Genomic DNA, 115,343 nt, shown 5'->3' with positions numbered 1-115,343 from the left:
GGTGTCACGGTGAGAGTGGAAGGAGAGAATATTGGAACTGCTACCGATATAGACGGTCGTTTTTCTTTGGAAGCTCCTGTGGGGGCAAAGGTCAATTTCTCCTATATCGGTTATGTTTCCCAGTCTCATACGGTCAATAAGCAGAATGTATATAATGTGTCATTGAGTGAAGATTCGCAGGTACTGGAAGAGGTAGTCGTGGTGGGATATGGTTCTATGAGACGGAAAGATATCACTACTGCGGTATCTGTCGTTTCCACGGCAGACATTGAAGAACGTCCGATCATGACAGCTGCACAGGCTATTCAGGGAAAAGCGGCCGGCATTCAAGTCGTGCAGCCGTCGGGTATGCCGGGTTCCGGAGTAACGATCCGGGTGAGAGGAGCCACTTCGGTACAGGCGTCTAATGAACCGCTGTATGTGGTGGACGGTTTGCCGTCAGATGATATATCGAATATCAGTCCGAATGATATTGAAAGTATGCAAATTCTGAAAGATGCCTCATCGGCTGCTATTTACGGAGCACGTGCGGCAAACGGAGTAGTGTTGATTACGACTAAAAGAGGAAAGATCGGTGCACCACAAGTGAAAATGAGTGCTTATGTAGGTTTCTCTAAATTAGGAAAAAAAATAGATGCGTTGAATACGGAGCAATATAAAGACTTGATGAAAGACTTGAAAGCTGTTTCGGATGTTGCCCCCAACATCCCCGAAAGTGAAACGCGCTATGTGGACTGGACTGATTTATTCTTCGGTACGGGTGTCAATCAAAACTACCAGTTGTCTGTGGCAAATGGAACCGAGAAACTGCAATATTTTGTTTCCGGAGGTTATTCCGATGAACAGGGTATCGTGGAGAAAGCACACTTCAACCGGTATAATTTCCGTGCAAACTTGGATAGCGAGCAGACCAAATGGTTAAAAATGGCACTCAATTTTGCATATTCGCATACAGGCGGACAATGGGTGAACGAAAGCCGCAGTTCTTTGCGTGCCGGTTCCATCTTGTCCGTTGTGAATACTCCTCCGTTTATGCAGAAGTGGAATCCGTATGATCCGAACGAATATGACGAACAGGCTTACGGTGCACGCATCTTGAATCCGCTGGCTGCCAATGCGGCAGACAGTAACACGAATACAGATCATATAAATGGCTCACTCGGCTTCACGGTTGACATACTCAAAGGACTGAAGTTTAAAACGACTTTCGGCATTGAACTGACCAATGAACATTGGGACTACTATCTGGACCCGATTTCAACTTCGGACGGACGGGGTACAAAAGGACGTGTGGAAGAGAGTTTCTCACGAAACTTCGAATGGCTTTTTGAAAACTTACTGACTTATGATTGTTCATTCAACAAACATAACTTTTCCATTTTGGGAGGAGCTACTCAGCAGCGTGCACAATATAACGGTTCGTGGATGGCAGGTTTCGACCTGGCAGAGTCTTATCCCGATATTCATTCCATCAGTGCCGCCAACCAGTTGGATAAGGATGCTTGCGGTTCTTCTGCTTCCGCATGGACGTTGGCCTCTTTTCTGGGTCGTGTAGCCTACAATTACGACAGCCGTTATTTGCTGACGGTTAACTTCCGTGCAGACGGTTCTTCCCGTTTTGCTCCGGGACATCGTTGGGGTACTTTCCCTTCTGTTTCCGCAGGCTGGAGAATTTCAGGTGAAAAGTTCATGCAACCTTTGCAGGACATTGTTACCGACCTGAAACTACGTGCCGGATGGGGTATGAACGGTAACCAGGGCGGTTTTGGAAACTACGCTTACATGGCTTCTATGAGCGTCAGTAAACTGCCCGTTTCGGAGGGAAACTTATATCCGGGGCTTGCCATTAAACCCGGTTCGGCAGCCAATAAAGAACTGACCTGGGAAAAAACAAGCCAATGGAATCTGGGACTTGACCTGACCATGTTTGATTCCCGCTTATCCTTCTCGGTAGATGCTTACTACAAGAAGACCACCGATTTGCTATTGACAGTCAGCCTGCCGGAGAATGTAGTGCCGAGCAGTGTGACAAGAAATGACGGTGAGATGGTGAATAAAGGTATGGAGTTCACTCTCTCTTCCCAGAATTTTAAAGGTAACTTCCAGTGGAATACCGATTTCAATATATCTTTCAACCGGAATAAGTTGACGAAGCTCGGCTTGAATAAAGTCTATTATTATGCTGAAATGTACGAATCCAAGGAGAAAGCCGTCATCCTGAAAGAAGGGCTTCCGTTGGGAACATTCTTTGGTTACATATCAGAAGGTGTTGATCCGGAAACCGGAGATATTATCTATCGTGACTTGAATGGTAACGGTTTTATCGATCCGGAAGATCGTACCACTTTGGGAAATGCTCAGCCTAAGTTTATTTACGGTATGACGAATACATTCTCGTATGCCGGTTTCGACCTGTCTATATTTTTGCAGGGAAGTCAGGGCAATAAGATTTTTAACGCGTCGCGTATTGATATGGAAGGCATGACAGACTTTAGAAACCAGTCGGTTCGTGTGTTGGATCGTTGGAAACGACCGGGTATGATTACCAATGTCCCCCGCGTTGGTAATACAGAGAATAATCATAACTCCTCCCGTTTTGTAGAAGATGGATCTTATCTGCGCCTGAAAACAGTCACTTTATCCTATAGTTTTCCTAAGAGATGGTTGAATAAGATACATCTGTCCAGATTGCAGGCTTACGTCACCGGACAGAATCTCTTCACACTGACAAAATACAAAGGATACGATCCTGAAGTAAATGCTTTTGGCGGAGACTCCGTTGCTCAAGGAGTGGACTATGGTACTTATCCTCAATCGAGGGCGGTAATTTTTGGTTTGAATGTTGAATTTTAATAGCTGCGAAAATGAAAAACATAATAAAGTTAGCGTATGTCGTACTCTGTACATTAGTCGTTTCATGCAGTAGTTTCTTGGATGAGAAACCGCAATCGGATTTTATGCAGGAAGGTACCGGAACGGAAGATCAGGAGTCTAAATATGGAAGTCTGGCAGATGCACAGGCCGAGTTGCAGGGTGCGTATGAGAGTTTTAAAGCAGATATATTCCAGTCGGAAAATTATACCATTGGAGATGTGCAGTCCGATAATTGTTATATCGGCGGAGACGGTGTGGCCGAACAGGAGTTTGATTTGTTGAAACTGACCTCTACCAATTATAAAGTAGAACTGGTCTGGTCGCAGTATTATTCGATGGCCGGTACCGCCACCAGTGTGATTGAAAATACGAAGATGATGGACCCTGCCTCTACCGTAGCAGAAGAACGTAATCGTGTCATTGCAGAAGCCAAGTTCTTGCGAGCATGGGCGTATTTTGATATTGTCCGTTTATGGGGTGATGCTCCGATGGTGCTGGATTTGATTCCAACCATTACAGCCGAAAATCTCGATAAATGGTATCCGGTGATGTATCCGGAACGTTCTGCTGCAGATAAGATATATGACCAGATTCTGGACGACCTGAATGAAGAAAATACCATTCGTTACCTGGTAAGCAAGAATAAAGGTATTTTTCAGGCAACCAAGGGAGCAGCCTATGCTTTACGTGCCAAAGTGCTCGCAACGAGAGGGGAGAAATCAACACGCGACTATACCAAAGTGGTTGAGGCTTGCGACAAAGTAATAGCAGAAGGCTATACGCTGGTCGGCAATTTTGACGAGTTGTGGCAACCCGACAAGAAATTTTCTTCAGAAAGCATCTTCGAAGTCTATTACACCTCCGATGCTCCGAATTGGGCTTACTGGGTATTGCTGAAAGAAGATGACGGATCAGTAACCTGGCGACGTTATTGTACGCCTACTCATGATCTGGTTGCTAAATTCGACAAAGAGAAAGATACCCGTTATGCATCCAGTATTCTTTGGAAATCGGTGCCTTATGATACCTATTGGCCAGCAGACAGTTACCCGTTGTCTTATAAAATTCGCGAGAAGACTTCCAATATCATTTTGATGCGGTTGGCAGACATACTGCTGTTGAAAGCCGAAGCATTGGTAGAGTTAGACCGCACCCCGGAAGCCATCCGGATTGTGAACAGCATTAGAGAACGTGCCGGTTTTGCTCCTTCTTCTTTAGATGAAAATATGGGGCAGGCCAGAGGACGCCTGGCGGTAGAGAACGAACGCCAATTAGAATTGTATATGGAAGGTCAGCGCTGGTTCGACTTGGTGCGTAATAATCGTTTGTTGGAAGTGATGCAGAAACATAAAGACAAAGACGGCAGATTGCTGTTTGCAGGTTTGCAGGCTTTCCGGCAGTTGTGGCCGATTCCTCAAGGAGAGAAAGATAAGAACACCAATCTGACTCAAAATGAAGGCTATTAATGAAAAGAGGAACGTAAAACTTTAAAAGAAAAAATGATGAAACATAATAATCTGTTTTTATGGCTGCTGGGGCTGACTGTTTGTTGGCTGGCTTCATGCAGCGAAGAAGAGGGCCGGGTGACGTATCCATATTCGTGTCCCGAAATATCGGAACTGCAATTCTCGACTACCGATCAGACACCTGCTGCCGATTCCCTTTACTTTTCTGTGAAGATTCACGACCCGCAGACTCCTTTGTCTACGCTGGAAGTGAAATTGATGACAGGTGAAACTTTGGTCAGTTCGCAGTCGATCCGTACGAAAGGCACTGATGTCTCGATTGTTGAAAAAGGGATTTATATCCCGTTTGAAGCCGGGCTTGAAGAGAATCAGGAAGCGAAGGTGATCTTGACAGCCATCAATGTGGAAGGTAGTGAAGTCACTCAAACATTTGATTTCCATATAACCCGTCCGCAGATTCCCGAAGTGCTTTATCTTCACTATAACGGCGAGGTGGTAGAAATGAACCGGAGTGAGGACAATCCTTACCTGTACCTCACGGAAGTTTCCGATTCGGAAGAGGGTTATCCGATGGAACTATCCGGAAAGATCTCTACCGCAGCGTCATTGGATGATGCAAAACTGATTTGGGGAGCTGCCGAAGCAAGCAATACGGCAGTCCTTATTGAAGCGTCGGGACCTAGCTTTGCTTTTGATTACCGGGATTGGTTTGTCGAACAGATCACTTTCAATGTGATGACTTTTGAACTGGGAGTAGTCGGCTACCAAAAGAACCTGAAAATTAAAGAAACCGAGTTGATAGCCAGTGAGGGATTTTTCCGTGCACAGATTAGCTTTACGCAGGGTGAAGAGTTCGAAATGAGTGGATTTGAAGATGTGGAACACGCTTACAACCGCGACTTCTTTAGTTATAATCCGGACAATGGCAAGTTTACCTTCCTGCGCAAATCGGGAACTTGGGAGATCTATTATTCTTCTAAATACAATTATATCTGGGTGGCACGGATGGGTGATACGGCTCCCACTTGCTTCTGGCTGGTAGGACACGGATTTACTTGTGCACCTGTCTGGAATGAGGCATATAATAGTGGCGGCTGGAATTTGGAAGATATATCACAGTTAGGATATATTGTGCCAATCGGTGAACAGAAGTACCAGACCACCGTGTATTTGAGTAACACTCATGAATGGGAATCCTTCGAAATCGAAATTTACAGCGATTTGCAATGGAATAAAAATCAAGGTATGCTGCTGCAAGAAGGTTCTTTGTCCGGCGACACGGATGGAATCGAACTGTCTGCTTCCAATGGAATAACAAGTGGAAACGGTTTCGTTCCCGGTTATTATCGCCTGACTTTCGATGCTTCGCAAGGAGTGGGCAAAGAAACTTTGCACATCGAACGATTGAGTGATTAATGCCTAAAAGAATGATATATAGAAAACAGGAAAGCCTATGAGAAATATGCTATATGCAATATGGGGAAGTCTGTGCCTTCTGCTGGTCATTTCCGGCTGTAAATTGACTGACGCGATGAAAGCCCCCGTGTCATTGACCTGGGAGATGGGAGCTGCCGAAGTGCAGCCCGGCTACTATGAGAATTCATTTGTCCTGAAGAACATATCGGATGCTCCTTTAGGAAAGGATTGGATCATCTATTATTCGCAGCTACCTCGTGAGATTCTGCAGGAAGAGTCTGCTTCGGTCAAAGTGGAAGTGGTGAATGCGAACTTCTTCCGGATGTATCCGGCAGAAAATTTCCAACCATTGGCTCCGGGAGATTCGCTGACCGTGACATTCTGTTGTACCAACGGATTGAAAAAGCTGTCACATGCTCCTGAAGGCACTTACTGGGTGAGCCAGTCAGGCGGCAAGCAAGGTACTCCCTTGCCTGTCGGACTGACCATCCGGCCGCTGCAAGGAATGGAGACAGAAGACTGGTATCCCGCGCCGGATAAGGTATACGCTTCGAATTTGGCGTTGGAGACTACAGCCCAGTTGCAGCAAACTGATATTTTCCCGTCAGTGAAAGAAGCGTTTCCGGCTACCGGCAAAGAGGGTTTTATTATAGAAAATAAAGTAAAACTGACTTTCCATCCCGATTTTGCCAACGAAGCAGGATTATTGAAAGAAAAGCTGGCAACCATCCACGGTCTGGAAGTCGTTTCCGAAGCACCGGTAACGGTTCATCTGGATTATTTGCCGGAACGGGGAACAGCAGTGAACGATGAATATTATCGGATTGATACGGGAAACGGGCTGATAAATATTTCAGCTTCCACTTCACATGGCATTTTCAATGGGACGCAAACCTTGCTCTCCCTGTTGAAAGGTCAGGAAAAGCCGTTTCGCTTGGAAGCCCTCTCCATCCGTGATTATCCCGACTTGCCGTATCGCGGGCAAATGCTGGATATTGCCAGGAACTTTACGACTGTTGAACATCTGAAAAAGCTGGTAGATGTAATATCTTCTTATAAACTGAACGTACTGCATTTCCATTTTTCGGATGACGAAGGCTGGCGTCTGGAGATTCCCGGCCTGGAAGAATTGACCTCGGTCGGCGCACGCCGGGGACATACCACGGATGAACTGGAATGTTTATATCCGGGCTACGATGGCAACTATGATCCGTCTGCAGCTACCTCCGGCAACGGATATTACACCCGTGAAGAATTTATCGATTTACTGCGTTATGCAGCTCAAAGGCATGTACGTGTGATTCCGGAGATTGAGTCTCCGGGTCATGCCCGTGCAGCAATCGTGTCCATGAAAGCGCGCTATCATAAATTTATGAATACTGCCCCCGAAAAGGCCGACGAATATTTATTAAGTGACGTACAAGACACTTCCCGCTATGTTTCCGCGCAGTCTTATACGGATAATGTCATGAATGTAGCATTGCCTTCTACATACCGGTTTATGGAAAAAGTGATTCGTGAGTTGATAGCCATGTATGAGGAAGCGGAGGTACCTTTGGCTACGATTCATTTAGGTGGTGATGAAGTACCCGAAGGAGCCTGGATGGGTTCTCCTGTCTGCCGGGCGTTTATGGATGAACACGGGATGACAAGTGCCCACGAACTATCTGAATACTATATTACGAAGATGGCAGACTATCTGCAACAACATCATTTGCAATTTAGCGGCTGGCAGGAAGTAGCGTTGGGACATCCGGAAACAACCGATCGGCATTTGAATCAACTTGCAGCAGGAGTGTATTGTTGGAATACGGTTCCTGAATGGGAAGCGGATGAAATACCTTACCAGATAGCCAACAAAGGATATCCGGTGATTCTCTGCAACGTGAACAATTTCTATCTGGATTTGGCCTATGACGCTCATCCTGACGAAAGAGGTCTCTCGTGGGCGGGATATGTCGACGAGTCCAAAGGTTTCTCCATGCTTCCATATAGCATTTATCGTTCTTCACGTACCGATATGGCAGGCAATCCGGTCGATCCGGACATCGCAGGAAAGGGAAAAACGACTTTGACCGCTTTCGGAAAGGAACATATCCAGGGAGTGCAGGCACAATTATTTGCTGAAACCATCCGTGATTTTGAAGGGGTGGAATATTACACCTTCCCTAAAATCCTCGGATTGGTGGAACGCGGTTGGAACGCTTTTCCCGCCTGGAGCACTTTGGCAGGAGAGAAAGAACGTCAGGCTTACAATAAAGAACTGGGCCTGTTCTACTCCAAAGTGAGTGAGAAAGAAATGCCTCACTGGGCGTCCCGAAGTATCAATTTCCGTTTACCTCATCCCGGACTTTGCATCAAAGAAGGGCAACTCCGCGCCAGTACCCCTATCCGGGGAGGCGAAATACGCTATACGACCGATGGCACGGAACCGACCCTTCATTCGGAACTTTGGAAAGCTCCCGTAGCCTGTGATGCTTCCGTTGTGAAAGCGAAACTGTTTTATTTAAATAAAGAGAGTGTGACAAGCACTCTCAAAGTAGATTAATCCACAAAAGTAGATAAGTTATGAACTATGATAAAATAAAAAGAACCGGAATATTATTCTTGTTGGGAATAGGTGCGATCACATCGTTGTCGTGCAATGATAATGATAACGGCGGCTATCCGGAGCGAGTGCCCACCCGCCTGTCAGTGATGCCTTTGCCGGAAAGAGTCGATTATAAAGAATCGGTTGTCTCTCTTCCGCAGAATGTGACTGTCAGCCAGAACATTCCGGCTTCTACGTCTCAACTGCTGAAATCCACCCTGGAAGAGAAACTTTCTCTTTCCGTCAGTGATGCCTCCAACGATCGTGCCTTTATCCGTGTGAAACAGGAATCGGATCTGGCAAAAGAGGCTTACCGGCTCACTGTTACCAAAGAGGGAGCCTGCATTTATTATTCAACGGAAACCGGACTTCTCTGGGGAATCCAGACATTGAGACAGGCGCTCGAACAAGCAAACTTCTTCACTTCCGGAAGTGCTAAATATCTTCCGATGGTCGATATAAAAGATGCTCCCAAATATGATTGGCGCGGATTTCATATCGATGTAGTCCGCCACATGTTTACGGTTGATTATCTGAAAAAGGTGATAGACTGTTTGTCGTTCTACAAGATAAACAAGCTCCACTTGCATCTGACAGACGATCAGGGCTGGCGCATTGAAGTGAAAAAATACCCGTTGCTGACGCAGGAAGGCAGCTGGCGTGACTTCGACGAATATGACAAGAGATGCGTAGAACTTTCCCAACAGGATTATAACTATGAGATAGATCCCCGTTTCGTGAGAAATGGTTCTCAATATGGTGGTCATTATACGCAGGAAGAGATGAAAGGTTTGGTAAGTTATGCGTTGGAAAGAGGTATCGATATTGTCCCTGAAATTGACATGCCAGGTCATTTCTCGGCGGCTATCAAAGTCTATCCCGAGTTGTCGTGCACGGGAGAAGCCGGATGGGGAGAAGAATTCTCTTATCCTATCTGTCCCTCTCGTCCGGAGAACTATCAGTTTGTGCAGTCCATCATTGATGAGATGGTCGAGATTTTCCCTTCGGAATATTTCCATATCGGAGCAGATGAAGTGGAGAAAGATAACTGGGAACAGTGTGAAGTCTGTCAGCGATTGATGCAGCAGGAAGGTTATCAGAAAGTGGATGAACTGCAAAATCGTTTTGTGAAGATCATGACGAGCTATGTGAAGGGTAAAGGCAAGAAAGTGATGGGATGGGACGATGCTTTTCTTGAAAAAGAACCGCAGGATTTGATTTATACGTATTGGCGTGACTGGCTGCCCGATCAGCCGGGAAAGATTACCCAGAAAGGTTATCCGATTATATTCATGGAATGGTCCCGTTTCTATTTGAGCGCAACGCCTTCGGACGAAGGATTAAGCTCTTTGTATAACTTCGAGTTCGAACCCCAGTTTCCCGGCATCGTGAAGCAAAATGTATTAGGCTTCCAAGCTTGTGTATGGACGGAGATGATTCCTAATGAGCGGAAGTTTGGTCAGCACGTGTTTCCCTCTCTTCAAGCATTTTCGGAGTTGGCGTGGGGAAGTAGCCGTAATTGGATTGATTTTACCAATCGCCTGAAATGGCATGTTAAATGGTTGAATGCGAATGGATTCTATTTCACCAAACCGGGATTTCTTTAATCCCGGTACATTAAGAACAATATGAAATCAGAACGTTTACTTTCATTAGATGTACTTCGGGGAATCACCATTGTCGGAATGATTTTGGTAAACAACCCCGGAACATGGGAATCCATTTACGTACCCTTGCGACATGCCGAATGGAACGGATTGACTCCGACAGATTTGGTTTTCCCGTTCTTCATGTTTATAATGGGCGTTTCCATGAGCTTTGCCTTATCCCGATTCGATCATCATTTCAGCCGTAGTTTCATCACCAAACTGGTACGGCGCACGGTGATCTTGTTTTTGTTGGGGCTTTTTCTGTCCTGGTTCTCGTTGGTGTGCGCAGGGGTAGAACAACCTTTTTCGCACATACGTATTCTGGGAGTGTTGCAGCGGTTGGCATTGGCTTATTTCTTTGGTTCCTTGCTGATTGTGGGTGTTCGGCGTCCGGCAAATCTGGCATGGATCTCCGGGATCATTCTGGCAGGCTATTCCATCTTGCTGGCTTTGGGACACGGATTTGAACTTTCCGAACAGAATATTATTGCCGTTACAGACCGCACCTTATTCGGAGAAGCCCATTTGTATCGGGAGTGGTTGCCGAACGGCGGGCGTATCTTTTTGATCCGGAAGGCCTGTTGAGTACCTTGCCGTGCATTGCGCAAGTGATTATCGGTTATTTCTGCGGAAATATTTTGCGGGACAAGACTGAAATCCATCACCGGCTGTTGCAGATCTCCATACTGGGTATTGCTCTTTTGTTTGCAGGATGGTTGTTGAGTTACGGCTGCCCGTTGAATAAGAAAGTATGGAGTCCGACTTTTGTTCTGGTGACTTGTGGCTTTGCCTCTTTGTTTCTTGTGTTTCTCACTTGGTTGATTGATATTCGTAAAAAGCAGAAATGGGGATATCCTTTCCATGTTTTTGGTACGAATCCATTGTTTATTTATATAGTGGCCGGTGTGTTAGCTACTTTGTTGGAGGTAATTACGGTTGGGGAGAGTAGCTTGCAGGAGAAGATTTACACTTCCATTTGGAGCGTTCTTCCCGATGCTCATCTGGCCTCTCTGATTTACGGCCTTCTGTTTATCGGATTCAATTATCTAATTGTATGGGTGCTGTACAAAAAGCAAATTTTTATAAAGATATAAGAGGTCGGTGACAGGTTTGAAAAAGTAGAGTTTATGCCGGATAGCTACGACAGTTTGTTTTCGTAGCCGGATGGCATAAACTCTATTGATATCTTTTTGCTCATAAAGTGAAAAGAAATTTAATTAATAGTAGAAGTTAGAATTTTCTGTAGTGAAAATAGGATTATCAACTTTGCACTGCTACACTCCAACTATGGAAATCATCCATTTTGTTCTTGTAACAAATGTCCTTTTGATAATATCTTGGTTTCATCTTGATACCTGTTTTCTATTCGAATAAGGGCAATGATGTACTCGGATTGTCGGAAATATTTACAACATTCAGGTCGGAGATGTACTTGTTCTGATGAATTCAACCGAAGCTTTTAATGGATAAAATGGAAGTACATAATAGTCTCTTTTTAGCTAGATATTTCTTTCTTTTTTAAAATTTAACTTTTTGTTATTTGTTTGCATTTCAATGTTTTAGTGCTTGTATGTACACTTGCTTATAACCAATATCCCCCTTGCCTGAATCATCGTTTTTTTGTATATTTATTGCCGGATTAATACGTAAACAATAAATGTATTGTATATGGAGAATATAAAAAAAATGGTACATGCACTGCTGGAAACAACCGGTAGTCATGCTCCCTTGTTGCAGCAGATTAATGAGGCGTTATTAAAGGATTATCAACTCAACATCAGTAGTGGGTTGCAGATTCTGCCCAAAGAAGTTGAAATCTACTATGTGAACCGGAAAGCAAAGCATCCTTATGTTGATTCGAATATGCACTGCATGCTTGATCCGAAAACAGATGCGGAAATATGGCAGATGCAATCCGGACGTTTCGGACAACTCTATTTTCATCGGAAAGGGTTGGGAGGAGTAGATGTGTGCTTGTCGGATAGCGATCATTTTGCTTTGTGTTGTACCATTAAAGCCGCTGAAATCAATGGCGAAGAGTGTTGGAGTCCGTTGAAAGTGCGTAATGTCATTCTTGAAAAAATCTGTGCGGAAGAAGGAATGTTGCCGGATGTACAGAACAAACAGAAGATAATGGACCGGATGAATGAGAAGAGGTCACTTTCCGTCCTTGCACCCCGTGAATATCCGATTACGGGGTATGTATATCATTTGCACCGCAGAGGACTGCGCCGGAGAGACCGGAATGTGTTGTTGCCTTTGCGCTCATTTGTCGATCTGTGGAATAAAAAACTGCTTATGGGTAATGTACAGAAACTAAATCTCTATATGAACGCTCATCCGCAGGCGAATATTCTGGAAGTGTTGCGTGAACACAACTTCCGTTATATTCCATTTGAAGTAAAGATACGGTATAACATGGATCGTAAGGTGAAGCTATACGACTAAATAAGAAAAATTGTTCTGAAAAGCTCCTTTTTTGTTCTGATTAAGCCTATAAGTAAATAAAAGAAAACCTATACCTTTGCAGTCGAATTTTAATCAATAGTGTATGACTGCAATAATAAATAAGGAGAACTCAAAGGTGTTTTTGCTGATTTTACTCGGTATGTTGTCAGCGTTCGGACCTTTTGTGACGGATATGTATTTGCCTAGTCTGCCAGCCATGGCAGACTATTTTTCTACCCACTCGTCGATGGTGCAATTGGGGCTTACCACCAGTATGATAGGTTTGGCATTGGGACAAATCTTTTTCGGACCATTGAGTGATAAATACGGTAGGCGTCCGTTGTTGCTCGTCTCGATGATACTGTTCATCGTGTCTACCGTATTCTGTCTTTTTGCGCCGGACATTTATTCGTTTATCACATTGAGATTGATACAGGGAATCGGAGGGGCAGGCGGTATTGTCATATCCCGTTCGGTGGCTACGGACAAGTTTTCGGGGAAGGAACTGGCCAAGATGCTGGCCGTGATCGGCGCGATTAATGGAGTGGCTCCCGTGGCAGCTCCGGTAGTCGGAGGGTTGGTGACCGGGACGATCGGATGGAAAGGGATTTTTGTGATATTGCTGTTTATTGGCGTACTGCTGTGGATAGGCTGCATCCGTTTTAAAGAATCACTTCCCGTAGAGAAACGCTCGAAGACGGGAATCGTTTCTACTTTCCGTAACTTCGGTGCAATCGTTCATAACCCCCGTTACATGCTCTATGTTCTGCAACTGGCGTTTGCACAAGGCATCCTCTTTGCTTACATAGCTTCCTCACCTTTTATTGTGCAACAACATTACGGATTTTCCCCCTTTGCATTTAGTATCTGCTTCGCGGTGAATGCGGTAGCTATCGGGGTGGCAGCAGCTATCTCCGTGAAATTCCGCCAACCTGAAACTGGGACGCTGACCGGATGCATCGGTATGTTGTGCCTGTCCGTCTGTGTGATGATTGCCTTGTATAACGGATGCGGCTTCTGGACCTATGAACTGCTGATGTTTGCATTACTTTTCACAATGGGACTGACCTTTACTTCCTCCACTACCTTGGCGATGGATAGCGAACGCCGTTACGCCGGAGCAGCTTCCGCCCTGTTGGGAGCACTCTGTTTTGCTTCTGGAGGTATTGTTTCTCCGTTGGTCGGCTTGGGAAATATCCTTGTATCTACCGGAGTTACATTTGTGGTCTGCGCCATCTGTTCCCTGCTTTGTGCACTATGGGCGATGAGGAAAGTACCGATGAAAGTAGCAATGTACCGGATTTTCCGTTAAAGTGAGATTGTTTCAAAAATAAAAGTCATGAGGAAGTTAAAGCTTAAACTCCCTCATGACTTTTATAATTTACTACCAGTATAAACAGACCGTAATAAAACTAGAGTTTTATCTCTTCTGTAAATATTTCCCCGAAACGGTTCTTAACTACCACCTTGACAGATTTTGCATCTTTGGAAGGCTGTGCACGGAAAAGATGGCGTGTGTGATAACCCGTTTTCTTTCCCTTTACCATATTGATATAATCCTGATCCTCATCGTCAAAAGCTTGCATTGCACCTTTCAACACTCCATCCTCGTACCAGTTTACCGTATACGTCCAGTCCCAATCCCAGATATTGGCTACCACGTAGTCTTTCTGGCTTTCAAATTCTCCCGGTTGGTAAAGCCGGAACTGATAGTCGGGAGAACACCCCGTTGCTTTGTAACGCCATTTCACATCATCACCTTTCACTTGTACCACCAGATAACCGTTCGGTGCTCCGCAACGATTCACGTGTCCTGCCCACCATGCGCCGCAGGCGGCTCCGATATTATGTTCGTAAATGGTAGGGGCGGGCAACTGATTTTCATAAAAGTGCGTGTGTCCGGAGAAAATATGTACTTGGTAAGGCCTCAACAGTTGGAAAAGCGCATTGGCGTTGCGCGCATTTCCCCCCGCAGATACCGTGTTATTAGCTACCGGAGCGTGAACGTTCAGGAACACGATATTTCCTTTGGGCACATAACTTAAATCCTTTCTCAACCAGTCCAAATCTTCCGGCGTGAAGCGTTCCGTGTATTTCTTGTTGCCGTCGTAGTCAATATCTTTCATTGCTATCACATGAACTTTACCGATATTGAATGAATAGTTGGCCGGGCCGAATGACTGATAATAATTCTGTTCCCCATAACCATCTGCCGGATGATCCGTCTGCGTCATGGATTTGTAGAGCAGGTTGAAGTCGTGGTTTCCCATCAGTTGGAACATCGTCATTCCCAAATTGGACACCGCTTGACGGTAAGGAGCGTACAGGTTCATGGCATCCCACACCAGATCCCCCAGTCCCATGCCGACGATTTCGAAGTTCTTTAGTGAGTCGGCAGTCTGTTTCAGGTCGGGCACTGTTTCCGTGCGGAAGCGGTCCAATTGCTTTTCGTTTCTCACTTGCGGGTCGGAAATGGCGATATAGACAAATTCATCCACCAGCTTCTGCCGTTTAGTCAATACGAAGTCACATTGGTTCTCGCTTTTCCCGGCATCCAGATATTGATAGAAACCATCGGCTACCCCCTCTTTGGAAGGAAGCTCATACGCTGCCGGAGTAGAGATGTAAACCATCGGATAACGTGCCGGATCAGTGTTCAGAACATAGTTTCCTTCTGCATCAGTCGTATTGAAATGTGCCCCGTCCGTCACCACTACACCGCTGACGGGTTTACCTGTATTATCTTTCACACTACCTTTCACCACCGTCTGACCAAAGGCGGCAACAGCATTCAGCTGGAAAAGCAAGACCGCTGCAAACAGCGTATTTCTAAAATTGATCTTTTTCATAGCTTATAACTTTCTTAAAGTAACCTGATTGAATAATGCGATAATTTCTTCCGGTTCATCTGCCGACTTGAGAGCCTCCTCAAAAGACTTGCTGTTATCATCGAAACACATTACATTGGCACAATCCAGAATATGACCCATGTTGAATATAGCAACTTCCCGGCTCACCTCTTCTTTCTTCAATGCCTTCTTATAATATTTATTCACCTTATTGACTGCCTTGTAAATAGAAGGCTTCAAAATTTCGACCGAAGAATCCGTAAATCCGATTGTTACATCATACTCATGAGTATAATTCTGGATGAAAGTATTCCATTTTCCGGTAATGTCACTTCCCAGATAATGTTCCGCTTCAAACACCGGTTTGGTAGTCGGGATTTCTCCATACACGTCGAATATAAACGCCGCTTTCGGCTTTTTGCCTACGGGAGTAGCTTCTTTTTCGTTTTTGGAAATATTGTCTTTTCCGGAGATATTCTCGTTCATGGCGAGCTCTCCTTTCTGCGCCATTGCTGCCATCGTTATAACTAACACAACAGCCATACTGATTATTCTTTTCATATTCATTGAATTTTAAAGATTGATTGAAATGATGATTATTGCCGAAATCTTGGTGACCGACACATTCATTTATTGCTGCCACATCAGTCGAATATGGAAGTCATCGCCTCCCATGTTCGTTTTAGCCGCCTGATAATTCTTCAGGTTAGTACGCTGCAGAGCAGCCGGATATTTAAAGCGTTTCGGCATTTTGTTATTAGCATTTGCGATGCCGGGTCCCACAGGTAACACAGGAAAACCGGTACGGTTATATTCAAACCACTGCTGATAATCGCAGAAGAACAGTGCGACAAACTTCTGGTTCATGATTCGTTCCAGCGTATCATCATAAGCAGCTTCCGGATTTTCAAAATAATGGTCAGGCATTTTCTGTCCCCACTGTTCGATAGCCGCCTGCACTCCCTTCTGATAAGCCTCTTTGGCAGCGTTGCTTCCTCCGTCGATCACTCCTTTTTTCAGTAATTCCGCTTTGATGAATTCCACTTCGGCATAAGGCATCATGGCAAGTTTCATAGGTGCTTTCGCCATTTCCTGATTCAGTCCCGAAGTAGTGATTGAAGGTAACGTCTGATAACCGCTGGGTAAACCCACATAATCTTTAGTCTGGTCGGGGAGGGTGACCTGTGTTGCATACACCTGCAGACGAGGATCGTTCCAACCTTTCAGCAGATTGACAAAGAACTCGGAAATCTGAACATAAGAAGTGAAATCCTGCGGACGGGTGAGCGGAGCTTCCTCCGGATAAGTTCCGCTGATGGCAAGCAGGGCGGCATCATCGTTCGATTCGAATACCGGATAAGTGGCGGGATCGGTCAGCATGGTACGCAGCTCCTGCTTCGCGTTGAATTCCGGTACGTCGATCACCCGAAGCAGTGCACGCAGACGGAGCGAGTTGCAGAACTTCTTCCATTTCAAAATACCGGTTGCATCCCCTTTGGACGTCTTGTACAACATCTCGCCCGATTGGTTGTAGATCAACCCGTTAGCTTTGTCGAACAACTCGTTGGCAGTTTTCAGATTGTCGATAATCTGTTGGTACACCTGCTGCTGGGTGTCGAACTTCGGTGCAAGTATTCCCTCGTCGGCGGAGCAAGCTTCGCTCATCGGAATATCACCGAAGGCATCCGTCAGAATCTGGTATAGCCAACATTGCAAAGTCAGCGATATAGCATCGTAGTTGGGTTGTTTGGAGGCTTCCGGCAATTTTCCGGTGAGGCGCATCATCTCTTTGGCGTTGTTGATCCATTTATAATAAGTAGTCCATGTGCCGTCTCCTTCGCTGTCCGTCATATACCACCATCCCACACCGTTGGTACTGCTGGTAGATACGGCACATTGCATCAGGTCGTAGGTATAGCTGTTGTAGCGTTTCCAGTTGTAGACCGATGTTTCGTATAAAATCGGGTTGAGCAGAGTGCCGGGATTCACCTCATCCATGCGGGTGGGGTCTGTATTGAGTTCGTCGAAGCTGGTGCAGGAAGTCGTGCAGAGAGCTCCGCACAAAGTCATTCCCCATACTATATTTTTGAAAAGTTTACAGGTTTTCATAAGTCAGTGTTTAAAAAGATACGTTAATATTCAGTCCGAAAGTGCGTGCCGTAGGCAGTGAGCCCGTCTCCACACCGGTCACCATCGAACTTCCGTTGAGGGCGGCAGATTCGGGGTCGAACAAAGGATAGTCGGTGATACAGAATAGGTTGCGTGCGTAGAGTGCCACCGATGCTTTGCTGAACGGTGTTTTCTTCAGTGTACTGTTCGGCAACTTGTACTCCAGTCTCATTTCGCGCAGCTTGAGGAATGAAGTGTCGAACGTGTTAGTTTCCACATTTGCCATCCGGTAGTATTCCTTATAATAACTTTCCACGGTCACCACTTTGGTGTTTGGCGAGTAAGTTCCGTCATCGTTCTTCACCGTTCCCGGGGCAATCATGTACATCCCGTCTTGTGGTGAAAGTCCGGCGGCAGCGATGCGCGGGTCGTCTTTCGACATATAAAATTCCGTTCCCGGCAGACGTCCGTTCAGGGTATGTTGCAGTTTTCCCTGTTCCGTCATTTTGTGGTGCGAGTGCGAGTACATTTTACCTCCCACCTGTCCGTCGAGCAGGACGCTAAGCGTGAAGTTCTTGTAAGAAAATTCGTTGTACAGTCCGGCTTTCCATTTCGGATAGGCCGTGCCGACGTATTCGATCTCTCCCGAACGTTCGGGCAATCCGTTGTCGTTGATGACCACATTTCCTTCCGGGTCGCGTACCAGTTTATATCCCCAGAGGTCGCCCGTGGTTCCACCCACACGTCCGATGATAGATACACTACCGATACTGCTGATTAACTGGTTCTCATCCGCCCCTTCCGCCAGTGAGAGAATCCGGTTCTCGTTCTTAGACCAAGTGAAAGTAGCGTTCCAGCGGAAATCCCTGCTGACTACCGGAGTAACGTCCAACTGGATTTCGTAACCGCGGTTGCGGACACATCCCGAATTGATGGTAGCTTTGCTGTAACCTGTGGTCGGGTCCATCGGAGCATCCAGAATCTGGTTTTTGGTGCGGTTATAGTAGAACGTGAAATCGAGTCCGATGCGGTTGTGAAACATACGGAAGTCGAATCCCGTTTCGTAATTAGTCGAAATCTCCGGTTTGAAATCCTGATTATAGAGCGTAGAAGATACGATGGCCGATCCGGGAAAATCGCTCGTGCCATAATAGGGCGATGTCTTGTAAGGGTCTGTGTCGTTGCCGACCTGTGCCAGCGAACCTCTCACTTTCAACAGACTGATCTGTTCCGGCAACGTGAACCACTCGTTCATCACTGCACTGACGCTGACCGACGGATAGAAGAAAGAACGGTTGCTTTTCGGCAGGGTAGACGACCAGTCATTGCGCCCGGTGACATCGAGAAACAGTTTATCCTTATACGAGAAATTGGCCGTGAAATAAAGACTGTTCAACGCTTTCTTTTTGATAACCGTCTGCACGTTCGGGTTGGAAACGCCGTTTGCCAGTTTGTATACTCCCGGCGTAATCAATCCTACCACCGAGGCAGCCAACATATCGTAGCTTTGTTGCATCATGTTTCCACCTGCCGAAGCGTTGACACGCAATCCGTTGGCGAATGAATCATGGTAAGTAAATAAAGCATCGCTGTTTAATTCATAATCGAACACATTCTGCTTCTTGAAAAATCCGTTTCCGAAAACCACGTCACTGATAGGACGATGCTGTTCGCGTTGGTCTGCTGACAACTGGATACCGGACCGGATCATGAAATCGAATTTACTATTGATGCGCAGATTGGCAGAAACGGATGATACATTACTGTGTTTCTCCGAAGGATTTTCAGATTCGTACAGAATGACATACGGGTTTCCGATAAATGAGCTGTACGGTTGGAGCTGTTTCACATTTTCCTGTCCGGTACGCCACATCGGACGCAACCAGTCGAGGTTGACATTCGGATTCTGGAAGATAAGGAAGTAGGAGATAGAATTACTGTTATATCCCAGTGCAGGCGTGTTGTTGAGCTTGCGGTACGTATAACTCGACTTGAAATTAATGCGCAGTGCCCTCGAAATCTGCTGTTGGGCGGAAATCATGGCGGTGATACGCTGGAAACCTGTATTGGGGAGAATCCATTCGTTCTTGGTGTGGGTGATGGACGCCCGCACGCTGCCCCGGTCGGATTTTCCGGTCAAGGCTATTGAGTTGGTCAGGGTATATCCCGTTTGGAACAAATCTTTGCGGTTGTTTTTGTACGCTACCCAGGGAGTGGCTACAGAAGCACGATCCTGTGTCACAGGGTCATATTGGTAGAACAACCTGTTGGCGTCGAAGCGTGCTCCGTAGGCGCTACTGGTTCCGCTGGTGCTTGCGTAACTGCCGTCTTCCGCTTTCCCGTAAGAGTAATAGGGCTGGCCTTCGTAGATAGAACCTGCCGGACCGATATTACTTGGCAATCCCTGTCCGAATTCATACTGGTAATCGGGCCATCTCATCACATCGTCAATACTGAAATTACCGCTGTAAGACACACCGATACCTTTGGGTGCACCCGCTCCCGATTTGGTAGTCACCATAATCACGCCATTGGCTGCACGCGTACCGTACAAGGCTGTCGCACTGGCTCCTTTTAATACTTGGATGCTTTCGATATCATCCGGATTGATGTCGGAGAATCCGTTACCATAGTCCACGGAAAGTTCGCTGTTTGAACCTGCACCGTAGGCAACACCCGGATTGGTCATCGGACTACTCATCGGTACACCGTCCACTACCACCAATGCGTCATTTCCGTTCTGGTTCAGGGAGACGTCCCCCCGCAGCGAGATACGGCTCGAATTGAGCGGGCCACCGGAAGAGATAACACTCAATCCGGCTACCTTACCGTTCAGTGCCGTCGACCAGTTGGTGGGCAGGGCGCTCGTAATCATATCCCCTTTCACGGTTTCCGTGGCATATCCCAATCCTTTTTCTTCACGTTTAATCCCCAAGGCAGTCACCACCACATCATTCAGTTGTTGCGACTCTTCTGCCAGTTTAACATTCATCGTGTTGCCTGCATAGTTCTTCTGTAGCGTTTTATATCCTACATAACTGAATACAAGCAAATCCTTTTGAGTCAATGTTTTTTTAGTCTTCAGGGAGTAGTTTCCATCAATGTCGGTCACCGTGCCGTCTGTCGAATTTTTCACAGCTACGGTAGCCCCGATTAACGGTTCCCCACCTTCACTCGTTATTTTTCCTTTCACTGTTGTCTGTGCGTATGCAGAGCCACAGCACAAGAGCCCAATCGACAGAGAAAGCAGCCATTTGTTTCTTTTCATAATCTTTTACCTTGCTTCTTTAAATTTATTAAATGCAATAAAGTTATTCACACCAGTGTTTTGTTTCACGGTGCAAAGGAATACAAGGCAGATTAAGATAGTATTACAGATCTGTTAACAATCTGTGTTGTGTCGTAAACACTAATTAGTATAATCCGTTTGTTCTTGTGACAGAAGTTGTGACATGGCGGAAAAAGCAAACAGATTTATCGGATAGTACATCCGTAATTCTTTAATTATCATTATATTTGTCACTTTATTATGAAGAAAGGTTTCTTTGCTTTGGGGCAATCGGCTGAATGATGTTTGGGTAGGAATAACCTATAATGTCTTTAATCTAAAATGAAAAATAATTAATGGAAATTCAGAATAGTATATTTAACTACGCTACTTTGCTTAAACAAGTCAAGGCACGGGTGGCACTCGCACAAAAAAAAGCGATTTACTCTGCTAATGAAGAAATGCTTTCTATGTATTGGGACATCGGCAAACTTCTTTGTGAAAGCCAGAAACAGATAGGCTGGGGAAACAATGCGCTTGAACAGCTTGCCAATGACCTGAAGAATGATTATCCGAAAGTGAAGGGCTTCTCAAAAAGAAACTGTCAGGTGATGATTCAATTCTATAATGAATATAATCAGCAACTTACAAATGCGCAACCAGCGGTTGCGCATTTGCAGGCAGCTTCCATAGTATTGCCGATAAAGCAATTAAGCTGGTCACACAACATCATTTTAATACAACGGGTAAAGGACCTGAAAGCTCGCTATTGGTATATGATTCAATGTTTAAAGAGTGGCTGGAGTCGTAATTTCTTAATCGAAGCGATCAATCAGGACTACTACCATACCTACGGAGCATTGGCAAACAACTTCGATACCACTCTTCCTGAAATACAAGCCAAGCAGGTAAAAGAAACCTTAAAAGACCCCTATATCTTTGATATGCTGACTTTCACTGACGAATACAACGAAAGAGATGTAGAGTTAGGGTTGGTTAAACATATTGAAAAGTTCCTTCTCGAAATGGGAGCAGGCTTCGCCTTCATGGGTAGACAATATCACATCGAAGTGTCCGGCAATGATTTCTATATTGACATCCTTATGTACAATGTGTTTATGCACAGATATTTAGTCGTGGAGTTAAAAAAAGGTGACTTTCAGCCCGAATATATCGGCAAACTGAATTTCTATTGTTCCGCTGTAGATGATATTCTTTGTCGGGAAGGGGATAATCAGACGATTGGTTTACTTCTTTGCCAGAACAAAGATCGTATTATGGCTGAATATGCTTTACGTGACGTGCACAAACCAATAGGTATTTCTGATTATGAGTTGGGTAAATCAATCCCTCAAGATATAAAATCTGGATTGCCTTCCATCGAAGAACTGGAAAGTAGGCTTTATCAGGGATTACAGGACAATGAAAGTACAGAGTAATTCAGGCGCGGTGGTGTATAGGCAGAAAAAATACACCACGCTCGCCTATCTGTGCTATTTTTGTTTTTTTATTACATAGAATACTTACTCTGATATTCCTTCGGCGACATCCCCTCGTGCCGCTTGAAGTACCTCCCCAAATACGACTGGTCGGGAAAACCAAGTTGGTCGGCTATCTCCTGAATGGTCAGTTCGGTGGATTGGAGCAATACTTTGATTTCGAGGATGGCAAAGTCGTCAATAATCTTTTTGGCGGAGTCGCGCGTCACGCTTTTGCAGATACCTGTCAGGTATTTGGTGGAGATGCACAGTTTGTTGGCATAGAAAGTCACTTCTCGTTGAGAAATGCAGTTTTCGTGTACCAGTGCGATGAAATTCTTGAAGATTTCATCCTGCCGGCTTCCTCCTTCAATTTCCTGACGGTCGAAGTGGCGGTAGCACTTATCATAGATATTCAGCATAAACGATTGGAGGTGATTTTTGGCAATCTGGTTACGGAAGCGGTTTTCACGGTCGTTGTATATGACCATTGCGGCATGTATCAAGCTGTTGATGGCTCCGGTATTTTCTTCCGGTAGTTTATAGCATGGTTTTTCTTTCATGAACCGGAAGAAAATCGGTTCGAACCGCAGGCAGGCTTCGCGAAACATTTCTTTGGGAAATCCGAAGAAAGAAGCAGTGAAATCGCTGCTGCTGCCGTTGATACGGATAATCGTTCCCGGCAAAAGCACGATTTGAGTATTTTCTACTATTTCATAGTCCTTCAAGTCGATCGTGACATGGGCCCACCCGCTTCTGCAAAAATAGATGGCACCCCCTTCCAGTTTCCACAGGCGATGCATAATTGGCGACAGGTTTTCGTCCATTCCGGCAACGAACGGTTCACGGAGGATGGCTAGGTTAGAGTTTTTTTGTTCCATTGTTCTTCTTATTTTGGGTACAAAAATAGGACTTTTTCACTAAATATCGGTTTTAATGTTCCAAAAATGAACAAAACTGAATACACTATGTCCAGTTTTCAATGAAGAAAACAGTCTACCTTTGCCGCGTTCAAAAATATTTAATAGGTAACAGAAAATGAGTAAAAAGGTATGTAAAGTGAAGCAAGGGCTATTGTTGCTCTGCTGTGTGGTAGTTGCTACAGGCTGTAAACAAGCTCCTCCGGCACAAATGGAAACAGAATACGAAGTGATGACCGTTTCTCCGGTCGACCGGATGATTTCGAGCACCTACTCGGCGACCATCCGCGGACGTCAGGATATTGATATTTATCCCCAGGTAAGTGGTACGCTGACTAAAGTCTGCGTGACGGAAGGCCAGCGCGTAAAGAACGGACAGACATTGTTCATCATCGACCAAGTGCCGTATGAAGCTGCTTTGCAGACGGCAGTGGCAAACGTTGAATCAGCCAAAGCCTCTCTGGCTACGGCGCAACTGACGTATGACAGTAAAGAGGAACTGTATAAAGAGAATGTAGTTTCCTCTTTCGATTTGAGTACGGCAAAAAACTCCCTGTTGGCTGCCAAAGCACAGTTGGCACAGGCCAAGGCGCAGGAAGTGAGCGCCCGCAATAATCTTTCTTATACGGTTGTGAAAAGTCCGGCCGACGGAGTGGTAGGCACGTTGCCTTACCGTGTAGGAGCTTTGGTAAGTTCCGCTCTTGCCCAGCCGTTGACTACCGTTTCCGACAATTCGGATATGTACGTCTACTTCTCCATGACGGAAAACCAATTACTGGGACTGATCCGTCAATATGGTTCTAAAGAGGAAGCACTGAAAAATATGCCTGCTATCGACCTGCAACTGAATGATAAATCAGCCTATTCCGAACGGGGACAGATTGAATCTATCAGTGGAGTGATCGACCGTTCGACGGGTACGGTCAGCCTACGTGCAGTTTTCCCGAACAAGGAAGGGTTATTGCATAGCGGTGGTGCGGGGAACGTGATTGTTCCTGTTCAAAAAACAGGTGCACTGACCATTCCACAGGCTGCCACTTTCGAAATACAAGATAAGAGATATGTGTATAAAGTAGTGGACGGCAAGGCGCAATCGAGTCAGGTACAAGTGACCCGCATCAATGGCGGCCGTGAATTTATTGTAGATGAAGGGTTGGCGCCGGGAGATGTGATTGTAGCAGAAGGAGTAGGTTTACTTCGTGAAGGCACTCCTATCAAGGCAAAGACGGCATCATCAGCTTCGGCAGCACAAGCAGATGCAGCACAGGCAGATGCAGCACAAGCAGACCAGGCTTCCATCATCTCCGGTAACTACTACTGAAAATTAAACCAAGGAGGAATCATTCATGAATTTAAGAACCTTTATAGAACGCCCCGTATTATCGGCAGTCATCTCTATCACGATTGTCGTAGTGGGTATCATCGGGCTGTTCACTCTGCCCGTTGAGCAGTATCCTGATATTGCTCCGCCTACCATTATGGTGAGTACCACCTATTATGGCGCCAGTGCGGAAACATTGCAGAAGAGTGTTATTGCGCCTTTGGAAGAGGCGATCAACGGAGTGGAAGACATGACCTACATGACTTCTTCCGCCACCAATGCCGGTTCGGTGAGCATCACCGTCTATTTTAAGCAGGGCACAGACCCCGATATGGCGGCTGTCAATGTGCAGAACCGTGTATCGCGCGCTACGGGGCAGCTTCCGGCGGAGGTAACCCAAGTCGGTGTGACCACTTCCAAGCGTCAGACGAGTATTTTGCAGATGTTCTCCCTGTCCAGTCCGGACGAGAGTTACGACGAGAACTTCCTGTCCAACTATATCAGCATCAACCTGAAACCTCAAATCCTTCGTATCTCCGGTGTGGGCGATATGATGATTATGGGCGGTGAATATAGTATGCGTGTTTGGATGAAGCCGGATGTGATGGCGCAGTATAAACTGATTCCGTCTGATATTACCGGTGTGCTTGCCGAGCAGAATATCGAATCGGCTACCGGTTCGTTCGGTGAGAACTCCAATGAAACGTATCAGTATACGATGAAATACAAGGGACGTTTGATTACTCCTGAAGAATTCGGGGATATCGTTATCCGTTCTACCGATAATGGTGAGGTTTTGAAACTGAAGGATATTGCCGATATACAACTGGGACAGGACAGCTATGCTTACCATGGTGGTATGGATGGTCATCCGGGTATATCCTGCATGGTGTTCCAGACTGCGGGTTCCAATGCGACCGAAGTAAACCGGAACATTGACAAATTTCTCGACGAGGCGCGCAAGGAGCTTCCGAAAGGAGTGGAACTGACGCAGATGATGAGCTCCAACGACTTCCTGTTCGCTTCCATTCATGAGGTAGTGAAGACATTGATTGAGGCTATCATATTGGTTATCCTTGTGGTGTACGTCTTTTTGCAGGACTTCCGTTCTACGTTGATTCCGCTGGTTGGAATTGTAGTTTCGCTGGTGGGCACGTTTGCTTTCATGGCGATAGCCGGATTCAGTATCAACCTATTGACTTTGTTTGCGTTGGTGCTCGTTATCGGTACGGTGGTGGATGATGCCATTATTGTCGTCGAGGCGGTGCAGGCGCGGTTCGATGTGGGCTATAGGTCATCGTATATGGCAAGTATCGACGCTATGAAAGGAATCAGTAATGCCGTTGTCACCTCTTCGCTGGTGTTTATGGCGGTGTTTATTCCGGTGTCCTTCATGGGCGGCACTTCCGGTACGTTCTATACGCAGTTCGGTCTGACGATGGCGGTTGCGGTGGGTATTTCCGCAGTCAATGCGTTGACTTTGAGTCCGGCTTTGTGTGCACTGCTGCTGAAACCTTATATTAATGAAGACGGAACGCAGAAGAACAACTTTGCGGCACGTTTCCGTAAGGCTTTCAATTCGTCTTTCGATGTGATGGTGGATAAATATAAGACGATTGTATTGTTCTTTATCAAGCGCAGATGGCTGACATGGTCTTTGCTGGCTTGTTCCGTAGTGTTGCTTGTGTTCCTGATGAATACCACAAAGACCAGTCTGGTACCCGACGAGGATCAAGGGGTTGTTTTTGTTAATGTGAGTACGGCGGCAGGCAGTTCGCTGGCAACAACGAATGAAGTGATGGGGCGTATTGAAAAACGCTTGATGGAAATACCTCAACTGAAACACGTGCAGAAAGTGGCGGGTTACGGATTGTTGGCAGGACAGGGTAGTTCGTTCGGTATGTTGATTCTCAAATTGAAACCGTGGGACGAACGTCCGGAGGATGAGGACAATGTGCAGTCGGTGATCGGTCAGGTATATGCGCGTACGGCTGATATAAAGGATGCCAGTGTGTTCGCCATCTCTCCGGGTATGATTCCGGGATACGGTATGGGTAATGCACTCGAACTTCATATGCAGGATAAGATGGGCGGTGATGTGAAAGAGTTCTTCACCACTACCCAACAATATTTGGGAGCCTTGAATCAGCGGCCTGAAATCTCGATGGCTTATTCGACATTCGATGTGCGCTATCCGCAGTGGACGGTAGAGGTGGATGCAGCTAAATGTAAGCGTGCAGGTATCACGCCCGACGCTGTGTTGAGTACGCTGTCCGGTTATTACGGTGGGCAGTATGTGTCCAATTTCAACCGCTTCTCTAAAGTGTACCGTGTCATGATTCAGGCCGATCCGGTGTTCCGCTTGGACGAAACTTCGCTCGATAATGCTTTTGTGCGTATGTCGAATGGAGAGATGGCGCCGTTGAGCCAGTTCGTTACGCTGACCCGTAGCTACGGTGCGGAATCATTGAGCCGTTTCAATATGTACAACTCCATTGCGGTAAATGCGATGCCGGCCGACGGATATAGTACGGGAGACGCCATCAAGGCTGTGCAGGAAACTGCCGAACAGTCTCTTCCGAAAGGTTACGGCTATGATTACGGAGGTATCACCCGTGAGGAAAACCAGCAAAGCGGTACGACAGTGATTATCTTCGGTATCTGCTTCCTGATGATTTACCTTATTTTGAGTGCGCTCTACGAGAGCTTCATTATTCCGTTCGCTGTTCTTTTGAGTGTGCCTTGCGGATTGATGGGTAGCTTCCTTTTCGCCCGGATGTTCGGACTGGAGAATAATATTTATCTGCAGACAGGTTTGATTATGTTGATCGGTCTGCTGGCGAAGACGGCTATTTTGCTGACGGAATATGCTGCTGAACGTCGTAAAGCAGGCATGGGGCTGATTGCTTCTGCGGTCAGTGCGGCTAAAGCCCGTCTGCGTCCGATTTTGATGACGGCGTTGACGATGATTTTCGGTCTGTTCCCGCTGATGATGTCAAGTGGAGTAGGAGCCAACGGTAACCGTTCATTGGGTACGGGTGTAGTAGGCGGTATGACCATCGGTACACTGGCGTTGCTCTTCATCGTGCCTACTTTGTTTATCGCTTTCCAGTGGTTGCAGGAACGTTTGCGTCCCGTGCAGAGCAGGCCGACGCATGACTGGCAGATTGAAGAAGAAATCAAAGTGAGCGAGGAAGAAAAATCTAAAGCTGGAAAAGAATAATTGATGATTAAAGTTTTTTAGGCACGGATTACACGGATTACACAGTTTTGGCTGCGCAATCTTTTAAAACCGTGTAATCCGCGTAATCCGTGCCTAATTAAAATAAGAACGCATTATCCGTGCCTAATTAAAATAAAACCGAAATAATCCGTTCCTGAATTAAAATAAGAACCAATGAGAAAAATAATCATTCTGTCCGCAGCAACGCTTATATTGAGCAGTTGCGGTATCTACAATAAATACAAACCGGTATCGGAAGTTCCCGAAGGACTTTACGGCAGCGGGTCCGTTGCTGCCGCCGATACGGCAAACTTCGGCAACCTCTCGTGGCGGGAGGTCTTTACCGACCCTTATCTGCAGAATTTGGTGGACTCGGCACTCTTGCGCAACACCGATATGCAGACTGCCCATTTGCGTGTGAAAGAAGCGGAAGCCACGCTGCTGACGTCCAAACTGTCTTATCTGCCTTCTTTGTTTCTTTCGCCGGAAGGAGCTGCCAGCAGCTTCGACCGTGGAAAGGCTACACAAACTTATTCGCTGCCCGTGACTGCTTCGTGGGAACTGGATATTTTTGGAAAGGTGACAACAGCGAAGCGTCGCGCGAAAGCTGCCTACGAACAGAGCAAGGAATATGAACAGGCTGTCAAGACGCAGTTGGTAGCATCTGTTGCCAACACGTATTACACGTTGTTGATGCTCGATTCGCAGTATGAGATAGCTGTGGCTACCGAAGCTGCCTGGAAAGAAAGTGTGAATGCCACCCGTGCCATGAAAAAGGCCGGGATGGTGAATGAAGCGGGACTGGCGCAGACGGAGGCTACCTACTTCAATATATGTACCACCGTGCTCGACCTGAAAGAGCAAATCAATCAGGCGGAAAACTCACTGGCACTTTTACTGGCAGAAACTCCCCACAAAATACAGCGCGGCAAACTGGGAAATCAGCAGTTGCCGGAAAACTTCTCCGTGGGTGTTCCCTTGCAGATGCTTGCCAACCGTCCTGATGTGCGTAGCGCAGAATTTTCGTTGGCACAGGCTTTCTATACAACGAATGCCGCCCGTGCCGCTTTCTATCCTTCCATCACGTTGAGCGGCAGTGCAGGATGGACCAACAGTGGCGGGAGCATGATTGTCAACCCGGGTAAGTTTCTGGCCTCTGCCGTGGCTTCCCTGACGCAGCCTTTGTTTAATAAAGGAGTGAATATCGCCCAACTGAAAATAGCGAAAGCCCAACAGGAGGAAGCCCGCCTTAGTTTCGAACAGGCCTTGCTGAATGCCGGCGTGGAAGTGAACGAGGCACTGGTGCAGTACCAGACTGCCCGCGAGAAAGCCGACTACTACAACAAACAGGTGGCTTCCCTGCAAACGGCAGCCAAGAGCACAAGCCTCTTGATGAAACATGGCAACACCACTTATCTGGAAGTACTGACCGCCCAACAGACATTGCTCAATGCGCAACTGTCGCAAGTGGCGAACCGCTTTACCGAAATTCAGGGCGTGATCACTTTGTATCAGGCATTGGGTGGCGGCCGTATGTAGGGAGGTATGTATGAATCCAGAAACACTGCGTTGCCGGATACTCGACTACACCAAACGGGAAATGTACCTGCATGGTGCCGACGGGTTGACGATGGATGATATAGCCAGGGGAATGAAGATGTCGAAGCGGACGCTTTACAAGCTCTTTCCTAGCAAAACGAGCCTGTTCCGTATCTGTCTTTCTGATTTTGCCAAAGGAATCAGAAGCCGGATCGAGCAACAACAGATACGGATGGACAGCTCGTGTATGGAGGCGCTTTTCATCACAGTGGACGGCTATCTCACCCTGCTTCATTCGTTGGGAAAAAAGTTGTTGCTCGATATTGCCGCCGACAGGGAATACCGTGCTGCTTTCGAGCGGGAGGAGGCTTTCTGGTTGCAGCAGTTGATTGATGTCTTGACGCATTGCAGGATTTGCGGTTATCTGCTTCCCGGAGTCGATCCCGACCGCTTTGCACCGGATTTGCAGGAGGTCATCTACCAGAGCAGTTTGCAAGGTACTCCGTACCTGGTGCAGCGTATGTTGAACTATACGCTTCTGCGGGGGCTTTTTAAGATGGACGGCATCCGTTATATTGACGAACACCTGAAACCTGATAATTTGAATGTTTGTGTATGAAGAGAAAGAGGTGGGCTACCCTGTAAAGGGAGCTCACCTCTTTTATTTTCTTCGTTCGTAAACGGTTGGTTGGTAAATAGTGCCTTTATGAATCCGATTACTTTATAATTCTTCGATTATGCTTAAAGGTAAATCGGTACATTCGGCGATAGATTGGTTGTCTATCCCTTTGGCTTTCATGTTCCGGGCTATTTTCAACTGGGTTTCTTGTGCACCTTCTTTTATTCCTTTTTGTTCAGCTGCATCCATTGTCACCAAATAATCTCGGTACACTTTGACGCTATTGTCGTATCGCTCCCTGTCTTCCGGAGACATAGAAGCCACATCAGCGATATCTTCCAATTTCTCGAAGACAGCTTTTCGTGCCTTGAACGGCATGCGTTTTAAAGTTTCCATATTATTTAATATATAAATCCAACGTTCAAAATTCGTTTCGCATTCCTCTTCGTTTTTGTTGAAGAGAGGGAGGGCGATAAAGATTTCCCGGAATTTATCCGAGAAGAGTTCTCCTGTTTCCCTGTCACTTAGAATAACATCCGTGCGGAGTTTTATGTTCTTGTCGATAATGAAATTCATCAAGAAAACTCCGTATACGGCTTTTATTTCAAACTTCCATTCATTGCCTACCCTTCCTTGATTGACGATGGCACGCGATAAATAATAAATCGAGCGTTCTTTGAAGTTGCTTTGCATACGGTTCTGCATTTCAACGATGATTCTTTCGCCTGTGTCCGTGGTGCAATATACATCATAGATAATACCTCGTCCTTCCGGATAGAGCGGCAATTGCTCATTATTCAAAAACTGTAAGTCCGTTATCACTCGTTCACCTTCGAGCAGGTCGTTCAGAAATTCGATTAATAAATCCTTAGACACTTCTCTGCCGAATATTAGTTTGAATCCGTAGTCGGTGAACGGATTGATAAATTTACTCATTGTTTTGGGTCGCTTCTTTTTATGTTTTGCAAAGAGACGTTTCTCTTTATACATAAAAAAGAGGCTTTTTCTTCGTACTACAAAGGTACGATAATTCTTGGTTTTCCATCCCTTTTGCAGTAAAAATAAAAATTATAGGCAGACTTTTCCGCTTTATCTTCCCCTGATTAGCTTTTTCAGTGTCCCGTTGTAGGTGTTTTCAAATTCCGTCGGATGATTGAGTGCCCAAAGAATGTAATCACCCGGTTCATTCTTTTTGAGTAGGGTAGGGCGGTATTGGGAACTGAGAATTTTCCATAAAATACCGCCGGGGCCTCCCAATTCTTTACGTCGGGCAAGGGCGACAATCGCTTTTACGGTCTGTTCGTTCCGGATGCCGATAGTTTGCATATTAAGTAGAAGTATAGCTTCCGAGCCTCCTCCCGCTTGCATCCCTTCCGAAACCGTTTCTTTTCCAATCGATTTATCCAAAGACAAACCCTCTACAACGACAGGCGAAGCCTGAAAAACGCTGTTTGACGGAACGGGCGGCATGCTCCTCTCATTCTCCTTTCCGTCTTTTCCTTCCCTCTCTGTCTCTATGTCTTTTTTTATTTCAGATTTGATTTCATTTTCCATATTCCTTTCCTGTTTACCTTTGATATCTGTATCCGTTTCTTCTTTTGTTTGTGGCATTGTTGTAGCAAATTCATGGGGTTTTGTAACATCTTTGCCGGAGTCATCCGTATTTTCCGGTTCTATTTCACTACTCTCCTCCTTGATAATCCAGAAATGTTCCAGGGGCAATTTATATTTTCTCCGGCTGTCGGTGATGATTTTATGATATTGTTCCTGAATCGCTTGTGAAGTCAGTACGCCATACTCCTTATATATAAGATCATCGAACAGCCCCACTGCCAGGCAATCATCAATGATGGCCTGCATTTCCTCCTCCCCGCAACACGCTTCCTGGGCGATGTCGAAAAGAGTGTCTTTGTTCCACAAAATATAATAACCTTTTTCTTTATAGATGAGGCAGAGCAGCGAAGTGAGTGCGGCAATCCCTGCCGCGTGGTGGCGACAGGAGATGCGGCGTACTTTTCTGTCCTGCAGAAAATTGACATCGAGGGGGAAATAATCTAATCCGGGTTTGGAAATACGGGCCATGATGATAAAATGCTGGTTGTAAATGGTTGATTATTACTGAATAAATTCTGCTTTTACATCGAAGCAGGGGCAGGATTTTATATACTCGTCAGGTGAGATAATGCCGTCTCCGTTGAGGTCAGGACTGGTGTCCCGATGCCCTATCACCTGCTTCAGAGAAGGGAAGACAAGGCGCAAATCTTCTACCAGCCGGACGAGCGCTTCACGTTGCGCTTCCGTTCGTGTGTCGGCAGGCCGGCCGTTCCTGTCCAATCCGCCAATGTAGCAGATACCGATAGACCGATGGTTCCAACCCGTGCAATGCGCTCCATCGAGAGCAACATCTCTTCCCGGTTCAATCGTACCGTCGAGACGGATGACGAAATGATAACCGATAGAACGGAAACCACGTTGACGATGCCAGCGGTCGATGTCGATAGCGGTAAAATCCTGTCCCGCACGAGTGGCGGAACAGTGGATGATGATCGTGTCTTTCATGGCAGAATCCTCCTTTCCTGTTTGCAGACGGCAGGTGAGATAACTCCGAACGCAATAGCCTCCTCTTTGGACAGTTGGCGGTAATATTGCTTTGTTACTGAATGGAGCACCGGAGAGAAGGGAGCATCCATCGGCGGCGTTGTTGTTTGATTAGGTATGGTGGGCCGATTAAGCACTGTAATCAGATCAGGCCTTGTCTGAACCATGATAAAAGCATCTCCCCGATGATGTTGCACACGCAAGGCATGTTGTTTCACGCGGTCCGGATGCTTTAGTTGGAGGATAAGCCAGTTTCGGTGCGCAGGCTTCAGACGTTCCTCTCTGACCATTTCTTTCATAGACGGGTAGGCACGCAATACTTTCCCCGTTGCATCCGTAACGGCGAAAGGTGTTTGATGAGATCCCACTCCCGTACGTCGTAATCCCGTCCGGATGGCGTGCATCATATTGGTGTATGCATCGCACCATTCGAGGTTTGACACGTGGTTGTTCATCGTATTGCCGTCGAGGTGGTTAATCTGTGGCAGCTGCTCCGGGTTGAGGATGAATGCTTTGGCAACCAAACGATGAATTTTGTATTCGATACAAACACCTTTATTCGGCAGTATGACAGTTTCGTAACCGGTCCCCATGATTTTGGCACAAAGGATCAACTTTGATCTGCCCTTGAAACTCAATACCCGTCCGTGATCTGAAATCATATAGTCGGGGTTTTCTTCAATAAATCTCCAATTTTCCATACTTGATATTGATAATGTTAATAAAATTATACTCTGTTAAAAAATAATCGTTTTTCTGAATCATGCGGGGAGAAACGGCGTTTCCTCCATCTGTTAAACGGCGTTTTCTGGTACGGAGAAACGCTGTGGTCTGTATGTGTTAAACGGCGTTTCTTCCTCCTCCTCCGTATGAGGTTCGAGCCGTTCGGCACAATGAATCAGAAACTCCAGTTCTTCCCGGCAGCCTTGAATAGCCTCATATAGCGAATCTACGTTATACTGCCTGCAAAGCGCCTCCCATTCTTTTCGTTCCTGTCCGTTCATTCCATTCTTTTGCAGATTCATTTTTACTTGTTGCTGTCTTGCCTGTTCGTTTCGATATCCAGAAAATTTTCAGCGTGAAAGGTGCGCCAGCCTTTGGCTTCGATGTCATAGTAGACAACGAACGTATTTTCCGGTTTGGGTAGATACGGACGGTGGAAACTATGTTCATATCCGGTGAGGGTACCGGTGGCGTGTCGGATGGTTCCATCCTGTTTGGTGTAGCGGAAACAGACATTTCCGTGATGCATCTGCCGGATGAGAGCTCCTATCCGGTGAGCCGTGACGAGTGCATCGTGCCGGTTCATACCGTTGTTTTGCCGGATGACGGCAGCTTGCTTCATTAGCTGTACTCGTTGGAAGGAATGATTTTTTTCAGTTTCAGTCATTTTGATTCGTTTTAATGATTTGATTATGGGGCAAAGATAGAGAGCAGGTAATGTAATAGCTGTCCAAGCGTGAACCATAAAAAGACGTTGAAACGATTGAGTCATGATTGAGTGCTATGTGAGAAAAAGTAAATGGCGGAAGATTAAACTTATCTGTGGCAAAACTTGTTTATTATTTATTTTAGAATTACTTTTGCCACAGAATAAAGGAGGTGACTAATGAAAACCATGAATCAGATTGTCGGAGAGAACTTGAAGAAAACCAGAGAATTATCCGGTTTTACGCAGGAGCAGGTAGCGAAATCTATCGGTGTGGAGCGGTCGGCTTATAGTAACTATGAAAGCGGTGTTCGTGAAGTGCCTTTTCATTTGTTAGAGAAGATTGCTGATTTGTTTGGCTGTGAAGCGTTTCTTCTGTTTGAAGATAATGTAGAAGCCGACAATGAGATTCTGGCTACTGCTTTTCGTATCTCCGATGTTGAAGAAGGGGATTTGAAAGAAATAGCCCATTTTAAAGATCTCGTGAAGTCTTACCTTAAAATGGAACGGATTGGAAATGGCTCCAAATAAATTCATCATAGAAAGACAAGTGGCGGAATTTCGCGCGGATAACGGATTGAGTGCTTCGGAAGCCATTAATCTGAAAAGTCTGTTGCTGAAATTGAATGTATTGACCATTTTCCGCCCTCTTTCCGATAACTTTTCGGGAATGTGCCTCAAAGACGGTTCCGGACATCGGTTCATGCTCGTGAATTCTTCCCATTCAAGAGGCAGGCAACATTTCACGATTGCCCACGAACTCTATCACTTGTATATTGAAAGTAAACCAACTCCGCACAAATGCAACCCTTGTAGTGGAAGTAAAGACCCCGTAGAACAGAGCGCCGATATGTTTGCTTCTTCTTTGCTGATGCCGGAGACAGGACTTTGTCAACTTATCCCGGAAAATGAATTGAAAACAAAAAAGATCTCATTGGCAACAGTGTTGAAATTGGAACATTACTTTTCTGTTTCCCGCTCTGCACTGCTTTACAGATTGCTGAATGTTGGTTTACTGACCAATGCTGCACGTCTTGCGCTGGCAGATGAACCGGTGAAACACTCGGCTTTGTGTTTCGGTTATGACACTGCATTATATGATCCGGCAAACGAAGGACTGGTAATCGGAGACTTTGGCGAAAAAGCCCGTTCACTTTTTGAACAGGAAAAAATATCAGAGGGGCATTATTGGGAGTTACTCCGCAAAATAAACACACATGCAACAGAAGAAGACGAAAATAATACTGGATGCTGACGTTATCATCCATTTTGTGAAAGCGGAAGCATTTTCTTTGTTGCCGGACATCTTTCCCGAATACGAATATGTTATTTTGGATGTGGTTTATAATGAAGTATCCAAAGATCACCGGACTAAAGCCCTGATTGATAATTATACTTCTTATTTTTCAAAGATAACGCAAGAACGTTTCTCCCCTACGGGAGCATCGCTGAAAGATTATTTCCAATTACTTAAAACGTTTGGACACGGTGAGAGTGCCTGCATGATTTATTGCAGAGACCACCGTGATGTGCTGGGTAGCAGTAATTTGAAGGATATAAAGGACTATTGTTTGCAGAACGGTATAACTTTTCTGACTACTCTTGATTTTCTATATTATGCTTTTTGCCGGAAGAAGCTTTCGGCAGAGGAATGTAACGAGTTTATTGCTAAGGTAATTGCTTCAGGGAGCAAGTTGCCGGAAGTTGATATTACCCGCTATAAATGTACAGTCGCTATTTGACATCGCTTTTCTATTCTCTTGATTTATTTTTAGTAATAGTTCAGGTATCTTTTCTTAGCGCAAATCACAGCTCTTGGAACGAGTGATTTCTTTCCTCTTTGGCAGATTTTATTTCATCTATTTTCTTGATAATAGTGGTAAGGTAGAAAATGGGTACCCCAAAACCTCTTTTTTGTGAAAATATGGATGAAAAATATAGAATGTGTCATGCTTGAACATAGATGTTAAAATAAGCATCTTACTTTTGTCGTGAAGTTTAAAGATGAATATTAAATAAAATGTAAAAAATGACTAAGGTAGAAAGAAAAGTGATTTTTAACAGTGAAAATGGTCAGAAAGAAATGGCCGGTGTACGTCACAGCGACGATGATGTTAAAAAGAAAGTGATTGATTGTGTTTTTAAGTTGGGGCAACTGAATAATATTTCAGAAAAATATGTTGAAAAGAATTCGGATTGTTCGCGTTCGTCCGTGGGGCGTGTGTACAGGTGTAATTTCGACGGTCGGAGCCCTATACCCAATTGGACAACTATCTTTAATTTTTTCTCCTGTGTGATTGGAAGGGCAACGATTATTCCCAATATTCCGGAGGTGTTGTGCTGGATTCTGAAGCTTTTTCTAGGAGATTCTGCGGATGTAGGCTATACAGTTGATGATGATCATCATATTCGTATTGATATTCAGTTTAATGACGATAAAACATTGCTTCCGGAGACTGGTGAAAAGGAAGGAAAGGTGAAGAAAAAAGATGGAGAATAGAGGAAAACGGGGGGGCAGTCGATTTGATGAAGCCGTCGGGAGGAAGTACTCCGGAATGATATAATCCTTTTCTCATCTAATGGGCGGACATTTCACTACAGATTATCTTGGATTCTTTATAACAGCAATCAGCAAGTTATAATTTGATTCGCGTGATCTGTGATGAAATGTCCGCTTTGTTTGGTCTTGCCTTATTTATCTTTGCCTTGTTTTTGGCTTGTTTTTGCCTTGTTTTGTCTTTGGCCGAATGATTTTCCTTATAAAAGAGTCGTTTCAAGGTTCTCCTAAAAACTTGAAGAATAGTCCTACTTGTGCCGGAGTGAGCAGGATGGCTTTTTCGCTATATCCGGTTTGGGCGAGTGCGGCTTGCAGTGCGGTATTCTTGGCAATCCAACTACGGAGGGTGCGTCGTGCCGAGGCGGACTGTATGTGAGGCAGGTAAAGTCCGGCCAGCTGGCTTTTGCTATAGGATTGTATGCGGGTACGGCTTTCTGTTTCTGCTTTTGGAGTTGTTTCTGTTTTCATATTGACTGTTTTTTAGAGGTTTATTTTGTATGAACTCATACAAAGGTACGCCTTTTTATGCCGGTTGGTTCTGTTTTGTACAGAAGCCTTTGCAGGCATGAATCGTGTCAATTTGTGCTTGTCTGTTCTCTCTTGCGACGGGTTGTAACATCGTGTTTCCCTGCTTTCTTCTCTTCGTGTACTTTTGTCTTCGTAATCGGTTACAGACAGTAGTTATTTATTTATCAATCAAAAAAGAAAGGAAAATAGTATGCCATTAATTTACAAACCTTATCAGGCAACACTTGCCAACAAGGAAGGACAGAAACTTTATTATCCCCGTCTGGTGAAATTCGGGAAAATGGTCAATACGCAGAAAATGGCGGAATTGATTGCAGAAAAAGCCTCGCTGACGGCGGGTGATGTTCATAACGTGATTCGTAACCTGATGTCGGTGATGCGTGAACAGTTGCTCAACAGTCGCACGGTGCGCCTCGAAGGCTTGGGGACATTTACTATGATTGCCAAAGCAGGAGGAAAAGGAGTGGAGTTGGAGAGTAAGGTCAGCAGTTCGCAGATCACTTCATTGCGTTGTCAGTTTACCCCTGAATACACCCGTGCCGCTAACGGAAGTGCTACCCGCGCATTGACCACTGGAGTGGAATTTGTGCACATCAAGGATGTAGCGGGTTCGTTTGTTGCCGACGACGTCATTGACAAAGACCCGGATGACGGCAACGAACCTGGTGGCGGAGGAGGCGAAGCTCCGGATCCGGCCGCTTAACCGAATTTGTTTATACAATAATTTAGGCACGGATTACACGGATTTCACGGTCTTTAGTGTTGTCATTGCTGCAAAGTAGCCGTGTTAATCTGTGTAATCCGTGCCTGGAAAAAGATAGTAATTAATTAGTGACAGGTATTTAAAACGGATTATTAACCTTTAAAAGAAAACGGATGAGATTATTATTGGAAAAGTTGCTGGATATTCTTGAAGCAGTTTTGCGTTTCCGCCACCGGAGAAACGGTAAGGTAGAAAAGGACTAGCCAGATAGAAAAGGACTAGCCAGATAGAAAAGAGTTGGCGTATCTGAAAAAGGTATGAAACCGAATAGCGTAAATATGTAAGACGTGTCGCCCGCACGTAGCTCGCGTAACAGGTAAAAACGTGTAGCCATTCATAGAGTAAACGTAAGGTTAAGGAATAAGTGAAAAGCTGTCTCGAATGAACGAGGCAGCTTTTCTTTTTTTCGTATTCCGAAAATCCTTTTTCGGAAACATAGTGAAAAAGAAAAAATCAGTAGTAATTTTTAAAAGGCAGAAATATTTCTTTGATTTTGTATAGAACAAAAGAAAATAATTTCCCACTTTTGTAGCTGCAATAGGGGATAGGTGTCCTGTGAGATGTCTGTTTTCCGGAAAAAAGATGAATGAAAACAGAATACTTCTTGCGTTAAAATCAGAAAAAAGTTTTCCGTTTTGGAAAACTTTCTATATCAGCGAGAAAGAAAAGTTTCCCAAAATTTAATGTTAAAAGCTAACCAAGCTATTAGATAATCTTCTATCTTTGTATCCGGTTTCGGAGCTAAAAGAGGTTTAGTCAATGAGGGAACGCTGTGTGAATCGGCGACAGTACCCGCTGCTGTAATTCTCTAAGAATCCGCACAATATGCCACTGCATCGACATCGGTGTGGGAAGGTGTTGCGAGGGAGAGATAAGTCAGAAGACCTGCCGGAATTTTTTAATTTTCAATTTTCAATTTTTAATTTAATAAGCTTTCGGGAGTTAAAGTTATGAACTACGCGGAAATTTGTATCATCAAACGTGATGGTAAAAGAGAAGATTTCTCTATCAGTAAGATTAAGAATGCAATCAGTAAGGCATTCAGTGCAACCGGTTTTCAGGATGAGCAGCAGTTGGTGGCTGACATCACTATGAACGTAATCAGTCAGTTTACAACTCCTACTATTACCGTAGAAGAGATTCAGGATTTAGTAGAAAAGTCGTTGATGAAAGTACGCCCGGAAGTAGCGAAGAAATATATTATTTATCGCGAATGGCGGAATACGGAGCGCGATAAGAAAACCCAGATGAAGCAAGTGATGGACGGCATCGTTGCTATCGACAAGAACGATGTCAACTTGAGCAATGCCAACATGAGCAGTCACACGCCTGCCGGCCAGATGATGACGTTCGCTTCCGAAGTAACCAAAGATTATACGTATAAATACTTGTTGCCGAAACGTTTTGCCGAAGCACACCAGTTGGGAGATATTCACATCCACGACTTGGACTATTATCCGACAAAGACGACAACCTGTATCCAATATGATATGGACGACCTCTTTGAACGCGGTTTCCGCACAAAGAACGGCAGTATCCGTACCCCGCAAAGCATCCAGAGTTATGCTACGCTGGCTACCATTATCTTCCAGACGAACCAGAATGAGCAACACGGCGGACAGGCAATTCCTGCTTTCGATTTCTTCATGGCAAAAGGTGTGGCCAAATCTTTCCGCAAGCATCTGGCATCGTTCATCAATTTCTATGTCGCCATGGAAAACGGACATCAGGCCGATGAGAAATCCATTCGCACATTGATTAAAGAATATCTTCCGTCTATCAAGTCCACCGAAGCCGAACGCGAAACATTGCGCATCGCTTTAGTGGCTTTACAAATCATTATAGACAAGGAACACCTTGCCCGTATCGTTGAGAAAGCTTATCAGCAGACCCGCAAAGATACCCATCAGGCAATGGAAGGATTTATCCACAACCTCAACACGATGCATTCACGTGGCGGTAATCAGGTGGTATTCAGCTCCATCAACTACGGTACGGACACTTCTGCCGAAGGTCGCATGGTGATCGAAGAATTGCTGAAAGCTACCATTGAAGGATTGGGCACAAGAGGCGAAGTGCCTGTATTTCCGATCCAGATTTTCAAGGTGAAAGACGGAGTTTCTTACTCGGAGAAAGACTTTGAGAAAGCAATGAAAGCGGAAAACATCGAAGAGGCAATGACCGACCGTTACGAAGCTCCCAACTTCGACTTGCTGTTGAAGGCTTGCCAGACTACGGCGAAAGCGCTGTTCCCTAACTTCATGTTCCTCGACGCACCTTTCAACCAAAACGAGAAATGGAAAGCGGACGATCCGAAACGTTACATCTACGAATTGGCGACGATGGGTTGCCGTACCCGTGTTTTTGAAAACGTGGCAGGAGAAAAATCTTCTTTAGGCCGTGGCAATCTTTCATTCACTACGCTGAATATGCCGAGACTGGCTATCGAAGCCCGCATCAAGGCGGAAAACCTGATAGAGGATGAACGCAACAAGGATGCCATTGAACAGAAGGCAAAAGAAATTTTCATCGAATCCGTACATACTATGTCGGTTCTTGTAGCCGATCAGCTTTACGAGCGTTATCAGTATCAGCGTACGGCCCTGGCACGTCAGTTCCCGTTCATGATGGGAAATAATGTGTGGAAAGGCGGCGGGGATTTGAACCCGAACGAACAGGTGGGTGACGCATTGCGCAGCGGTACGCTGGGAATCGGATTTATCGGCGGACACAATGCGATGGTGGCTCTCTACGGCCAAGGTCACGGACACAACCAGAAAGCATGGGACACGTTGTATGAAGCTGTGATGGAAATGAATAAAGTGGTAAACGAATATAAAGAGAAATATAACCTGAACTACTCTGTTCTGGCTACTCCTGCCGAAGGACTTTCGGGACGCTTCACTAAAATGGATCGTCGGAAATATGGAAAAATCCCCGGAGTGACAGACCGCGACTATTATGTCAACTCTTTCCACGTAGACGTGAAAGAACCGATCAGCATCGTTGAGAAAATCAAGTGTGAAGCTCCGTTCCACGCCATTACGCGCGGTGGACATATCACATATGTAGAGCTGGACGGTGAAGCACAGAAGAATGTACGTGCCATCGCCAAGATTGTGAAAGTGATGCACGACGAGGGGATCGGCTACGGCTCTATCAACCACCCGGTAGATACTTGCCATAACTGTGGTTACAAGGGGGTTATCTTCGATAAATGTCCGGTGTGCCAGAGTGAAAGCATCCTTCGTATGCGCCGTATAACCGGTTACCTGACAGGCGATTTAAGTTCTTGGAACTCTGCCAAGCGGGCAGAAGAACAAGACCGCGTAAAACACCTGTAAGGAGTTGAAAATGGCCTCACTAATAGGCTTCTATCTTTAATTTTTTAATTTTCAACTTTCAATTTTCAATTTAAGAAGTGAATTTATTAGGAACTTATCCTGAAACGATTGTTGATGGTGAAGGCATCCGGTACTCTATTTATCTTGCCGGATGTTCCCATCACTGTCCCGGTTGCCACAACCCGGAGAGCTGGAATCCGGGGGCGGGGGAGGAACTGACGGAAGAAAAAATACAGTCCATCATCCGTGAAATCAAGGCAAATCCTTTGCTGGACGGTGTTACTTTTTCCGGTGGTGATCCGTTCTTCCGTCCGGAGGAGTTTCTGCCTTTACTGAAACGGGTGAAAGAGGAGACGGGGATGAATGTGTGGTGCTATACAGGATATAGCTACGAAGAAATCAAGGCACACCCCCGCTTGAGCGCTGCCCTTGATTATATAGACGTATTGGTGGACGGACGCTTCGAGCAGGCTCTTTTCTCTCCGTATCTGGAATTCAGGGGAAGCAGCAATCAACGGATCTTGAAACTGAAATAAACTGCACTAAAAAAACTTATTTTTCAAAGGAAACAAAAACACCTCTGTCATTGTTTTGTTTACCTTTACAAATCCCTCCGGGAGGAACGACTACACTTACAAGAATAAGTTTTTATGGTACAATCAATAAATCCAACTCAAAAAATAGAGGAAACTGATGGATTGCCGATGCCTAAACGGATTTGGGCAGTGGTGTCCGTCGGATTCGCTCTTTGTATGTCGGTATTGGATATTAACATCGTCAATATCGTACTACCCACGCTTTCGCATGATTTTGGGACTTCTCCCGCAGTAACAACCTGGATTATCAACGGCTATCAGTTGGCCATCGTCATATCGCTATTGTCTTTTTCCGCTTTAGGTGAAATCATCGGTTACCGGAAAGTCTTTCTTTCGGGTATCGGGCTGTTTTGCATCACTTCATTGATCTGTGCCTTGTCCGATTCGTTTTGGACGCTAACCGTCGCCCGTATTTTTCAGGGGTTCAGTGCTTCTGCCATCACCAGCGTGAATACGGCACAGCTACGTTATATCTATCCGAAGAGCCAGATTGGGCGGGGAATGGGGATTAATGCGATGGTTGTTGCCATATCGGCTGCCGCCGGACCTTCTGTGGCGAGCGGTATTCTTTCTATTGCCAGCTGGCACTGGTTATTTGCTATTAATGTTCCGTTGGGACTTACCGCATTGTTTCTCGGCATCAAACATCTGCCAAGGCAGGAGGAACGTTCGAAACGCAAGTTTGATTATATCAGCGCCATAGCGAATGCGGTAACCTTCGGTCTGCTTATATATACGCTGGACGGATTCGCCCATCACGAGGAAATGGATTTTCTTTTCATCCAACTGGTTGTATTGGCAGTAGTCGGCACGTACTATGTGCGCCGACAACTGGCGCAGACTACCCCGTTACTACCACTCGACCTGTTACGGATTCCGATTTTCCGGTTATCCATCCTGACTTCCATTTGTTCCTTTATCGCTCAAATGTCGGCAATGGTTTCCCTGCCCTTTTTCCTGCAGAACACTTTAGGACACAGTGAGGTGATGACCGGACTTTTGCTTACTCCGTGGCCGTTGGCTACGTTGGTCACGGCTCCATTGGCAGGGTATCTCGTGGAGCGTATTCACCCCGGTATCTTGGGAAGTATCGGGATGGCTCTGTTTGCCATCGGACTTTTCTCGCTTTCCAGCCTGACTGCCGAATCATCTGATATAAGTATTATCCTGCGTTTGATGTTATGCGGTGCGGGCTTCGGATTGTTTCAGACGCCGAACAATAGCACGATTATTTCTTCCGCTCCTACGCAGCGTTCGGGAGGGGCCAGTGGGATGCTGGGAATGGCCCGCCTGTTGGGGCAGACCACCGGAACAACATTGGTTGCATTGCTTTTCAGCTTTGTCACTCATAGCCGGAGCACGGCTGTTTGCCTGATGGTGGGGAGTGGGTTTGCCGTTGTGGCAGCCATCGTCAGTAGCTTGAGGCTATCGCAGCCTTCCACCCTGAAAAGAAAATAATGAAGTCCTGAAAGAGGATTAAGTCTTTCAGAACTTCGCAGGAACATCATACAACATATTAGTAAGTAATCATTCAAGATGAACTTGAAAGATTTGACTTTCTAGTATTTCGTTTCCCGTATGACTTCTACCAGACGGCGGAAGTCTTCCGGATGCACATCACCGATGTTGCCGATACGGAAGGTATCTGCTTTTGAAATCTTTCCCGGGTAAATCACGAATCCTTTATTTTTCAGTGCATAATAGAATGTTTTGAAGTCGAATCCTTCATGCGGATAAAGGAAAGAAGTGATGATAGGCGACTGGATGTCATCTTCGAGTAATGTTGTGAATCCGAGTGCACGCATACCTTCCACCAAAATACGGTGATTTTCGCAGTAACGTTGGTAACGTGCTTCTACGCCTCCTTCTTCAATCAATTCCGTCAGGGCTTGTTTGAAAGCACGGACAACATGTGTCGGTGAAGTGAAGCGCCATTTTCCGTGTCCCTTTTCCATTGTTTCCCATTGGTCGTAGATGTCCAGAGAAAGAGAGCGTGCCACTCCTTTGCAATGGTTTAATTCCGAACGGCGGGCGATGATGAATCCGAATCCCGGTACACCCTGAATACACTTGTTGGAACTGCTGATCAGGAAGTCGATACCGAGTTCGTTTACATCTAAGGGGATACCTCCGAAGCTGCTCATACAGTCTACAATCAGCTTTTTACCGTGCATCTTGACGATGTGGGATAGTTCTTTGATCGGATTCAGGATACCGGTCGTTGTTTCGCAATGAACGAAAGCGACATGTGTGATATCGGAATTATTGCTAAGATAATCGTCTACATATTCAACTGATACCTGCTCTGTTTCTTCAAAAGCCAGCATGTCGTAGTCGAGGTGGTAATATTCTGCAATGTTGCCCATACGGTCGCCATAGGCTCCGTTGCTACAAATCAGGAGTTTGTCTTTCGGGGTGATGGTGGCGCCCAAAACGGCTTCCACGCAATAGGTTCCGCTTCCCTGTAAAAGGATGGAGGTGTATTCTTCCGGTTTTTTAGTGGCGATGTTAACCAGGTCTTTGCGGAGTTCCTGAACGATGCCGAGGTTGTAGTCTTCGTCCCACGTACACCAGTCGGTCATCATGGCTTCTTTTACTGTTTCAGAGGTGGTTAGAGGTCCGGGAGTTAATAACAAATATGGTTTCATAATGATGTTTTCTTTAGAAATGAATAAATAAATGATTTTGTTTTTTTCTGATTGTTGGGTGCGGGCGTGAATGTTAGTTGCCGGCGTTGATCGTTTCAATCAGTGCGGGAAGTTCTTCGATAGTGCGTATCACGTAAGAAGCTCCTGCGGCAAGCATGCGCTCTTTGACGTCTGCGATGCGGGCTTCGAGTTCGGAGGCAGGCATTGATTTTGTCTCTGCTTCGGTAAGTGCCATCTCATTGCTGCCGAGAATCACGCCTACACTATACACTTTCGCGTTCACTCCTTCGCGGATATCGGCAATCGTGTCGCCTACTTTTATAACGGTGTCGAGGCTGGGAACTGCTAATTTCGTCAGGTTCTCAAAAATCATGTAAGGAGCGGGACGTCCGGCGGGAAGCAGGTTGGGAGTGGCGCAATAATCCACGTGGTATCCTTTTGCCTGTGCGGCGGGGAGGACTACATCCATCATTTCGCGGGTATAGCCGGTGGTCGATCCTATTTTAATACCTGCGGCACGTAACTTCTCCAAAGTCGGGATTACTCCCGGAATAGGGTCTGTGTAGTTTTCGAGAGAGGCGAAGAGATGCTTCTCGAAAAGGCGGTTCAGTTCTACCACGTCTTCTTCCGTCCAGGCGCGTTGGTAACGGGCGGTAAACTGTTCGTTCACGTCAGACATGGAAAGTAGTTCGCGGATGTGTTGAATCTTGGGTAGTCCCATTGGTTTGCGGGTCTGTACAACATCGATCACCAGTCCTTTTTCGGCGAATGCTTCGATAAAAGCAGCTACGGGGGGCAAAACATCCATAGTCAACGGCTGTACCAGCCCAGTCCATAATAATACATTCAATCTTTTTCATTCTTGTTTCTATATAATATTGGTTTATTCGTCGGAAATTAATAAGAAGCGAGGGAGGGGACGGGGCAGGATTCGTTCCCGCGTATTTCACCCTGTTTCCCTTTTCTGTATTTTTGTGTCAGATAAATCATTGCTAAGGTAAATGCGAAGGTGCAGACGATTCCTACTGTCCCTGCCATTGTATTGTAGAACTCCAGCCAGTTCAAATCCGGGTTGAAACATTCTTTCACTACCAATACCACCACTGTGCCTGTGTAGCCGATAGAGTCGACCATCGCTATGAAGAAACCTACATTTCCCTTGATGCGGAAACAGGCGATGAAGCGGTCGAAGAAAATGGTTTGAAAGCTCAAGTAGGAAAAATAGAGGCAGAGGCTCTGGATAAATAACCAAACGAGCGGAGAAAGTTGCAGGGTATGATAGTTGAATGCTACAGTGCTAAGTGTGATTGCTCCGGCAATGACAAGGGTTAATAGGACGGAAAGTACTTTGATATGGCTTTTTATTACTGCCAGAGTGGCGAAAATGGCCAGGATAATCAGTGTGACCACGCCGTCCACTTTGGCGAATACCCACGGGGAAAGTCCGGCGGCATTGACGTCTATGATTTTCACCAGAAAGTCTTCCTTGACATCTTGTAAAACGGTGAGAAAGAGGTTGGCGAAGAAAAGCAGTGTCAATACGGGAGCAAAGCTGCGGAACAGGTTCCAACGTTGTTGCTTGTCGAGGGTGACACGTTCCACACGCAGCGCTTTGTCTTCGGCAGTCGGTTTGGGCAGGTGATCGAGGATATAGCCCAGTCCTGCCAGCAGGGGCAATGCTACCGCACCGATCAGTGCAGGCATCCAGAACTCACTGACGTGCAGGGTGTCGACAACGAAAAGTCCGATGGATTTGGCTGTGCCGCTACTGACTGCGATACTGAGTCCGAAGAGGGAAGCGAGCAGATCCGTCACCCGGCGTCCTTCGAGGAAACTGAAGATGACTCCCCACATACAGCCAAGTGACAGTCCGTTGAAGAACAACGCCAATACATTGAACGGGCGGGGCAGGCATCCGAAAAGAACCAAAGAGAGTTCGGCCACTAAAATAGAAACAAGAATGAATTTCAGGCGGCCTTCTCTCTTCAGTTCGGAAATAAGTTTGATCCCGATAAACTTGGATACCATATATCCGAATATCTGGATGATGCTGGTGGCTATCTTATAGTCCATACCAAATAGTTCCATGCCGTCGAATGTGGCGGCGGTGAACGGTTTGCGTAGTGCGTAGACTAATGAATAGGACAGCAGTGCCGCTCCTCTCGCATAAAGGATAAAGAGTAAATCGGAAAGTTTCTTTTGGGCCGAAGGCGACAGTTTTTCTTTGAAATTCATAATGCTATTTTTTTTGTTTCCGGTGCAAAAGTAGGGTGCCGGAACGAGTGAAAAAATGAATTTCAATGAATCATATTGTATATATGTGCCTTTCTGTGTACTGAAATATTAATGTAATATTCATGCAATACAAACATAATACTTTAGTCATTCCTTTGCAACGGAATCAATTAACAGACCGAAAAATCATGGACGAACTTACGGATATTTATAAAAGAATAGAGTACCTGCGCAACAACGGGGTGAAGATGAAAGAAATTGCCGACCGGGTGGATATGGCTCCGAGTGTGTTGTCTGCTTTGTATTCGAGTGTGCTTCCCGCTTATATCGACTTATTGAAAACACGCACACCGGACGAGGCGCTGGATGAGGCTTTGGCGCTGGTGAATAATGTCTCCAAGAAACGCTTATTAAATAATGTGGGATCGGTGAGGCTGTTGCTTCAGGAGATGGAACCGGACGTGCAGAGCGAGGCGGAGAGTGGCAACTCTTTTATCAAGTTGCTGGGGAAGGAGGCGAAGGAGTCTGTGCAGGAGGTGTATAATTATAGCGGTATGTATCTTAGTTACAGTTTGTCGTCTTCTACGGATAGCCTGAAGATCGAGCCGTACATGATTGGTGCTTCCGAGAATAATGAGTATGTGAAAGTGGGGATGATTAATGCGTATAAGTCGGTGCATTGGGGGAGCGGGATTATCAGTAATCATCAGAACTCTTACCTGATGTTCAACGAAAGGGATTTGCCACAGTTTGCGCTGGTGACTATTTACCTGCAACTTCCGCATTATGAGTTTCCGAATATGCTGAAAGGGCTTTATCTCTGTCTGGACTACAATCATAATCCGATTGCGCGTCGTATTGTGTTGGTGAAACAGTCGGATAGTACGGATGTTAATCAGTTTCTGGAGATGGAAGGGTGTCTGGTTCCGCGGGCGGAATTGACTCCGGAATTGGAGGTGTACTATAATTATACGTGTCAGGAGGGGGATTATATCAAAACGTGCACGGTACCTTCACCTAAGTTGGATGAGACGGATTTGGAGAGAGAGAAGAAGATGTTGAAGATTTAAAGACAAACAACAATAAAAAAAAGAGCTGTCAAAATATCTGCATTGATATAATTTAGGCACGGATTACACAGATTTCGCGGTCTTTTTTAAATTAAAACCGTGTAATCTGTGTAATCCGTGCCTAAATTATACGCAACTATATACTTTATTGTACCAAGTATTGCGTAGAAAATGACTGGTTGGACTTTACAGAAAAAATCCTGCTTGACAACAAACAGGATTTGTATATAATGACAGATTGTTTTAAGCACTAAAAATCAAGATGATTCATTATATCATTTATAGTTTCATCTATTTTCAAATATGCTCTTCGAGCACATTCATAGATTTCCATAATGGAAGCATAATCTTCTTCGTCTTCTGTAGCTTGTAGCCTATCTATACGTTCACCTTCGTCATTCCAAATGACAAGATCAACATATTGCAAGCCATTAAAATCTTCTGTCCAATTATCTACTGTTATAGCACCAGACCCTATTAATGCCTGATATTCAGATGGACGACTTGTCCTCTTCCATGATATTTTCTTCATATTAGTGCCTAATATCAATTTATCTATTAGGGCTTGATAGTTTTTTGGTATCATAATTTTTGAAATTTTAGTTTACTTTCCAATTCGGCTAAATATGTCGTTGCATTTTCTAAGTTCTGATTAATTACCTTAAAATCAAGTTGATGTTGATTCATCATATATTCATTAATGTTAGCAATATCAATACCTAAGTTAGTGATATGCGTTTTTAGTAATTTCTGTTTCTCTATTTCTTTAATTAATCTTCCATTTTGACTTATTTGTATTAATGCTAATTTTAGGTCTCTCATTCTTATCAATGCAGGCTCTAACTTTGAGATAAGAATATAATTTTCTATTTCATAGATTATTTTAATGGTTTTAGAAATATCAGAATAGGATAAATATTGATTTACCTCAGAAATATTTTGTTCGATAGATTGCTGTGTTATTTTAGAAATCTCTTTTACTGATTTTATTTGCTCATATGAAAGCCAAATACCAAAAAGAGAAGCGTAACTGCCAACTATTGATATATATGTAATAATATTGAGTTCATCCCTGAATGAGTATGTTGTTATACACAATACACAAGCTATGATTACACCAATTGATATTTTAGTTTTTCTATTCATTCTCATTTTTTATGATAGGAACAAATATATGAAAAAAATAATTAAAATCAGCATCCCGACAATACTATTTCATATTATTTTCTTTCACTGCTTAATTTGCAACTGATTTAGTAGTTATGAATTCTCTTAGAAACAAAAGTAGGGCATGCCAGTTTCCCAGTATGTCCTACTAATATTTGATATAGAGTTCGATTGTCTATGGCATAGCGCAAACGTCATTAAGATCTGCTGTAACGAAATTACCTGCCTCATCTTTTATCTGTTCAGGCGTAGTCCAATTTATGCCATCGGTCGACGTTGTTACATATCCATCAACACTTATTGTAATAAACTTTCTATTATTATACATAACTCCTTTCCATGTTTTTTTAGACACAAGGGTGGATGGAACTTCCCAAGTTTCACCACCATCTGTTGAGCGTGCTGTTATTCCCTTTGTACCAACCATGACAAACGTTCCATTACCAAATGCTATTCCATAGATGTAATATCCTCCAATGAGACATTGGTGCTGTTTCATTGTCCATGTAATGCCATCACCAGATGTAAGTACCCATCCACCGCCAACTCCAGCTACATATTTACCGTCTCCATAAGTTATATCTTGTGGCTCGTAAACATATGAGTTTTGCCATCTTCTTGTCCATGTTGTACCATTAGTAGATGTTGAAATCTGTGCAGCACCAACCGCTATAAATATTCCATTGCAAAATCTGACTGCATTATAATGTCTATTATCTATATGAGGAAGTTTGTTGCTTTGCTTTGTCCAGTTAATACCATCTGTAGAGGTCATTACATTACAGGGTGCATACCAATCTATTGCAACAAATTTTCCTTTACCAAATGCAACAGACAACCAATCATTTCCACCTGGGATAGTTTTGGGTGAATCCCAAGTAATTCCGTCAGCTGAGGAAGTCACATAACCACTATCTCCTACGACTGCATATCTTCTTCCCATAGACAATTCCATTCCATGTATTTGTTCCTATTATCATACTTGTATCTCCTATTTTAGAGCTAATAATATCATTAGTTGATGGTGGGCTAACAGGTTCATTGGGTTCTTCCGGTTGTTCTATTGGAGGTTTGATGGGTTCATATTCATCTTGTTCTTTATCACAACCAACCACTAGTCCTGTACACAGCACCATCATACAAAAGACTTTTGTTTTCATATTACTTTTTATATATCCCGCAACCAATGGGATGAGATACTTTTAAGAAAGTGAGTTGCTTCCCAATGGCACTTTCTTACCTTCGATTATACTTGAGTTTTAATGATATTGCCACTAGCACCAACAACAACGAATCTGAAAGACATTATTATATCATTTTCCATTACCAATTGATTGGTAGCATAAGTGCCTGTTATTGTAAGACCAGCAGTTTCTATTTCACTTCTTGTCGGACATCGAGTTAGTTCTGAACTAAATGCACCCGCCTTGAGCGTGTTACAAAACGCTCTTGTTGCAATTTTACCCATAGGTTTCTCCTTTCTTTAATGATTAATATTTAATATATGTATTACGGTCTTTTTGAGAAGAGTTTTTAGGAGTTTTGCCTTTTGGATAATCAAATGAGTAGATACAAGAAAAGGGCACAAACATACTCTTCCTCATTGATTGGTAAGGCTCTGGTAAGCCCGAAGTTCAAATAAGAAAAAGCAGTCTGCGCCCTCGATTGAGGGTGCAAACTATGCTTAGACTCATTATTTTGAACTTCATTTAAAATTTACCAGATTTACGCAGTATATATACAAAATGCAAACAACACCCAATAAAGTGATAATAAATAAGCTATAAATCAGTGTTTTATAAGCCTATTTTTATTTTCAGTTGTTTTCAGTACTTTCAGTGAATTGGCTCTTATTTGGTGCAATTTTGTTTCTTATTTGTTTCTTAATCTCGATACTTATCCGTATATTTGCAATAGGAAAAATGAGAAAGGAATCCCTATGGCACGAGTTAAGAATCATACAAAAGTCAAAGAGCCGATTCGTCTTCGGATGAAGCCGTTGAGCGATGGCAGCAAGAGTCTATATCTGGATATATACCGCGATGGAAAGCGGACGTATGAATACCTCAAGATGTATATTATCCCGGAGACGGATAATAATGCCCGTAGGCAGAATCAGGCGACAATGGATGCCGCCAATGCCATCAAGTCGAAACGTATTATCGAACTGACCAGCAATGAGGCAGGAATCGTATTCCGTAAGGACAAGACTTATCTGTTGGACTGGATGAAGGTTTACATGGAAGCCCAAGAGAGTGCGGGCAAGAAAGACGGCAACCAAATCAAGATTGCCATGCGCATACTGAAAGACTATGCCGGAGAAATGGTCACACTGGATCAGATTGACGGGGACTTCTGCCGGGGCTACATCACTTATCTGTTGACGGAATATCATCCGAAAGGCAAGGACATATCAAACTACACGCTTCACAATTATTACCGTGCGTTGAACGGTGCGTTGAACTCTGCCGTCAGGAAGAAAAAGATGAAGGCCAACCCTTTCAACGAGCTTGAGAAGTCGGAGAAAATCCGTAAGCCGGAGAGTATGCGGTCGTACATGACCATCGAAGAGGTACAGGCGTTGATTGACACTCCTATGCCCCACGAGGAATACGAGATAGTAAAATGCGCGTATCTGTTCTCCTGCTTCTGCGGATTGCGCATCAGCGATATAATCAAGTTGAAATGGAAAGACGTGTTCGTTGACCGGGGACAGTACCGTTTGGCCGTGTCCATGAAAAAGACCAAAGAGCCTATTTACCTGCCCCTCTCTCCTGAAGCGTTGAAGTGGATGCCGGAACGTGGGGGAAAATCATCGGAAGATAATGTGTTCGACCTGCCGTCCGCCAATACAATCAGGATGCAGCTCAAACCTTGGGCGAAAGCAGCCGGAATCTCCAAGCGGTTCTCCTATCACACCAGCCGGCATACATTCGCCACCATGATGCTGACGCTCGGCGCGGATTTATATACCGTCTCGAAGTTGCTCGGTCATGCCGACGTAAAAATGACACAGGTGTATGCCAAGATTATCAACAAGAAGAAGGACGAGGCAGTGAATCTTGTAAACGGTTTGTTTCACTAATTGACGGCACTATGTGGTTCATGTCTAATTTACAAACATCAATTTATGGCATTGCTCCGGTTGTGAACGCAACCGAAGTTAATGCTTTCATCACATATTATAAACTCAAAAAGGTAAATCGACATGAAAAGACCTGAAGACGGCCTTCTCTCTTTTTGGAGGGAGCCAACACCTGCAGCACTTCGCTGCGGAGAAGGATGTGGCGAATGAACTTTTCGCCCTGCTAACCGAAGCAAAAACAGTTTATCTCCACGATGTTGTGTCGGGTGGTAAACAGTACCACCGTTATGTGGACGATTTCGTAAACGGACACCGGTACATAGACTGCGACCATGCGGCCTGCCGGAACTGCCACGAAATGAACATCCACATCGTCAAGGGGCTGCTGACCGAGTACGCCCGTTTCGTCCAGATTTGCTTTGCTACGCCGAATTTCACGTTTGACGAGTGCATGAAGCTGAAACGGATGTATGATACCTCGGAATCGTTGCCTCCGCTCGGTCCGCCCCACATTGACCGACCGGCAGATCTCTCCCTTTCTTTTGGCTGTGATTTTACCCCGGAACAGATGGAAAGTATTGTGGCTTGTGCCAATACTTATCATCTGTTCTGTGTTTCTGTACGCATTGAAGACATGGAGGCTCTTTTCGCCTGTAAGAAAGGCTTTTCCATCCGAGTGAACAATATCCGCCGTGTGGTAATCCTGTTCGACGCGCTTCTTGAAAACTCGCTTATCCAGTCCCGGTGGCAGAATGTTCTCGGCAAGGGTGCATTCCTGCAGTCCAAGGACGGGACACGTTCCGTTTCGGTATCGACCCTGTCTTCCGCGCTGTCATCCATCAAGAACAACATGACATCGGTCGCATACGGCATCCGAAAGACCATTGACCGGCTGAAAGAATGACAGGAAGTGACAAGAAGCGAAGTATGTGAAAGGTAAAAGCATGAGAGTTGCAATGATACGCGCATAGTATCATTCCCCAAATCACGGCATCTTCGTTTACCGGACATACCTTTGACCTCCGTTAGCGCGCTGCATAACGGAGGTTGCATCTCCATTGTCAAAAATCAAACCATGTTATTATGCCGAATAGAATGACATTCATGGAGCGGATGAGCGGACGGCTCGCCGCCATCGAATCGGTACTAAAGAAATTGGAACCGGTCGAAAGTCTCTTGGAGCGTATCACGTTGCTGGAAAATACCATCTTCACGACCAAGAGAGTGTTCACGTTTCAGGAAGCCTGTATGTATATCGGGGTTTCTGAAAGTATGCTGTACAAGCTCACATCGAGCAAGGAGATACCGCACTACAAACCGCGCGGTAAAATGGTCTATTTCGCCAAGGAGGAATTGGACGAATGGCTGTTGCAGAATTATGAACCTACAGTGAACGAGGCCGTGCGCATGGCGACGGAAGCCGCCGCCACAGAACCGTTCCTTAATAAGAGACGCAATGGAAAACGAAAGAAAGACTGACCGCTCAGCCGATATGGGAATGGATGAACACCGCCTGTCGGACATCCTTCTGGCCTCGCAAATCAAGGCAACGGACATTTATGAGACCCCGCCGCAAATCATCTGGATAGACAACTCGACGATTGCCACGCTCGGCAATTTCAGTGCATCGACAGGAAAGGCAAAGTCGAAGAAGACGTTTAATGTCTCTGCGCTTGTCGCCGCTTCATTGGCCGGGAAACAAGTGTTGAACTACCGTGCGCATCTGCCCGAAGGCAAACAGCGGATTCTGTACGTCGATACGGAACAGAGCCGTTTCCATTGCCGCTCGGTATTGGAGCGCATATTGCGGCTGGCCGGGCTGCCCACGACAACCGACCCGGAGAATCTCGACTTCTTCTGCCTGCGTGAATATTCGCCGTCGGTGCGTGTCGAGGTCATCGACTATGCGCTGCGTCAGAACAAAGGCTATGGGCTGGTCATCATTGACGGCATCCGCGACCTGATGCTTGACATCAACAGCACCGGTGAATCGGTGGAAGTCATCAACCGGATGATGGAATGGTCTTCAAGGTACGACCTGCATATCCATTGTGTACTCCATTTGAACAAAGGGGATAATAATGTGCGGGGACACATTGGTACGGAAATGAGCAACAAGGCGGAAACCGTGCTTGTCATCAGCAAGAGCAACGAGAATCCCGGTATCAGCGAAGTCCATGCGCTCCATATCCGGGAAAAGGAGTTCAAGCCGTTTGCGTTCACCATCAACGAGACTGGGCTGCCCGTCATTGCGGAAGGACACTCGTTCGGAGAGCCCCCGAAGCCCAAGGCTCGGACGGGGTTCACGGAGCTGAGCATCGAACAGCACCGGGAAGCCCTCTCCGCCGCTTTCGGGGAAAAGCCTATCCGGGGATTCGACAACCTGTTGCAAAGCCTGATGGTCTCCTATGAGGCAATCGGGTTCAAACGTGGTCGGAGCGTCATGATAAAACTGATGCAATACCTGATAGACAACCTCAAGCTCATCATCAAACGGGACAAGCTGTTCTATTATGACATGACGCCTACCGAGGCCATGCTTTTTGATGAAGAATGATGCCGGGCGCGGGCCTGTATGATTTAGTTTACTTTAGTATTTATATATATAGGAAAAAACTAAACTAAACCATTTTCGTGAAACCAAGTGAAAGAAAAAAGACATGACCATAGCAGAAGCAAAACAAGTGCGTATCGTGGATTTTCTGGCACGTCTCGGTCACCATACGCAGCACATAAAATCGGGACAATACTGGTATCTCTCACCGTTACGGAACGAGCGTACCCCGTCGTTCAAAGTGAATGACCGCATCAATGAATGGTACGATTTCGGCGAGGCGACCGGTGGCGACCTGGTGGAACTGGCAAAATACATTTGCCGGACGGACTGCGTGAGCGAGGCCCTGGCGTATATAGAGAGGCTTGTGAATGGCGCATCACTACCGAGAACCCGTATGCTGACCGCTCCACCCCGACCGGTGGAGGCTGAAATGAAAGACGTGATCGTGATTCCACTCCGTCATCACGCCCTGTTCTCTTACCTCCAATCCCGGCTTATCGACGCGGACATCAGCCGTATGTATTGCAAGGAGGTGCATTACGAACTGCGAGGCCGTCATTACTTCGCTCTCGCATTCGGCAATATATCAGGCGGTTACGAGGTGCGAAACGCCTATTACAAGGGATGCCTGAATAACAAGGACATCTCATTGATAAGACATCTGACAGAAGAGACACAGGAAAACGTCTGTGTCTTCGAGGGATTCATGGATTTTCTTTCTTATATGACACTGAAACTGGCAGGCGACCGGACGGTCTGTCTTGCCATACCATGCGACTACCTCGTGATGAACTCGGTAAACAATTTGAAAAAGACGCTGGCACGTTTACAGGAGTATTCGGACATTCACTGTTATCTCGACAATGACCTTGCCGGGCAGAGAACCACAGAGACCATTGCCGGGATGTATGGCGGACGTGTCAGCGATGAATCTTGCCACTATGCGGAATACAAAGACCTGAACGACTACCTGCGCGGAAAGAAACGCTGATATTCAATGTTCTCTTTTGCCACCTAAAGCTCTCCACCACGAGAGCTTTTTTTATGCCCCGATTTCTCCATTTCCCACCATAGAGACTGCAATATAGTACGATTTAATAGTTCGATTTTTGAAACTTACACAAATCTCATTAACGAAACAGATGTTTAATGCTCAATTATTTTATGGTTTTATATTTCGTGCGTTTCTTTGCAAAATCATACTAATACGAATTTTTAATATTCATACTAAATACATGAACTCATATTTCATTTTTGCCATTGTCCTGACGGTTGCCTACATCATTTACTACGCCGTCATCATAGCGCATGACCTCTACGGGAAAAAGGGGACGGACAAACCGGACGAGGAAGTTTTCGACCTCGGCGCACCGGAAGAGGAAGAGAGTGTGGCTGTCACGGAAAGCGAGAGCGGCTTCAGTATCGGTAGCGAGAACTACGAGACGGAAAGTACGGCTACCTCTTCCGAAACATCCCCTGAGGAGGACATCAAGGACAAACCGGGAACGGCGCAGGAGAAACTGGAACGGCTGAAGGCCGAGGCGGAGGAACAGATGGAAGAGACCACGCCTTACCTGTCGGACGCACGCACGTCGGAGGAGATGTACAAGGCTATGATTTCCAAGGGACGGTTAGACAACCGACCGGAAATAAAGTGGAACCCAATTCAAGACCGGTTGTGAGATGTCGAAAGCTAAAAAGATTCTATGTGCGCTGTGCCTCCCGTTCCCCTACACGGCTTTTGCCAAAAGCGGCAGCGTGAACTATAGCTGGGGAGCGGACGCGTTGGCCACGATGCACGACTTCGTGGTGACGATGATGCTCTATGTCCAGTATATCTGTTGCACCATAGCCGGGGTTTACGTCATCGTGTCCGTTTGTCAGATATACATCAAGATGAACACGGGCGAGGACGGCATCACCAAGTCGATAATGACGCTTGTCGGCGCGTGCCTGTTCCTGATCGGGGCATTCTATGTTTTCCCGGCTTTCTTCGGCTACCGCATATAACCTTACTTGTATCAGGTCGCAGACAAATAAAATATTCACTAAAAAAGTAAACGTATGTTTCAGAAAACCAAACAGCTGTGCCGCAAGGCATTCGGATTCGTCAACGGAATCCCTACCAAAGTAATGATGTTCTCCTTCATGCTGCTGTCCGGCATGGTGGCGAAAGCGCAGAACTCCGCAGGCGACTATTCCGCCGGTACGAGCGCATTATCCACTGTCGCCGATGAGATTGCCAAGTATGTGCCTATTATGGTGAAATTGTGCTACGCCATTGCCGGCGTTGTGGCCATCGTGGGTGCAATCTCGGTATATATCGCCATGAACAACGAGGAGCAGGACGTCAAGAAGAAGATTATGATGGTCGTGGGAGCATGTATCTTCCTCATTGCGGCGGCCAAGGCGTTGCCTCTGTTCTTCGGTATTGCCGCTTAAACATCAAGGATAAGTATGAAAAGCAAGGACGAACGCTATCCGGACTATCCGCTGTTCAAGGGACTGCAACGGCCTCTTGAGTTTTTGGGCATCCAAGGCCGGTACATATATTGGGCGGCGGTGACGACGTGCGGAGCCATTGTCGGCTTTGTCGCCGCCTACTGCCTGCTCGGTTTCATTGCCGGGCTTGTCGTGCTGGCTACCGTCGTATCGGTCGGTATCGTGCTCATCCTTCTCAAACAGCGGAAAGGACTGCATAGCAAGAAGGTCGCTCCGGGTGTGTATGTGTATGCCCACTCGCGCAAGATCTGACGAAAGAAAAACCATCACGGCAATGTGCATGGCTTTATTGATTGTTGAACGCGGGCGGGTTTGTCTTGAAGCAAGGCGAACCTGCCCCTATTTAATTACACGTATATCGAAATGACCCTATACATCATTTTATGTTTTGTCGCTTTGTGCGCGGGTATGGCCTTGTCGGTCTATGCGTTCGGTACGGGCGGCAAGCGCAAGCGAATCTTTCAGGACATCTATTTCTCAGCGGAGGAAACGGACGGTGTGGGTGTGCTGTACACCAAGACCGGCGAATATTCCGCCGTACTTAAGATAGAGAATCCGGTACAGAAATATTCGGCGGACATAGATAGCTACTACGACTTCACGCACCTGTTCACCGCCCTTGCGCAGACCTTAGGCGAAGGGTACGCCATCCACAAGCAGGATATCTTCGTCAGGAAACAGTTTGCAAGCGAACCGGCTGACGGGCAGGAGTTCCTGTCGGCGTCGTATTTCCGCTACTTCAAAGGGCGTCCCTACACGGACAGCCTTTGCTACCTGACCATCACGCAGGAGGCGAAAAAGAGCCGCCTGTTCTCGTTCGACAACAAGAAGTGGCGCGATTTCCTCGTGAAAATCCGCAAGGTGCATGACCAACTGCATGACAGCGGCGTACAGGCCAGGTTCCTGAACAAAGCCGAGGCGAGCGAGTATGTCGACCGCTACTTCGCCATGAACTTCAAAGACCGCACCGTGTCGATGACGAACTTCAAGGCGGACGATGAAACGGTGTCGATGGGCGACAAACGCTGCAAGGTGTACAGCCTTGTGGACGTGGACTGTGCCGCACTGCCCTCGATGATACGTCCGTACACGAACATCGAGGTGAACAACACGGAAATGCCGGTCGATCTGGCTTCGGTGGTGGACAACATACCGGACGCCGAGACGGTGGTCTATAACCAAGTCATCTTCCTACCCAACCAAAAACGGGAACTGGCGATGCTCGACAAAAAGAAGAACCGCCACGCGAGTATTCCGAACCCGAACAACCAGATGGCGGTCGAGGACATCAAGCGTGTGCAGGAGGTCATTGCCCGTGAAAGCAAGCAACTGGTATATACGCACTTCAACATGGTGGTAGCCGTATCTGCCGGTGCAGACCTGCAAAAGTGTACGAACCACTTGGAAAACGCATTCGGGCGCATGGGCATCCATATCAGCAAGCGGGCGTACAACCAACTGGAACTGTTCGTCGGTTCGTTTCCGGGCAACTGCTACACGCTCAATGAGGAATACGACCGTTTCCTGACCCTTTCCGATGCGGCGATGTGCCTGATGTACAAGGAGCGCGTGCTGCACAGCGAGGAAACACCGCTGAAGATTTACTACACCGACCGTCAGGGTGTGCCGGTGGCTATTGACATCACGGGAAAAGAGGGAAAGAACAAGCTGACGGACAACTCGAATTTCTTTTGTCTGGGGCCTTCTGGGAGTGGCAAGAGCTTTCATATCAACTCGGTCGTGCGCCAGCTCCATGAGCAGGGAACGGATGTGGTCATGGTCGATACGGGAAACTCATACGAGGGACTGTGCGAGTATCTGGGCGGCAAGTATATCAGCTATACCGAAGAACGGCCTATCACGATGAATCCGTTTCGCATCAACCGGGAGGAATACAACATCGAGAAGATAGACTTCCTCAAGAACCTTATCCTGATGATTTGGAAAGGGTCGGACAGCCAAATCCCCGAAATTGAGTTCCGCATTGTCGAGCAGATAATCATAGACTACTATGATGCCTATTTCAACGGATTTACAAGATACACCGACGAGCAACGGGAGGTACTGCTGAAAAACCTGTTTGCGGCGGCCAGCCGAAAGAACCCAAACAAACCACCCAGAGAGGTGGATGAGATGGTGCGCAAACAGATAGAGGTGCTTGAGGCACGGCGGGCGGCCCTCAAAGTGACGGAGCTGAGTTTCAACTCATTCTTTGACTACTCATTCGACCGTCTGGAGCAGATCTGCACCGAAAACGACATCACGACAATCAGCTACTCGACCTATTCGACCATGCTGCAGCCGTTCTACAAGGGCGGTGCGTATGAGAAAATTCTCAACGAGACAGTGGATTCGGCACTGTTTGACGAGACATTCATTGTCTTTGAAGTGGATGCAATCAAGGAAAATAAGAAACTGTTTCCCATTGTCACACTGATTATCATGGACGTGTTCCTGCAGAAAATGCGCATCAAGAAGAACCGTAAAGTCCTTGTCATCGAGGAAGCGTGGAAGGCCATTGCCAGCCCGCTCATGGCGGAATACATCAAGTTCATGTGTGCGCCCGTACAAGCTGCTTAGTAAATATCCCACTGGCAAGGGATTAGGTAAGTGTTCTTTGAAAAACCTATCATCACCCGACTTATCCGAAAGGGAAACCGGACGGGGAGTGTAGCATGTCGGGAACGTCGTAAGTCAGTCAGTTACCAGACTGCCACTGAACGGCAAGATGAAACGATGGATATGAGGATGAAAACCGAATTGTTTGAACGACAGTCCGAGCTGCTCTACTTGAAGGCTATGACGTAAGGTAACTGAAATCGTCATACTGCGGTACTGCTCCGGTGTATAGGTACGGACGCAAGCAAGAACTTGCCGCAGAGCAACCATGATAAATGGTAAAGGACGGAAATCGCATCCGACAATCCATCATGCCAACAGTTACTAAGTAAGTAAACGGGGATTACCTAAACCGGAACGCCGTAAGGCTATGAGGTGCAGACCTCTGAATATCCGGCACGGTAACGGAGCCTCCGTAGTAGTCCGGGCAGGGTAACGCCCTGCACATGGCGAAGGGAGGCAGCTAATTTTCTTTAATACAATTTAATGGATAATGTGAGAGACATTATGAGAAGTCCGGAAAGAGTATTAAACAGTCTGAACGAACACAGTAAGGATTCGAGCTACAAGTTCGAACGCCTTTACCGGATTCTGTTCAACGAAGAGTTGTTCTATGTTGCCTACCAAAAGATCGCATCGAACGGAGGCAGTACGACCAAAGGCTCCGACGGTCGCAGTATCGACGAGATGAGCCTTGCCCGGATCGAAACGCTGATAGCCTCGTTGAAAGACGAAAGTTATCAGCCTCACCCGTCGCGGAGGGTGCATATCCCGAAGAAAAACGGGAAAACGCGCCCTCTGGGAATACCGGCTTTTGAAGACAAGCTGGTGCAGGAGGTAGTCCGCATGATTCTGGAAGCCATTTACGAGGGACATTTTGAGACCACCTCGCACGGTTTCCGACCTAAACGGAGCTGTCACACTGCATTACTTCATATTCAAAAGACGTTCAGCGGGGCGAAATGGTTTATCGAGGGCGACATCAAAGGGTTCTTCGACAACATTGACCATGATGTACTTGTCGGAATCCTGCGGGAGCGCATTTCAGATGACCGTTTTATCCGTCTGATACGGAAATTCCTGAAAGCGGGATACGTCGAGGATTGGACGTTTCACAACACTTACAGCGGAATGCCGCAGGGAGGTATCGTCAGCCCGATTCTGGCGAATATATACCTCGATAAATTAGACAAGTACGTGAAAGAGTATATCCGACATTTCGACATGGGAACCAAACGCAGGCCGGGCAAAGAGAGCAACGATTTGGCCAATGAACGAAAACGGACTGTGCGGAAACTGAAAAAGATAAAAGACGGGACTGAGAAGGCGGCTTTGGTCGCAAGACTCAAAGCCATCGAACAGGAACGTGCAGCATTTCCAAGCGGAGATGAAATGGACGGAAGTTACCGCAGGCTCAAATACATCCGTTACGCCGACGATTTTATTCTGGGTGTAATCGGTAGCAAAGAGGATGCACTGCGGATAAAGGAGGATATTAAATCATTCCTATCCGAAAGCCTCGCCCTCGAACTGTCCGAAGAAAAGACGCTGATAACCCATACGGGTAAATCGGCGAAATTTCTCGGATATGAGATTACGGTAACACGGAACAATCATCAACGACGGGATGTGCAAGGACGTCTGCGACGCACCTACGGCAAGCGTGTCCGGCTGAATGTCAGCATGGCAACGCTGCGGGACAAACTTCTGGAATACGGAGCTATGGAAATCAAGCTCCGCAACGGGAAAGAGATTTGGAAACCCAAATGCCGTTCAGGATTGATATTCAACGACGATCTTGAAATCCTCGACCGATACAATCGGGAAACAGTGGGATTTTGCAACTATTACCTGATCGCCAACAACTGCGTCGTACTGCACAACTTCAGATATATCATGGAGTACAGCATGTATAAAACATTTGCGGGCAAATATAGGAGCACGGTACGAAAAATCAACAAAAAGTACCGTCTCAACAAACTGTTCACCGTAAAGTACGAGCAGAAAGGGGTAATCAAGTCCCGAACCTTTTACAAGACAAGTTTCAAACGCCGGACAACGGCGTTCAACGGAAGCTGCGACATCGAACCGTACTCTATTGCAGACGTGAGCCGAACCAATTTGACGGACAGGCTCAAAGCGGAAAAATGCGAATTGTGTGGGGCAACGGGCAAGCTGATTATGCACCATGTCCGCAACCTCAAAGACCTGAAAGGGAAAGAGAGTTGGAAACGGCTCATGTCAGCCCGAAAACGCAAGACCATTGCGTTGTGTCCGAGTTGCCACAGGCTGCGGCATCTGGGAAAAGTTTAGACTGAAAAAAATTAGTGGAGAGCCGGATACGCCGAGAGGTGTAAGTCCGGTTCGGGGGCGAGTTCTTGGAAACCTGCCGTAGAAATACGGTAAGGCGCCGGGTGCTTAGCCTACACAAGACCGCCCGTAAATTTTGGGCTTCTGTTGGCGTGGTGACGCAGGAGATACAGGACATCATCGGCAGCGAAATCGTGAAGGAGGCCATCATCAACAACTCGGACGTGGTGATGCTGCTGGATCAAAGCAAGTTCAAGGAACGCTTTGACGAAATCCGAAAGATTCTTGGTCTGACCGAGGTGGATTGCAAGAAGATATTTACCATCAACCGCTTGGAGAACAAGGATGGGCGCAGCTTCTTCCGCGAAGTGTTCATCCGCCGGGGGACGACCAGCGGCGTGTATGGCGTGGAAGAGCCGCACGAGTGCTACATGACCTACACGACCGAACGGGCGGAAAAGGAGGCACTGAAGCTTTACAAGAAGGAACTTCGGTGCAGCCACCAGGAAGCTATCGAGGCATATTGCCGGGACTGGGATGCCAGCGGTATCGGGAAGTCCCTGCCTTTTGCACAAAAAGTAAACGAGACGGGGCGTGTGCTCAACCTCCGTCCCGTGTATGAATCCAAATAAGCATTGCAGCCATGAAACGACTACTCCTTATCCTGACCATCGCCTCGGTCGCACTCTGCCAGACGGTTCACGCCCAGTATTACAGCGTGAACTACGACACCCGTACCGTTGCGGCGATGGTGGCCGCCTTCGGTACGGAAGCGGTCGCCGAAGGGTACTACCGGGAGCAGGTCGATGACATCCTCAAGCACTACACGGCAGCGGAGGTCGCTACCGCCGGGATATTCGCAGCCAAGTTCTTGGAGCATAAAGCCCTGAGCGACCTCGGCATCTGGAACAGCCGCACGGAGAACTACTACTACCGGCGCATCTACCGGATGGTGGCGGAGAAAATCATGCCCAAGATATGGGTGGTGGCGAAGCAGATGCTCCATTCGCCGCAAACGGCTATCTATTGGGGCAGTTACCTGATGAAAGTCTGCGACGATACCAAAAGTCTGTGTATGCAGTTCGAGAGCGTGGTGACCAACAGCACGCTGACCTTTTCGGACATCGCCTTTCTCGAAATCAATCCGGAGATTGCCCCCTTGCTAAAGCTCTCCGAAACGGGAAACATCGACTGGCAGCGGATGATGGACAACTTCGCCCACATACCGGGCAACTTCATGCACGAGAACCTGAAAAGCGACCTCGACAACCTTTATAACACGGGTGTCGGCCTTGCAACGGCAGGCATTGCCAATCTCGGTGACGCCCTGTTGCAAAGCAGCTCGTTCCATGACCTGATGGGCGGAAAGGTTGAAGAAATCGGCAACCTGTATGAACACTACGGGAGTCTATTCGAGCAGGCGGAACATGACATCGGCGGCTTGCTGATTGACATGGTGGGTGGTCCGGACAACGTGGCCGGTCTGTTCAACTTCAGCAACTACAACCTCACGGCATGGATGACCGACTACCTGGACGAAGCGATGGGGAACTATTACACGCAGCGGTGGTACATTGCCCGGCGTGACCAAGGGAGCGTATCGCTGTGCGACTACTATCCTCCGACGGACGACAACAGCATCCTGAACGGGGGCGCATGGGTGCGGTTCAACACGAGCGACCCGAATTTCTATCCCAACGCCTCGCAACGGGAACAGGTACTTGCCAACTCGGAAGGATATGCCGGTTGGTCAAGAAACCGCGTGCAGCAGTTGAACAACCAGAACGACGGGTTCAGCTACAGCATCAACTATTGGATGAGTGCCTATATCATCAGCAAGAAAAACAAGCAGACCAAAAAGGCATACGCATACGAAATCCATGTGAGCAAAAGCTGGAATAAGGAAGAAGTTGTCTATGAGGAAGTCTTCGATTCCTACTCGATGGACTTGAATACGTTTCGGGCGCAACTGAATGTCCGACTTGCGGAGTTCAACGAAAACGAGGACGGCTACACCTATTATATATCTTCCGGTACGCGGAACTATTACCAAGCAACGGACGCCGCCAAATTGAAGGGATGCGAGAGCGTGACCATCAGCGTGACCTGTTCCGACGGGGTTACGCTCGGACAGGGCTCGACACAATACAAGTGCCGTAAATGCGGCAGCTCGTTGAATGCCCACACCAAGGAGTGCGCCATGCAGACCTCGGTGACGGAAAACAACCTCGACCTTTCGGAACTGGATGCGCTGTTGAACGAGGCAAACAGCCAAGCGGCCAATCTTGAAGCGCAAATCGGGACATTGGAAAACGAGAACGCTGTCCTGCTGAAGAAAATCAGTACGGCGAGCATTGAGGATGCGGCGGCTTACCGACAGCAGTATAATGCAAACAAGACACGGATAGACCGTCTGAAAGGCGAACTCGCGGAGTGGAAGAAGAAACAGTCCGACTATGCTCAGGCGAAGTCGGAAGCCGCAGACGACAACAGCGTAGCGACGGATGACTATTACCGCATTCCAGCTATCATGCAAGACTGCAAGGCTGCCTACGGCCTGACATGGCAGGACGGCGGATCGTGGAACGGCTATTCGTATGTGCGCAAGGCGACAATGCCGAACATCAACGGCATCATCACATTCAAGGCTACGGTCTCGATTGCCCGCAAGCCGAAATATTTTCTCGGCATCAAGATTCACCGTGCCATCATCCAAATCCAATGGGAACTGACCTCGGTCTATACGGACACGCACGTCGCCGATGTGCTGACACTCGATCCGGGGCTTTCGGATGCGGAGAAAACCAAATTAGTGAACGACCGCATCGCCGAAATCGCCCGTGAACACCCGTCCTGCAAAATCACGACGGAATACGCCCGCAGCACACCGCTGGAGGAAACTCCGTCCGGCGACGTGTACCATCTGCTGTGGTCGAGCGACCGCCTCGAAATCGCGAGGGAGGTGGACAGCAGAATCACAAGGATATACGCCGACTTGGTATCGCTGGAAAAGATGATGCACTACAAGCGGAGCATCCTTGACGTGATGAAGGATGTGTTGCCCGGACTGGACACGGACGAAGGCCGCAGGCTGACGCTCGTGGAGGAATGCCATGACCGCTGGGTGGAGAGCGCACGGACGTTTCGGAACGATGGCGGCAGAAACGGCGGAAAGGAGGTGCGGCCATGAAACGCATTTTACGGATAGCCGCATTGCTGCTCTTCCTGCTGCCCGGTATCGCCAAGGCGCAGTGGACTTTCGATATAGTCTCCGTCGAAGCCTACATCAACGACCACAAGAAGCAGCGCAGCCTGTTGTTGGCCCGCAGTACCTTGGAGTACAGCAACAAACTGTTGCACGAATACAGCTGTAAGGAAGTCGGGGGCTATAAAGAGCTGAATATCGACCTTGACCGGTACACCCGTGCGTTCGATGTCATCGACGTCATGTACCAGTCGTTGCGCACGGTGCTGAACGTCAAGAATACCTACACATCGGTCAGCGACCGTATCGGCGACTATAAATCATTGTTGGAGGATTTCAATGCGAAGATATTGAAACGGGGACGCATCGAATCCGCAGATACCCTGATTATCTCCATCAATGCGAGGGGGCTGAGGGCGATTGCCCGTGAGGGGGAACAGCTCTACAAGTCCGTGAGCGACCTCGTGCTGTATGCCACCGGAGCGGCAGCCTGCTCGACCTCCGACCTGCTGATGGTGTTGGAGGCCATCAACCGCTCATTGGACAACATCGAGCGGCATCTGAACCGTGCGTATTTCGAGACATGGCGGTATATACAGGTGCGTATCGGCTATTGGAAGGCAAAGGTATATCGCTCCCGCACCATGCGGGAGATTCTCGATGACGCCTTCGGGCGTTGGCGCGGAGCCGGAAGACTGGATTATTAACGACAAAAAGAGAAGAATATGAACAGAAAACTATTACTCATGGCGGTGGCGGTCACCGTAACGACAGCCGTACACGCACAGTATGTAACGTACAACCATGATTCGCCGAAGCAGAATCAGGTAACGGTCATGGAGACCGGTACGGGCGCACTCTCGCCCGACCTCTATTATTCCGTGCTGCACAACAAATACAAGAAGTCGGCAGCGGCCAAAAACAAGCTCTCGTTCCGCACGCTTGCCGGTATCAATCTCTACAACCAGGTGGACGAAGCGGAAGCCATTGATTCGGCCTTGGTCAAGCGGGCGAAGGTCGAGGCGTTGAACGTTGCCGACCGGCAGGTGGACATCGCATGGCTTGCCGAGGGCGATAAGGTCAGCGGACAGATGGAGCGGTTCCGGCGCAACATCGACCGTATTCTCCTGTCCGGTGGCACTCCGGCCGACAAGGAACGGTGGACGGAATACTACCACGTCTATCAGTGTGCCATCAAAGCCACGAAAGACGCCTATATGCCCAATGCCCAGCGAAAGAAGGAGTATCTGCGCATTTACGAGGATGTGGCACGGCAGAACGAGATTTTAGTGGGCTACCTTGCCAAGCGTCAGAACGCAACGGTGACGAATGCACTGCTGAACGCAACGGACAACCGTACCCTGCATAAAGGCGGTATTGTCCGCAATGCCATGAGCCGGTGGCAGGAATCACGCCTTGCGGTGCGTGGTTCGCAATCGGGCAGCAACGGAAACGGCGAAGATGACAACGAGAGTGTAAACAGAGGGAAATAAAAAGACAGGGCTATGGCAAACGGAGATATACTTTCGGATTTCGGCATCAACCTGTTGGAGGAGGAAATAGATGATGTCATCTTTCAGACCAACGAGTTTCTGACTGACGCGACTTTTACCGGTGCGCAGGGACCTTTTTGGTGGATATTGCAGATGTGCATGGCACTCGCGGCACTGTTCTCCATCGTCATGGCGGCAGGTATCGCCTACAAGATGATGGTAAAGCACGAGCCGTTGGACGTGATGAAGCTGTTTAGGCCGCTTGCCGTGTCGATTATCATCTGCTGGTGGTATCCGCCTGCGGACACGGGTATGGCGGGGAGCCGGAACAACTGGTGTTTTCTCGATTTCCTGTCCTACATCCCTAACTGCATAGGTTCGTACACCCATGACCTGTATGAAGCCGAAGCTTCACAGATATCGGACAGGTTCGAGGAAGTTCAGCAGCTCATCCATGTGCGTGACACGATGTACACGAACCTGCAGGCACAGGCGGATGTCGCCCACACAGGCACATCCGATCCCAATCTGATAGAGGCGACAATGGAGCAGACCGGTGTGGACGAAGTGACGAACATGGAAAAGGATGCGGCGAAGTTGTGGTTCACGTCTTTGACGGCAGGTGTCATCGTGGGGATAGACAAAATTATCATGCTGATTGCCCTCGTGGTGTTCCGAATCGGTTGGTGGGCTACGATTTACTGCCAACAAATCCTGTTGGGAATGCTGACGATTTTCGGGCCGATACAGTGGGCGTTCAGCATCCTGCCAAAATGGGAAGGTGCTTGGGCGAAGTGGCTGACACGCTATCTGACGGTGCATTTCTACGGGGCGATGCTCTACTTCGTGGGCTTCTACGTGCTGCTGCTCTTTGACATTGTATTGTGCATCCAAATCGAGAACCTGACGGCGATAACCGCCAGCGAGCAGACGATGGCCGCCTACCTGCAGAACTCGTTCTTCTCGGCGGGCTACCTGATGGCGGCTTCGATTGTAGCTCTCAAGTGCCTGAACCTTGTTCCGGACTTGGCGGCATGGATGATACCGGAGGGCGACACGGCATTCTCTACCCGAAACTTCGGCGAGGGCGTGGCACAGCAGGCGAAGATGACGGCAACCGGAGGGTTGGGCGGCATCATGAGATAATCCGCAAAAGATAATATAAACCCAATAAAAATCATAACAACATGAAATTGCAAGAGAAAATCAAAAGCTGGTGCAAGGATGAGAAATTTATGTCCTTTGCACAGGAACGAGCGAGAAAAGAGGTTTGCGAGGTGGCGGAGAACCACCGCATCGACCCGCAGTATGAAGAACTGGACGAAGCCTTCGAGTACGACGACCGGTACATCGCCCCCTTAGTGACGTACCTAACGTACAAGCTGCGTCTTGCCCTGCTGCAGCGGAACGCTGGTAAGCGCAAAAGAGGAATCTGGTGGGTGCTTGTCCATGTGGAGATGCAGGGCTATTACGTGGAGATATTCTCGGCGGAGTTCGAGAATCTTTTGACGGAACTTCGGGATGCGGTCATACCCATGCTGCACACGGAATATGTACAGATGTTGAACGGTAAAAGGGAATAACCGATGGTCATCAAGAATTTGGAAAACAAAATCAGACTGGTGGGCATCATCTGTACCGCTTTTCTCGTGGGATGTGTCATCATCAGCTTGTCAAGCATCTGGACAGCCCGGACGATGGTCTCGGATGCGCAGAAGAAGGTGTATGTGCTGGACGGCAACGTGCCTATCCTCGTGAATCGCACGACAATGGACGAAACGCTTGATGTGGAAGCCAAAAGCCATGTGGAGATGTTTCATCATTATTTTTTCACGTTACCGCCGGATGACAAATATATCCGCTATACGATGGAAAAAGCGATGTATTTAGTCGATGAGACGGGGTTGGCACAATACAACACGCTCAAGGAAAAGGGTTTCTACTCCAACATTTTGGGTACGAGTTCGGTGTTCTCCATCTATTGCGACAGCGTGGCTTTCAACAAGGAGAAGATGGAGTTCACCTACTACGGACGGCAGCGCATCGAGCGACGGAGCAATATCCTGATGCGTGAACTGGTGACGGCAGGACAGCTCAAGCGTGTACCCCGAACAGAGAACAATCCGCATGGGCTGCTTATCGTGAACTGGCGTACCCTGCTGAACAAGGACATCGAACAGAAAACGAAGATCAACTACTAAACAACGGAGTTTATGAATATCAAGGGATTCAGGCGGATGCTCTTCGGTGAAAAGATGCCGGACAAGAACGATCCGAAATACAAAGACCGTTACGAGCGGGAGGTGTCCGCCGGACGAAAGTTCGCCCAAGCGACACGTATCGACAAGGCTGCCGCCAAGGTACAGGGATTCGCCAACGCGCACCGGATACTTTTTCTGGTCATCGTCTTCGGTTTCGCTATCGGAGGGTTCACTTGGAACATCTATCGCATTACGATGGCATACCGCAACAGCCGGCCGACACGCACGGCGACGGAAATGCAGGATTCGGTGCTGCGGGAAAGACACAAGAGGCTGCAAGGGGGTGAAATAAGGGAAAATCGGAACGAGAACAAGAAATATGAACCGCAATAAAGGAGTGCTTATGAATACACGATTTGAAAAATCAGTCCGCTCGTCGGACGAATGGTACACCCCGAAGGAGGTGCTGAAAGCGTTAGGCAGGTTCGACCTTGACCCTTGCGCCCCTGTCCATCCGTTGTGGCCGACCGCCGAGGTCATGTATGACCGGGACATGGACGGATTGTCCCTGAAATGGGAAGGGCGTGTATGGCTCAATCCTCCGTACTCGCGTCCCTTATCGAACAGTTTGTCCGAAAGTTGGCGGAACACGGCAACGGCATCGCGCTGTTGTTCAACCGTTGCGATTCCAAAATGTTTCAGGACGTCATTTTCGAGAAAGCGACGGGCATGAAATTCCTGCGCCACCGCATCCGGTTTTACCGCCCGGACGGAACACGCGGCGATTCTCCCGGTTGCGGCAGCATCCTGATCGCATTCGGAGTGGAAAACGCAGAAGTGCTGAAAAACTGCAGCATTGAAGGCAAGTATGTACAACTCAATTAAAAGATGTATGATGAAGATATTTGATAAAATCAATTTCAGGGAGCCGAAGTATATGCTTCCGGCTGTCCTGTATATCCCGCTTCTGGTTGCATCGTACTTCATCTTCGACCTGTTTCAGACCGAAACGGCGGAGATTCCGGACAAGACGCTGCAGACAACGGAGTTTTTGAACCCCGATTTGCCGGATGCCCGGCTTAAAGGCGGTGACGGCATAGGCAGCAAGTACGAGAACATGGCCAAATCATGGGGTAAGATACAGGATTACTCCGCAGTGGATAACATAGAACGAGATGAACCCGATGACAACAAGGAAGAATATGAATCGCAATACACGGTGGACGACATCGCCCTGCTCGATGAGCAACAGCAGGAAAAGGCTGCGGCAGCGCAAATTGCCGATGCCAAGACGCGCGAGCAAGAAGCTCTCGCGGAACTGGAGAAAGCCCTTGCCGAAGCAAGGTTGAGAGGACGCAATGAGGTATTACCGGCGACCGATACGGACAGTACCGCATCGGCGCAACCCCCGACGGCAACCATAGAGGTTAAGGGAAAAATAGAGGAAGAGAGCCGTTCGGTAAAAGCCCCGTCAGAGAACGAACCGCCCAGCGAAGTGGTACGCAAGGTAAAGACGGCTTCGGATTACTTCAATACGCTTGCGGTCAATGCCCGTGAACCGAAACTGATAAAGGCCATTATCGACGAGGACATCAAAGCGGTGGACGGCTCGCGTGTGCGGTTGCGTCTGCTCGACGACGTGGAGATCAACGAGTGCGTGGTCAAACGAGGGTCGTATCTGTATGCCACCATGAGCGGCTTCTCGTCGGGGCGTGTGAAGGGGAACATCACCAGCATTCTCATCGAGGACGAACTGGTGAAGGTCAGCCTGTCCCTTTACGACACGGACGGCATGGAGGGGCTTTATGTACCGAACAGCCAGTTCCGGGAAACGAGCAAGGATGTGGCAAGCGGTGCGGTGTCGGGGAATCTGAACATGAATACCGGCAGTTACGGCAACAGTCTCTCGCAATGGGGAATGCAAGCCGCTACGAATGCCTACCAGAAAACGAGCAATGCCATCGGCAAAGCTATCAAAAAAAATAAGGTAAAGCTGAAATACGGCACTTTCGTCTATCTGGTGAACGGACGTGAGAAACAGTAAAAACGGAAGCCATGATAGAGATTGACAACATATATAATATGGACTGTATCGAGGGCATGAAGCTCATGGCGAACGGCAGTGTCGATGCCGTGATAGCGGATTTGCCTTACGGCGTGTTGAACCGTAGCAACAAGGCGGTACACTGGGACAGGCAGATACCGCTCGAAGCGTTGTGGGAACAGTACCGCAGGATCACCAAGCCGGGAAGCCCCGTTATCCTCTTTGCGCAGGGCATCTTCTCGGCGCGGCTCATGCTCTCGCAACCCCGGATGTGGCGGTATAACCTCGTGTGGCGGAAAGACCGGGTAACGGGTCACCTGAATGCCAACCGGATGCCGCTACGCCAGCATGAGGACATCATCGTGTTCTACGACCGTCAGCCGGTATATCATCCTCAGATGATGCCGTGTCCACCGGAACGGAAAAATCATGGACGGCGCAAGACGGACGGTTTCACGAACCGCTGTTACGGTGAAATGAAACTGGCTCCGGTGCGTGTTGCCGAAGACAAGTACCCGACCTCTGTCATTTCCATACCCAAGGAACACAAGACAGGAGCATTCTATCATCCGACACAGAAGCCGGTAGCCTTGATAGAGTACCTGATGCGCACCTATACCAACGAGGGCGATGTGGTGCTGGACAACTGCATCGGTTCGGGTACGACCGCCATTGCCGCCATCCGCACGGGACGGCATTACATCGGATTCGAGATTGAACCGACGTATTGCGAAATTGCCGGACGACGGATTCGGGAGGAACTGGAACGTGGTCATGGGATTAAAGAAAGCGAAATAAGGGAAATAAAGAAATAAAAAAATAAAAAATATCAACAGAAACGATATGAACAAGAAAATAATTATAACTGCATTTCTTCTGGCGGCAGGACTTTTTGCCACACGGAACGCACAGGCTCAGCGTACATACGAAGAGATGGAACGGCTGACTGTCAATGAACAGGTAACGACCGTCATCACAGCCTCGGAACCGGTCCGCTTCGTGGATATTTCCACAGACAAGGTGGCGGGCGACCAACCCATTGAGAACATCATCCGGTTAAAGCCCAAAGAGACGGGACACGAGGACGGTGAAGTGCTGGCCATCGTCACCATCGTAACGGAACGCTATCGCACGCAGTATGCACTCATCTACACCACGCGGATAAGCGAGGCGGTGGCAGACAAGGAAATTCAGCTACAGGAACGGGATGCCTACAACAATCCTACGGTCTCGATGTCCACAGCCGACATGGTGCGTTTTGCAAGACGGGTGTGGAACTCGCCCGCGAAAATCCGCAACGTGGCGACCAAGGCGCACCGAATGGTGATGCGCCTGAACAATATTTACTCGGTGGGCGACTACTTCTTCATCGACTTTTCCATCGAGAACAAAACGAACATCCGTTTCGACATCGACGAGATACGGGTGAAACTGTCGGACAAGAAACTTTCGAAGGCAACTAACGCGCAGACCATCGAGCTGACTCCTGCCCTGGTATTGGAACACGGCAAGACGTTCAAGCACGGCTACCGGAACGTGATTGTCGTGAAAAAGATGACCTTTCCGAACGACAAGCTGCTGACTATCGAAATGACGGAACAACAAATCAGCGGGCGCAATATCAGCCTGAACATCGACTACGAGGATGTGCTGTCGGCCGATTCATTTAACACCGCTTTATTGGAGGAGGAATGACGATGAAAAAGACGTTGAAAACAGTTTTGTTACTGATGCTTGTCTGCATAGGGTTTGCCACCAATGCCCATGCGCAACGCAACGGCGGCCGCCTCTCGCTCGGCGTGGGATTGCTGTATGAGAACGGCATGGACGTAACGCTTGCTTACGAGCATGAAATGAACTACCGTCATGCGTGGGAGTTCTTCGCCAACGGCTATCTGAAATGGACGGAATGTAAATCTTGCGGTCATATTTGTCCGGAATCCTTCTGGCGCAACTACCGCACTTATGGTTTCGGTGTGGCGTACAAACCTTGTGTGGTGCGTGGACGCAACCATTACGGCAACTTGCGTATCGGAGCTTCGGCAGGGAGCGACACGAACAAGTTTCTTGCCGGAATCCATGTGGGTTACGAGCACAATTATGAGCTGCGGTCGGGATGGACGCTGTACTGGCAGGTCAAGAGTGACATGATGATAAAAGGGGCGGATTTGCTGCGGACAGGTATCGTGCTGGGTGTAAAACTGCCGATAAAATAAAGGAAAAACAAAAAAACGGAAATGACATGATACGAAAGATTCAATGGATTGCAATGGTAGTGGCGGCGGTATTGTGCGCTGCCTGTGACGCCCATATCGACGTACCCGATACGGCGGTACGTCCGGGGCATATTCTCTGCGAGGACGGCACGGCATTGTCCTATGCGCAGTATGAACAATCGGGGAAGCGGGCAATAGCGGTTGTCTTTGATACCGAACGCCGTGAAGGAACGGAAGGGAACGGCTATGCGGTTTACCTGTGGGACATTGCTCCGGCGGCATTCGCCGACAGCCTCGGTGTCGCACAAGGGACGTCGGCCGACATCGGGGCATTGGACGGGAACATGAACACCTTTGCGCTGTACGACACAAGGGAGACGGCTTCGCCTATGGCGGAAGCGGTCTTTGACCTGTGGCGGTACGGACAGAGTGCCTATATCCCGTCGGTAGCACAGATGCGGTTGCTGTATGCTGTCCGGGAAACCGTCAATCCTGTCATTGAACGGTGCGGCGGTCATCCGTTGCCGTTGGATGAATACGATTGCTGGTACTGGACATCGACGGAAGTGTCCGGACAAGAGACGGCGAAAGCGTGGCTTTACTCGACAGGAAGCGGCGCGATGCAGGAGACACCTAAGACACAGGCGCATAAGCTGCGGCCTATAATTACCATGAACAAATAAAATGTGCAACGATATGAATATAGATATGCTTTTCTGTATAGTATTGATGGTATTGGGGGCTTTCCTCATATACTATCCCATCAAAGATGAATCACCTCGGCAAAAACTGAAAAAGCTCGCCGATTCTGTTGCGTCTGATAAAAAGGACATTGATTATCTGATTCAACGCTTCAGCTACCTTTTGGATAACATGGCGGCAGACAATGGGAAAGGTTCGGCTCTGAGATGCCAGATTGCCAAATTGGAGGAAGTTGTCAAGGAGTTGAACGGCAAACGCAAGGAACTTGAGTTAAACAACCGGTCGATGACGGATGTTAATGACGAATTGAAGCGAAGCAATGCCGAACTTTTAAGGAAGGCTTCTGAATTGCGTGATGAGATACAGCAACAGGAAATTAAAATCCAACAGCAGGAAGAATACATCAATTCTGTCCAGAGAGTCAAAGAAGGGCTTGAGATAGCCTTGGACAACATTCAGGCAGAAGAGGTGCATTATCTCTCACAGCCGATATTCAGCATGAAAATGACGCCTATAGTCAGAAGCAAACTCGAATCTCATGGGATATTGTATGTCGGCGACCTGATTCAGCTCAACGAGGAATATCTCATGGAAATCTGGGGTTTAGGACCGGTAGCACTTGAAAGAATAAAGACGAAACTGAACGAAAACGGTGTGTGGTTCGGTATGGATGTCATACGAATCAACGACCGTTGGTATCGTCGGAAACAAGAATTAACAACGGATTGATTCATGGAAGAGAGCAAAGAATTACAAGGGTTCTACAAGATATTCCGTGCGGTCATCTATATCTCCGTGCTGATGGAGTTCTTCGAGTATGCCATCGACCCTGCCATGCTCGACCACTGGGGTGGCATACTGATTGATATTCACGGGCGCATCAAGCAGTGGATGATTTACAATGACGGTAATCTTGTGTACAGCAAGATTGCGACGTTCCTGCTTATCTGCATCACCTGTATCGGTACGAGGAACAAGAAGCATCTGGAGTTCGATGCCCGGAGACAGGTGTTATATCCGCTAATCAGCGGACTGTTCCTGATTGTGTTCTCCGTGTGGTTGTACCATCATCCGATGGAAACGAGGCTCTACACGTTGCCACTAAATATCATCTTCTACATGGCGACCACGCTTGTCGGTGTGATATTGGTACATATCGCACTGGATAACATCTCGAAGTTCATCAAGGAGGGACTGGGTAAAGACCGGTTCAACTTTGAGAATGAAAGTTTCGAGCAGAGCGAAGAGAAGGTTGAGAACCAGTATAGCGTGAATATACCGATGCGGTACTATTACAAAGGTAAATTTCGCAAGGGATGGGTGTCGATAAGCAACTGTTTCAGAGGAACATGGGTAGTCGGAACTCCGGGCAGCGGTAAGACGTTCAGCATCATAGAACCGTTCATCCGCCAACATAGTGCCAAGGGCTTTGCGATGGTGGTCTATGACTACAAATTTCCGACACTTGCCACTAAACTTTACTATCATTACAAGAAAAACCAGAAGCTCGGAAAACTGCCCAAAGGGTGCAAGTTCAACATCATCAACTTCGTGGATGTGGAGTACAGCAAACGGGTGAACCCCATTCAGGCAAAGTACATCAATAATCTTGCGGCGGCGAGCGAAACGGCGGAAACCCTGTTGGAATCCCTGCAGAAAGGCAAGAAAGAGGGAGGCGGAGGCAGTGACCAGTTCTTTCAGACTTCTGCCGTGAACTTTCTTGCCGCCTGTATCTACTTTTTCGTGAACTACGAGCGGGAACCCTACGATGCAAACGGAAAGAAACTATATGCGGAGAAACGGCAAGATCCGCAGACGAAGTTCTGGAAGCCGACGGGTGTCGTTCGTGACCGTGAGGGTGGCAGCATCGTGGAACCTGCCTATTGGCTGGGAAAATACTCGGATATGCCGCATATCCTTTCATTTCTCAATGAGAGCTACCAGACTATTTTTGAGGTACTGGAGACGGACAACGAGGTCGCGCCGTTGCTCGGCCCGTTCCAGACGGCCTTCAAGAACAAGGCAATGGAACAATTAGAGGGTATGATTGGTACGCTGCGTGTCTATACCAGCCGTTTGGCCACCAAGGAATCCTACTGGATATTCCACAAGGATGGGGACGACTTCGACCTGAAAGTTAGTGACCCCAAGTCACCCAGTTATCTGCTGATAGCCAACGATCCGGAAATGGAAAGTATCATCGGAGCGTTGAACGCTCTGATATTGAACCGTCTCGTTACCCGTGTGAACACCGGGCAGGGGAAGAATATTCCGGTCAGCATCATCGTGGATGAGCTGCCGACACTGTATTTCCACAAGATAGACCGACTGATAGGTACGGCGAGAAGCAACAAGGTAAGCGTAACGCTGGGTTTTCAGGAGTTGCCGCAGTTGGAGGCTGACTACGGAAAAGTGGGAATGCAAAAAATCATCACGACAGTGGGCAACGTGGTAAGCGGTTCAGCTCGCGCAAAAGAGACACTGGAATGGTTGTCGAATGACATTTTCGGCAAGGTAGTACAGGTCAAAAAGGGCGTGACCATCGACCGGGATAAGACGAGCATCAATCTCAATGAGAATATGGACAGCCTTGTACCCGCCTCGAAAATTTCGGATATGGCGACGGGATGGATTTGCGGACAGACGGCCAGGGATTTCGTGAAGACGAAAACCGGTACAGGAGGCTCGATGAACATTCAGGAATCGGAAGAGTTCAAGACTACAAAGTTCTTCTGCAAGACGGATTTCGATATGAAGGAGATAAAAGCGGAGGAAGCGGCCTATGTACCGCTACCGAAGTTCTACACCTTTAAGTCGAGGGAGGAACGGGAACGCATCTTGTATAAAAATTTCATACAAGTCGGACAGGATGTAAAAGACATGATAACGGATGTACTGAACAAGCGTGGGGCGAAATAAATCAAAATCCCTGCAATAATCACGAAATTATTGCAGGGATTTTTATATTCAATTTCAGTTACCCAAAATCTTGTGGGCATAAAGCCGGTTTTACGGACGTAAATGAATTATCTGACAGTTTCCGATTTGGAATCGTTTTCCGATAGCAGATTTTGTAATTTGTCGATGTCCGGTAGAGTCTTGCGCAGATTCTCCGGCATTTCTTGGGCTGTGCGGTATGTCGCCACGCCCATAGGCTTATCATAGTCGCGCACCATGATTTCGACAAACTTGCGGTTGGCATCCTGGCATAGGACAATACCGATTGAAGGGTTCTCGTGCGGTTTCTTGTCGGTCATGTCATACACCGTCAGGTAGCCGCTAAGCTGTCCGAGATAATTCGGGCGGAACTTGCCCCGTTTCAACTCCACGATTACGCTGGCATTCAGTTCTCTGTTGAAGAATACAAGGTCAGCAAACATTTCTTCTCCGGCAACTATCAGGCGATGCTGACTGTCGATAAAAGTGAAGTCGTTTCCAAAACGGAGAATGAACTGCTTGATATTGGTTACGATTTGGTTTTCGATGACCTTTTCGTTCCAGTCCTGTTCGCGTTCTCCCACATTCTCCAGATTAACCATTTCGAGCATATACTCATCCTTGAACGCCAATATCGCTTTTACGGCATAAATGGCTTCGGGCAGCACTTGAAGGAAGTTGCTCGGCAAAGATCCGCGATTTGAATAGATGTCTTCTTTCAAGTAATTTTTGAGAGAGGATAGCGACCACGCATTTTGAGCGGCACAATGGATATAGAACAACCGTTCCGCGATGTCTTTTGAACGAGTCAGGATTTCAATATGATGTGAAAAGCTGATCTTGACAAAATCGTCCCAGGTAAATTCGGTATTGACCGGTTGCCCGATAAGTTGCAGCAGTAGATGCTCGTCAATATCCAATTCGCCCAACGCTGTTGGATGAATTAAAGCCGTACCCTTTTCCGACGAATGGTTTTCCAATTCGCCCAACACTGTTGGACGAATTAAAAACGTCCTCCATTCCTCATAGAATGAGCGCATCCGTTTCAACCCCGATTCAGAAAAGCCGTGCAGACCGGGCAACTCCCGTTGAAGGAGCTTTGATATGGTAGGCAATGCTTTAGTACCCCAACAGCCGATGCGGGAATTTTCAGACACGAATTTCCCCACTCCAAAATACAACGAGAGAGTTTCTTTGTTGACCGCAGCCGCACTTCTATACCGGCAGCGTTCGATGGCATGTTTGATTATCTCTACTGCCTCTGCATATTGTGTATAATCCGATGGGATAACCTGTTGTTCCATATACATACGTTTTTGTGCCGCAAAGGTACGAAAAATACGGGATATACAGGGCAGAATGCCAACATATTATAGTGCCGCGTGGGTCTTATTCGGTATTTTTAGCGTTCCGGTGTCTTGCACTCGCTTTGCTGCCAATCTACTCACTCAGATGTTCATGCGTCTGGGGCGTGCCGAGAAAGCTGGTAGCGGTGTGGATAAGATTGTGAGCGGTTGGCAGTCTTTGGGTTGGCCGCTTCCTACTGTAGCCGAGGAAACACGTCCGGACTATGTTGTGCTGACCTTGCAGTTAGGGATGAAAACCCGACAAGAAAACCCGCAAGAAAACCTCGCAAGCAGGATTTGAGAAAAGAGCAAATCTTGGAGTTCTGTGTTGAGCCGCAATACCTATCTGATATTTTGCAACATTTAGGATTGAAAGATAGGGAAAATCTTATGGAGGTCTATATCAATCCGATGATTGGTACAGGGGTATTGGAAATGACGGAGCCGGACAATCCCACAAGCCGTAACAACGGTAAAAGTGGAACAAGGACTTCAAAAGTGAGTTTATAATAGGATATTGCGGCTTGGACGCATCCAACCGCACACGAAAACACCGCCCACGTAGAAAAATGGGCGGTGTTATTCGGTCGCTCGCTTATTCAGGCTCGTGTACCGCTTAAAAGTACGGCAAGTTGCCGGTCGCAGAATTTGTCGTATTCCTCTTTGTCCGTACCGCTTTCGACGGCTCGGTCAATGACATCGCCCAACTCGTCGAAGCATACTTCCTCATTGACGCACTCCGCACCGTTCTCTTTCAGCAGATATACCTCATAATAATCGGAGCCGTTGAGTGCGATAACGACATTTCCGGCGTGCAACCGCCCGTTTACTTTAATCCGCAATGCCGGCAAATCCCGGAATACCGTAGCGACAAAATCGCCGATTCCCCACGACATAAGAATGGGCATGGGTGTAAGTGATACCAATTGTTCTTTGATGGTCTGTGCGATGTGCATTACATACTCTTTATCCATAACTTTGATTTTTAATATGATTATTGATTTATGTTAGTTGAACCATTCGGGGTTATCCTCTTTTAATTCCGTGATGAGTTCATCGTCCGGTAATTTGAGGGTCTTCGCATCGGTAAAAAAGAAAACCTCGTCATATATTTGTTCGGCTTCCTTACTTGCAAAACCTTCGTTTTCGTCCTCGAAACTGCCCGGATGAAGTGCATCGAGCAGAGCGGTAGAGCGATAAGTAGTTCTTCACCTTCGTTGGATTTCACGATACGGCAGATGTAGATATTGCCGTCAAATTGTAGTTCTTTCGTTTTCATACGTCTGTTATCTTAATGGGATGTGTTTCCCGTGAACCTTGAGGTATTCCATGATGCACTTCGCTTCCTCGTGCGATGCACGGTTGCGGTCATCGTAGTTGCGTGTCTCGTCCGCCATGACCACGATACACTCCTTGACCAGTCGGTAAAGGCTTTGCTGCAGTGTGGGGTGCATTTCGGGGATAGCGGCTGCAAACCGTTTGGGGTTGAAGCCGTAATCGTTCACTGCTCTTTCCCAGTCTTTGGCGAGCTGGTACTCCTTGCTTTCCTTGATATTGTCCATAATCTTGAATTTTAATGATTTGTTTTTTTCTTCCCTCCGTTCGATTCCTTTCTGTCGGAACCGCTTTGGGATTTTATGGATGCGGTACACGGTTGTCGGTACAGCTTCATACGGAAGGCTTTTCCTGTCAATTACTCTTTCTGAGGAAAGGAAGAATTTGCAGGAAATTCACTTTAAGCCGCCGGATCAAGCGCGACGGCCGACCTTTGCATCTGATAAAACCAAACCGGGACGGACTGACAGGGAATGAAGCCGGGGAAACGTTATAAAAGGGAAGTTGAAAATGGTAAAAAAGAGAGGGAACGGACGTTATGAATGGAGGAAGGGCGGGTGGTGACGGGTTCGTCAGAAAGTTAAAAGAGGTACTTGGGTCCTTTGTCCGGAGCATACAAAAATGAATAGAGGGCGGATTTCTCCCTCCCCCTATCCGTTATGACAACATTTGTCAGGCAGCTATTTCTTCCGCTTGCGGTTCGGTCTGTGCTTCCGCTTCGGGTTGCGGTTCATCGGGTTGTTCCGCTTCCTGCGTGGCTTGTTCCTGCAAAGCGGCTTTCTTTTCCTCGATGCGTTGGTGTCGCTTTTCGTACACTCCATTATATCCGTCTTGGATATTGGCAAGTTCTTCGGGCATATGCTTTTGGGCGAAGTCAAGCAACAGGGAGGCAGTGACGTTGTTGCCGAATGCGTCTTTGAAATTGGCAATCAGATAATCCCTGCGGATAACGGCTTTCTGCTTGGCGGTAAGGTTCTCGATGATGCGCATTTTGTCCTCGCTCGTAAGGTAGTAATAAGAGCCTTTATCTTCAATGCCTACCTCATTGAAATGCTCTTTGCGGAGTGAGGAGAGCAGGAAGAAATACACCATTTTCTCCTCGTCCTGTCCAAATTTGCGTTCTGACATATCGACCTCTAAAATCCGCTTTTTGGTGTCTTCAACGGTCTTTTCGAGGGCAATCTCCTTGTTGCGTTTGTCCTGCTTTTCCAACTTCTCGATAGGTGAAAGCGGCATTTCGGTTGCCGTACCGTTTGCGGTGGTAGCGGTATTTGCAACATAGCACAGTGTAATGTCGTTGCTCTCGATACGGAGATAGAGGGAGATTTCTCCTGCTTCGCTTCGGGTGCGGATTGCTTCGCATTTCTCGGTGTAGCCGTTCAATTTCTGCTCGTAATCCTTTTCTGCTTCCTCGTATTCCTCGGTGGTATCGTAATCCTCTTTTTGAGGAGCTTGGGGGCATTCGGGGTATTTCGTTGCATAGGTTTTAAGGCTTTCCACCTCGTAGCCCATAGCGGTAAGTCGGTCGATGACGGCTTCATTGTAATTGTAGCTTTCGTGGCAGAGGGGAACGGCAGGGTGCTGTTCCATGAGCCGCATAGCCTTTTCGGTAAGGTGCGATGTGTTCATTTCCACCAAGCAAGCACGGTTGGCGCAATTTCCGCAACTACCCTCACAGAATAACATCATGTTATTGGTATTGTGGGGACATGAAAGACAAAGGGTTTTGTCAAATGAATAGCGATTGAGGTCTGCGGTATATTGCCGTTCGATGCTCTGTGCCACCTCGGAGGCTTTCATGCCTCGCCAACTATTGTACTGCACTCCCTCTTTCAGATGTTGGTCGTACACCTCACGCTGTATCTCTTCCCCATAACGGCAGATTTCACTTGCCACACTGATTGTGATTTCGTCCTGCTCCAACAGCAAGGCGATTTCGGGTATCAAGGAAACGAATTTAAGTCGTGTACGGATATACGCTTCCGTCTTGCCGAACTGCACGGTCAAGGATTGGACATCGTGGCGACCGCTGTCTATGAGTTTTTGGTAGGCGTTGGCTTCCTCAATCGGGGTAACATCCTTGCGATGCAGGTTCTCGGTGATTGCCATTTCCTCGGCTGTCTCGTCGGAAATTTCCATGACGGTAGCCGGAATTTCCGTCAATTCAGCCATGAGGGAAGCACGGTATCTGCGTTCTCCAAAGACAATCTCGAAACGGTTGTCCGCAATGGGGCGCACACCGATAGGCTGAAGCACTCCCTGCTGACGGATACTCTCGGCAAGTTCCGCAAGGCTTGTCTCGTCAAAGTTCTTGCGTGGGTTGTAGTTACTTGGCTGAATGTTTGCCAATGCTACCGATGTGATGTTCTTCTCTACTGCTTGGGCTGCTGCTGTTGTTGCCATAATCATAAAATTTAATTGTTATTGAATTGATTTTCTTTTTTATCCCTCTTTTCGGTTCTTTTTTCTGCCTGAACCGCTTGGGATTTACAGATGCTTCAAGGGACTGACGAACAAGCTATTTTCAACGCTTTTTCCGGAAAATTACTCTTTCAAGGAAAGGAAGAATTTTACGAGAAATGCACTTCAAAGCGGTGAAATCAAGCGCGGCAGTCCAAATTTGCGTCTGGAAAACCAACCGGCGATGGCAGGAACGAGACCGGACAAGCGGTAAGCGGAATGGATAGAAAGGGAAATGCAGCCTTGCAGCTATAAGAGGCGAATAGAACAGGTAAACTGTCAGGGGATATAAATGGGAAAACCGCTACCTTGTGGACGTGTGTCATAAGATAGCGGTATTTGGTATAAAAGTCGATTGGGCGGCAAGCCGCCCTGGTTATTTCTCGTGCTTCTCCAGATATTCCTTCATCGCCTCGTTCACAATATTTCGGAGCGACATATTCTTTTCGATAGCGAGGTATTTCATCCGGGTATGGATGCTTTTGTCGATAACAAAATTGCAATGCACAGCAGGCTCTTTTTCCGTTTTGACCGGTGCAGGTTCTTTCTTTTGCGTGGACTTCCCGGTGGATGACAGCAAGCCGTCCAGTCCGCTTCTCATGCCGTTTTTCAATGAATCACTTTTGCTCATATCGTTTTTACTTTAATTTCAACACTTCTTTTGCTAACTCCATGTAGTCCTTTGCCCCGTTGCTGTTCTTGTTGTATTCAAAGATGTTCAGACCCTTTATCGGAGCTTCGGCCAATGCCACATTGTCCCGGATGACGGTCTTGAACACTTTGTCGCAGAACGATTCGCTGATGAGTTCCGCTACACTCTTGTTGAGCGTCTTGCGCTTGTCAAACTGTGTGATGACAATTCCGCCGATGTTCAGATTCGGGTTCAAACGGGTTTTGACAATCTCGATCACATTTGTAATCTTCGCCATTCCGCGCATGGCGAGGAACTGTGCTTGTACCGGAATAATCAGAAAGTCCGCCGATGTGAGGGCGTTCAGCGTCAGCAAACCCAGCGAGGGCGGACAGTCAATCAGGATATAGTCGAATTTCCGGCTCTCAAGCAATTTTGCAATCAGGCCTTTCAGTATCAGTTCCCGTCCCGGCTCGTTGATAAGCTCGGATTCCGCCGCTGACAAATCAAGGCAGGACGGAACAACGGAAAGACCATTTCCCAGCTCGAATGCCGGTAAGGGATATTCGCCTTTCATCGCTCCGTACACCGTCTGTTCCTCTTCGATGGAGAGACCGCAGGATTCCGTGAGGTTCGCCTGACCGTCCATGTCGATGAGCAACACTCGCTTTTTTTTCTGCTGCAATGCGGCAGCAAGATTGATGGTAGTAGTCGTTTTTCCGACACCACCCTTGTGGTTCAAAACTGCGATTATTTTTGTCATAATTTCATATCTTTATATCTGATACAAAGATACTACTATTTTTAGTATTTACTACGATTAGTGCATACTATTTTACTACTTATTTATATTTTAGTATTGTAGTATCTACTACTATACTAAAATACTGATTGACTAAATGTAGTTGCATTCTATCATTTCCGATGTGATATTTCCTAATATCCTACTTTACTAACCTTAGTATATACTACATTTAGTATCGGTTGTATAACAGTAAAGTAGCCTCTTGGAGCATATAAACGGATATTGCCGCTGTCAGATCGGGGAACACAAGAAAAATCCCTCTGCCGGGTTCTCACAACCAAACAGAGGGAAAAGGCTAAGATATGAGTATGGTTTAAGCGGCTTTGGTTGTAGGTTCGTATTCGGTAGCCGGTGTTTCGGGTGGGGTTAGAGAGCGTTCCGCATCCTTGAGACTTTCGTCAATCTTCCGCTGCAGCTCCTTGCACTCCAGTTTGAGTTTTACCAATTCATCGGCTTTGCTCCACTGGCGGTCAACGATGTCCTGCAATATGGGGATTTCGCTTTCAATCCGCTCCACCGCCTTTTGTTGCTTCTCAATAAGTGAGGGCAATTTGTTTAGTGTAGCCTGCGGATATTGAGCAGATTCCACGAAGCCAAGCGGTAACGCACCTGTCAGTCCACAACGGTATTTAAGCCCGCTTGTCCCCTCGACAAAGAACGTGTTGCGGTCAAATACCCCTGTTATACTGTACTCGCTGCGTACCAACAGGTTCAGTCCTGCAAACGTACCAATCGTGCCATACGCTCCGCTACGGTAGGTTTTAGCGATGCGGTGTAATTCCCGGCCTGTTTCCTCGGTTGTGGCTTGTGGCAGGTTGAGAAGCTGCGTTACCTTTGTGCCCTCGTAAGAGTTGAAGTATTCCCAATCATTGATGAAACCGGCCTTTGTACGCCGTGCCTTTTCAACCTCTTCACGATTGGAAGCTATTTTGCGCTCGGCACGGACGCGTTCTTTCTTGAAAATGGCCTGTTCCTTTTCCAACTGCATAATCTTGTTGTCAAGTTTTGCCTTGTTCAGCAAATCTGTATTGCCGGAAAGGACAGCCACGAACTCGGCGAAGTTCATGCCGTTGTCCTCGTCCATGCCGCCCTCGTCGATACGGCGCACGGCTATTGTGCCGTTATTGATTTGGTTGATGAACATCTGCTTGTTTTTCAGCAAATTGAATTTGTAGGCGTCAAGTGTCTTTTCCGTGCCGTATATCACCACATCCACCACATTGCCGCCCTACAGCTTCACGGTGTTGCCCTTGCGTACCGCCCTGCCGTTGCGCTGCTCCATGTCGGCCGGTCGCCAGGGAATCTCCAAATGATGCACCGCTACCGCCCGCTGTTGGGCGTTTACCCCTGTGCCTAACATGGTGGTACTGCCGAAAAGCACACGCACCTTGCCGTTGTTCATGTCCTCGAACAGGCGTTTTCTTGCCCTTTCGGTGGTGGCGCACTGGATAAACTGCACTTCATCGGCCGGAATGCCGAGGTTCACCAACTTCTTTTTAATGTCAGTATATACGTTCCACTCATTCGGCTTGTATGTGCCGAGGTCGCTGAACACGAACTGCGTACCCCGGTTGGCGTTCGATTTCACATAATAGTCATAGATTGTTCTTGCGCAGATTGAAGCCTTGTTGTCGGCATCGTCGCTGAACTTGTCGCCCAACAAACGCATATCGAGAGCCATTTTCCGTGCCACGTTGGTAGCGACCAACATTTTAGCCTTATCGAGATTGTCGGGTTCGGGCGTATCAAGTCCCAAATCCTCCCACTGTCCGCTGTGTGCAAAGGAAACCAGACGGCCTATCATTTCCTCCTGCTGGATAGTGGGCGCATGAGAAAGAAAGCGCACGTTTTTATCCGGTACATCGAGGTTTATCATGTCGGCGGTGCGGTAGTCGGTAATCTCACGCAGGAACATTGCCAGTTCCGGCACTTTGATGTAGGTGCGGAAACGCTCTTTACGCTTGATTGCACCTGTCACGTTCAGTTCATAGTCGGCTGTCTTCTGCGTAAATATCGCCGCCCACGCATCGAAGCAAGAAATCTGTTGACGTTGCAATTCTCTTGGTCTAAGATACTTGAACATCACATATAGCTCGGTGAGTGCGTTAACTACTACCGTGCCCGAAAGGAATGTTGCGCCGAGGTCACGTCCTGTCCGGTGCTGAATGTCACGGATGGCAAACAGCAGGTTCATCGCCCTTTGCGAGCCTTTGGTATTGCCTATACCGGCAACCCTCGTGTGGCGTGTCTGAAACATTAAGTTCTTGAAAATGTGGCATTCATCGACAAATATGTGGTCTATGCCCATCGAGTGAAAATCGACTGTATCGTCTTTCCGGTCGTTGATTTTCATTCGCAACTCCTTAAGTTTGGCCGTGAGGTTCTGTTTGCGCTTCTCCAGACCGTCCTGCATCTTTCCGCTGCGGTAGCGCATGGTGGATTGTTCCAATACTTCCAAATTGCGCTCCACATCGGCCAGTTCTTCCGTGAATATATCTATCATGGTCTGTTCCGACTGCGGTATTTTGGCGAACTGGTCGTGCGTCAGAATGATACAGTCCCAGTTGTTGTTCTTGATTTTCGAGAATACCTCTTTGCGGTTGGCAGGGGTGAAATCCTCCTTGCCCGGATAAAGCACCTTTGCCGAGGGGTAAGCCTTGCGGAACGTGTCGGCAATCTCGTGAACATTGGCTTTCAAGCCGATAATGAGTGGTTTCTGCACTAATCCGAGGCGTTTCATTTCGTAAGCTGAAACGCACATTATCATCGTCTTGCCTGTGCCTACCTCGTGCCAACAGATACCGCCGCCGTTCTGCTTAATCATACAGATAGCGTCTTTCTGTGAGGGATAGAGGCTGTCGTATGGGAAATTCTCGAAAGAGAGCTGCGGAAAGGTCTGTGCCGAGCCGTCATAATGCGGACGGACATAGCAGTTAAACCGCTCGTTGTACACCCTTACCAATTCGTCCCTTACCTCTATCGGTTGACAGTCGAGCCACTGGTTGAAACGGTTTCTTATCTCCTGTATCTTGGTGGCCGCTTCCTGTATGGCTTCCTCGTCCGGCACTCGTACCGTTTCGCCGTTCCGCTCTATCTCTTTGGTTATTTCGGGAACGGTGTCCTGCAATGCGTGTACAAACAAGTCCTCTCCGTTGTAATTCTTTACGGAATAGGTGTTATAGACTATAGGGGAATATCCTTGCAGACGTACCAGATAGGTGTCGTTCACGTCAAAATACATCACATCGGTTTCCGTTCCGAAAAGCTCTGTGGCAAAATCGGCGTACAGCTTCGTGTCAATCCAACGCTCGCCCATGTTGATGTCGAGTTCCTCGTAAGGTATCGCTTCGGGCATGGCTTCCTCCAATGCCTTTACAGCGGTTTCCGCCCAGTCCTTTTCCTTGCCTGTGAGGTCGGGAAGATAAGAGCCTGTTTCCTTGCTTTTGGCAATGACGTTTCTGGCTATGAACTTGCCTTTGTGTTCCCATTCTCCGGTGGCTGGGTTGTAGAATATCTCGCCTTTGAGGTCGTCGATAACTTCGTCCTCGTCTTTGCCTGTGGTCTGTGTCAGATAGCCCATATCCACACAGCCGTAAAAGTTCAGACTGCTTGCCAACGCTTCGGCCGGTGTGAGTTGCACGGTCGTGTCTATCTTTTTGAACGCTACAGGCTCACGCATGATGTCGGCTTTGAATATGTTGCCCTTGACCTGCATTTCTATTGTAAAGACTTCCACGCCAAGGCTGTCAAGCATGATAAATTCCTTGTTGTCGTTCTCGTGGAAAAAGCCCCATTTGGCGACAAAAGCATCATAGCAAGCGTTCAGTCGTTCACGCAGTTGCGGCTGTTCCATCTGTTTCTCCTGCTCTTTGATTGCAAGTTCAAAGTATGCCTTGCGGATAGCGAAATAGTCGTTTGCCCTGTCGGTGTTCACCTTGCCCTCGTCCACCGGGACAAAATCGGTGGCCGTCTCTTGGTAGAGGTCGGATTTGCGGTATTGGATAACGCCCACCTGCCCCTCGAACAGTACCATTGCGCCCTCTTTCATCCACGCTTCCGGCTCGTCCGTATAGGCTCGTCTGCCTTTTGGTGGTTGCTTAACGGCCACACTACCGAAAAGGGACATTTGCGTGTGTATGCCGTCCTGTCCCTCACTTGTGAAAAGGCTTTTGCGGAAATAGCGGCCAAAGTCGAGTTTGAGCAATGCGGCGAGGTACTGCGACATGGCGTTTTCATCACCCTGCCACTGGTATTTGCGTACATACTTGCCGTACTGGTTCATCGCAATGCGGCTGCCTGTTGCAAGGGTGGTTTTCGACAATGTGAAAAGTTTGTTGGCGTATTCGGTCATTGTGCCTGTCGTATCTGCCTTTTCCCTGCCGACCTGCAAAAAGAGCTGTTCCCTTTGTGAAAGTGATGCCTTGTGTGTATGTTTTTGAAATACAAGTAAGTCACTGCCTACCTCGATACCGCTTGTTTGCATGAAAAGCATGTCGGGCAGACGAATGGCACTTATCAAATCAGCATGGCTCACAAGGTAATCACGCACGAATTTGTTGCTTGGTGTGTCGGCCACGCCCCTTGATGTGACGAAAGCCAACAGACCGCCCTCGTTCAAAAGTTCCATAGCCTTGACGAAAAAGTAATTGTGTATGGTCTTGGTAGCCTGCTCGTATATGCCGCCTTTCTTCCAGAGTTCCGCATCGAACACACGGAAGTTACCGAAAGGTATGTTGGAGGCTATGACATCGAATTTCGTATGTTTAAAACCCTGTTCGTCTATCGTTTCAAACCCGGCTGTCCGTGTAATCGTGTTGTCATTCAGCAGGGAGAGTATCAGACCCGAAACCGGGTCTTTTTCAATAGCATAGCCGCAGGTGTCGGACATGGCTACCGGGAGGAAACCGCCAATGCCTGCACTCGGTTCGAGGAATAAGCGCATTTGCAGTCCGTTATCCTTGAATGTAGTGTGTATTTGTTTTGTTACCGCTTGAACAAGGAATTTCGGGGTGTAGAACGCTGTCAGGACGGAGGCTTTGATACCCTCCATGACGTTGTGGCGCATGGGTTCTGTGAAATGTGGGTAGGTGTCGATAAGCTCCTGCAATCTTTGTATCGGTTCTACCATGTCGCCACTTACAGGCTTTTCCGTGCCGATGTTCAATACTTCTTTGATACCGCCAAACCCCGAATATAGGGATAAAATCTCTTTTTCCTCTGTTGTGGCTTGTCTGCCTTGAATGTGGATTTGTAACGCTGTCTTTATCGCTTCCACGTTTGCCACCAATGATTTCAATTTGTTGTAACTCATATTTAACCTTTCTTTTTATTTCCCTTTGTTCGGTCTGTTTGCGACCGCCGGGAAGATTTTTCTGCTTTCAGAAGGTGGTGAGGGACAATCGGACAAGGCTGATCCGAAAAAATACGCTCGACAGACGGAGAGGAAGATTTTTACGTGTCACTCGCAGCGGCACGCCGGCCTTGGCAAGATTGGAGCGGCCGGTTACCTTTGCGGAAAATTCTATCCCGTAGGTCGCACGGCAGCGGACTTGGGTTTAATGGGAATCCGTTAGAAAAAGGAAAGATTATGGGTAAAAGAATAAGGCGGCCAGCCGGGACGGACTTTTCGACGGACTGTCTTGGGACTACAGAGGGCAGGATTTATCCCGCCCCCTGTAATGCCAAGTCTGTCCGTGTCCGTCCTTTTGCAAAAAGGGGCTTCACGCACTTTATGTAAGGTGTTACACAAAATGCGTGAGGCTGCTTGAAGCAAACTGGCCGCAGGATGTAAGGCTATAAGAGGGAGAACAGGAGTTCTATAAAAGGTCGTTGGCGGACGGGAACATCAGACCGTACCGAGACTTTGCCCGATACGGTCTGTCCTTACCCTGCATATAACTCAGTCTATGTCATAGCCTATCATGTATTCATCGTTGATAAGCAGATAATAGTAGCCGTTACCGCAATTCCGGTATTCTTTGCTGAATCCAGCCGCCATATCGCCGTTTTCGCGCGGCTCACACCATAACGTACCGTCATAGCCACAAAAGTCGAAACGTCCGGTGGAAAACTTTTCGCCTTGCTTCAGTGCCGTTCTGAAACGAGCCATATCCCAACTGCCGCAATACTTCTCGATGGTGGCAAGTCCGATACACTTGCCGTCGATGCGTGTGCCGGTCGTGATGCGGTTCTCGTAAAGGGATTTATCCAAATCGGCATTAGCGATTTTGCGAAGCCAGTCGTTTGTATGCGTGGCAAGCCGGGCAAGTTTCTGGTATTTCAAGACCAGTTTCTTTTCTATGTCCGCTGCATCTTCGGGAGAGGATGACGGATAGTATATCTTCTCAATGCTTGCCCAATCTGTGAAGATGTACCCGCTTTTTCGTTTTTTGGGCGCAATAATGCCGATAACATTTTCATTGCGGTTGATGAATAATCGCCTGCGTTGGCCTGCAATCCTTACATATAAAGAGGCGGGATTCTGCTCGTTTCGGAGATAGGCTTCTGCCGGATGGATAGTTGTTGTTTCCATATCTATATGAATTTTGATTTTTGCTGTTCCTATTTGGGTTTACCTGTTCAAAGTTCCGGGATTGTGCCGTTCTTATATAGAACACCGTCCCGATAATGGGACACGATGCCCGGCTTAAGTCCCATTTCCTCAAAGGCTATATGCCTGATATAGTCCTTGTATTCTTTGCCAATGAAATTCTTTCCACAAAGGTTGTTGAAAATCATAGGGACGGAAAAAACGTCTTCGCTCGACAATATCACTTTGCCGTCTTGTCTAATTTCTTCTACCATACTTGTTTACTTTTAATTGGTTGAACTTTTCTGCTGATTTTTTCTTTTTCCCTGCTTTCGTTTGCCGTGCAGGTTTGTTTTCAGCTTTTTGAGGCAGCCAGAGGATGAAGCTGTGGCATCATAAGCCAAACCCGGATAGAAAACCGACCGTGCAACAGTCTGTTTTCGTCATCCGAATGCAATGCGGCTTGGCGATTATGCGCTTCGTCCTACATTCGCCGACGAAAAGAGTAAAGAATGACCTGCCGATAAACGAGATGTGACAACAATAAAACAGGAAAATACGATTTGGTAAATTGTCATTGTACAATATTGAACAACCACTAAATATCGGCACAATTTTAATTTAGTGCCGATATTTAGTAGATGATGACAAAAGGTTATTTACATATAGATTGTTTTAAATAAATACAAATTTTCGGCACTATTTCTGAATAGTGCCGAAAATTTGCTATATTTGCAGGCAAAAACAGGATATAATATGAGTAATAAAACAACGACATCCATACTTGAATACGCTGAAGTACACCGTGATTTCAGCATGGATGACTTGTTTGCCTATCTTCACGAAAAGGTTGGTATAAGCAAGTCTTCCTTGTCATGGTATCTGTTCAAGCTCGTGAATGAAAATGCACTGGTCAGAACCGGACGCGGAATGTATGCTAAAGTCATGAAACAGCCCTTTGTTCCTAAACTCATAGGTGAAGTAAGAGAAATTTACGATTCGTTGCTGGTCAATTTCCCATTTGCGAAGTTCTGCGTCTATCAGGGGGATATTATCGCACCCTTGCAGCATCACCTTTCTTCCAACCGTGTTGTCTATGTGGAAACAGACAGGGATTCGGCAGAAACGGTTTTCAACTTTTTGAAAGACGGGAACCGTGACGTCTATCTGCGACCGGACAAAGATATGATTTACCGATATGTAGATATGGACAGCCGTGTCTTTTTTGTGAAAAATTTGGTCTCGGAAGCTCCTTTGCAGAAAGTATCAGATGTACCGATGCCTACACTGGAAAAGCTGTTGGTGGATATATTGAGGGATGCGGATTTCTTCTACCTACAAGGTAGTGAAAGCGAGCATATCTTTGAAAATGCCTTTAACCTGTACGCTGTCAATCGAAATCGGCTATTCAGGTATGCCGGCAGACGTAAGGCAAAAGAAGAAATATTGTCCATATTAGAAAATCTGAACATAAAATGATAAAGAAGGAGTGTTTTACGGCAGAATGGATCGAACAGGTTTCATCCGAATTGCACTATAATGATAAAAATCTGATAGAGAAAGTAATCCGTGCCCTGTCCCTGCTTGAAATGCTGGTTAAAGCCGGGTGTCCACTGGTTTTTAAGGGAGGAACGGCACTTATGCTCATACTTGGGAAATCTGCTCATCGTCTGTCAATCGACATTGATGTTATCTGTCCCCCTGGAACCAACATTGAAGACTATCTGAAATCATTTGCCGATTTCGGCTTCATCAATCTGGAACTTGTGGAACGCAAGCAACGGGATGATGCGGATATTCCCAAGAGCCATTCCAAGTTTTTCTATCAGATTGCCTACCGAAATGACACCGATGCACAATCCTATATCCTGCTGGATGTACTCTACGAGGACATTCATTATTTCCGTACCCAACAAATAGCTATCGACTGCCCGTTCATACGGTTGGAAGGAAAACCATTGATGGTAACAGTCCCGTCCGCAGAAGATATTTTGGGCGATAAACTGACGGCTTTCGCTCCCAACACAACTGGAATACCTTATTACAAGAATGGAAGGTCCTGTTCGATGGAGATAGCCAAACAGCTTTATGATGTGGGGCGGCTGTTTGAAAATGTTTCAGACTTGCAGATTACCAAAGAAGCGTTCCGTAAGATTGCGGTGGTCGAACTTTCATACCGGTCTTTCGGAACGGACATAGGGCAAGTTTTCAATGACATCCGCCAAACGGCACTTTGTATCTCCACACGGGGAAAAGCCGGAGAAGGAGACTTCGACCTGATACAAGACGGAATCATCCGTGTCAAATCATTCATGTACAATCAGCGTTATCTGATAGACCATGCCATTATTGATGCAGCAAGGGCGGCTTATTTAGCCACGTTAATTGAAAAGGGAATCAATGAAATAGAATCTTATTCCAACAACCCTGCCGATATAAAGGATATGGTCATCCGACCTTCGCTGCCCAACAAACTGAATAAGCTGAGAAGCAACCTACCGGAAGCCTACTATTATTGGGCAAAAACGAGTGAGTTATTGGAAGCATGAAGTTTTACGAACATCGAATGGAAAAGATAAAAGCCGTATTCAACTGGAGCGGGGGAAAAGACTCCGCGCATGCCCTTTGGCGAGCTCGTCAATCGGAGCTATACGACATCGTTGCCCTGCTCACCACAATCAATCGTGACTCGCAACGCTCCACCATGCACGGTATCCCACTCCCCTTGCTTCAGGCACAAGCAGACAGTATCGGTATTCCCCTGCATATCGTGAATCTCACACCCCAGGGGAACCTTGAAAATTACGCAGAGGCCATGACTTGCGCAGCCCTACATTTCAAGGAGCAAGGAGTAACCCATTTTATTTTCGGGGATATTTACTTGCACGATGTCCGTGCCTACCGGGAGCGACAACTCGCTCCACTCGGAATAGAGGTTGTGGAGCCGTTATGGGGAGTAGTCTCCTCGGAAATCGTCATGCAGCAATACCTCGCTTCCGGACTGAAGACGGTCATCGTGACCACGCAAGCCGATGGCTTGGGAATGGATGCCATCGGTCGCGAGGTAGATGCCGACTTTATTGCCTCTCTCCCCAAGGAAATGGACCCCAACGGAGAAAACGGAGAATACCACACGTTCTGCTACGACGGACCGATATTCTCTTCACCCGTACTTTTCCGACTGGGAACTCCCTTTAGCCAAAGTTATGACATCCGGCTTGAGGATGGCACGATTCAAACCTATACTTATTGTTTTGCCCATCTTTCCGCCGAACCATAACACGGATTACATTTGCAATCATAAATCAACAATATGGAAAACAAAGGATATATACATGTCTATACTGGCAACGGGAAAGGAAAGACAACGGCCGCATTTGGGCTTGCCATTCGAGTTTTGTGTGCCGGAGGAAGCGTCTTCATCGGACAATTCGTAAAGAACATGAAATATAATGAAACCAAGATCGAACATCTGTTTAACAACGTCCGCATCCAGCAATTCGGTCGGGGGTGCTTTATTGAAAAGAAGCCGGCACAAGAAGATATTGACGCAGCTTATGCGGGATTGGAAAGCTGCAAACAAATTCTCGCTTCGGGAGAGTATAATCTGGTCGTGCTCGATGAACTAACCATTGCCCTGTATTACGAGTTGCTTTCTATTGAGGAGGTATTGACGGCGATTTCTCGACGACATTCCGGGACAGAGTTGGTAATCACGGGACGGTACGCTCCGGCAGAATTGATCGACATAGCCGACTTGGTCACGGAGATGCGAGAAGTCAAACATTATTACACGGAAGGCGTCCTCTCCCGCAACGGGATAGACCGTTAGAGTCCGATCTCCCTACTCGGTCTTGGTTTCACAATCATTCAAATAAAAAATTACGATAAGTTCCAAAATGAAAAGTCCCCTGTTTTAATCGAAAACCACATCACCTAATGACACTCTTTTCGATTAGCGTTTGGCGACATAAACACTCTTACAACAGTCTGCTCAAAGCTGAAATGCACTCCTGCTGTGTAGTCCTGATGTAATCGAAAACGACCGACGGATCGACACTCTTGCCATTTAGCTTGCAGGTTATGTGCAGGTGTTCGCCTGTACTTCGTCCAGTCGAGCCGGTTATACCGACGGCATCACGGGGACGGACTACCGTACCCTTGGCGGCCAGCACCCGTGAAAGGTGGCAATAGCTGACGGTGTAATTTCCGTGCCGCAGGGTCACATACTTGCCGGAAGTCTTGTCCTGTCCCACTTTGATGACCACCCCCTCCATCATGGCCAATACCTGCTCGCCCCGTGCGTGCAGGTCGATACCGCCGTGAAACTTCCTCTTCCCGGTAAACGGGTCTTTCCGGTAGCCGTATGGCGATGTAATTCTGATGCGCTGCAATGGATAAGACACGCTGAGATAACGGTCAATCCACAACTTCTTACTTTCATCGGCAGGTTTTGTCGAAGTCTCCTGTGCAGGAGCCATGCTTTCGGGTGTCGGCTCCTGCTTTTTCATACCCTCCTGCAAGGCTTCTACCTTGTATCTTTCTGGTGTCTTGGCAATCGTGTTGAACTGCGCCTGAACGGGCATCGTGCAGAATGAAATACCCGATATTGCTATCAGTAAAATTTTTCTCATTCGGCAAAGTTATAACGGGAGTTTTCATGTCGGAAACAAACAGCCGTCATTTCTTGTATTGGTTTGATATTTTGCGTCTATTAGTACGATTTTGATTAGATAATTGTACTAATGAAGATAAAAACAGCATATTACAACCGTTTATATAGCTGTATTTTTGTTCGTCACAATAAGATGTCTCTATCTTTGTATAGTACAATTTTATAATATAAATATAGTATGAAAAAAGTTCAGATTGAATTTGATGAATTACCCTTCCCGGCACTGGAACGATTCGGTCTCACACGGGAGATGATCGAGGATTTGCCGATGCGTGTGTTGGACGACATCTGCAATGGTCGGCATTCTCCCGTGCTTCCCGTGCGTGTTACGGACGAGCATGGCGGGCAAATAGAGAGCCGTAGCCGCTTTGCCTTTATCCGCATGGACAACGGTCAGGTGGATGTGGTCTTCTATCCGGCACTGAAATCCTCTCCGTTGGAACGGTATGACGAAGCGCAGCAGAAACAGTTGCTCGACGGCAAGGCGATTGTCGCCGACGTGGAAATGGCGGACGGCCGGAGCAGCAAGGCTTTCGTGCAGATTGACACCGAGACGAAACAGGTGATGTATGTCCCCACGCCCATCATCGCACGCAACCTGAAAGTGCTGGCCGAGGTCATGCGCCTCGGTGCGGTGGAGGTAAACGGGATGCAGCACGGCGAGCCGCTGACGGTCGTCGTGGACGGCGAGTCTGCTACAGTGGGCATAGACCTTCATGCCAAGACCGGCATCCGCTTCTGTTCGGGCGACGCGCAGCAATGGCGCAACCAGCCCAAGCGCGAGTGGGACAAATACACCTTCGGGTGCTACGGTTGCTGGATCATGGACGATGACGGCAACCTTGACTACGTTTCGGAAGAGGACTACACCGAGGAGTTGTGGAACGAACAGAAGAAGAGCGGCGAACGCAACCGTGCGGCAGCCCTCCACAAGTAAAAACAATCAATCCGTAGATTATGGCACAAAACGAATATTATCCCGAAGAGGTACTTGTCGGGAAGATGCAGAGCGGCGAATACGGCTGGCTCGATTACGTCAATCATTTCTCCGCCGACTGGCAGGAGGAATACGCCCGTTACTGCGAGGAAAAGGGGCTTGCTGTCGGCAACGAATCCGCTGCCGAGTTTGTCCGCTTCAAGGACGAACAGCTGGAGGCAGCAATGGAACGCGGCGACGCATAACGAAAACAATCCGACTATGGCGATACGAACGAATACCAATCCCCGGCAGATGGACTTGCAGCCCGAAATGCGCAATATGCTGATGCGTAACGGCCTGCAAGCCCATGTTGCGCTTGATGGTTCAGGGTATCGGCTGATTGTGCAGGGGCATAATTCTCCGCTGCTGGTCTATCCGATAAGCGAACGTCAGATGTTGGCACTCACGGACTGGGGAACCAATACGGCCAACAAGAAAGCCTACAACGTGCTCACGAGCATCGTGGGCAAAGACTTCTATATGCCCAAGAACTTCGTCCATGCCCGCAATGCCAACGGGCGTGTGGCTATGGGGCTGCACGGCTACCGCATCGGCATCGGCGAGTACGGTCGCATGGGACGGATGGGAATGCCCCCGCCGTTCCTCGGCTGGACGCCACGCAACCAGTGGGGCTTGCACCTGCGCAGGGTCGGCGGCCAACTGTTCTTTCCGGGGCCGTCCATCGTACCCGAACGTCCCGACGGGCGCATGAAGCCCGGCGAGTTGCAATCGGGCGGTTACGGATTCTATTACAAGGGGCATCAACAGGCGCAACCCGTACAGCAACGGGACGTTCTGCAGGACTTGCAGGCGGTCATCACGCCGATGGTCAGCCGTCCGCGCAGCGGGGAACCGGCACGGTCGTACAAGGAGCTTATAGCCTCTCCGGTCTATTTTTCCAACGAGAAATTGGCGGAGTGCCTTGCCTCGCACGGTCTTGTCGTGGATGCGGAAAGGCGGACGCTGACTGTGCAGTCGGAAAGCGTCCAAGCCGATATGGTCTATGACCTGACGGAAAAGGAAGTGAGGACACTGGTTGCCGCACCCATCGAGGAACAACCCGTAGAAAAACGTCTGGAACTGCTGAACGGCATTATCGGGGCTGACTTTTCCGACAAAGTGACGATGGAGGCTCTCAACAGCGATCAACGCATCGCTATCGGCCTGCATCCCGAAGTACAGCAGGATTTGGAACAACGCCAACGGCAGGAGCAGGAGGCTTTCATGCCGGTGGAAACCTCGCTGCAACAGCAAGAGGAATCCATACAGGGCTATGTCGGTGCGGCAGTGGACGGGCGTGACCTCCAGTTTCTGAATGAAAACAAGGGATGGTATCGGGAAGAGAAGCACGGGCGGGAAGTTGAAGTGAGCCAGATAGCCGTTCAACCGGCACAGACCGAGGGGAAATACAGGATGACCGCCGTTATCGACGGTCAGGCTATCAGCCATGAGATAACCCAACGGGACTACGACAAGTTCCTTGCTGTGGATGACTATCACCGGATGAAGCTCTTTTCCAAGATTTTCAGCGAAGTGGACATGAAAACACGCCCGGAAGCACAGCGGGGTCTCGGCACGAAAATCTTTGCCGCCCTCACCGCAGGTACGGTAGTCGCGGCGGGTGTCGCACACGGCATCCACCATCACTGCCATGCCCCGGAGTTCTACGGCGAGTGTTTCGGCGGTCCGCCACGCCCGTACTTCAAGCCGGGTGTCGATACGCCGAGGGATGTGGCCATCCGTTGTTTCGAGGCAGAGATGAACCGTGAAATCAATGATATGAGAATGGGGAGGTAAACCATGAGAGAGGGCGAACTGACTTATGACGATTTTCTGCGCAGGCTGAACATTCAGGACGTGCTTATCGACGCGGGCTATCACCTGAACCGGCGTGACGGCCTGCGCTATCCCTCGTATGTCCGGTTGGACAGCGAGGGGCGGCGCATCCGCAACGACAAATTCATTGTCACGCAGCAAGGGAAATGTTGTTTCAAACCGCAACAGCAGAAGTCGTATAACATCATTTCCTTTATCAAGGAGCATCCGCATTTTTTCGCGGAATACCATGCCGGTGTGTCTCCCGACCGACTGGTAAACCTTGTCTGCAACCGGTTGCTGAACCATCCCGTCGCTGACCGGGATACCCGGATTATCCAGCCTAAACGGGATGTGAAGCCGTTTGACATGGCGGATTACGACATTCACCAGTTCAATCCGCAGGATCGGGCGACACAAAAGAAGTTCTATCCGTTCTTCAAGCATCGGGGCATCGACCTTTACACGCAATACGCCTTCCACCGGAACTTTTGTCTGGCGACGAAACACCGTGAGGACGGCATGAAATACACCAACCTCGCCTTTCCGCTGACCGTTCCGAAAGATACGGGACAGGTTGTCGGTCTGGAAGAGCGAGGGCGCCCTCGCATGGATGGCAGCGGCAGTTATAAAGGGAAGGCGGAAGGGAGCAATTCGAGCCAAGGGCTATGGATTGCCAGCCCAGCCAAAACTACGCTTACCGAAGCCAAGCATATCTACTGGTTCGAGAGTGCATACGACGCGATGGCCTATTACCAGCTTCATCAGGCCAACGACAAGGATTTGCGGAAAGCGGTCTTCATATCTACCGGCGGTAACCCGACGGTGGAACAGATGCGGGGTGTCCTCACGCTCTCGCTTCCTGCCAAGCAACACATCTGTTTCGATACCGACCTTGCGGGAATCGAGTTTGCCAAGAACCTGCAACAGGAGATGTACCGGGCTGTCCGTTCCACCATCGAGGAGACACCGGAGCGGAAGCCTTATCTGGATTCCGTCGCTGACGGCAAGAACCTCGATGAAGGAGACATAGACCTGCTGCCCGACGCTTTGCGGTCGAGCTACGGGAAATATGAATCCGCATGGGAAGAAGCCATGTCGATGCGTTCGAGCGGCCTGTGCCATCCGGACGACATACGGGAACAGACGGATATCATGAACGGAAATTACAAGGAGTTCCGTGAAGGATTGCGGGAGTTCCTCGGTCTGGACAAGGCGAATGACGCCTCTTTTGTCCGTGAACAGCCTACCTATCCCAACAAGGACTGGAACGAACAGCTTTTGGCCGGGCAGAAACAGGAAGAGACGGTCGATGAGACACAGGCGAGAGAACAGTCACCGGAAGAGGAACAACAAACACACTTTCGCCGATGATGACCGATGCACCCACAGGACATTTCCAAAGCATCGTGCTGCAACCGCACGCCGGACAGTTCGTCATCGACGAGCTGCCCGCAATCGTATTGTGCTGTGCAGCATGGGTGTACGGTGGCATGGAGGGACTGCCTCTGACAGCTCTTGCCGTATCGGTTGCCGCATTGCTTTCTTTGGCATTGCTGTACCGTTTCATCTATCTGCGCCGGACACGCTACCACATCGGTAGCGAGCAGCTTATCAGCAGGCATGGGGTGCTGTCCCGGAAGACGGACTACATGGAACAATATCGTATCGTGGACTTTGTGGAACACCAAAGCCTCATGCAGCAGCTTTGCGGCCTAAAGACGGTACGCATCTTCTCGATGGACAGGAATACACCCCGGCTTGATTTGGTAGGCATCAGACACAACTTCGATGTGGTAACGCTTATCCGGGAACGGGTCGAGTATAACAAACGAAAAAAGGGAATATATGAAATCACGAATCATTAGTCTGGTCATTTTTGCCCTCTGCCTGATGCCACACTGGGCAAAAGCCCAAATCACGGCGTCCAATCCGTTGGAATGGATGGCGTTGGCCGAGGGCAACGAGGTTATCAATGACCAAATAGAGAAACAGATAAATGGTCAGACGAAGACAGCTATGCTGCAGAACAGCATCGCCGCCGAGTTTAACCGCATCCACAAATGGGAGAAGCAGTACAACAGTTATCTCAAGACGGTAAGCGGCTACGCTTCATCGCTGAAAGCCTGCACCCATCTCTACAACGACGGCGTGAGAATCTTTCTCACGTTAGGGAAATTGGGCAACGCCATCCGAAACAACCCGCAGGGCATCATCGCCTCCATGAGCATGAACAATCTGTATATCGAGACGGCAACGGAACTGGTATCGGTCTTCACGCTCCTGAATGACGCAGTGGCCAAGGGCGGCAAAGAGAATATGCTCACGGGTGCGGAACGCAGCAAGACCTTGTGGGCGTTGAACGACAAACTTTCGGTTTTCAGCCGGGAAGCTGCACCTGCTCTACCTGAGCATACGGTACTATACCCTCAATGACGTGTGGAACAACGTGACGGCCGGGATGCTCGACCGCAACAACGGAGAGGCGGCACGGATGGCCATGTCCCGTTGGCGCAGGGCTGCCGTCCTTGCACGATAAAATCAGGTGAATGATGAAACGGACGATTTGGATAGGCATCTTATTGCTGTGCATCGGTATCGGCAAGGTTCGGGCACAGAACGACCCCGTGCTTGCCGGGATGATCCTGCTCTATACCGACAAGGCGGAAAAGGAGCTGAAGAACCAGGAGAAGGTCATGCTGATACAGACCACCGGACACCTGTGGACGAAAGAGGAAGTGAAAGCCACGACCGACCTGCAACGGGAGTTCAACAACTATTTGGACTCTTTCCGGTCGATAATCTGCTACGCAGCGCAGATATACGGTTTTTACCACGAAATATCAAGGCTGACGGACAATATGGGAGACTTTACCAGACAGGTAAGCCGCAATAGTCCCAACGCGCTGGCCGTTGCTCTCTCCACGCAACGGAACCGCATTTACCGGGAACTGATTATGAACAGCGTGGAGATTGTGAATGACATCCGCATGGCGTGCCTGTCAGACAACAAAATGACGGAGAAGGAGCGCATGGAAATCGTATTTGGCATCCGTCCGAAGCTCAAGATGATGAACAAGAAACTGCAACGGCTGACCAAGGCGGTGAAATACACGACGATGGGCGACATCTGGCGTGAAATCGACGAGGGGGCACGCCCGGCAGCCGACAAACGGGATATCGTGGAAGCCGCCAAAAGACGCTGGCGGCAGATAGGAAGAAATGTAAGACCTTAAAAACAGACAACGTATGGGCGTTTGGAGTACACTATTGAAATATGGCGGCAAGGCCATGAAAGGTGTCGGTACGGCTACAGCGACTACCGGCAAAAGTATGGGTAAGGCAGTGCTGCACCCTTCGCAGACCTTGCGTGGCGCGGGTCAGGCCGTCAAGACGGCGACCATCGGCGGTGCGGTCGGTTATGTGGGCTGGGAGAAGCTGACCACCGACAAAAGCGTGGTGCGTATCGTGAGCGATGCGGTCATCGGCGAACCGGCAACGAATACCCTCGCGGAGACGGCGGACGGAGTGCGTGAACTGACGGGCAAGGCCGGGGAAGCCGTCAGTTCGGTCAGCGGTGCGGTAACCGGCATCGACAACAAGCTGAACGGTGTGTCGAACTTTTTGCGCCAAGCCTCCGGTGGCGGAGGCCTTGATATGTTCGGCAACTTTTTCCGTAACCTCGGCAGCGGCAACGTGTCGGGGCTGAGTATTGCCGGGCTGGTTGCGGCGGCGTTCCTCATATTCGGACGCTTCGGCTGGCTGGGCAAGATTGCCGGCGCATTCCTCGGCATGATGCTCATCGGCAACAATGCGGGTGTCTTCCGAACGCCGGAGACAGAAAACGTGCAGCGCACCCGGACGCCCGAACTTCCGGCAGAGGAACAGACGCATGGCGGAGGGATGAGAAGATAGGGATATGAATCAATAGGTAAACAGCATGAAATATACAGAAGAAATGATCCTGCAATCCGATAGCGGTTATTGTATGCCTTTCGAGGAACAGCAGGGCAAAGACGTGGAGCTGTCGCTCGGCTACGGCGAACAGACCGACCCGGCGACGGGCGAGAAATTCTTTCATCACGGCATTGACTTCAACGTGCGGTGCTATATGCTTTCTGCCCTCGCCAGCGGCATTGTGTCGGGCGTGGGCAACGATTCCGGACACGGCATCTGCCAGACCATCCGCTACGGGGAGTATGAGGTGACATACGGAAATCTGTCCAATGTCTTCGCTCAATTCGGACAGCGTGTAAAGGCCGGACAGACGGTAGCTTTGAGCGGTGACAAACTGCACATGACCGTCCGCTTCAAGGGCGAGGAACTGAACCCGCTGGAGTTCCTGACGATGCTGTACGGGAACATACAGGCAATGCGTCAGGCCGGCGGACACGAGACAGACTATTTATCCGGCTTGGAGATGGAACTGAAAACCGATTATGAACGGGACAAAAGGGAGATAGAGGAACTGATGCTGCACTTCCTGCCGCACTATATGGAGGATTTGCGGCATGGAGCATACACCTTGCCCCGGAATACGGAGCAGTCGCTACGCCACATCTTCACGGTGGGCGCGATGAAGGAGTATTTCTACGAGAATATGCCGAGCATGGCCAATCCGCTCGGACTGGGACACAAGGCCATGCCGCTGGCCTGCAAGGTGCAGAACCTCCTTATTGCGGATTTCCTGCATTACCTCGCCCTGCGGCATGATGTGTACCTCTCCACTGCGAGCAGCGACATAAAAAAAAACTCCATGACGAAGCCCTGACCTATGGCGGCATCATAGACCCGTTGGCGGAACTGGACATCGACATACAGAGCTTCGACATACCGAGGCTTGTCACGGTCTATCCCGACCGGGCGGGTGTGCGCTGGTGGACCAAGGCATGGTTCAACAATCGGGAAGAGGGCGAGACATCCGTCGAAATCGAACGGGAGCAGGCGATACGGTTCATGCAGGACAACATCGAAAAGGACGCATGGCTGGAAGAGTTCTTTCCCCGGCAGATGGAGGTTTACCACAACGCCATCGAGCAGACGAAAGAACAGCTATTGAAACAGATAAATATATAATACACAACATGGATGGAATCAGACATAGCCGGCAATTCGCGGAAATAGAACGTCTTGTGAGCGATTATTTCCATTGCCATCTCGCTCCCGTCATGTCGAAAACGCAGGCTTTCCTCACGAAGAAGCAGGGCGAGGAAATGAGGGAGTATTCCACCTCATTGGGCGGCATACTCAGCGCAATGGCGTCTGCGGCACAGCCGATGGGCGACCCGTACCAGGTACTCAAGGTTACGGGCGAATGGAACTCGAAGACGACGGAGGACTACATCGGAATGTGCAAGGCGGAGATTACCGGCTCCAAGGAGATACAGCAAGACCTCGCATACATGGCCGGGCAATGGCGCGATACCGTCGTGCGGGAAATCGGGCGTGAACGGTACAACGAACTGTCGGAACAATTGGGCGGTGACCTTGCCTACGCCTATATGGACTACCGGGTAGAGGAACTGATGATCGACCGGCTGGTCAAGGAGCGAATGCCGAAATCGTCAGCCGACTACATCATCCGCAAAGCCGCAGAATCAAGCTTGCTCGGACTTTCGCAGACCTTGAACCGCTCGCCGCTTGCTGAGGAAATCGAGGCACGGGGCGAAGCGGCCTACCGTCCGAAAGGATGGGAAAAAGGTGCGGGTCGGGTATTGGGCGCAACGGCGGATGCCGTCATGATGGGTGGCGCAGGTTCGTGGGCGACATTGGCAAAGTTTGTCGGGGCGGACGTGGCTATCTCGGCAGTCGCCTCACGCTTCGAGCCTGAAAAGTCGCCCAAGCTCTCTGTGGAGCAATGTATCAGCAAAGGTGTGTTCGGTAGCGAACGGAACGTGTTTACGGACTTCCGTAAGGAGGCTGCAACAGTACAGACGGGTGATAGTGCGCTTATTGTGGCGGCCAACGAGCAGTTGAAGAAAAAAATACCTGTGATGAACTTTAATTTTTTGGAGTGGATGCAGACACCAAAGTTTACCCCTTTCCAAATGTCCGAAAAGCCCGGACACCCTGAAAAGAAAAATGAACGTGCCGAACGGTACAAGGATGTGCCGCTCATCGTCGCTCCCGGACAGGAAGAAGCCTATTTGAAGCATTTGGAGAAATATAAGAATGCAACGGCTGTAAAATCCACAAAGGAATCAACACAGCCGGAAATGGAACAGAGGGAAAAAGTGGAGAAAGAGGAACGGCAGGTGGTTATTCCACATGAGGAAGAAAAGCAAGAGAGAGAGGCTGTGCAGACCAACACGAACGGATGGAGCGGATTGCTCGGTACATTGGGATTAGAGGGATTGGGCGATATCACGGGCAACCTCGGATATGTCATGGCCATGCTGCCCGACATCCTGCTGGGAGCTTTTACCGGCAAGACGCAATCGTTGCGCTTTGGGGACAACCTGTTGCCGATAGCGAGTATTGTGGCCGGTCTGTTCGTGCGTAACCCGCTGCTGAAGATGCTCCTTGTCGGTCTGGGCGGCGCGAACTTGCTGAACAAGGCTGGACACGAGGCGTTGGGGCGTCCCATGCCGTCCGCCGACGTGCATACGGAAAACCAGTACCGCCGTTATCCCGACGAACCGCTCAATTCCCGTATCGTAAACCCTGTACTGCAAGGCAGCACGCTCATCGCCACGATAGACCGTGTGCCTTGTACCATCCAGCTCACGCCGACCGTCGCGGAGGCTTACCGTGCAGGGGCATTGCCGCTGAACACGCTGGCGAACGCCGTGCTTGCCAAGAGCGACCAGTTGCGCCATATTGCCTCGCAGAATTACGACGACGGACAGCGGGAGACGATTGTGCGCACACGGGGCATCCAATAAATCCATGAACAATAAAAGCATGATGATATGAAAGAAAAGTCGCAAATCGAAAAAAAAGCCGAAGAAAAGCAGACGGAACTGCTGTCTGCCGCACTGGGCGGGGCATCGAACGCCGGCGGCCATTGGCTCAACGTATCGGGCAAGGGATTTCCCCGGCTCTATCCGCAAGGGGTCTCGGCCAGCCCGTTCAATGCCCTCTTTATGGCCTTGCATTCGGACAATAACGGATGCAAGACCAACCTGTTCACGCTTTACAGTGAAACCAAGGCACGGGGGGCTGCGGTACGGGAGCATGAGCAGGGCGTACCGTTCCTGTTCTATAACTGGAACAAGTATGTCAACCGGAACAATCCGAATGAAACCATCGACCGTACCGCCTATCTCCAATTGGACGAAGAGCAGAAGGCACAGTTCAAGGGTGTCCACAACCGAGAAATCCGCACGCTTTTCAATATCGACCAGACGACGTTGCCCTACGTGGACAAGCCGGCTTACGAGGATGCGGTAAAGCAGGACGGCAGTGTTCAGGAAAGAGGATATGCCGAGGCGGACAACCGCAGGTTGCGCACTCGGTTCAACGACTTTCTATTGAAGATGCGGGACAACCTCGTTCCCGTGCGCTCGGACGGTAGCGGAGTTCCTCATTACGAGACGGACAAAGATGCGGTCTATATGCCGCGCCAAAAGGATTTTGAGCATTACCACGATTATGTGCAGGAAGCCTTGCGGCAGATCGTGAGTGCCACAGGACATCAACAACGACTTGCCCGTGAAGGCATGGTCATGAAGAATGGTGTGGCTCCGTCAGAGGATGCGGTAAAATATGAAAGGTTGGTTGTGGAACTGGCTTCGGGTATCAAGATGTTGGAACTGGGACTGCCCGCGCGTTTGTCCGATGCAAGCCTGAAGACGGTGGATTACTGGTGTCGGGAGTTCAAGGAAAACCCGTGTATAATGGACGCTCTCGAAAGCGACGTGAACAATGCGCTTGATGTTATCCGAAAAGCGGAACGGGGCGAGAAAATTGAGTACGCCACCCTGCGAAACAGACGGCAGACCACGACCATGCAGGAACAGATGCCCAAGCATTACTTTGTGGCGAATGAAATCCGCCAGCACCCGGACAAGGCGGCGAAAAGCATCGTCCTCGTCATCGACCGGGAGGCGAAATCGGCGGATGTCATTTTGCCGGCAGGAGCTTCGACCGAGGCGAACAACGAGATTCCCGGCATGAACAAGGGGCGTATCGAACGGGCATTGCAGAAAGAGGGTATCGAGCAGGTGCGTTTCTATAATACTGACGGTGCATTGGGTTACAGACCCGATGACAGCTATTTCAATGAAAAAATGGTGACACTGGCCCGGTTAAGGAACTACACGTTGGAAAAGCTCTCCACGCTGGACGTGTCGGAAGCTGTCAGACGGGCGAATGAGGTCGGGTTCGATGCCGTGCAGATGATTCAGGATGACAAGAACCGTTGGGCACTCTATATCAAGCCGGAAAACAAGGAGGGGTACAGCGTCTATCCCGACAAGGAGGATGTGAACCGTTTTTTCTCCACGCTCAAGCAGGCGATGGACAACATCGACAAGGTACGGATGGAGCTGGCGCACAAGTATTATGCACTGGCGGAGGTCAAACCCGACCTGAAAGTGGATTTGTTCGGCAGCGATACGCCGGAGATTGACCTGAACCGTATTCAGCGTGTTGCCATCTTCAAGACCAGGCAGGATGGAATCCAGTGTGTGGCAACCATCGACGGACAAAAGCTGCAGCCCCGCAGCGTCACTCCACAGCAGTGGCAACGGATGTGGGTGGCGGAAGACCGTGACGGCTACAAGCGGCATTTGGCGGCTACGCTGTTTGCCGATGTGCTGCAAAAGGGACAATCCGTCGGGGAACAGAAAGCGGAAGAGCAGGTACGGCAACAGAATGAGGTGGTGGCGGAAAATCGGTCGGAAGAGACGAATGATGAAAATATGTCTCCGAAACGGCAGTTTTGGGACAACCTCAAGGAAAAGCATCCCGACGCCCTGTATCTGATTCGTGCAGGAGAAGTCTATCGGCTTTATAATGAGGATGCGGCAAAGGGAGCTGATATATTGGGGATTACGATGAAGAAATATCCGGAACGTGGATTTTCGGCTTTCGCAGAGTTCCCAAGGACGCAACTGGACAGCTATCTGCCCAAACTTGTCCGTGCTGGTGAGCGTGTCGCCATCAGTGAGATAGAGCTACAGGATAAACGGCAGGACGAGCAGGAAACACATAGGGGTATTCATAGATAAGGAGTGACGATTATGACCAAGAATCAGGAATATGCACTGCAATACGCAGATTATGCGATGGCACAGATGCGAAGGTATGGCATCCCGGCTTCCGTCACATTGGCGCAAGGCATACTGGAAAGCAGCAACGGACAGAGCCGTCTGGCAAGGAACGAGAACAACCATTTCGGCATCAAGGCAACTTCCTCGTGGATTGCCGAAGGCGGCAAATACGGAATCTACACCGATGATAAGCCGAATGAAAAGTTCTGCAGCTATGACAGCGTGGGTGATTCATACGAGCATCATTCCCGCTTTTTGAAGGAGAACAGCCGCTATGCCGGTTGCTTCAAACTCTCCCCGGACGATTACAAGGGCTGGGCACAAAGCATTGAGAAAGCCGGTTACGCCACAGGCGGCAAGTATGCCGAGAACCTGCAGAAAATCATTGAGCAGAACGGCTTGCAGAAGTATGACAGACAGGTGATGCAGGAGATGACGGCACAAGGCCGGCAGTTCGGGGTGGAACACAATCCGCTCCAGACTTCCGAGAGTGCGGAACATGGAACGGGGTATTCGTTCCCGGTGGAACGGGAGGAATTTCTGTTCATTACCTCTCCGTTCGGAACACGGCAAGACCCGTTGGACAGCACAAAGCAACAGATGCACAAGGGCGTGGATATCCGTTGCAAAGCCGACGCGGTACTGGCTACGGAGAGCGGCGGCAAGGTCGTGGCGGTAAACCAGAACAAGAATACACCCGGCGGCAAGTCGCTGACGGTGGAATATGCTCGGACGGACGGCAGCAAGGTACAATGTACCTATATGCACCTCAAGGAGATTTCCGTCAAGGTCGGCGATACGGTACAGGCAGGCGGACGGCTTGGCACATCGGGCAATACGGGGACACGGACGACCGGGGAACATCTGCATTTCGGTGTGAAGAATATCTATGCCGACGGGACGAAACGGGATATAGACCCTGCGGCGTATCTGGCTGAAATCGCACAGAAAGGACATATCAAATTGCAAATGCTGCACAACGGAAATGACCTGCTCGTCAAATACAAGGCGGCGGAAGATACCGTGCCTGAAAAGAACCTTTCGCCAGACGGATGGATGAAAAAACTCCTTTCGTCGGAGGATAGCGGTGTGGGAATATCGGGATGCAACGACCCGATTGTGGAGATGGCGATGACCGCTTTCGCCTCCCTGATGCTTTTAGCCACACAGATTGATAACCGGGAGGAAGAGGAACAGAAGACGGCGATATCCGCCGCGATGGATCTTCGTACCATCGACCTGAAGCCGTTGTTGCCGAATATGAAGAACTGCGACCTGACTATCGGCGAGAACGGCAAGGCCATTCTGAAAGCGGACAACGGGGAACTGCATGTCTCGCGGGAGCTGACCGCTTCCGAGCTGAACCGGTTGTCTGCCACGTTGAACAACGGTACACTCACGGAAGAGGCCAAACAGATGCGTGTAACCGGTATGCTGAATACGGTTATCCTGTCGGAAGCGGCCTCACAGAATTTTGAGCAGGGGATGACCCGGCAACAGGGACAAACGGAAAACCTGCGAAGATAAAGGCATGGCGATATGATAAAATGCGTGATGATACAGCTATGCAAGTGTCTGGCGGGAGTTTCCCTCCTTGCGTTGCACCTCCGGTTCTGCTACCTGCTGTTGGGATGGATCGGGACGCTCGTTGTCGTGGGCGTGCAATTAGCCATCGCCGGATGGATGGTCTGGGCGATGATACGCGCACCCGACTGACCGCACTCTACAACAGTTCAACATCAATCAACCCATGTATCACTTGTCCGGATGATCCATGTATCATTAAAGACAAAAAACAGATGATTAAATGTAATGTTACGGTATGCGGCGTTATCGGCCGCGATGCGTCGGTTCGCAAGAATAAAGAAGAGAAAGAATTTCTGGTGTTTCCGCTCCGGGTACAGATTCCGGCGACGGGTGGCGGGCACACTATCGAGGTGGATGTCCGCAAGGAGGGCTGTCAGGAGGAAGCCGCCGGTTATCGGAACGGCTCCCGTGTAGAAGTGAGGGGTACGATGTATCTCAAACGCCGGGGCGACAAGCTATATTTCAACCTGTTCGCCGATGAAATCTGCAATGCCGCTACGGATGATGCGGATTGCGTCAAGGGCGAGCTGGTGTTTCGTGGTAAGGTCGGCCAGAACATCGAGGAAAAAAGGGATAAGAAAGACCAGCCTTATACGGTGTTCTCGGCGTTTAGCGCAGAGAAGGTCGATGACGGCTTCGAGTACCAGTGGGTGCGCTTCTTCTGTTTCGGTAAGGAGCGCGAAGCGTGGTTGCAGCCGGGTGTAAAGGTGGATGCCAAAGGTGAAATGAACCTGTCGGCACACAACGGGAAAATCAACCTTTCCTGCAAGATGGAGGAACTGACGCAATATGTGGCGGATTCGTCTAACTATAATCAATAAGGGTTATGGCCGGTTACAGAAAGAAGAATGCCGACGGACCGAACAGCGAGGACAAGGCTCTTGACCTGTTCGCCGAAATGATGATCGAGAAAATCGAGGGCATTCAAAAGGACTGGAAAAAGCCTTGGTTTACGGAGGGTACGCTACAGTGGCCCCGCAACCTTCACGGGCGCGAGTACAACGGGATGAATGCTTTTATGCTGCTTTTGCACTGCGAGAAAGAAGGGTACAAGATTCCCCGTTTCTGCACGTTCGATTGTGTTCAGAAGCTCAATAAGCCCGGAAAGGATGGAGAGGAACTGCCGCGTGTCTCCGTGCTTCGTGGTGAAAAATCCTTTCCGGTCATGCTCACCACGTTCACTTGTATCCATAAGGAGACTAAGGAGAAAATCAAGTATGACGATTACAAGAAACTCTCCGATGACGAAAAGGAACAATACAATGTCTATCCGAAGATGCAGGTGTTCCGGGTCTTCAATGTCGCGCAAACTAACTTGCAGGAAGCGAGACCGGAGCTGTGGCAAAAACTGGAGCGAGAAAATTCGCGTCCGGCAATCGAGGAGGGCGAGCATTTCAGTTTTGCCCCAGTCGATACGATGATAAGGGATAACCTGTGGATTTGTCCGATTACGCCGAAATATCAGAATGACGCCTACTATTCCATCACGAAGAACGAAATCATCGTACCCGAAAAGGAGCAGTTCAAATCGGGAGAATCGTTCTACGGGACACTGTTCCACGAGATGACGCACTCCACCGGAGCGGAAAACGTACTTGACAGGTTCAAGCCGACTACTTTCGGTTCTCCTGAATATGCCCGTGAGGAACTGGTGGCAGAGTTAGGCAGCGCACTGGTCGCACAGCGTTACGGCATGACCAAGCATATCAAGGAGGACAGTTGCGCGTATCTTAAAGGTTGGCTTGATGAGCTGAAGGAATCGCCACAGTTCATCAAGACAACGCTTCTGGACGTGAAAAGGGCAACCTCGATGATTACCCAGAAGGTGGATAAGATAGCGCAAGAACTGGAACAAAATGTCGGCGAGAAGCAGGAAAACGGAGCGGCAGCAAAGGAGAATACATTTTATTCTTCTGTTGCGTATCTCCAATTTTCGGATGACACGAGGCAGCTTGACGAACTTCGGGAGAAAGGCGATTACGAGGGATTGCTGACGCTTGCCAAGGAGTATTACGACGGCAATGGCATCAACGAACAGCATACTTATTTATCGGCCACGAACAACAAGGGTGACAGCCTTATTGCCGAGGATGAGAATTTCGCTGTCGTGTACAACGGGAGTGTCGGGGGAACCTACGAGGTGATGTTGAAATTCACGGAGCAGGAAATCCGAGACCATATCCGGCGTTACGGTGTCGATATCGCCGGAGATACAATAAAAGGGGTTGCCAGGGAGATGGCGGCGGAACAGTTCTCCGCTTTGGCGTATCAAAAGATTCCGGCCTTCGAGATGCCGAACGGTGAAGTGCTATATGTCGAATATAACAAGGAATCCGATACGCTTGATGTCGGGCAACCCACCAATGCCGGGCTGGTCGCGCAGCATCGTTTCCCTTACGACCACAATGTCGGGCTGGATGCCAATCTGCAAGCCGTGAACGAGAAGCTGAACGAGCTGGAAGAGTATCGGGCAGAACTACAAGAGGCAGAATACGGCAGCGGTATGCGCCGGTAAGGATGGAAAGAAAAAGATGCGGAACTGGTTGGCTCCGCATCTTTTTTGCAGTTTATTTCCCCAACAAACCGTCTATCATAGACTGTAAATTTGCTATGTCGCAATACTGGTTACATCCCCCTCGGTAGTCCTTTCCATTTTGAGCTGTCCGTATCAGAAACGAATCGAGTTCAATTCTTACGCCGCTGCCCATTCGTGACAGACCGGAAGAGTGGCTGATGTAAACGAACTTGCCGTTGCGCTCAATGAAGCAGGAGGTGTCATAATGCCCTTTTGAATTGGAAGCCACCTTTGCACCAACGGCTGCGGCATATTTGGAAATCTCACGCACCAATGCTGTCTGGAAACTGCGGTACTCTTTTGAAACATAGTCTCCTGCATCTGCAAGTATAGCGTCCTGCCATTTGGTATAAAAATTCTGTGCCATATTGATATTTATTATTATTCGTTCCGCAAATAACTTTTCCATTTCTCGCCGTCAATGGTCAGTTTGCCCATTTCCCAATCGTATTCCACTTCCGGTATATTGGTATAAGGGAAATGAACGGTGTAGCCTATCTGTCCGTAAGAGCAATGCAGAGGGGTAACGCAAATCTCCCAACCGAAGTAAGATTGCGGCGTGCAGTATTTTCGCCAGTTGAAACGACCTGCGGCAATATTGCCGCAAAGTCGTTTGAGTATGTCGTTTGTTGTCATTCTGTACCTCCTTTGCTGAGTATGGTGAGTTGTTCGGGACGGTCTGGAAACCAATAAGCATCACTGTCGATATATACGCATCTATAGCCATTCCAAGGTTTTCTGAAAGCTAATACTTCTTTGGGACCAAATACCACCCCGTAGTCGTTTGTAAACGCCACCATATCGCCTACAGCCAAATCACTGTCTGTTTCCATGACTTCGGACAACCGGCTGAAAAACTCCATGCCCTCGGCTTCACGCTCTTTCTTCCAGCGCATAAACTCCTCTTTGTGGCTTCTTGATGAGCCAATAGGTAATAACTCCGATGCCAAAACCTCTGTCTCGGAAGAGCTTGTTGAGATTAAGATGATGCTGTCACTATCCACTTTTTCGGGAGTTGAGATAATTCGACATTCTATATCATTATCGGCAGTGTGCCAAAAAAGGAGGTTGCCTTGCTTGATGAAATCGTACTTGCTCATTGTCTTTTGATTTATTGTTTTTTTTATTTCCCTTTTCTTGAAGCCTTTTGACTTCGCCCAAAGGGGTTGTTTTCATGTGCGTCACAAACGGGGGGATGCAAGAACGATGAGCAAGGAACCTGCAATGAAATTTTATGAAATACCGTCATCTCCGATTACGGAAAGTTGTCGTCAAATTTTATTTCAGGTAGCGATAGCGGTACTTGGGCAATGTTCGTCCACCGTACCTTTGCACACGAAAACAGACCTGCGGCGTATGTCGGGGCTGTGAAGGGATTATACCCTTAAAACAGGAATATACCGGCTGTGAAACCGGTGGCGGAAGCTCTGCAGAGCATATTTATAAAAGTAACCGGGGAGCCTGTGCAAAAAAGAGAGCAACCACCCACTTTTGAGGCGGGTGGTTGCCAATGTTTCGGACAAACATCAGAAGTGGTAATCAACAACTCCTCCGATGTAGAGTATCGTTCCCGGTTCAAGCCTACAAACAAACTCCATAAACGTAAAGGACTGTTCGGCAAAAGACTGCAGCCATCGCCATCCAAATAGAAATGATAGGCGACATCCAACGGATTTTCCACTGCCTGTTTGAGATAATAGGTCGAACCCCATTCCAACATATTATCTGCCGTAAGAGCATTCGCTCTTTTTTTGATATTGGCGACATACTCCTCTTTCCATTGCTCTATTCCACCATTATAGCGCATGGTGTCATCGGATATAAGCTCGAACATTCCTTTGGGCAAGGCATGATTGACCAAATTGGCAATATCCTCTTTACGGTCTTCCTCGTCTATTTCTGAACAATAGTCATAGAAGCTCCCGTCTCCTTGCTGGAGTGTGTCCTCATTCAGATAGTTTTCTTTGTCTATCGGCTCCGTTGAAATTTGAAAAATCCTGCTGTGCATAATTGTAAATTTTAGATTGTCAAATATTTTCTTTTTTTCCTTTTCTTGAAACTCTTTTGGCTTCTCGTCGGGGAATGATTTTTATGCAGGACTGACAGCGGGAAAAGGACGGATAAGGCAAGTAAACAGTGTACGGGATGAAACGGAATACCCAACCGCCCAATGTAAGAGCACAGTCAGGCTCGTCCGACTATGCCCTGCAACGAGGTGGGGAGTGAAAGTCAATCTTCGATTTGTGGAAGGCTGCCGTGAAGAATATCCGGGAACCGTTAGTGAAAGCGATACTTGACGACCAGACGCACGCTGTACCTTTGCATATAAAATCTCTCCGAAGAGAATTGCCGACGTGAGATGAAAAGAGACCATAATTGAGAAACGCTATTATTCATAAGGGGAAAAGACTATTCGTGGTTGTTATAAATGCTTGATTAACATGAAAATACAATTCGCGCCATAAAATAATCCTTTCTTGAAATAAAAATCACAGAAAAAGAAACAAGATTAAAAAATAACCATTAACTTTGCACCAGTCAAGTTTCCAATCGAAGCGTCGAACGGAATTAAAAGGGAATCCCGGTGAAAATCCGGAGCTGTACTCGCAGCTGTAAGTCCTATTAAAGTTTATCGCACTCTTTGCCACTGGTGAAAGCTGGGAAGGCGCGATAAGCGGGATGAGCCAGAAGACCTGCTTGATGAGATAGATTTAGTGACCACGGGATAATTGGCATTAGATTAAAATGAACAGAGGCTCGTCCACAGGCACCTATATTCTTTTTGATAACCGATTTCTCATTCGTTGCAAATCTGTCGCAATAAAAACGAATGTGTGTTTAAACTTTTTGTTTAACTTTTAATAATTAAGTTATGAAAAAGAATTTTAGATTCTTGGCAATGGCTGTTGTAGCAATGGCCGCCGCAGTGTTCACGGGATGTTCATCCGACGATGACTTCCTTGCTCCGTATGAGGAGAGTGCGATTCAAACCCGCGCGATAAGTTCTACCAATGCGCTTATCGATTTTGATAACGTACCTTCCAGCGTAATGGCTTCTGACCAGTATGGAAACAATCTCTATTCTGCCACGGCCAACGGCAAGCAGGTAACGACCGGCTACATCACTCAAATCGGGCAAACCGGTACGTACATTCAGTTCCCGATTAACTATTTGGAACAAGAATGGGTAAGCGGACAGCCTTGGGAATATGAATTTTGGAATGGTGGTTTTGCCATCTCTAATTTCCATAATCTGACACAGGGGGATTATCAAAACCAATGTAGCGTGTACTGGCCCAACGGCGGTCATAGCGGTAAAAATTTTGCTGTAGCTTTCGGTTATAGCGATTCATACAATGATTCACAAGCAACCTATGACAAATGTGCGAAGATTTACCTGACCGATGCAACCGGCTACAGAGTCGTTACCACAAACACTCCTGTCAAGGGTACACCGAAATATGGTAAATTCAACAGCGTATGGGTTTGTAATACGACTTATACCTACTTAGTCATGAAGGATGGCAACTCGTTTACACAAGGCTCTTTGTCGGCACAAAAAGGATGGTTTAAGGTGGTATTTGTTGCGTTGGATGCGACGGGTAAACCTACAGGTAAGGAAGTAGAATACTATTTGGCAAACTTCGATTCCAGTAAAGATGCAGAATCAGGTTTGACCAATAAAATCCGTACCGGATGGAATCAAGTGGATTTAAGCGGTTTAGGTGACAGCGTATGTACTGTAGCTATCAATTTCGAAGGAAGCGATTCAAGCGCATACGGATTGAACACTCCTGCTTACGTTGCTATAGACGATATTGATGTAACCGTAAACGAATAACATGAATTTGGGGCAAATGCTTTTTAACGGCAAGTGCAAAGTATTTGCCCCTTTTTATTATATCCCAATGGAGATTGGAATCAAATACTTTCTTCAAGGGAATTTCAGCATTAAAATTATAAATATAATGAAGAAGAATTTGCTTTTATTCTCCTTGACGATATTTCTATTTGCATGCAACAAAGACGAAGAAATATCGCAGGACGTGATATTGCCTCCTGTCATTGAGTTGGATAGCGAGGACGGAATCTACGTTGTAAAGATAGGAAAAGAGGTCGTTATTGAGCCGACCTATCAGAATGTCGATTACGCCGTTTATTCATGGAAATGCAACGGTCGTATCATTTCCGACGAGCCTCAATTGAAATACATTTTCAACGAATGCGGTTCGTATTACGTTACCCTGCGTGTGGATACGAGGGATGCCAGCACAGAGGAAGAAATTCGTGTGGATGTCAATGAATTGGCTCCGCCCGTTATTTCATTGGTAACCCCCTCTATAGGGCTTAAAGTTGTCGCAGGACGTGAGTATATCCTTACACCCGACATTCAAAATGCAGAAGGAGCTACTTATTTGTGGACTCTTAACGGAAACGAAGTCGGAACGGAAAATACTTATACATTCAAGCAAGATGAGTTGGGAACTTATGAACTGACCTTAACCGTAACAAATGAAGACGGACAATCAAAGAAGACAGTTTCTATTGAGGTTGTCGATAAACTTCCGATTGAAATCGTAGTTCCGTCATCTTTATATTTTACCGAGAATAATACCAAATACGTAGAATTAGGACGTACTTTGTTTGTCCGCCCCTTTGTATCAATAAGTGCCGAGCCTTCTTATCAATGGAGTTTGGACGGGCAACCGATTGAGGGAGCCAATTCTTTGGTTTACGGTTTCAAACCCGCTAAAACCGGAGAACACACGCTTACCTTTACTGTGAAATACGACAATCAAGATACAAAAGCAGTGCT

Annotated in this window: 99 protein-coding genes, 9 pseudogenes and 2 riboswitches (2 of these 110 cut by a window edge); of the genes and pseudogenes, 73 read left to right on the top strand and 35 right to left on the bottom strand. The window is 47.9% G+C overall.

What is annotated here, in order from left to right; genetic code table 11:
- The 8 genes and pseudogenes from NXV01_RS24365 to NXV01_RS24330 form a co-directional block, all read left to right on the top strand.
- Positions 1 to 2,853 carry the 3' portion of a TonB-dependent receptor gene (locus NXV01_RS24365; RefSeq protein WP_259023338.1) on the top strand. It extends 390 nt beyond the left edge of the window, so 2,853 of the gene's 3,243 nt are visible here — the last part of the coding sequence; its start codon lies beyond the left edge, outside the window; it ends in the stop codon at positions 2,851 to 2,853.
- 11 nt (positions 2,854 to 2,864) lie between these two features.
- Entirely contained in the window at positions 2,865 to 4,340 is a 1,476-nt protein-coding gene (locus tag NXV01_RS24360; RefSeq protein ID WP_074707851.1) for a RagB/SusD family nutrient uptake outer membrane protein, read from the top strand.
- Between the two features lie 33 nt (positions 4,341 to 4,373).
- Positions 4,374 to 5,756 (top strand): DUF5016 domain-containing protein, encoded by a 1,383-nt coding sequence (locus NXV01_RS24355; RefSeq protein WP_259023337.1) that lies wholly within the window; start codon positions 4,374 to 4,376, stop codon positions 5,754 to 5,756.
- 37 nt (positions 5,757 to 5,793) lie between these two features.
- Entirely contained in the window at positions 5,794 to 8,304 is a 2,511-nt protein-coding gene (locus NXV01_RS24350) for a family 20 glycosylhydrolase (RefSeq protein WP_259023336.1), read from the top strand.
- Between the two features lie 20 nt (positions 8,305 to 8,324).
- The gene (locus NXV01_RS24345) at positions 8,325 to 9,953 is read left to right on the top strand and encodes a beta-N-acetylhexosaminidase (protein WP_074707859.1); all 1,629 of its coding nucleotides are present in this window, start codon (positions 8,325 to 8,327) and stop codon (positions 9,951 to 9,953) included.
- 21 nt (positions 9,954 to 9,974) lie between these two features.
- Positions 9,975 to 11,089, top strand: a pseudogene (locus tag NXV01_RS24340) (acyltransferase family protein).
- Positions 11,090 to 11,663: 574 nt separating this feature from the next.
- Positions 11,664 to 12,443 (top strand): hypothetical protein, encoded by a 780-nt coding sequence (locus NXV01_RS24335; protein ID WP_195650033.1) that lies wholly within the window; start codon positions 11,664 to 11,666, stop codon positions 12,441 to 12,443.
- Positions 12,444 to 12,546: 103 nt separating this feature from the next.
- Positions 12,547 to 13,755 carry a multidrug effflux MFS transporter gene (locus tag NXV01_RS24330; protein ID WP_195650034.1) on the top strand — a complete coding sequence of 403 codons (1,209 nt, stop codon included), beginning with the start codon at positions 12,547 to 12,549 and terminating at the stop codon, positions 13,753 to 13,755.
- Positions 13,756 to 13,855: 100 nt separating this feature from the next.
- Here the strand turns inward: NXV01_RS24330 and NXV01_RS24325 are convergent, their stop codons facing one another.
- The 4 genes from NXV01_RS24325 to NXV01_RS24310 all read right to left on the bottom strand — a co-directional run bounded on the left by NXV01_RS24325 (position 13,856) and on the right by NXV01_RS24310 (position 20,669).
- On the bottom strand, positions 13,856 to 15,292 hold the full coding sequence (locus NXV01_RS24325; protein ID WP_259023335.1) for a calcineurin-like phosphoesterase family protein: 1,437 nt from the start codon (positions 15,290 to 15,292) through the stop codon (positions 13,856 to 13,858).
- 3 nt (positions 15,293 to 15,295) lie between these two features.
- Positions 15,296 to 15,853: a hypothetical protein gene (locus tag NXV01_RS24320; protein WP_259023334.1), complete on the bottom strand. Its 558-nt coding sequence runs from the start codon at positions 15,851 to 15,853 to the stop codon at positions 15,296 to 15,298.
- 69 nt (positions 15,854 to 15,922) lie between these two features.
- Positions 15,923 to 17,401: a SusD/RagB family nutrient-binding outer membrane lipoprotein gene (locus NXV01_RS24315; protein ID WP_259023333.1), complete on the bottom strand. Its 1,479-nt coding sequence runs from the start codon at positions 17,399 to 17,401 to the stop codon at positions 15,923 to 15,925.
- Between the two features lie 10 nt (positions 17,402 to 17,411).
- On the bottom strand, positions 17,412 to 20,669 hold the full coding sequence (locus NXV01_RS24310; protein WP_259023332.1) for a SusC/RagA family TonB-linked outer membrane protein: 3,258 nt from the start codon (positions 20,667 to 20,669) through the stop codon (positions 17,412 to 17,414).
- Positions 20,670 to 21,025: 356 nt separating this feature from the next.
- Here NXV01_RS24310 and NXV01_RS24305 point away from each other — a divergent pair, with 356 nt between their 5' ends.
- Positions 21,026 to 22,108 (top strand): YhcG family protein, encoded by a 1,083-nt coding sequence (locus NXV01_RS24305; RefSeq protein ID WP_148365079.1) that lies wholly within the window; start codon positions 21,026 to 21,028, stop codon positions 22,106 to 22,108.
- A 71-nt stretch (positions 22,109 to 22,179) separates the two neighbouring features.
- Here NXV01_RS24305 and NXV01_RS24300 read toward each other — a convergent pair whose 3' ends face one another.
- The gene (locus tag NXV01_RS24300; RefSeq protein ID WP_148365078.1) at positions 22,180 to 23,028 is read right to left on the bottom strand and encodes an AraC family transcriptional regulator; all 849 of its coding nucleotides are present in this window, start codon (positions 23,026 to 23,028) and stop codon (positions 22,180 to 22,182) included.
- A 157-nt stretch (positions 23,029 to 23,185) separates the two neighbouring features.
- Here NXV01_RS24300 and NXV01_RS24295 point away from each other — a divergent pair, with 157 nt between their 5' ends.
- From NXV01_RS24295 to NXV01_RS24280, 4 genes are all read left to right on the top strand, one after another.
- A complete protein-coding gene (locus tag NXV01_RS24295) occupies positions 23,186 to 24,388 on the top strand; it encodes an efflux RND transporter periplasmic adaptor subunit (RefSeq protein ID WP_259023331.1) in 1,203 nt (400 codons plus the stop codon).
- A gap of 25 nt (positions 24,389 to 24,413) precedes the next feature.
- Positions 24,414 to 27,611, top strand: coding sequence for an efflux RND transporter permease subunit (locus tag NXV01_RS24290; RefSeq protein ID WP_259023330.1), 3,198 nt, complete (start codon positions 24,414 to 24,416; stop codon positions 27,609 to 27,611).
- Positions 27,612 to 27,785: 174 nt separating this feature from the next.
- Positions 27,786 to 29,150, top strand: a complete 1,365-nt coding sequence (locus tag NXV01_RS24285; protein WP_148365075.1) for a TolC family protein — start codon at positions 27,786 to 27,788, stop codon at positions 29,148 to 29,150.
- Positions 29,151 to 29,160: 10 nt separating this feature from the next.
- Positions 29,161 to 29,769, top strand: coding sequence for a TetR/AcrR family transcriptional regulator (locus NXV01_RS24280; protein ID WP_148365074.1), 609 nt, complete (start codon positions 29,161 to 29,163; stop codon positions 29,767 to 29,769).
- A 102-nt stretch (positions 29,770 to 29,871) separates the two neighbouring features.
- Here NXV01_RS24280 and NXV01_RS24275 read toward each other — a convergent pair whose 3' ends face one another.
- From NXV01_RS24275 to NXV01_RS24250, 6 genes are all read right to left on the bottom strand, one after another.
- Entirely contained in the window at positions 29,872 to 30,759 is an 888-nt protein-coding gene (locus NXV01_RS24275; RefSeq protein ID WP_259023329.1) for an Rpn family recombination-promoting nuclease/putative transposase, read from the bottom strand.
- A gap of 99 nt (positions 30,760 to 30,858) precedes the next feature.
- Positions 30,859 to 31,851: a DUF4373 domain-containing protein gene (locus NXV01_RS24270; protein WP_259023328.1), complete on the bottom strand. Its 993-nt coding sequence runs from the start codon at positions 31,849 to 31,851 to the stop codon at positions 30,859 to 30,861.
- Positions 31,852 to 31,884: 33 nt separating this feature from the next.
- Positions 31,885 to 32,328: an N-acetylmuramoyl-L-alanine amidase gene (locus NXV01_RS24265; protein WP_117935304.1), complete on the bottom strand. Its 444-nt coding sequence runs from the start codon at positions 32,326 to 32,328 to the stop codon at positions 31,885 to 31,887.
- Positions 32,325 to 33,068 carry an NUMOD4 motif-containing HNH endonuclease gene (locus NXV01_RS24260; protein WP_259023327.1) on the bottom strand — a complete coding sequence of 248 codons (744 nt, stop codon included), beginning with the start codon at positions 33,066 to 33,068 and terminating at the stop codon, positions 32,325 to 32,327. The genes NXV01_RS24265 and NXV01_RS24260 overlap by 4 nt, the downstream gene beginning before the upstream one ends.
- 93 nt (positions 33,069 to 33,161) lie before the next feature.
- Positions 33,162 to 33,392 carry a hypothetical protein gene (locus NXV01_RS24255; protein ID WP_148365070.1) on the bottom strand — a complete coding sequence of 77 codons (231 nt, stop codon included), beginning with the start codon at positions 33,390 to 33,392 and terminating at the stop codon, positions 33,162 to 33,164.
- A gap of 2 nt (positions 33,393 to 33,394) precedes the next feature.
- Positions 33,395 to 33,757: an SH3 beta-barrel fold-containing protein gene (locus NXV01_RS24250; RefSeq protein WP_148365069.1), complete on the bottom strand. Its 363-nt coding sequence runs from the start codon at positions 33,755 to 33,757 to the stop codon at positions 33,395 to 33,397.
- A gap of 219 nt (positions 33,758 to 33,976) precedes the next feature.
- On the opposite strand from NXV01_RS24250, the gene NXV01_RS24245 reads away from it, so the two are divergent.
- The 4 genes from NXV01_RS24245 to NXV01_RS24230 all read left to right on the top strand — a co-directional run bounded on the left by NXV01_RS24245 (position 33,977) and on the right by NXV01_RS24230 (position 36,296).
- On the top strand, positions 33,977 to 34,327 hold the full coding sequence (locus NXV01_RS24245; protein ID WP_004321740.1) for a helix-turn-helix domain-containing protein: 351 nt from the start codon (positions 33,977 to 33,979) through the stop codon (positions 34,325 to 34,327).
- Entirely contained in the window at positions 34,314 to 35,051 is a 738-nt protein-coding gene (locus tag NXV01_RS24240) for an ImmA/IrrE family metallo-endopeptidase (protein WP_004321738.1), read from the top strand. Before NXV01_RS24245 ends, NXV01_RS24240 begins: the two co-directional genes overlap by 14 nt.
- Positions 35,014 to 35,538 carry a hypothetical protein gene (locus NXV01_RS24235; RefSeq protein WP_234133010.1) on the top strand — a complete coding sequence of 175 codons (525 nt, stop codon included), beginning with the start codon at positions 35,014 to 35,016 and terminating at the stop codon, positions 35,536 to 35,538. The genes NXV01_RS24240 and NXV01_RS24235 overlap by 38 nt, the downstream gene beginning before the upstream one ends.
- 287 nt (positions 35,539 to 35,825) lie before the next feature.
- On the top strand, positions 35,826 to 36,296 hold the full coding sequence (locus tag NXV01_RS24230) for a hypothetical protein (protein ID WP_148365066.1): 471 nt from the start codon (positions 35,826 to 35,828) through the stop codon (positions 36,294 to 36,296).
- Positions 36,297 to 36,569: 273 nt separating this feature from the next.
- Here the strand turns inward: NXV01_RS24230 and NXV01_RS24225 are convergent, their stop codons facing one another.
- Positions 36,570 to 36,821 (bottom strand): DUF4248 domain-containing protein, encoded by a 252-nt coding sequence (locus NXV01_RS24225; protein ID WP_148365065.1) that lies wholly within the window; start codon positions 36,819 to 36,821, stop codon positions 36,570 to 36,572.
- Positions 36,822 to 37,071: 250 nt separating this feature from the next.
- Between NXV01_RS24225 and NXV01_RS24220 the strand changes: the two genes are divergently transcribed.
- From NXV01_RS24220 to NXV01_RS24205, 4 genes are all read left to right on the top strand, one after another.
- The gene (locus NXV01_RS24220; RefSeq protein ID WP_122136990.1) at positions 37,072 to 37,584 is read left to right on the top strand and encodes an HU family DNA-binding protein; all 513 of its coding nucleotides are present in this window, start codon (positions 37,072 to 37,074) and stop codon (positions 37,582 to 37,584) included.
- A gap of 773 nt (positions 37,585 to 38,357) precedes the next feature.
- A riboswitch (cobalamin riboswitch) is annotated at positions 38,358 to 38,552 on the top strand.
- A gap of 42 nt (positions 38,553 to 38,594) precedes the next feature.
- Positions 38,595 to 40,988: an anaerobic ribonucleoside triphosphate reductase gene (locus tag NXV01_RS24215; protein WP_148365064.1), complete on the top strand. Its 2,394-nt coding sequence runs from the start codon at positions 38,595 to 38,597 to the stop codon at positions 40,986 to 40,988.
- A gap of 77 nt (positions 40,989 to 41,065) precedes the next feature.
- Positions 41,066 to 41,524, top strand: coding sequence for an anaerobic ribonucleoside-triphosphate reductase activating protein (gene nrdG / locus NXV01_RS24210; RefSeq protein WP_148365063.1), 459 nt, complete (start codon positions 41,066 to 41,068; stop codon positions 41,522 to 41,524).
- Between the two features lie 114 nt (positions 41,525 to 41,638).
- Entirely contained in the window at positions 41,639 to 43,042 is a 1,404-nt protein-coding gene (locus NXV01_RS24205; RefSeq protein WP_148365062.1) for an MFS transporter, read from the top strand.
- 101 nt (positions 43,043 to 43,143) lie between these two features.
- Here NXV01_RS24205 and NXV01_RS24200 read toward each other — a convergent pair whose 3' ends face one another.
- The 3 genes and pseudogenes from NXV01_RS24200 to NXV01_RS24190 all read right to left on the bottom strand — a co-directional run bounded on the left by NXV01_RS24200 (position 43,144) and on the right by NXV01_RS24190 (position 46,467).
- Complete coding sequence (locus NXV01_RS24200; RefSeq protein ID WP_148365061.1) at positions 43,144 to 44,232, bottom strand: 2-aminoethylphosphonate--pyruvate transaminase; 1,089 nt, start codon at positions 44,230 to 44,232, stop codon at positions 43,144 to 43,146.
- 73 nt (positions 44,233 to 44,305) lie between these two features.
- Positions 44,306 to 45,092: pseudogene (gene phnX / locus NXV01_RS24195) on the bottom strand (phosphonoacetaldehyde hydrolase).
- Positions 45,093 to 45,129: 37 nt separating this feature from the next.
- The gene (locus NXV01_RS24190) at positions 45,130 to 46,467 is read right to left on the bottom strand and encodes a DUF5690 family protein (RefSeq protein WP_259023326.1); all 1,338 of its coding nucleotides are present in this window, start codon (positions 46,465 to 46,467) and stop codon (positions 45,130 to 45,132) included.
- 188 nt (positions 46,468 to 46,655) lie between these two features.
- On the opposite strand from NXV01_RS24190, the gene NXV01_RS24185 reads away from it, so the two are divergent.
- The gene (locus NXV01_RS24185) at positions 46,656 to 47,537 is read left to right on the top strand and encodes a hypothetical protein (RefSeq protein ID WP_148365058.1); all 882 of its coding nucleotides are present in this window, start codon (positions 46,656 to 46,658) and stop codon (positions 47,535 to 47,537) included.
- 250 nt (positions 47,538 to 47,787) lie between these two features.
- On the opposite strand, the gene NXV01_RS24180 is transcribed toward NXV01_RS24185, so the two are convergent.
- From NXV01_RS24180 to NXV01_RS24160, 5 genes are all read right to left on the bottom strand, one after another.
- Positions 47,788 to 48,123: a hypothetical protein gene (locus tag NXV01_RS24180; protein ID WP_259023325.1), complete on the bottom strand. Its 336-nt coding sequence runs from the start codon at positions 48,121 to 48,123 to the stop codon at positions 47,788 to 47,790.
- Positions 48,120 to 48,683: a hypothetical protein gene (locus tag NXV01_RS24175; protein ID WP_259023324.1), complete on the bottom strand. Its 564-nt coding sequence runs from the start codon at positions 48,681 to 48,683 to the stop codon at positions 48,120 to 48,122. Before NXV01_RS24175 ends, NXV01_RS24180 begins: the two co-directional genes overlap by 4 nt.
- A gap of 196 nt (positions 48,684 to 48,879) precedes the next feature.
- The gene (locus tag NXV01_RS24170) at positions 48,880 to 49,647 is read right to left on the bottom strand and encodes a hypothetical protein (protein WP_259023323.1); all 768 of its coding nucleotides are present in this window, start codon (positions 49,645 to 49,647) and stop codon (positions 48,880 to 48,882) included.
- Entirely contained in the window at positions 49,616 to 49,864 is a 249-nt protein-coding gene (locus NXV01_RS24165; protein WP_259023322.1) for a hypothetical protein, read from the bottom strand. Before NXV01_RS24165 ends, NXV01_RS24170 begins: the two co-directional genes overlap by 32 nt.
- Positions 49,865 to 49,950: 86 nt before the next feature.
- The gene (locus NXV01_RS24160; protein ID WP_259023478.1) at positions 49,951 to 50,172 is read right to left on the bottom strand and encodes a hypothetical protein; all 222 of its coding nucleotides are present in this window, start codon (positions 50,170 to 50,172) and stop codon (positions 49,951 to 49,953) included.
- 471 nt (positions 50,173 to 50,643) lie between these two features.
- Between NXV01_RS24160 and NXV01_RS24155 the strand changes: the two genes are divergently transcribed.
- The 28 genes and pseudogenes from NXV01_RS24155 (at position 50,644) to NXV01_RS24020 (ending at position 76,557) form a co-directional block, all read left to right on the top strand.
- Complete coding sequence (locus NXV01_RS24155) at positions 50,644 to 51,789, top strand: site-specific integrase (RefSeq protein WP_004301355.1); 1,146 nt, start codon at positions 50,644 to 50,646, stop codon at positions 51,787 to 51,789.
- Between the two features lie 199 nt (positions 51,790 to 51,988).
- A complete protein-coding gene (locus tag NXV01_RS24150) occupies positions 51,989 to 52,693 on the top strand; it encodes a hypothetical protein (RefSeq protein WP_004301353.1) in 705 nt (234 codons plus the stop codon).
- A 200-nt stretch (positions 52,694 to 52,893) separates the two neighbouring features.
- A complete protein-coding gene (locus NXV01_RS24145) occupies positions 52,894 to 53,268 on the top strand; it encodes a helix-turn-helix domain-containing protein (RefSeq protein ID WP_005944205.1) in 375 nt (124 codons plus the stop codon).
- Entirely contained in the window at positions 53,246 to 54,346 is a 1,101-nt protein-coding gene (locus NXV01_RS24140) for an AAA family ATPase (protein WP_004301351.1), read from the top strand. The genes NXV01_RS24145 and NXV01_RS24140 overlap by 23 nt, the downstream gene beginning before the upstream one ends.
- A gap of 103 nt (positions 54,347 to 54,449) precedes the next feature.
- Positions 54,450 to 55,337: a toprim domain-containing protein gene (locus NXV01_RS24135; protein WP_004301350.1), complete on the top strand. Its 888-nt coding sequence runs from the start codon at positions 54,450 to 54,452 to the stop codon at positions 55,335 to 55,337.
- A 244-nt stretch (positions 55,338 to 55,581) separates the two neighbouring features.
- Entirely contained in the window at positions 55,582 to 56,028 is a 447-nt protein-coding gene (locus NXV01_RS24130) for a hypothetical protein (protein ID WP_018452175.1), read from the top strand.
- A 1-nt stretch (position 56,029) separates the two neighbouring features.
- A complete protein-coding gene (locus NXV01_RS24125; RefSeq protein WP_004301348.1) occupies positions 56,030 to 56,356 on the top strand; it encodes a DUF4134 domain-containing protein in 327 nt (108 codons plus the stop codon).
- 54 nt (positions 56,357 to 56,410) lie between these two features.
- A complete protein-coding gene (locus NXV01_RS24120; protein ID WP_004301347.1) occupies positions 56,411 to 56,788 on the top strand; it encodes a DUF4134 domain-containing protein in 378 nt (125 codons plus the stop codon).
- 15 nt (positions 56,789 to 56,803) lie between these two features.
- Positions 56,804 to 57,100 carry a hypothetical protein gene (locus NXV01_RS24115; protein ID WP_005944213.1) on the top strand — a complete coding sequence of 99 codons (297 nt, stop codon included), beginning with the start codon at positions 56,804 to 56,806 and terminating at the stop codon, positions 57,098 to 57,100.
- A gap of 111 nt (positions 57,101 to 57,211) precedes the next feature.
- Positions 57,212 to 59,404: pseudogene (locus NXV01_RS24110) on the top strand (conjugal transfer protein TraG); the annotation flags it as partial.
- A gap of 54 nt (positions 59,405 to 59,458) precedes the next feature.
- Positions 59,459 to 59,656, top strand: a complete 198-nt coding sequence (locus NXV01_RS24105) for a hypothetical protein (RefSeq protein WP_134978547.1) — start codon at positions 59,459 to 59,461, stop codon at positions 59,654 to 59,656.
- 318 nt (positions 59,657 to 59,974) lie between these two features.
- Complete coding sequence (locus NXV01_RS24100; RefSeq protein ID WP_014775792.1) at positions 59,975 to 61,780, top strand: reverse transcriptase domain-containing protein; 1,806 nt, start codon at positions 59,975 to 59,977, stop codon at positions 61,778 to 61,780.
- 110 nt (positions 61,781 to 61,890) lie between these two features.
- Positions 61,891 to 62,409 (top strand): annotated as a pseudogene (locus tag NXV01_RS24095) (conjugal transfer protein TraG); the annotation flags it as partial.
- A gap of 11 nt (positions 62,410 to 62,420) precedes the next feature.
- On the top strand, positions 62,421 to 64,967 hold the full coding sequence (locus tag NXV01_RS24090; protein ID WP_259023321.1) for a hypothetical protein: 2,547 nt from the start codon (positions 62,421 to 62,423) through the stop codon (positions 64,965 to 64,967).
- Positions 64,964 to 65,689, top strand: a complete 726-nt coding sequence (locus NXV01_RS24085; RefSeq protein ID WP_004301343.1) for a hypothetical protein — start codon at positions 64,964 to 64,966, stop codon at positions 65,687 to 65,689. Before NXV01_RS24090 ends, NXV01_RS24085 begins: the two co-directional genes overlap by 4 nt.
- An 18-nt stretch (positions 65,690 to 65,707) precedes the next feature.
- Positions 65,708 to 66,475, top strand: coding sequence for a DUF5045 domain-containing protein (locus NXV01_RS24080; RefSeq protein ID WP_004301342.1), 768 nt, complete (start codon positions 65,708 to 65,710; stop codon positions 66,473 to 66,475).
- Positions 66,476 to 66,487: 12 nt separating this feature from the next.
- Positions 66,488 to 67,621, top strand: coding sequence for a hypothetical protein (locus tag NXV01_RS24075; protein ID WP_004301341.1), 1,134 nt, complete (start codon positions 66,488 to 66,490; stop codon positions 67,619 to 67,621).
- Positions 67,622 to 67,662: 41 nt separating this feature from the next.
- On the top strand, positions 67,663 to 68,058 hold the full coding sequence (locus NXV01_RS24070; RefSeq protein ID WP_004301340.1) for a hypothetical protein: 396 nt from the start codon (positions 67,663 to 67,665) through the stop codon (positions 68,056 to 68,058).
- A gap of 3 nt (positions 68,059 to 68,061) precedes the next feature.
- A complete protein-coding gene (gene traK / locus NXV01_RS24065) occupies positions 68,062 to 68,676 on the top strand; it encodes a conjugative transposon protein TraK (RefSeq protein WP_004301339.1) in 615 nt (204 codons plus the stop codon).
- Between the two features lie 12 nt (positions 68,677 to 68,688).
- Positions 68,689 to 69,069 (top strand): hypothetical protein, encoded by a 381-nt coding sequence (locus NXV01_RS24060; protein WP_004301338.1) that lies wholly within the window; start codon positions 68,689 to 68,691, stop codon positions 69,067 to 69,069.
- Between the two features lie 10 nt (positions 69,070 to 69,079).
- Positions 69,080 to 69,561 (top strand): annotated as a pseudogene (locus NXV01_RS24055) (DNA N-6-adenine-methyltransferase).
- 7 nt (positions 69,562 to 69,568) lie between these two features.
- Positions 69,569 to 70,720 (top strand): conjugative transposon protein TraM, encoded by a 1,152-nt coding sequence (gene traM, locus NXV01_RS24050; protein ID WP_018452180.1) that lies wholly within the window; start codon positions 69,569 to 69,571, stop codon positions 70,718 to 70,720.
- A gap of 11 nt (positions 70,721 to 70,731) precedes the next feature.
- A complete protein-coding gene (locus NXV01_RS24045; RefSeq protein ID WP_004301335.1) occupies positions 70,732 to 71,535 on the top strand; it encodes a site-specific DNA-methyltransferase in 804 nt (267 codons plus the stop codon).
- Between the two features lie 28 nt (positions 71,536 to 71,563).
- Positions 71,564 to 72,415, top strand: coding sequence for a conjugative transposon protein TraN (gene traN, locus NXV01_RS24040; protein WP_005944228.1), 852 nt, complete (start codon positions 71,564 to 71,566; stop codon positions 72,413 to 72,415).
- Positions 72,412 to 72,936 (top strand): hypothetical protein, encoded by a 525-nt coding sequence (locus NXV01_RS24035; protein ID WP_004301333.1) that lies wholly within the window; start codon positions 72,412 to 72,414, stop codon positions 72,934 to 72,936. Before traN ends, NXV01_RS24035 begins: the two co-directional genes overlap by 4 nt.
- 26 nt (positions 72,937 to 72,962) lie before the next feature.
- A complete protein-coding gene (locus NXV01_RS24030; protein ID WP_004301332.1) occupies positions 72,963 to 73,619 on the top strand; it encodes a hypothetical protein in 657 nt (218 codons plus the stop codon).
- Between the two features lie 13 nt (positions 73,620 to 73,632).
- Positions 73,633 to 74,367: a DNA-directed RNA polymerase subunit alpha C-terminal domain-containing protein gene (locus NXV01_RS24025; protein WP_005944229.1), complete on the top strand. Its 735-nt coding sequence runs from the start codon at positions 73,633 to 73,635 to the stop codon at positions 74,365 to 74,367.
- A gap of 3 nt (positions 74,368 to 74,370) precedes the next feature.
- Positions 74,371 to 76,557 carry a type IV secretory system conjugative DNA transfer family protein gene (locus NXV01_RS24020; RefSeq protein ID WP_004301330.1) on the top strand — a complete coding sequence of 729 codons (2,187 nt, stop codon included), beginning with the start codon at positions 74,371 to 74,373 and terminating at the stop codon, positions 76,555 to 76,557.
- A gap of 107 nt (positions 76,558 to 76,664) precedes the next feature.
- Here the strand turns inward: NXV01_RS24020 and NXV01_RS24015 are convergent, their stop codons facing one another.
- Entirely contained in the window at positions 76,665 to 77,879 is a 1,215-nt protein-coding gene (locus NXV01_RS24015; RefSeq protein WP_004301329.1) for a PDDEXK nuclease domain-containing protein, read from the bottom strand.
- Positions 77,880 to 77,934: 55 nt separating this feature from the next.
- Here NXV01_RS24015 and NXV01_RS24010 point away from each other — a divergent pair, with 55 nt between their 5' ends.
- Both NXV01_RS24010 and NXV01_RS26105 read left to right on the top strand, forming a co-directional pair.
- Positions 77,935 to 78,222, top strand: coding sequence for a hypothetical protein (locus tag NXV01_RS24010; RefSeq protein WP_004301328.1), 288 nt, complete (start codon positions 77,935 to 77,937; stop codon positions 78,220 to 78,222).
- Between the two features lie 89 nt (positions 78,223 to 78,311).
- Positions 78,312 to 78,431 carry a hypothetical protein gene (locus tag NXV01_RS26105; protein WP_018452185.1) on the top strand — a complete coding sequence of 40 codons (120 nt, stop codon included), beginning with the start codon at positions 78,312 to 78,314 and terminating at the stop codon, positions 78,429 to 78,431.
- Between the two features lie 89 nt (positions 78,432 to 78,520).
- Here the strand turns inward: NXV01_RS26105 and NXV01_RS24005 are convergent, their stop codons facing one another.
- The 9 genes and pseudogenes from NXV01_RS24005 to NXV01_RS23965 form a co-directional block, all read right to left on the bottom strand.
- The gene (locus tag NXV01_RS24005; RefSeq protein ID WP_004301326.1) at positions 78,521 to 78,895 is read right to left on the bottom strand and encodes a hypothetical protein; all 375 of its coding nucleotides are present in this window, start codon (positions 78,893 to 78,895) and stop codon (positions 78,521 to 78,523) included.
- Positions 78,896 to 78,928: 33 nt separating this feature from the next.
- Positions 78,929 to 79,200 (bottom strand): annotated as a pseudogene (locus NXV01_RS24000) (hypothetical protein).
- Positions 79,201 to 79,207: 7 nt separating this feature from the next.
- Complete coding sequence (locus NXV01_RS23995; protein WP_008669723.1) at positions 79,208 to 79,483, bottom strand: hypothetical protein; 276 nt, start codon at positions 79,481 to 79,483, stop codon at positions 79,208 to 79,210.
- A gap of 445 nt (positions 79,484 to 79,928) precedes the next feature.
- A complete protein-coding gene (locus NXV01_RS23990; RefSeq protein ID WP_089503706.1) occupies positions 79,929 to 81,665 on the bottom strand; it encodes a ParB/RepB/Spo0J family partition protein in 1,737 nt (578 codons plus the stop codon).
- Positions 81,666 to 82,092: 427 nt separating this feature from the next.
- The gene (locus tag NXV01_RS23985) at positions 82,093 to 82,347 is read right to left on the bottom strand and encodes a hypothetical protein (protein WP_008669718.1); all 255 of its coding nucleotides are present in this window, start codon (positions 82,345 to 82,347) and stop codon (positions 82,093 to 82,095) included.
- A gap of 7 nt (positions 82,348 to 82,354) precedes the next feature.
- Entirely contained in the window at positions 82,355 to 83,110 is a 756-nt protein-coding gene (locus tag NXV01_RS23980; protein ID WP_008669717.1) for a ParA family protein, read from the bottom strand.
- A gap of 355 nt (positions 83,111 to 83,465) precedes the next feature.
- A pseudogene (locus tag NXV01_RS23975) lies at positions 83,466 to 88,463 on the bottom strand (helicase-related protein).
- 588 nt (positions 88,464 to 89,051) lie between these two features.
- Complete coding sequence (locus NXV01_RS23970) at positions 89,052 to 89,684, bottom strand: hypothetical protein (protein ID WP_008669713.1); 633 nt, start codon at positions 89,682 to 89,684, stop codon at positions 89,052 to 89,054.
- A gap of 47 nt (positions 89,685 to 89,731) precedes the next feature.
- Positions 89,732 to 89,956 (bottom strand): hypothetical protein, encoded by a 225-nt coding sequence (locus NXV01_RS23965; RefSeq protein ID WP_008782486.1) that lies wholly within the window; start codon positions 89,954 to 89,956, stop codon positions 89,732 to 89,734.
- Positions 89,957 to 90,437: 481 nt separating this feature from the next.
- Here NXV01_RS23965 and NXV01_RS23960 point away from each other — a divergent pair, with 481 nt between their 5' ends.
- From NXV01_RS23960 to cobO, 4 genes are read left to right on the top strand one after another with little or no spacing between them, the layout of a single operon-like run.
- Positions 90,438 to 91,160: a DUF6577 family protein gene (locus NXV01_RS23960; protein WP_008669710.1), complete on the top strand. Its 723-nt coding sequence runs from the start codon at positions 90,438 to 90,440 to the stop codon at positions 91,158 to 91,160.
- On the top strand, positions 91,157 to 92,230 hold the full coding sequence (locus NXV01_RS23955) for a nucleotidyl transferase AbiEii/AbiGii toxin family protein (RefSeq protein WP_008782484.1): 1,074 nt from the start codon (positions 91,157 to 91,159) through the stop codon (positions 92,228 to 92,230). The genes NXV01_RS23960 and NXV01_RS23955 overlap by 4 nt, the downstream gene beginning before the upstream one ends.
- Positions 92,231 to 92,247: 17 nt before the next feature.
- On the top strand, positions 92,248 to 92,961 hold the full coding sequence (locus NXV01_RS23950) for an ATPase (protein WP_008782483.1): 714 nt from the start codon (positions 92,248 to 92,250) through the stop codon (positions 92,959 to 92,961).
- Between the two features lie 33 nt (positions 92,962 to 92,994).
- The gene (cobO, locus tag NXV01_RS23945) at positions 92,995 to 93,513 is read left to right on the top strand and encodes a cob(I)yrinic acid a,c-diamide adenosyltransferase (RefSeq protein ID WP_004301307.1); all 519 of its coding nucleotides are present in this window, start codon (positions 92,995 to 92,997) and stop codon (positions 93,511 to 93,513) included.
- A 148-nt stretch (positions 93,514 to 93,661) separates the two neighbouring features.
- Here the strand turns inward: cobO and NXV01_RS23940 are convergent, their stop codons facing one another.
- A complete protein-coding gene (locus tag NXV01_RS23940; RefSeq protein ID WP_008669703.1) occupies positions 93,662 to 94,315 on the bottom strand; it encodes a M23 family metallopeptidase in 654 nt (217 codons plus the stop codon).
- Between the two features lie 219 nt (positions 94,316 to 94,534).
- Between NXV01_RS23940 and NXV01_RS23935 the strand changes: the two genes are divergently transcribed.
- The 15 genes and pseudogenes from NXV01_RS23935 (at position 94,535) to NXV01_RS23865 (ending at position 110,467) form a co-directional block, all read left to right on the top strand.
- Entirely contained in the window at positions 94,535 to 95,293 is a 759-nt protein-coding gene (locus NXV01_RS23935; protein WP_258978743.1) for a DUF4099 domain-containing protein, read from the top strand.
- Between the two features lie 20 nt (positions 95,294 to 95,313).
- Positions 95,314 to 95,538 (top strand): hypothetical protein, encoded by a 225-nt coding sequence (locus NXV01_RS23930; RefSeq protein ID WP_004301303.1) that lies wholly within the window; start codon positions 95,314 to 95,316, stop codon positions 95,536 to 95,538.
- Positions 95,539 to 95,554: 16 nt separating this feature from the next.
- The gene (locus NXV01_RS23925) at positions 95,555 to 97,132 is read left to right on the top strand and encodes a hypothetical protein (RefSeq protein ID WP_259023320.1); all 1,578 of its coding nucleotides are present in this window, start codon (positions 95,555 to 95,557) and stop codon (positions 97,130 to 97,132) included.
- Positions 97,133 to 97,135: 3 nt separating this feature from the next.
- Entirely contained in the window at positions 97,136 to 98,524 is a 1,389-nt protein-coding gene (locus tag NXV01_RS23920) for a toprim domain-containing protein (RefSeq protein WP_004320533.1), read from the top strand.
- Entirely contained in the window at positions 98,521 to 99,018 is a 498-nt protein-coding gene (locus NXV01_RS23915) for a PH domain-containing protein (protein WP_004320535.1), read from the top strand. Before NXV01_RS23920 ends, NXV01_RS23915 begins: the two co-directional genes overlap by 4 nt.
- Positions 98,999 to 99,689, top strand: a pseudogene (locus tag NXV01_RS23910) (hypothetical protein). Before NXV01_RS23915 ends, NXV01_RS23910 begins: the two are co-directional and overlap by 20 nt.
- A 13-nt stretch (positions 99,690 to 99,702) precedes the next feature.
- Entirely contained in the window at positions 99,703 to 100,386 is a 684-nt protein-coding gene (locus NXV01_RS23905; protein ID WP_004320540.1) for a hypothetical protein, read from the top strand.
- A 13-nt stretch (positions 100,387 to 100,399) separates the two neighbouring features.
- Positions 100,400 to 101,065 (top strand): hypothetical protein, encoded by a 666-nt coding sequence (locus NXV01_RS23900; RefSeq protein WP_004320541.1) that lies wholly within the window; start codon positions 100,400 to 100,402, stop codon positions 101,063 to 101,065.
- 25 nt (positions 101,066 to 101,090) lie between these two features.
- A complete protein-coding gene (locus tag NXV01_RS23895; RefSeq protein WP_004320543.1) occupies positions 101,091 to 101,921 on the top strand; it encodes a M23 family metallopeptidase in 831 nt (276 codons plus the stop codon).
- A 23-nt stretch (positions 101,922 to 101,944) separates the two neighbouring features.
- Positions 101,945 to 102,226 (top strand): hypothetical protein, encoded by a 282-nt coding sequence (locus tag NXV01_RS23890; RefSeq protein ID WP_004301295.1) that lies wholly within the window; start codon positions 101,945 to 101,947, stop codon positions 102,224 to 102,226.
- A gap of 8 nt (positions 102,227 to 102,234) precedes the next feature.
- Complete coding sequence (locus NXV01_RS23885; RefSeq protein WP_004320545.1) at positions 102,235 to 104,034, top strand: hypothetical protein; 1,800 nt, start codon at positions 102,235 to 102,237, stop codon at positions 104,032 to 104,034.
- A 27-nt stretch (positions 104,035 to 104,061) separates the two neighbouring features.
- Entirely contained in the window at positions 104,062 to 106,323 is a 2,262-nt protein-coding gene (locus NXV01_RS23880; protein ID WP_004320548.1) for a zincin-like metallopeptidase domain-containing protein, read from the top strand.
- A 12-nt stretch (positions 106,324 to 106,335) separates the two neighbouring features.
- Entirely contained in the window at positions 106,336 to 107,892 is a 1,557-nt protein-coding gene (locus NXV01_RS23875) for a glucosaminidase domain-containing protein (protein WP_004320549.1), read from the top strand.
- A 272-nt stretch (positions 107,893 to 108,164) separates the two neighbouring features.
- Entirely contained in the window at positions 108,165 to 108,773 is a 609-nt protein-coding gene (locus NXV01_RS23870) for a hypothetical protein (protein ID WP_004320554.1), read from the top strand.
- A gap of 5 nt (positions 108,774 to 108,778) precedes the next feature.
- Complete coding sequence (locus NXV01_RS23865; protein ID WP_005680013.1) at positions 108,779 to 110,467, top strand: zincin-like metallopeptidase domain-containing protein; 1,689 nt, start codon at positions 108,779 to 108,781, stop codon at positions 110,465 to 110,467.
- Positions 110,468 to 110,519: 52 nt separating this feature from the next.
- Here the strand turns inward: NXV01_RS23865 and NXV01_RS23860 are convergent, their stop codons facing one another.
- The 4 genes and pseudogenes from NXV01_RS23860 to NXV01_RS23845 all read right to left on the bottom strand — a co-directional run bounded on the left by NXV01_RS23860 (position 110,520) and on the right by NXV01_RS23845 (position 112,535).
- Positions 110,520 to 110,894, bottom strand: a complete 375-nt coding sequence (locus NXV01_RS23860; protein ID WP_004320558.1) for a hypothetical protein — start codon at positions 110,892 to 110,894, stop codon at positions 110,520 to 110,522.
- A gap of 14 nt (positions 110,895 to 110,908) precedes the next feature.
- Positions 110,909 to 111,163, bottom strand: a complete 255-nt coding sequence (locus tag NXV01_RS23855) for a hypothetical protein (RefSeq protein WP_004320560.1) — start codon at positions 111,161 to 111,163, stop codon at positions 110,909 to 110,911.
- Complete coding sequence (locus NXV01_RS23850; protein ID WP_004320562.1) at positions 111,160 to 111,627, bottom strand: hypothetical protein; 468 nt, start codon at positions 111,625 to 111,627, stop codon at positions 111,160 to 111,162. Before NXV01_RS23850 ends, NXV01_RS23855 begins: the two co-directional genes overlap by 4 nt.
- A 426-nt stretch (positions 111,628 to 112,053) precedes the next feature.
- A pseudogene (locus tag NXV01_RS23845) lies at positions 112,054 to 112,535 on the bottom strand (hypothetical protein).
- A 515-nt stretch (positions 112,536 to 113,050) separates the two neighbouring features.
- A riboswitch (cobalamin riboswitch) is annotated at positions 113,051 to 113,243 on the top strand.
- Between the two features lie 156 nt (positions 113,244 to 113,399).
- Here NXV01_RS23845 and NXV01_RS23840 point away from each other — a divergent pair.
- Positions 113,400 to 114,368 (top strand): DUF4465 domain-containing protein, encoded by a 969-nt coding sequence (locus NXV01_RS23840; protein WP_004320565.1) that lies wholly within the window; start codon positions 113,400 to 113,402, stop codon positions 114,366 to 114,368.
- A gap of 1 nt (position 114,369) precedes the next feature.
- Positions 114,370 to 115,343, top strand: partial view of a PKD-like domain-containing protein gene (locus tag NXV01_RS23835; protein WP_007482764.1) — the 5' portion only. It continues 928 nt past the right edge of the window; only the first 974 of its 1,902 coding nucleotides appear in the window; the start codon lies at positions 114,370 to 114,372; its stop codon lies off the right edge, out of view.

Origin of the sequence: Bacteroides sp. BFG-606 (assembly GCF_024788145.1) — a bacterium.
Taxonomy (GTDB): domain Bacteria; phylum Bacteroidota; class Bacteroidia; order Bacteroidales; family Bacteroidaceae; genus Bacteroides; species Bacteroides vicugnae.
Note: the sequence above shows the minus strand (reverse complement) of the source record. Positions and strands in the feature narration are given on the sequence as shown.

Bases quoted from the DNA above. Each gene is read 5' to 3' on its own strand.
- NXV01_RS24245 (WP_004321740.1), top strand. From the start codon at position 33,977: ATGAAAACCATGAATCAGATTGTCGGAGAGAACTTGAAGAAAACCAGA.
- NXV01_RS24225 (WP_148365065.1), bottom strand. From the start codon at position 36,821: ATGAAAACAGAAACAACTCCAAAAGCAGAAACAGAAAGCCGTACCCGC.
- NXV01_RS24205 (WP_148365062.1), top strand. From the start codon at position 41,639: ATGGTACAATCAATAAATCCAACTCAAAAAATAGAGGAAACTGATGGA.
- NXV01_RS24310 (WP_259023332.1), bottom strand. From the start codon at position 20,669: ATGAAAAGAAACAAATGGCTGCTTTCTCTGTCGATTGGGCTCTTGTGC.
- NXV01_RS24035 (WP_004301333.1), top strand. From the start codon at position 72,412: ATGACGATGAAAAAGACGTTGAAAACAGTTTTGTTACTGATGCTTGTC.
- NXV01_RS24155 (WP_004301355.1), top strand. From the start codon at position 50,644: ATGGCACGAGTTAAGAATCATACAAAAGTCAAAGAGCCGATTCGTCTT.
- NXV01_RS23880 (WP_004320548.1), top strand. From the start codon at position 104,062: ATGAAAGAAAAGTCGCAAATCGAAAAAAAAGCCGAAGAAAAGCAGACG.
- traM (WP_018452180.1), top strand. From the start codon at position 69,569: ATGATGAAGATATTTGATAAAATCAATTTCAGGGAGCCGAAGTATATG.
- NXV01_RS24285 (WP_148365075.1), top strand. From the start codon at position 27,786: ATGAGAAAAATAATCATTCTGTCCGCAGCAACGCTTATATTGAGCAGT.
- NXV01_RS24190 (WP_259023326.1), bottom strand. From the start codon at position 46,467: ATGAATTTCAAAGAAAAACTGTCGCCTTCGGCCCAAAAGAAACTTTCC.
- NXV01_RS24215 (WP_148365064.1), top strand. From the start codon at position 38,595: ATGAACTACGCGGAAATTTGTATCATCAAACGTGATGGTAAAAGAGAA.
- NXV01_RS24255 (WP_148365070.1), bottom strand. From the start codon at position 33,392: ATGAATCTGCAAAAGAATGGAATGAACGGACAGGAACGAAAAGAATGG.
- NXV01_RS23990 (WP_089503706.1), bottom strand. From the start codon at position 81,665: ATGATTATGGCAACAACAGCAGCAGCCCAAGCAGTAGAGAAGAACATC.
- NXV01_RS23900 (WP_004320541.1), top strand. From the start codon at position 100,400: ATGGGCGTTTGGAGTACACTATTGAAATATGGCGGCAAGGCCATGAAA.
- traN (WP_005944228.1), top strand. From the start codon at position 71,564: ATGAACAAGAAAATAATTATAACTGCATTTCTTCTGGCGGCAGGACTT.
- NXV01_RS23965 (WP_008782486.1), bottom strand. From the start codon at position 89,956: ATGGTAGAAGAAATTAGACAAGACGGCAAAGTGATATTGTCGAGCGAA.
- NXV01_RS23865 (WP_005680013.1), top strand. From the start codon at position 108,779: ATGGCCGGTTACAGAAAGAAGAATGCCGACGGACCGAACAGCGAGGAC.
- NXV01_RS24060 (WP_004301338.1), top strand. From the start codon at position 68,689: ATGAATATCAAGGGATTCAGGCGGATGCTCTTCGGTGAAAAGATGCCG.
- NXV01_RS24220 (WP_122136990.1), top strand. From the start codon at position 37,072: ATGCCATTAATTTACAAACCTTATCAGGCAACACTTGCCAACAAGGAA.
- NXV01_RS24315 (WP_259023333.1), bottom strand. From the start codon at position 17,401: ATGAAAACCTGTAAACTTTTCAAAAATATAGTATGGGGAATGACTTTG.
- NXV01_RS23855 (WP_004320560.1), bottom strand. From the start codon at position 111,163: ATGACAACAAACGACATACTCAAACGACTTTGCGGCAATATTGCCGCA.
- NXV01_RS23875 (WP_004320549.1), top strand. From the start codon at position 106,336: ATGACCAAGAATCAGGAATATGCACTGCAATACGCAGATTATGCGATG.
- NXV01_RS23850 (WP_004320562.1), bottom strand. From the start codon at position 111,627: ATGAGCAAGTACGATTTCATCAAGCAAGGCAACCTCCTTTTTTGGCAC.
- NXV01_RS24075 (WP_004301341.1), top strand. From the start codon at position 66,488: ATGGCAAACGGAGATATACTTTCGGATTTCGGCATCAACCTGTTGGAG.
- NXV01_RS24185 (WP_148365058.1), top strand. From the start codon at position 46,656: ATGGACGAACTTACGGATATTTATAAAAGAATAGAGTACCTGCGCAAC.
- NXV01_RS24115 (WP_005944213.1), top strand. From the start codon at position 56,804: ATGAAAAGCAAGGACGAACGCTATCCGGACTATCCGCTGTTCAAGGGA.
- NXV01_RS23995 (WP_008669723.1), bottom strand. From the start codon at position 79,483: ATGGACAATATCAAGGAAAGCAAGGAGTACCAGCTCGCCAAAGACTGG.
- NXV01_RS23905 (WP_004320540.1), top strand. From the start codon at position 99,703: ATGAAACGGACGATTTGGATAGGCATCTTATTGCTGTGCATCGGTATC.
- NXV01_RS23915 (WP_004320535.1), top strand. From the start codon at position 98,521: ATGATGACCGATGCACCCACAGGACATTTCCAAAGCATCGTGCTGCAA.
- NXV01_RS24275 (WP_259023329.1), bottom strand. From the start codon at position 30,759: ATGTATAAAGAGAAACGTCTCTTTGCAAAACATAAAAAGAAGCGACCC.
- NXV01_RS24145 (WP_005944205.1), top strand. From the start codon at position 52,894: ATGGAGCGGATGAGCGGACGGCTCGCCGCCATCGAATCGGTACTAAAG.
- NXV01_RS23970 (WP_008669713.1), bottom strand. From the start codon at position 89,684: ATGGAAACAACAACTATCCATCCGGCAGAAGCCTATCTCCGAAACGAG.
- NXV01_RS24120 (WP_004301347.1), top strand. From the start codon at position 56,411: ATGTTTCAGAAAACCAAACAGCTGTGCCGCAAGGCATTCGGATTCGTC.
- NXV01_RS24175 (WP_259023324.1), bottom strand. From the start codon at position 48,683: ATGAATAGAAAAACTAAAATATCAATTGGTGTAATCATAGCTTGTGTA.
- NXV01_RS24320 (WP_259023334.1), bottom strand. From the start codon at position 15,853: ATGAAAAGAATAATCAGTATGGCTGTTGTGTTAGTTATAACGATGGCA.
- NXV01_RS24025 (WP_005944229.1), top strand. From the start codon at position 73,633: ATGAATATAGATATGCTTTTCTGTATAGTATTGATGGTATTGGGGGCT.
- NXV01_RS23980 (WP_008669717.1), bottom strand. From the start codon at position 83,110: ATGACAAAAATAATCGCAGTTTTGAACCACAAGGGTGGTGTCGGAAAA.
- NXV01_RS24070 (WP_004301340.1), top strand. From the start codon at position 67,663: ATGAAATTGCAAGAGAAAATCAAAAGCTGGTGCAAGGATGAGAAATTT.
- NXV01_RS23930 (WP_004301303.1), top strand. From the start codon at position 95,314: ATGGCACAAAACGAATATTATCCCGAAGAGGTACTTGTCGGGAAGATG.
- NXV01_RS24260 (WP_259023327.1), bottom strand. From the start codon at position 33,068: ATGGAAAATTGGAGATTTATTGAAGAAAACCCCGACTATATGATTTCA.
- NXV01_RS24020 (WP_004301330.1), top strand. From the start codon at position 74,371: ATGGAAGAGAGCAAAGAATTACAAGGGTTCTACAAGATATTCCGTGCG.
- NXV01_RS24130 (WP_018452175.1), top strand. From the start codon at position 55,582: ATGAACTCATATTTCATTTTTGCCATTGTCCTGACGGTTGCCTACATC.
- NXV01_RS23950 (WP_008782483.1), top strand. From the start codon at position 92,248: ATGGAAAAGATAAAAGCCGTATTCAACTGGAGCGGGGGAAAAGACTCC.
- NXV01_RS24330 (WP_195650034.1), top strand. From the start codon at position 12,547: ATGACTGCAATAATAAATAAGGAGAACTCAAAGGTGTTTTTGCTGATT.
- NXV01_RS24165 (WP_259023322.1), bottom strand. From the start codon at position 49,864: ATGAAAACAAAAGTCTTTTGTATGATGGTGCTGTGTACAGGACTAGTG.
- NXV01_RS24170 (WP_259023323.1), bottom strand. From the start codon at position 49,647: ATGGGAAGAAGATATGCAGTCGTAGGAGATAGTGGTTATGTGACTTCC.
- NXV01_RS23920 (WP_004320533.1), top strand. From the start codon at position 97,136: ATGAGAGAGGGCGAACTGACTTATGACGATTTTCTGCGCAGGCTGAAC.
- NXV01_RS24100 (WP_014775792.1), top strand. From the start codon at position 59,975: ATGAGAAGTCCGGAAAGAGTATTAAACAGTCTGAACGAACACAGTAAG.
- NXV01_RS24265 (WP_117935304.1), bottom strand. From the start codon at position 32,328: ATGAAAGACACGATCATCATCCACTGTTCCGCCACTCGTGCGGGACAG.
- NXV01_RS24030 (WP_004301332.1), top strand. From the start codon at position 72,963: ATGATACGAAAGATTCAATGGATTGCAATGGTAGTGGCGGCGGTATTG.
- NXV01_RS23940 (WP_008669703.1), bottom strand. From the start codon at position 94,315: ATGAGAAAAATTTTACTGATAGCAATATCGGGTATTTCATTCTGCACG.
- NXV01_RS24235 (WP_234133010.1), top strand. From the start codon at position 35,014: ATGCAACAGAAGAAGACGAAAATAATACTGGATGCTGACGTTATCATC.
- NXV01_RS23925 (WP_259023320.1), top strand. From the start codon at position 95,555: ATGGCGATACGAACGAATACCAATCCCCGGCAGATGGACTTGCAGCCC.
- NXV01_RS24250 (WP_148365069.1), bottom strand. From the start codon at position 33,757: ATGACTGAAACTGAAAAAAATCATTCCTTCCAACGAGTACAGCTAATG.
- NXV01_RS23895 (WP_004320543.1), top strand. From the start codon at position 101,091: ATGAAATATACAGAAGAAATGATCCTGCAATCCGATAGCGGTTATTGT.
- NXV01_RS24230 (WP_148365066.1), top strand. From the start codon at position 35,826: ATGACTAAGGTAGAAAGAAAAGTGATTTTTAACAGTGAAAATGGTCAG.
- NXV01_RS23885 (WP_004320545.1), top strand. From the start codon at position 102,235: ATGGATGGAATCAGACATAGCCGGCAATTCGCGGAAATAGAACGTCTT.
- NXV01_RS24140 (WP_004301351.1), top strand. From the start codon at position 53,246: ATGGAAAACGAAAGAAAGACTGACCGCTCAGCCGATATGGGAATGGAT.
- NXV01_RS24010 (WP_004301328.1), top strand. From the start codon at position 77,935: ATGCCAACATATTATAGTGCCGCGTGGGTCTTATTCGGTATTTTTAGC.
- NXV01_RS24135 (WP_004301350.1), top strand. From the start codon at position 54,450: ATGACCATAGCAGAAGCAAAACAAGTGCGTATCGTGGATTTTCTGGCA.
- NXV01_RS24295 (WP_259023331.1), top strand. From the start codon at position 23,186: ATGAGTAAAAAGGTATGTAAAGTGAAGCAAGGGCTATTGTTGCTCTGC.
- NXV01_RS24345 (WP_074707859.1), top strand. From the start codon at position 8,325: ATGAACTATGATAAAATAAAAAGAACCGGAATATTATTCTTGTTGGGA.
- NXV01_RS24240 (WP_004321738.1), top strand. From the start codon at position 34,314: ATGGCTCCAAATAAATTCATCATAGAAAGACAAGTGGCGGAATTTCGC.
- NXV01_RS24270 (WP_259023328.1), bottom strand. From the start codon at position 31,851: ATGGCCCGTATTTCCAAACCCGGATTAGATTATTTCCCCCTCGATGTC.
- NXV01_RS26105 (WP_018452185.1), top strand. From the start codon at position 78,312: ATGGAGGTCTATATCAATCCGATGATTGGTACAGGGGTATTGGAAATG.
- NXV01_RS24005 (WP_004301326.1), bottom strand. From the start codon at position 78,895: ATGGATAAAGAGTATGTAATGCACATCGCACAGACCATCAAAGAACAA.
- NXV01_RS24090 (WP_259023321.1), top strand. From the start codon at position 62,421: ATGAAACGACTACTCCTTATCCTGACCATCGCCTCGGTCGCACTCTGC.
- NXV01_RS24335 (WP_195650033.1), top strand. From the start codon at position 11,664: ATGGAGAATATAAAAAAAATGGTACATGCACTGCTGGAAACAACCGGT.
- NXV01_RS24015 (WP_004301329.1), bottom strand. From the start codon at position 77,879: ATGGAACAACAGGTTATCCCATCGGATTATACACAATATGCAGAGGCA.
- NXV01_RS24200 (WP_148365061.1), bottom strand. From the start codon at position 44,232: ATGAAACCATATTTGTTATTAACTCCCGGACCTCTAACCACCTCTGAA.
- NXV01_RS24300 (WP_148365078.1), bottom strand. From the start codon at position 23,028: ATGGAACAAAAAAACTCTAACCTAGCCATCCTCCGTGAACCGTTCGTT.
- NXV01_RS24080 (WP_004301342.1), top strand. From the start codon at position 65,708: ATGAACAGAAAACTATTACTCATGGCGGTGGCGGTCACCGTAACGACA.
- NXV01_RS23955 (WP_008782484.1), top strand. From the start codon at position 91,157: ATGATAAAGAAGGAGTGTTTTACGGCAGAATGGATCGAACAGGTTTCA.
- NXV01_RS23870 (WP_004320554.1), top strand. From the start codon at position 108,165: ATGATTAAATGTAATGTTACGGTATGCGGCGTTATCGGCCGCGATGCG.
- NXV01_RS23935 (WP_258978743.1), top strand. From the start codon at position 94,535: ATGAAAAAAGTTCAGATTGAATTTGATGAATTACCCTTCCCGGCACTG.
- traK (WP_004301339.1), top strand. From the start codon at position 68,062: ATGGTCATCAAGAATTTGGAAAACAAAATCAGACTGGTGGGCATCATC.
- NXV01_RS23840 (WP_004320565.1), top strand. From the start codon at position 113,400: ATGAAAAAGAATTTTAGATTCTTGGCAATGGCTGTTGTAGCAATGGCC.
- NXV01_RS23985 (WP_008669718.1), bottom strand. From the start codon at position 82,347: ATGAGCAAAAGTGATTCATTGAAAAACGGCATGAGAAGCGGACTGGAC.
- NXV01_RS24290 (WP_259023330.1), top strand. From the start codon at position 24,414: ATGAATTTAAGAACCTTTATAGAACGCCCCGTATTATCGGCAGTCATC.
- NXV01_RS24160 (WP_259023478.1), bottom strand. From the start codon at position 50,172: ATGGGTAAAATTGCAACAAGAGCGTTTTGTAACACGCTCAAGGCGGGT.
- NXV01_RS24305 (WP_148365079.1), top strand. From the start codon at position 21,026: ATGGAAATTCAGAATAGTATATTTAACTACGCTACTTTGCTTAAACAA.
- NXV01_RS24125 (WP_004301348.1), top strand. From the start codon at position 56,030: ATGTCGAAAGCTAAAAAGATTCTATGTGCGCTGTGCCTCCCGTTCCCC.
- NXV01_RS24045 (WP_004301335.1), top strand. From the start codon at position 70,732: ATGATAGAGATTGACAACATATATAATATGGACTGTATCGAGGGCATG.
- NXV01_RS23960 (WP_008669710.1), top strand. From the start codon at position 90,438: ATGAGTAATAAAACAACGACATCCATACTTGAATACGCTGAAGTACAC.
- NXV01_RS24355 (WP_259023337.1), top strand. From the start codon at position 4,374: ATGATGAAACATAATAATCTGTTTTTATGGCTGCTGGGGCTGACTGTT.
- NXV01_RS24350 (WP_259023336.1), top strand. From the start codon at position 5,794: ATGAGAAATATGCTATATGCAATATGGGGAAGTCTGTGCCTTCTGCTG.
- cobO (WP_004301307.1), top strand. From the start codon at position 92,995: ATGGAAAACAAAGGATATATACATGTCTATACTGGCAACGGGAAAGGA.
- NXV01_RS24280 (WP_148365074.1), top strand. From the start codon at position 29,161: ATGAATCCAGAAACACTGCGTTGCCGGATACTCGACTACACCAAACGG.
- NXV01_RS24325 (WP_259023335.1), bottom strand. From the start codon at position 15,292: ATGAAAAAGATCAATTTTAGAAATACGCTGTTTGCAGCGGTCTTGCTT.
- NXV01_RS24085 (WP_004301343.1), top strand. From the start codon at position 64,964: ATGAAACGCATTTTACGGATAGCCGCATTGCTGCTCTTCCTGCTGCCC.
- NXV01_RS24360 (WP_074707851.1), top strand. From the start codon at position 2,865: ATGAAAAACATAATAAAGTTAGCGTATGTCGTACTCTGTACATTAGTC.
- NXV01_RS23860 (WP_004320558.1), bottom strand. From the start codon at position 110,894: ATGGCACAGAATTTTTATACCAAATGGCAGGACGCTATACTTGCAGAT.
- NXV01_RS24180 (WP_259023325.1), bottom strand. From the start codon at position 48,123: ATGATACCAAAAAACTATCAAGCCCTAATAGATAAATTGATATTAGGC.